Here is a 115,343-nt window from a genome sequence, read left to right on the forward strand (position 1 = left end):
TTTTGTTCCACTCCTTTTTATTATCTTTAATTTGAACTAGAATCAAGCATTTCATTGATTTGTTCATCGTATAAGTTTTCAACGCTTTCGACAAACTTTTCAACTTCGGCTTTCGTACTTGTTCCCTCTTCCCACTTTACATAAAAGAGAAAATATTCTTTTTCCAATTCGTTGATAAACTTAGAAATAGCTAACGTTTGTTCCTCAAAATTTTTCCACGTTTGCAACCCCTGAAGTACAGCCACGATTGCACTGATAATTGAGATGACCGTTAATAGATACATGTGCTCGGGTACCATTGATGCCAGAACGGGTATACAAGAAGACAAAATCAATTTCGATGCATTGCTAACAAAGATGACATTCTTTAATCGTTTTCGTTTTTTTCGTAAATGAGTAATTGGTTGCTTGATTCTTTTCTCTATGTATTCATTAAAATTATCTTTCGTTTGATTTTTTTCCATACACAAAACTTCTTTCATTTTTATCCTATCGTTCTATTTAGTATAACTTTAACTTTAAAATAAAAAAAGAGCTTCAGGTAATCCCTAAGCTCTTCACATAATCGTCCCTGCCGCAAGTTCCCATCAAACCTACAACAGACGAATCATTTATTTTGTTAAATCAATTTTTTTACTCATCCAATAGATAATCACACCGCCAACGCCCATCGACACCAATTCTCCTAAAGCAATGATCGCCCAGTTAAAGAAAAAGGGTGCTTGATAGAAAAATGTCAACTGACCTGCCACCGTAAACATTGAAAAAGCAAAAATCAATGCAGTAATAATCATTTTCATTTTCATCTTCTGAACCCGTTTGGTTACTTGATAATTGATTAGTAAAACGAGCAATGTACTGACACTACCAATGACAACATCTACGAGGCCTAACGGAGAAGCCAGATTGGCCAAGGCAACACCAAGAGTTACTGAAATAATATATTTCTTATTGTACAACGATAAATAATTAAACATTTCTGATAGACGAATTTGGACTGCGCCAAAGCTAATGACAGCTAAAAAGACGGTCACTGCCACGTAAAGTCCAGTAACTAACGCCATTTTTGCCATTTCCGTCGTCGTCCAGCGACTAGCAGTCTGGCTATTTTTCTGTTCCATAATTGTTCTCCTTTGCAAGATCAACATCTTGGTAATAACTACGGCCAAAGGATGGGAATCTTCTTCCAACTGAAGTGCCGTAGTGCGGAAATTCCGCTATATTTATCATACAGGAATCAAGAAAAAACTCAAGATTATTTTAGCAACCAGCCACCATCGATTGGCACGATTGCTCCTTGGATGTAACTCGCTTGAGGCGTTGCCAAGAACAAAGTCAGTTCTGCCACTTCTTCTGGTTTTGCCCAACGCTTAACTGGTGTTTCATCTGCTACCCACTGAGCCATTTCTCCTGTTCCTACAAAATCAGCTGCGTTCATCGGTGTCTCGATTGCACCTGGCGCAATCGCTTTTACCCGAATCCCTTTTGCAGCATAATCCAAAGCAAGTTGTTTCGTAAAACCAACAATTGCATGTTTGGCACTCGTGTAGGCAATTCCACCACCACCAGCTACTAAGCCGGCAATAGAAGCCATGTTGATGATCACACCTGCTTGTTGGGCAATCATTTCAGGTAAAAGTAATCTTGTTACGCGAAACATACTTTTTACATTTGTTTCATAGATACTTTCCCATAATTCTTCACTTGTTTCAAGTAGTGGTTTATAGTCGTCCAAAATGCCGGCAGTATTTAACAAAATAGTCACTGTACCAAAATGCTCATGACATTGTTTAATTGCTTCTTCCACTGAGGATTGCTCTCTTATATCACCTACAAAAAAAGAAAACTGTTCAGGAAAATGTTGCGCAACTGTTCCCATTTTTCCGAATTGTCGATCAAACCCAAACACAAAAGCACCCTGCGCTAAAAAAGCGTGTACTTGTGCTTCACCAATGCCCGAAGCCGCACCAGTTACAAAAACGACTTGTCTGGCTAAGTCTGGATACTGGTTGTTCATTCAACAACTTCCCAATCATCTGCTAAAATATCACACACAGTTGGCGCAAAACTTGAGAATCCTTCATCACTTGTCTTGATTAAAAAATAAGGCGTTACTGGACAACCATCAAATTCATCATCTGCGACTAAAACGACATATAACTCAAAGCCACTCCAGCCCTTGCGAATCATTTTTGCCCCTCGTTTTACTTTTGGTAAAATTTCTTCAAATGTCATTGTTGTACCCCTTCTCATTTTTTTCTTTTTGAATTGTCTGCAATTTTTGAGTCAACTGAATATAATCTGTCAGCTGCAATTCCTGAGCGACAATAAAATACTCAAGGTCAGCCCAAGGTTTTTTATGCACCTTGCTCGTCGAAATCAGTAAATCAACTTCTCGCCCACGATAATTCGCCGGTAAAAAAACTAGTCGATAATCATTGCGGAAAAAATTACGGAGACTTGCCATCAATAATTCTTCTTCGAAGACCGGAAAATCAGTCATTAATAAAACAGTGATCTCTGGTAATTGCGTCATAAATGCGCCCAAGGTTTTCATAACCGTCAAATAACGAGCCATCAAAAACCCTTGATTTTGAAACGCTAAGCTAGCTTCGGTTTCTTTTGCCTCTTCAAAAAAAGATAGCAACCATTGGTTCAATTTAGGATTTCTCACAATCAGATGATTATGAAAGTCGCTACTGTTCCCATCAATCGTGGCCTTTGCATCTGGAAATAAAAAAGTAAAGATATGGCTACTAAATAAATAATTTTCTGCGTCCAACGACAAAGGTTCCTCAGGTAGATGCTGTTCTTTTTGATAAAGAAGCAAAGCACGTTCTGCTTCTCGTAAAGCTTTAAATGGCGGCGTCTCTGCTGAATGATGGAATGAGTAGATCATTTCTCTGATTTGAGAATTAGAATAATATTCTTCTCTAGTCATCAAAACTAAAAATAATGCTCCTAATTCATCCTCAACTTGAAAATAATTTGGAAACACTGGTGCCATTGCTTGGCAAAAACGTTTAAATAACAAGTTGTTAGAAATCAACTCTCGTTTTCTACGATTTAAAATAACGAAATGTTTTTGTGACTTCCGCAAAAAGAACGCACCTAGCATGTACTCTAGTCGTCTTTTCTTGATTTCATTCAGTTGAACGTGGAAAAAATCAATAATTTGATCAGCTATTTTTTTGACATCTGTTTGCGAAATTGTTTCGAATGGCCAGATTTTCCCACGGAACAATTGCCAAAAAGTCATATGTAAATATAAGCGGATGATTTCTTCTTCCCCTTTTGCGACATAACTTCTTCGTTGTAACGTGATTCCATATGAATGTAACTCTTGTTTCCATTCATTGATTTTTCGATGCGCCGTTGACTCACTGATATAATTTTTTTGAGCAAACTGGTACATCGTCCGAAACTCTTCAAAAAAAATGTCGTGCAACAACTGAAACTTCAGCGTACTTTGCACGAGATAGATTAAAAATCGTTCATGTTCTATCGGATCTAACGTCGTTGAAAAGTTGTAGCCTGATCGGCGATTTTTGCTAAAAAGCGCTTGTGCCTTCCCGCTGAAGCGCTGATAACTTTTCGTTAATTCACTCAAATATTTTGTGACACTCCGCGCGTCAAGCTGTACACTTTGTGCAAGCTGAGCCGCAGTGTGCCACTCATGATCCTCGAAGCTTTCCAGCAGGAGAATCTGATAATATAAGTCTTTATCAAACGTCTTGAGATAATCTGATGACAAATACATTTGCTAGGCTCCTTTGTGCTAGAACTTTTTGGTTATTGTAGCACAAAACGCCATTTCTCGCATTAAAACCAGCTAGCAAAGGGTTGGAAAATCAACGGTAGCAAGAAAACTGTGAGCATTCCATTCACACAAATAGCAAGTCCAGAAATGATTCCTTCCACTTCGCCAATCTCAATCGCTTTTGCAGTTCCTATAGCATGTGAAGTACTACCTAAAGCAACTCCTTGTGCAACTGGACTTTTGATTTTAAATAAACGAAAGATATGTGTGGCAATCAATGACCCAAAAATACCCGTTGATACAACAATTGCTAAAGTGACTGCATTAACGCCACCCATTGTATGAGAAAGATCAACGGAAATTGCTGTCGTCACAGATTTTGGCAGTAAAGAGATCACCATCTCCTTCTTCAGCAAAAAAAGATAACCGATTCCGACACTAACTAAACAATTCACCACAATTCCAGCAAGAATAGCCGAAATGACCGGAAAGAAATTTTCTTTCAGTAAATGTAGATTCTTATATAAAGGAATCGCTAAAGCAACTGTTGCAGGGGTAATCAACATCGTTAAAAAATTCCCGCCAACATTATAATCAGCATAACTAATCCCTGTAAAATGCAAAAATAAAATAATAACAACAATTGACAATACTAAAGGATTGATGATCGGTAATTTATATTTCCGCAAAAATTTATCTGATAATACATACACACCTAAAGTCAGGCTAAGACCAAACAATGGGTTTTTAAGAAACTCACTCAACTTGGTTATCCTCCACTTCATTTTTTGGGATTTTTCGCTCTTGCAAATAATTGATTGCTGCTTCGACACCTTCTGCTGTTTTCCCAGCAGCAACCATCGTAACAATCGCACAAACAACTACTGCACCCAATAAGATAGGCCAGATAGTTGCAATATCGTCATAATATTCCAATAACCCCACGCCAGCAGGCACAAATAAAATGGTCAGATTGTTCAATAAAAAATCACCAGTTGCTCCAATTTTTTCAGGATCTACTAATTTCATTTCAAATGCTAGAAATAAAAAGATAATACCTAAAATACTTCCTGGAATTGGCAAATGGGCAAACACTCGTATTCCCTCACCTAAGACAGAGAAAAAAAGAATAATGAAAAACTCTTGAAAAAATTTCATGTAATACACTCCTTACGTCTGATTTTCATTTTACTAACAATCTTTTTCTGAAAGTTTCAAAACGTGCTGTTTCTAAGAAGCATCTTTTGAAAAAACAAATAAGTTTTATTTGGTATATTTAAAGGTGAAGTTGGTGAGTTGTAGGGGACTTTTTTTCTAAAAAAAGGGTTAGCTTGTTCAAGTTGGTCTAAATCATTTTTTCTTTTGATTGATTGCACTTATTACGACCTCGAAGAATGGCTAGCACGAGACACCGCACCTGCTTTTGTGTTGATGTTTCTTTTTTTTTGCACTTTTATAAATTTTTGGAGGTATATATGGATTACTCATTAATGACTCGTCTTGCGGCGGAAGTGTTGGGTACAGCTTTATTGATTATTTTAGGTAACGGTGCTGTAGCCAATGTAGATTTAAAAGGTACAAAAGGTTATGGTAGTGACTGGATGCTGATTGCTGTTGGTTACGGTTGTGGGGTCATGATTCCAGCAATGATTTTTGGTGGGATTAGTGGAAACCACATCAACCCTGCATTTACTATTTCTCTAGCAATGAACGGATTATTCCCTTGGGCAGAAGTTGCACCTTACATTGGCGCACAATTCCTTGGAGCAATCATTGGACAATTAGTCGTTGTTGCTTGTTACAAGCCTTACTACGATCAAACAGAAGACGTAAACCACGTGTTAGGAACTTTCTCAACGATCAATAGTGTTGGTTCTAAATTCAATGGTTTCGTTAACGAATTCTTCGGTTCATTCGTTTTATTCTTTGGCGCTTTAGGAATTACCAAAGCACCTTTCTTCCAAGATAATCTTGGAACTGCTCACTTAGCACTTGGTTTCCTTGTTTGGACACTTGTAGCTTCACTTGGTGGTCCTACTGGTCCTGGATTAAATCCAGCTCGTGACCTTGGTCCTCGTTTGTTACATGCAATCTTACCATTGAAACACAAAGGTTCATCACAATGGAGCTATGCTTGGGTACCAGTTGTTGCACCTATCTGCGCTGGGATCGTTGCAGTCTTCTTATACAAAGCATTATTTATGGCTTAATCTTATCGATAAAAAGCGCACAATGAAAAATTTCATTGTGCGCTTTTTTTTAGTTAAATGTATTGTTCTTGCAATGTAAACGACTTATCCTGCTAAGTTGGCTTCACTTTTTGTTCATTTTCTTCAATAACAGAATCATTGACATAAAAACAAGATGGCCTGATGAAAAAGCTGGGACAAAGACACCATTTGTCCCAGCTTTTTCAATTCGCCACTCAATAGTCAATTATCGTCAGTGCTTGCTCGAACTCTTCTTGCAAATGTTTTTTTTGATAGGCTAAAAATGCTGGATGATGATCACGTAAAACACCACGTAATTTCATTGGATTATATTTTTCTACCAACTTTTCTTGCAGTACGAATTTTCTTGTCAATTGCCATTCATAATAATAACCAAATGGCCGACAGCTATATTTCGTTCCTTGAATCACCTGATCTTCAAACCGACGATGGGTATGCCCAAAAACGACTTGTTTTACATTGTCATACTGATCTAAAAGCTCCCCCATTGAAGCAGAACCTAAAAAGGCATTCAATTTGTTCCAACGTTCATAAGGCGCAGATTGATAGACAATAAATTCTTTTTTTGGTACAAAATGCGTAGCCAATATGACAGCTAAATTTTTTTGCGCAAGTGTTTCAAGAAGTTGCTTAGTTGCCGCGAGCACTTGCTCATTGACTTCCAGATCTGTCCCCTCTCGCTCAATCATTCGGTCATACCAATATAAACGCTTCATCCGTAAAATTTGTTCCTCATCAGTTAGTTCAGAAAACTGATAATCATACCAACCATTCATTCCAAGTAGAACAGTATGGTCATTCAATGCAAGGTACCGCTCATTCAAAAAATGGTTATCTGGAAAATGACTCATCATTGGCTCACCCGTCACGTCTGCTAACTCATGATTTCCAAAATTAAACGTCGTGGCCAATCCTTTCATCGCAAAAAAATCAACAACTGCCAAAGCCTGATTGACCTTATTGGCAATGTCACCTGCCAAATGTAGGCGTGTAATGTCTTTTTTTTGTAGCACTTGCCATAAATCATTCATTTGCGATTCGCCAAATTTATTGATATCTACGTGTAAATCACTGATTACTGCCAGTTTCCCCATTTTTTGCTACCTTCTTACTTGAAATTTTTTAATCTTTTCTAACAACAGGTAGATTGCCTTTTAATAACCCACTTGGGCCTTTCAGTTGCAAACTTTGATACGTTGGTTCTAAAGCTAAAGTTGTTGGATCATCTAAATACATCTCGGCACTTTTCTTGATACGAATTGGCCCTAATGGCGTATCTACTAAGATTGAATACAAACTAAGATCAGCCGTTGATTGTTTTTTAATCAAAATCAAGCGAAAAGCCGTATCTAATTGACAGGTGATCCGACTATCCGCAAATGGTCCGTCGCCATTTTCTAGATCCAACAAAATTTGTTCATCTTCTTCTCGATGGCTTTCTAACCAGTTTTGTGCTTCCTTTGTCACTATTAATTCCATAGTTGATGCTCTCCTAACATTTATTGATGAGCCGCCGCCCATTCACTTTTCGTAATGCCTCTTAATATAACCGAAATCACTTTTTCTTTCCAACGTCGTGCCTCAGGAATCATTCCTTCTTGTTTCATTCCGAGTTTTTCCATCACGCGACCAGAGTTTGGATTTTCAACATCATGGTAAGCAAAAATGCGTACGAGATCCAACTTAGTAAACCCCAAGGTAAGTAAAGCTTCCGCTGCTTCTGCGATGTACCCATTTCCCCAATAGTTTTTGTTCAGCACATACCCTAACTCAGCAACTGCTGCAACGTCTTCAACTCTCAAATCAATCGTGCCAATCATCTTACCCGTTTCTTTAACTTCAATGGCATACTTTCCCAAAGGAGCATTCATAAAATAATTGGCGATTGAAATTTTTGTTTCCTCTAATGTTTGATGACGAACAAAAACAAAACGAGTTGTTTCTTCATCATTCGCGTATTCAAACATATCTTCCGCATCCATGATCGAAATGGGGCGCAACCATAGTCTAGCCGTTTCTATTTGTTGATGTTCAGCAAAAATTAAGTTTCGATTTACTTTTAATTCCATCTGCACCACGCACCAATCTCTAGTTTTCTAATTACTGTAGCGAAATTTAACAGAAGAAGCAAGTATTTACCTGACTTTCCTTAGCCTTCCCTTAAAAGAACAAGAATAAAAAACAAAACAAGAAAGTTTTAATCACTAGTTGAAAAAGAATAATGATTTGTTCACAGTTTGTTAATATCTCTTAGCTATAGTTTTCTTATCAAAACAAATCAAGTACTTGGAGGAATCATTATGAGCGAGCAAATCAAAAATATTTATTTTATTGAAGAAACTCAGAATATCGAAGGTTCATATATTGAAGTAAAAACTCTTTTTGTCAATGAAGACAAAGAAACGGCTCTTCAATTTTACGAAACACAGGCAAAGAAACAACAAAAGTCCTTTGGTTTGACGCTCAGTGAATATAAAATCAAAGCTGAAGCAAGTTATTTTTATCAATTATTAAAACGCTGGAGCCATTTACCTGCCGATTTTTATCGTAAAATGAATATCGTTCAATACCAACCGCTCGCAGAATACTACGCGTAAGGTAAGTTAAGCTTCCTTTAAGGACCATCACTTACGATAGATTTATCCTAGAGGAGGCGATGAACGATGTTCTTACACTGGCTCGCAACTTTTTTAATCGATGAAACGCCACGAATCAGTCCTTATGAGATTGACAGTGAGTGCCTGTTACCAACTGATTTTCCGGACTGAGTATGAAAATAGCAAAAAGCCAAGACAAAACGACTAGTCGTTTTGTCTTGGCTTTTTCTTTCGTTCTTATTCAAATGCTTGATTCACATCATCTAACATTAATTTCATTGACTCTAATCCACCACCACTCAAGTACCATACATCAGGTTGTAATGAAATGATTTTTCCATTTTTTCCTGCATTCGTTTGTGCAATCAATTCGTTTTCTGCCAGATTATTTTGGCTGTCATCTCCACCAATTGCTTTAGTACGATCGATCACAAACAATAAGTCTGGATTTTTTTCTAACACATATTCAAATGAAACGCTTTGACCATGCGTTGAAGGTTCAATTGCATCATCTGCTTGTGGGAAGCCAAAAACATCGTGTACAAATCCGAAACGTGAGCCAGAACCATAAGCAGATAACTGTCCTTCATTCACTAAAACAACTAAAGCTTTTTGATTAAGTTCACTTGCTTTATCGGCTGTTTTTTCGATTTCAGTAGCTAATTCTTTGATTTGTTTCTTTGCTACAGATTCTTTATCAAAGATCTCACCTAAAGTTAAGACATTTTGTTGGATTGACTCCCATGGTTTTTCCGTATCAACTGATAAAAATAAGGTCGGCGCGATTTTACTTAGTTCTTCTTGAAAATCACTTTGACGACCAGAAATAATGATTAAGTCTGGTTTCATTTGATTGATTTTTTCTAAATCTGGTTCTTTGATTCCCCCAGCGGATTCTACTTCTTTGTAACTTGATAAATAAGCAGGTAAATTTTGCGTTGCAGCACCAATAACTTGATCTCCCACGCCTAAGGCATCAAGTGTATCTAATGATCCATTGTCAAAAACGACAACTTTCTGAGGATTCTTGGTTACTTCTACTTCACCATTGCTGTCTTTGACTGTCAGCGTTGTTTCTTCGCTGCTGGCAGTTTTTGTTGCTGTTGTTTCTTCTGATTTATTCCCTGTTCCACAAGCTGTTAACAATGATGCAACAACCACGAAACTAAACATCCATTTTTTCATTTTTTGTTCTCCTAACATTTATTTTTAGAAATAAAGACAGAATCTACGACCTTCAATTTCGCAAATTCGTATGTCCATTTCATATAATTCATCGAGTACAGCTTTTTGGATAATCTCATTGGTTTTCCCTTGCGTAAACAATTGTCCCTCTTTCATTGCCACAATTTCATCTGCATAACTAGCGGCAAAATTAATATCGTGAAGGACAATTACTACTGTTTTCCCAAGTTCGGTCACCAATTGTTTTAAAATCTGCATGATTTGAACTGCAAAATTCATATCTAAGTTATTCAAAGGTTCATCTAGCAAGATATAATCGGTATCTTGCGCTAAAACCATCGCAATATATGCACGTTGAAGTTGTCCGCCAGACAAAGTATGGACGAATTGATCTGCCAACTTAGTTAGTCCCAGATGTTTGAGCGCTTCTTCCACAAGCTGATGATCTTCTTGTGTCAAACGTCCTTTTGTATAAGGAAACCGACCAAACTCAACCAATTCTTTAACTGTAATTTGTAAATTCAATTCATTTGATTGACGTAAAATGGCTAATTTTTTCGCTAATTCATTTGACTTCCATGTCCGTACTTCATTATGATCCAAATAAATTTCACCTGTATCTTTAGGAACTAAGCGACTAACTAAGGAAAGCAAAGTTGATTTACCCGCGCCATTTGGTCCAATAAAAGCTGTTAGTTGTTGTTCTTGAATCGTCAAGTTGATATTATCTACCACTGTTTTTCCTTGATAAGCTTTATTCACACCAGCTAAATCAATCATCCTGCTTGCTTCCTTTCACGAATTAATTTTAGTAAAAAGTAACTACCACCCAGAAATTCAATCACTACACTAATTGTTGTGTTCCAACCAAAAAATTGTTCAACAAGTAGCTGCCCACCTGTCAATAACAACATCGCCACTAAAAAACTACCGACAAATAAAACTTTATGTTGATACGTTGCAAATAACCGGTAACTAATATTTGCTACGACAAATCCTAAAAAGGTCATAGGACCTACTAAGGCTGTCGCTGTTCCCGTCAGTAAACTAACCACAAACAGCACAAGAAATTGTAATCGTGCAACATCTACACCTAAGTTCATCGCTTGTTCTCTTCCCAAGTGAATAACATCTAGAAAACGATGCAAATAAAACAGCAGACACCAGCCAGCAACAATCAAACAAGTGGCTGGCAAGAGATATTGACTCTGGATATTCCCAAAACTCGCGAACAACCGACCTTGTAACAAATCATATTCATTAGGATCCATTATGACTTGTAAAAACGTACTCATGCTGCCAAACAACGTTCCTAGGACCATCCCAGTCATCAATAATAAAAATAAGCTAGCTTGCATTTTTTTTAATAAAAAATAGAATAAAATCAAACTCAAGCCCACCATTAGACTAATTGTCAGCAAAAAAAAGACAAGACTTGTTTGCTGTAACATCGTCACGCCACCTAACAAGAAAAACAAAATCGTTTGAACAAGCACATACAACGAATCTAGTCCCAAAACGGACGGAGTCAAAAATTGATTTTGACTGATTGTTTGAAAGCTAATTGTTGCTCCACTCACTGCTAGTGAAACCAAAAAAAAAGCACCAATTTTTTTACTTCTTAATGCCCAAGCAAACGACCAATTTCCATAAGTATTGATGATTAAATAACTTATCGTAACTAAGCACACCACTCCAACTAATAACAATAAACGCCAGCGTATAGTTTTTTTCATCGTTTCTCCCCCTTCACTAATAAAAAGAGGAAAATAATTCCGCCAATTATGCCAACAATGACACTCACTGGAATTTCATAAGGATAAATTAGAACGCGAGCCAAAATATCGCAAATTAATAAAAAAACACTTCCAAATAATGCAGTTATTCCTAAAGTTTGATGGACTTGATTCCCATACATTCTCGCCACTAAATTGGGGACAATGACACCTAAAAACGGCATTGTTCCAACCATAATCAACACGACTGCACTGGCTAAAGAAACTAATCCTACGCCTAATAACTGCATTTTGTGATAATTCATACCAAGATTCACCGCAAATGATTCACCCAATCCCACAATCGTAAATTGATATGCAAAATAATAAATAATTCCTAGTAAAGGGATTGTTAGATAAAGCAATTCGTAGTTGCCACGCAGAATGGTAGAAAAGTTACCTTGTAACCACGACGACATGTTTTGAACCAGTTGATATTGGTAAGCAAAAAAAGTTGCAATGGAACCAATAATATTTCCCCACATCACACCGATCAGTGGCAACATCAACTGATTTTTTTGTGGAATCATTCGTGCAAAAAAAAGAAACAATCCTGTCCCTAAAAAAGCAAATGCAAAAGCCGTTGCTGAACGTGTGACAATTGACGCATTTGGTAGAAAAAGCATCACAATCAAAATTCCTAGACGTGCACTGTCCATCGTCCCAGCAGTCGTTGGTGAAACAAATTTATTCTGAGTCAAATGCTGCATAATCAGGCCGCAAATACTACTTGTGGCTCCTACCAGCACAATACAAATAGTGCGAGGCAAGCGACTGATAAGAAACAATTGTGCACTTTGGGTATCCGCTTGAAAAAATTCTGTTACTTGTACCGATGACACTCCAATCAATAATGAAAGTAAACTGAGTCCCACTAAGCTGGCAATCAACCAGCGATAATGCATAAAATCCCTCTTTTCTAATTGAGAATGATTTTCATTCTTATTCTAAGTGAGAAGCTGAGCAAAAGCAACCGCTTTTTTGTCATTTATCTTATTTCAAGTAATTTGTGTTATAATCGCAGTATCAAACGCTATAAAGGAGGGCTTCTTTTGCCACAAGATGAATTGCAAAGTCACTTGGACAAAGGTCGTTATGGGACACCTTTGGTCAACCCAGAGGAACAACATAAATATCTAGGAACTTTTCGTGAGCGTTGCTATGTCAGTATGACCATTGGTGAAATGAAAAAAGCTGAGAATCAAGCAAACTTCCTCAAGGAACTTGAAAAATATCCAGATGAACAAATTTTATTAAATGGCAGCATGTCTGAAGACCTTCAAGCACGCTATATCCAATTGGCAACAAAACAAAAAGTTCGTTTCACAGTGATCAATGACTTTGTCAAAAATGATGATGATAGTCTTGGCCTAATTTTAACTGCTAAAGAAGCGGTCAATGAGCCCGTCATTGATATTGAAAAAAAATACCCAAAAGAACAAGAATCTGAACAATCAGAAAAACCGAAAAAAAGTCTTTGGGACAAATTGTTCCACTAAGATAGCAAAAAGCTCGTATAAAATTCATTGACGAATTTTACACGAGCTTTTTTTATTTAATTCACCTTATTTTTCTTCTTCGTTCCAATGGTTCAACGCCCAGACTTCTGGATACAAAAGTTTCAACACCGCTAATGTTAATCGTTGTCCCGTCCCAGAAAATGGATAGACGTGCATGTGCATGGCAGGATTAAAATTAGCTTCAATAATCCCATAAGCCTTCTCATCTGTTGCCGGATCAATTTCTTTATCTGGAATAATCAAATCGATTCCGCTGACTTTTGCTCCCAACGCCGTAACGGCTGCGACTGCAATTTTTTTGTACGCATCAGAAAATTCAGCTGTTACATCAATTGAATCTCCACCGGTACTGATATTGGAATTTTCACGCAAATAAACGATTTGATCTTTCGCAGGAATAGAATCAATTGTTAATCCTTGTTCTTTCAACATCAATTGTTCAAGATCCCCTAACTGAATTAACTCTAATGGTGCGCGATGGTTCGTCCCACGTAAAGGATCTTGATTTTTTTGAGCAACTAATTCCGCCACAGTTTGTTCCCCATTACCAATAACGTTTGCAGGTATCCGAAGTAAGATTGCTTGAACTTGTCCATCAATCACAAAAAAGCGATACTCTGTCCCAGGTAAAAATTCCTCGACTAAAACGGATGTGTCTTCCCGAAAAGCAATTTCTAACCCTTTGTGATAGTCTTCTTCACTCGCACCTTCTTTAAAAATGGTGATGCCTAATCCGTAATTCGTTGATTTTGGCTTAATGACAAACGCTTCATTGGCAAAACGGGAATAAGCACGTTTGGCTTCAGCCATTGAAGTAAACTCTGCACCAGCAGGAACACGAAAACCTGCTTCTGCTAGGATTTTTTTGGTCACTGTTTTATTTTCCATGATCAAGGGCACAATGTAACTATCTTTGCTTGTCATATTTGCATTTTTAACGTATTCGACATGGTTTTCAAATTGCAAACGTAAAAACTGATCTGCTTCATCAATCACTTTCACTTGAATTCCTTTTTGAATTGCATCAGATAGGAAAATCTGTGTGGATAGCTCCATCTCACGAAAACCAGCCAATTGATAAGGGCGCTCATGGCTTTCAGCATTGTATTTTCTACCTAAGGCAACGGCAACAGCCTTTTGGCTATCACTTTGTGTTTCTGTATATAATTGGGCAGCAATCGTTTGAGAGGGATTATTTAAGCGTTCAGTTAACTTGTCGATTACAGGCAACAATTCTTCATGTTGTAAAGCTTGAACCATTTCTTTCATTTGCGCAAAGAGCATCAGCCCTTCTTCATACATGGCCGTTTGATCCAAAGGACCTTCCAAAGCAACTCGATTGTTGTAAAGTGTTCCTTCTTCCACCCACTCGTCGACAGATGATCCTTCAGGCGCCCATAGCATAAACACTAAAAATAATTGTAAAAATTGGACTTGTTCTTTACTAATTCCTAAATGATGATACGGGTTCAAATCAATATTTCGCAACTCGATATAGCGTACACCCATCTTTGCAACGTCCGCAACTCTTTTACCTCCACGGAAACGAACAGGTGCATAGAATTCTTTTTCTTCAGATAACTTTCCTTCTTCAATCATTTGTTCAATATCTGCTAAGTACTGCTCCATTGAAGCATAAGAAACTTTTACATTTGAATGGTTAGTGTATCCATATTCGCTGTTTCGAATACTACGAACAGGTTCATGAGGATGTAACTCATCAACGAAATAATTTGCTTCGCTCAATGGAGAAGCCCCATATAAATAAGTAATCAACCAGCGATAGCGCAAAAAGTTTCTTGCTACTTTTAAATACACGTCTGTTTTAAATGCTGCAAACTCTTGAATCTCTGTTTGTTGAACAAACAAGGCACGAATTAATTCCTCACCAAATTCAAAATTAAAATGAATACCACTGACCATTTGTTTTCGTTTACCATATTCTTTTGCTAAATAGCGACGATACAAAACATCTTCAAACGTTGCTAGTTTGGCAATCATGATTTCTTCATCTTTTTGTGGCAAAGCAGGTGGCATACTTAGTGGCCAAATCATTTCCTCATCTGACATTGATCGAGAAGTCACATCATAAATTGCATCTAAATATTGAAAAAGTTCCTCAATGGAATCTGTTACTGGTGTAATCATTTCCACCTGAGTTTCACTAAAATCAGTTTGAATATATGGATGATACGTGCGATCCCCAAAAATAGCTGGATGATCTGTTTTTGCTAACTTTCCATCGTGTGTTACCCGTTGCCCTTCGCGTTCAATTCCAAATCGAGCTTGATCGATAAACGGTATGACACTTGAATGTTCTAATAATTTTTTAAAGTTCATCATTACATGTCCTCCACTTCATACATTGACATTATAGTAAAAAACAATCAGAAAAAGAACGATCTTGCTTTAAAATGAGGAGATTATGAAAAACTGCACAAAAAAAGAAGTATGCCAGTCTTTTTTCCGGCATACTTCATCCATTTCAAAATACCATGTTTACAGTTTAATTGACTACTCTTCTTTAAGTAGTCCTTTGAACAATCCGATAACAAAATCATTTGGATCAAATGGTTCTAGGTCATCGATTCCTTCGCCTAATCCAACTAATTTTACTGGTAAATGCAATTCATTTCTGATTGCTAAGACAATTCCACCTTTAGCAGTCCCATCTAATTTAGTCAAAACTAAGCCAGTTACATCTGTTGTTTCTTTAAATTGTTTTGCTTGAACCATTGCATTTTGCCCCGTTGTTGCATCTAATACCAATAATGTTTCATGTGGTGCATCTGGTAATTCACGTTGAATCACACGTTTGATTTTTTCTAATTCTTTCATCAAATTAACTTTGTTTTGCAAGCGCCCCGCTGTATCGACAAGCAAAACATCTGCTTCTTCTGCTTTCGCACGTTCCAACGCATCATAAACAACTGCTGCTGGATCACCACCAGCATTTCCGTGAACGACTTCCACACCAGCGCGTTCGCCCCAGACTACTAATTGGTCAATCGCTCCCGCACGGAATGTATCAGCTGCTGCCATCAAAACTTTTTTGCCTTCATTTTTGTATTGATGCGCAAGTTTCCCAATACTTGTCGTTTTACCCACACCATTCACACCAACAAAAAGCATAACCGTCAGACCTTCTGGTTGAATATTCAACTCATTCACTTCATTAAGACCTTCTTGTTCATATAAATCAACTAGTTTTTCAATGATAGCATTTTGAACTTCTGCTGGTTTCTTCGCGTTACGCAGTTTCACTTCTTGACGCAAAGATTCTGTAATTTGGATTGCTGTTTCAAAACCCACATCTGCGCCAATCAATGTTTCTTCTAACTCTTCAAAGAAATCTTCATCAACTGTTCGGAAATTGGCAAACAATTCATTCATTCGCTCGCCAAAAGTTTTTCTCGTTTTTTCTAATCCTTTGTCATACTTTTCTTGGACTTCAACGACTTCTTCTGGTTGTTCTTCACCAGTAAATGCTCGTTTGATTTTGTCAAAAAATCCCATTTGATTCCCCCCTATACTAAAACAAATTTCTCAATTGCTTGTGCAACACCGTCTTCAATATTGCTTGCAGTCAAATAGTCTGCACTGTCTTTAACTAAAGGAACAGCATTCGCCATGGCGACACCCATTCCTGCATATTCAATCATTGGTAAATCATTTTCTTCATCACCAATTGCCATGACTTCCGCTTGGGTGATCCCTAGCTCTTCTGCTAATAAAGAAATTCCATATGCTTTAGTAACACCTTTTGGCATAAATTCTAGCAACATACTACGAGTCTTGATGATTTCAAATTGTTCATGGAACACACTTGGAATTTCTTGAATCTTTGGATCTAATTCTTCTTGTGCATAAGCAATAACTGCTTTGTTCAAAACATCCGCCTTCTTAACATCCATTAAAGTTCCTGGACGGAAGTCCAAAACCTTATTCAACACGTTGTAAAGCGATTGTTTTTCAGGAGCTGTTGGCAATTGATAAACAACACCATCAGATAACACATCTAGCGGCAAAGACAACTCTTGTGCTAACTGGGTCAATTGCTCGATATCAGCAATAGTCATTACTTTTTTCGCCATGATCTCGCCTGTGTCATTCTTTTGAACAAGCCCACCATTAAACGTAATGCTATAGTCACCTGCATCAATCAGATCCAATTCCGTTAAATAATGTGCCATAGCCGCCAGTGGACGACCTGTACATAAAACGATTTTGACTCCTTGATTTTTTGCTTGCGCCAAACTTTCTTTATTTCTAGCAGAAATTTGTTTTTCTTCATTTAGTAATGTTCCATCTAAATCAATGGCAACTAATTTAATCATATTTACTTCCTACTCTTTCACAACAAGATTCTCATCTTCTTTAAGATCTTCCATACGGACAGAAACGATTTTTGAAACACCTGATTCTTGCATCGTTACGCCATACAAAACATTTGCAGCTTCCATTGTTCCTTTACGGTGTGTGACCACAATAAATTGGGTATCATTTTGGAAATTACGCAAATAGTTACCAAAACGTGTCACATTTGCCTCATCCAAAGCTGCTTCTACTTCATCAAGAATACAAAACGGTACCGGACGAACACGAATGATTGAGAACAGCAAAGCAATTGCCGTTAATGCGCGCTCCCCACCAGAAAGTAAACTTAGACTTTGTAATTTTTTACCTGGAGGTTGAACTTCGATTTCAATTCCTGTTTTCAACAAATCAGTTGGATCAGTCAAGACAAGTTCTGCTCGACCCCCACCAAACATATTCGGAAAGACGACTTTGAATTCTTTGCGGATTGCTTCAAAAACTTCTTTGAAACGTGTGCGAACTTCGTCATCCATTTCATCCATTGTATCAAATAACTGATTTTTGGCAGAAAGCAAATCATCTCGTTGAGTAGATAAAAATGTATAACGCTCATTCACCTGTTCGTATTGTTCGATTGCATTCAAGTTAACTGGTCCCAGTGCTTCAATACTTCGTTTCAATGCCACTACTTTTTCTTTGCTACCTGAAACATCTGCTGTTGGTTGATAATCGACCACAGCTTTCTCAAAGGTCATTTGGTATTCTGTTTCTAAGTACGTAACGTGTTGGTCTAACAGCATTTCTGCACGATCTTTTTTCACTTCAAGTTTTGATTGCTCAGTCAAGCGTAGTTTGTGTTTTTGGTTTTGCTGTGCCAATACTTCAGCTAATTGATCGATTTCAACTTGGGTTGCGTCACGAGACGCTTTCACTTCTTGAAGCTCAATCTGGAGCTGTTCACGTTGGGTAGATAATTCGTGAATTTTTTCGTCTAAACTTTCTTCTGTCAACTCATGATCAGAAAAGTTTGCAGTTAACGCTGCTAACTGTTGTTCTAAACTTGTCTGGCGCTCCATTGCCTCTGTTTTTTGGACACGCGCACCACGTAACTGGATCTGCAAGTGATTAAACTGCTCTTTTAATACAGCAAGATTAGCTTGCTCTTGCGCTTTTTGTCCTTGGATTTGCACACGACGGGCTTCCATTTGATCGCTTTCTTGACTTAAAGATTTGATTTCTTCGTCAATTTTCGTGCGTTGTTCTTCCAATTTTTGTTGCTTCGTTGCTAATTCCGTGCGTTGTTGTTCATACGTTTCGATAAATTGATTTAACTCACGGGTCTCAAAATTAGAAATCTGTTGTTCTTTTTCAAAACGGGTTAAATCATTTGAGATATTTTGAAGTTTATTTGCAACTTCTTGTTCTTCGAAACGCAACTGTTCCATCACACTTCGTGCAGCTTCGTATTCTTCACTAAGTGTCGTGACTTTTTCTTGTAAAACTTGAACTTTCTTTTCTTGAACTTGTAGTTCTTGATTTGCTTGGTCAAACTCACTAGTCAATTGTTTCAATTCTTGATTTTGAGCGAATAAACTTCCTTGATTTCCACGTTTATTGGCTCCACCAGTCATTGAACCGCCTGCGTTTATCACGTCACCCTCTAAGGAAACCACGCGATATTGATAATGAATCGTTTGTGCAATCGCATTAGCACTAGCTAGATCTTTTGCTAAAAGAATCGTTCCCAACAAATTATTCACCACTGACTGGATTGCATCTGGGTAAGTCACTCGTTCACTTGCTACGCCTAAAAAACCCTCGATAGTAGCTGCTTGTGCTGCAACATGAGCAGGTAATTGACGTGGTTTAATCGTTGTTAATGGCAAGAAAGTTGCACGTCCACCTTTTTGTTGTTTCAAATAAGTGATTGCTTGTCTTGCATCCACTTCATTTTCAACAATAATATGTTGTGCAGCCCCGCCGAGTGCGGTTTCGATTGCTAAGGTGAAATCTGCTGGAACATCGATTAATTCTGCAACTGCACCTACAACACCAGATAATTGTTGTTTGTGTTGTAATACTAAACGTACACCTTGATAAAAACCAAAGTAATTTTCTTGGATTTCTTGCAAACTCTTTTGTCGTGCACGTAACTGTTGTACCTGATTCATCAGTTGATACATTTTTGGGTGCTCAGTATTCAACTGTTCTTGGAATTTCTTTCCTTCGGTCTGAATAGCTGTCACTTTTGCTTTTGTTTCTTCTGATGATTGAGTCAGTTTCGTTTGTTGCTCCACTAATTCTGCTTTTTTTGCCGACAATTCTGCGACAGTTGCTTGAACCTCTGTTTGCTTTGCCAGCGTTTGTTGACTCTTTGCTGTCTCTTGCTGATACTGACGTTCTAAATATTTCAATTCATTTCCGACAGCAGCTTGTTCCTGCATTAAATCGACATACTGATCGCGTAATTCAGCTAATAATTCTTTTGTCGATTTTTGATATTTTTCAAGTTCTTGTTGAGTTACCATCAATTGCGCTTCTGCTTGTTGGATCTCCGCTTCTTTTTTATCGACATCTTTTGTTAAACTAGTTTGTTGTTTTTCAAAGTGCTGAACTTTTTTCTGTGCTTCCGCTAAAGATGCTTGATATTCTTGTGTACTTTGTTTGGTATGCTTGGAGCGTTCCAGTAAGACATCTTTTTGTCCCTCTGTTTGCTTTAGGCTTTCTGACAAAGCAAGTAATTTTTGCTGATTCTTTTCAATCACACGATCCGCTTGAGCATTTTGTTTACGCCAAGTTGTAAGTGTTGATTCACGCTCTTGGATTTGTTCAGTTACGCTCGCTAACTCTTGGTTAAATTGTTCTAATTCAGTTTCTCGTTGTGTCCACTCAGTTCTTGCCGTTTTGATTTCAGCAATCATTAAAGCAATATCTGTTTCAGTCAACTCTTCTTTTAAGCGTAAAAACTCCTTTGCTGCCTTACTTTGAGTAGCTAAAGGAGTTAGCTGTTCTTCTAATTCATAGATGATATCTTGAACTCGGCTAAGGTTATCTTCTGTTTCAAAAAGCTTTTGTTCTGCTTTTTTCTTACGTTGTTTATACTTTAAAACACCCGCTGCTTCTTCAAAGATTCCGCGACGGTCTTCTGGTTTACTACTAAAAATCGCTTCAACTTTCCCTTGTGAGATGATTGAAAAAGATTCTTTTCCTAAGCCAGAATCTAAAAACAATTCTTGGATGTCTTTCAAACGACAAGATTGTTTATTGATAAAAAAATCGCTTTCCCCTGTTCGACGGTAACGACGTGTCACACTGATTTCATTGTATTCCAATGGTAGATAATGGTCTTCATTATCTAAAATGACCGTTACTTCTGCTACGTTTAGTTGTTTACGGGAATCTGAACCTGCAAAAATAATATCTGGCATCTTTCCACCACGCAGACTTTTTGCTGATTGTTCACCTAAGACCCAACGAATGGCTTCCGTGATGTTACTTTTTCCGCTACCATTTGGGCCGACAACTGCTGTGACACTGTTTTCGAAGTCAATCACTGTTTTATCAGCGAATGACTTGAATCCAGCGATTTCAATTCGTTTCAAATACACGAAAGCTTTCCCTCACTTACTCTTCCAAGGCTGCTAATGCATTTTCAGCGGCAGCTTGTTCTGCTAATTTTTTTGATTTCCCTTGGCCCGTACCTATTAATTGATCATCCACATAGACTTCAATCCAAAAGATACGTTCATGGGCTGGTCCTTCTTCTTTAATCAATCGATATTCAATAAAAACATCTCCTGATTTTTGCAAGACTTCTTGCAATTTGGTTTTGTGATCCATCTCATGTGAAAAAGCACCTGCTTTGACTTTTGGGAAGATAACTTGCTCGATAAATGCGTGTGCTGTTTCGAAGCCTTGGTCCAAATACAAAGCACCTAGAAAAGCTTCAAATAGGTCGCATAGTAACGCAGGACGTGTTCGTCCACCAGAGTTTTCTTCACCTTTACCTAACATAACATGTTGATCAAAGTGACATTCTTTTGCAAATTTTGATAAACTGTCTTCACGAACGATTGCTGCACGCATTTTTGTCAATTTTCCTTCTGGTAAATCTGGATACAAGCGATACAAATACTGAGAAACCATCAATTCTAATACTGCGTCTCCCAAAAATTCCAAACGTTCATTGTCTGATAGGTGTAAATTGCGATGCTCATTCACATAGGATGAATGAGTAAAAGCTTGTTCAAGTAAATTTAGATCGTGAAAAACGATTGTATATTTTTCTTTGAGTTCTTTTGTCAGCTGATTGTCCATTTTCCACATTCCTTTTATAGGATATTTTTCATACTTCCTTATTATACTGGTTTTTCGATAATTTTGAAATGTTTGGCTAAAAAGTAAGAAAGCTTTAAGAAAAACGCTGTGGTTCAAAATAGTTTGCTTTAAACAATTGGATTTGTTTCTAGAAAAAATTTTTCGAATTTTTGCAAACACTTGACCCAATCTTTTCCTCTTCATCATTTTTTATATCCAACTAAAAAATAAGGTCAACCAACGAGTGGTTGACCTTATTCATCGTAAAATCATTAGTGAAAATAGTTCCTGTTAAAAATTGGATTAACGTGAAGCATCTGTTACAGAAACTTCTGCCCAAGGATTACGTTCGTCGTATGCCCAGTTCCAGTCTTTCACACGATCATTTACAGGTAAGACTTCATTACGGAATAATGTTGGAATTGCAAAGGCTTCTTTAAACGCATATTCTTGCCATTTTTGGTATGCTTCTTTTTGGAAATCTGCATCAAACGCATCACTTGAATTGATTGCATCAATTAATTTTGTGTTTTCTTCAGATTCATAACGTGTATAGTTAAATGCTGCATTTGGTCCCCATAGTCCACTTGGATTTGGATCAGTTCCTGTATTCCAAGCCGCTTGGTAAACATCAATTTCAGGATCATCATTTTTTAGTTTGTCATAGAATGAGTTAAACTCAATTAGACGTCCAGTTGTGTATTCAACATTTAAACCAATTTGTTTCCATTGTTGTACATAGTAATCAGCTAATGGTTGTGCTGTTTCGCCACCTGACATTGAAGCAAATTTGATTGTTAGCTCTTTGCCGTCTTTGTCTTCACGAATGCCATCCCCATCAACATCTTTAAATCCTGCATCATCTAATAATTTGTTTGCTTTGTCGATGTCTTGTGTATAACCTTTTAATTTAGAATCATGGTAAGACTCGAACACTGGAGGAATCAATGAAGTTGCGTTGCTTCTTAAGCCAGCGTAGAATTTGCTACCAACAGAGTCATTGTCTAAAGCATAACCCATTGCTTGACGTAATGATTTGTCAGCCATTTTTGAATTAGGATCATATTCAACTGTGCTTTCTTCATTATTCCATTTACCCAATTTGAATCCAAGGTAAGTGTATGAAGTTTGTTCGCGTCCTAAGTTTGTATAGCCTTCGATATCTTTATATGTTTCATAAGTATCTGTTGGCATTTGGAAAATCATGTCATACAACTTAGAGTTCAATGCTTCTGTCGCACTTGCTGTTTGTACTGATTTCATGGTGATTTTTTTCAATTTTGGTGTGCCGTTCCAGTAGTACTCGTTTGGTAAGTATTCTACTGATTCACCAGCAACAATATTGCTCATGTAATAAGGACCAAAAGTTACAGGGTGTTTACGAACTTGATCGCTTGATTCCATATCTTTGATTGCTACGCCTTCAAGTGTATGTTTTGGAGCAGCATATGAGTAAACGCCACCGCCGGCTTGTAACATACTTGGCTCAACTTTTTTATATTCAATCTCAACTGTTTTGTCATCTACTTTTTTGATTCCAGAAATTGTATCTGCTTTGCCATCATGATATTCTTCCATACCAATTACATTACGGAAAGTATCATCATAACGAATACCTGTATAGTCTTTGTGACCGATGATTTCGTAAGAGAAGATCACGTCGTCTGCCGTAACATCCACTCCGTCAGACCATTTCACATTGTCTTTTAGTTTGATTGTTGCAACTTTTTTATCTTGGTCTAAGTCTAAAGTAGCTGCTCCATCATCCGTGATTTTGAAATCTGTATCATTTGAGAACAATGCTTCGTGTGACGGTGCCATGAATGCTGCATCAAACGCATCTTGATAGAATTCCCATTGGAACAAACCAGCAAATTGACTATCTGTTGCAACTGCGGCTTCTAATTCACCATCTTCAATTGCCTCTTTATCATTTTTTGTTGCAAGTGGGAATGATAAAGCTTGGCTATCCCCTTTATCTCCTGAAGCATTTCCAGAAGAATCTGTACCGCTGCCGCCGCCACAAGCTGCTAGTGTTACGACAGATAACAATGTTACTACTCCAAAAATCGTTTTCTTCATTCCTATATCCCCCTTATTTCGTTCTATCCTAAACGTTGACGCGCATCAGCAGAACGCTTGAATGCTTGACCAACATAGTTTATACACAACATCAAAACTAAAATTAGCATTGACGCGGGTAACCAGATCCATTGACGATTGACTAACACTTCACCACTACTTGCGTAACCAATTAACGTTCCTAAACTTGGTACATTCGTAGGTAATCCAAAACCTAAGAAAGTCAAAGTAGTTTCAATTCCAATATTTGCTGCAAAGTTCATCGTTAAGTTGGTAATAATCAATGAACTTAAATTGGGCATAATTTCACGGAACATGATTTTAAAATCACTTGTCCCCATTGTTTTTGATGCGCTGACGTAATCACGTCTTGCTTCTGACAATGTTTTACTTCTAAAGAGTCGGGCTTTCGCTACCCAGTAGAATGCACTCATGATAAAAATGAATGACCAAACATTGTATTTAGGAATAATTGAAACAAATACGATAATAATCAGCATAATTGGCAAGATCATGACGAAATCAACAATTCGCATCAAAATATTATCAATCATTCCACCGTAATAACCAGAAATAATCCCTAGTCCTACCCCAATGATCGAAGTAATGATCGTAATTGCAAAGCCAATCAACACAGAGTTTCTAGCACCAATCACTAATTGACCAAAAACATCACGGCCACCTTCATCTGCGCCAAGCAAAAATTTATGACCTTGTGTAGAAATTGCTCCAGGTTCAGCATATTTATCAAAAATACTTACATACATTACTTTATCTTGGTCTGTTAAAATAGCGCCAATAAAGACAAACAACAATAAAAGAACTAACAAGCCCAATGAAAACATGGCTATTTTGTCTTTTTTAAATTCACGTGCAATCATACGCAAGCCCATTGGTGGGACACTTTCTTGCGCTACGACATCTTTCTTTTCACTCATTTGACTCATCCTCCTTTTTTGATTGATTTTTATTGGATTCTAATACGTGGATCAACAATACTCATGATAATATCTGAAAGCAAGGTCCCCACTAATGTTGCAATCCCTAAAATCAATACTAAAGAAGTAATAACGGCATAATCACGTTGGCCAATGGCATCAATAAATAATTTACCAACACCCGGATAACCAAAAATCTTCTCGATAACCACTGAACCAGCAATCAATGAAGTAATTTCGTACCCCATCTGTGAAGCCATTGGTAAAGCAGCATTTCTAAAGATATGACGACTAAAGACTTTCTTAGTTGGTACACCTTTTGAACGTGCTGTTCTTACAAAGTCTAATGATTTTGAATCAATTACTTCACTTCGAAGATATTGAATTGTAACCGCCGTAGCCAAAAATGCTTGCGTGATTGACGGTAATAAAATATATTTCATTCGATCGGCAAATTGAGCAAAAAATCCACCACTTAAACCTAAAGTCTGTGAACCACTTGTTGGGAACCAACCTAAACGGTAACCAAAAATGAATAACATGATTAAACCAAAAATGAACAATGGTACAGCAAAACTGAAGAAGTTATAGATAACTACGGCTTTGTCTAAAATCGAATTTTGGTAACGACCCGCTAACATTCCTAACGGTACAGCAATCAAATACGTTAGAATAACTGTCAAGATAGATAAGTACAACGTATTGACGATACGTTCACCAATCAAGTCAGCAACTGAACGTTTGTATAAGAAACTTTGACCAAAATCTCCATGTAACGCATTTCCAATCCAACGGAAATATTGTTCATACCAAGGATCATTTAACCCAGCAGCTTGTCGCATTTGCTCGATCACAGCTGGGTCTTGGTTTGGATTGATCAATCCAGTAAATGGGTCACCAGGCATGGCTTTTGCCAACATGAAAATTAAAACACTAAGAATAATAACTTGAGGAATCATCAATAACACACGACGTAGGATTGTTTTCCACATTAGCTAGCACCTCCATCTTTTAACGCTACTTTATGAGTAGTTGATAATGTACGTAGATCGTACACCCGTCCAGTTGAATCATAATAATCTTTTTGACTATTGATGTATTCTTGTTCAACTCTTCGGCGATTCTCTTTATGCAATTCGCGATTCTCAACATCGATTCGGGGAATTGCAGACAGTAAACGTTTTGTATAGATGTGACGCGGGTCATTGTAGATATCTTCCCTTGTTCCGATTTCAACGAAACGACCTTTGTACATGATAGCGATATTATCGCACATGTGTTTAACAACACCTAAGTCATGAGAAATAAATAGATAACTAAGTCCAAATTCTTGTTGGATTCGTTTCATAAAGTTCAAAACTTGCGCCTGTACAGATAAATCAAGCGCTGAAACTGGTTCGTCCGCTACAATCAATTTTGGATTTGTTGCTACGGCACGGGCAACGCCTAAACGTTGACGCTGACCACCAGAAAACTCGTGTGGATATTTGTATAGCGCATCCTCTGGCATCCCAACAATATCAAGTAAACTTTTTACTTTTTTCTTCTCTTCTTGGTCACTTAACCGCTCAAAATTGCGAATTGGTTCCGCAATAATATCTAATACTCGCTTTTTAGGGTTTAAACTAGACATTGAATCTTGGAAAATCATTTGAACATCTTTGTTGTACTCGATTTTCTTACGATTACTACGCTTTGTTACATCTGTTCCTTGATAAATGATTTGACCATCTGTCACTTTTTCTAGCCCAACAATCGCCTTACCCGTCGTTGATTTTCCTGAACCAGATTCTCCAACTAAACCATACGTCTTTCCTTTTTCAATAACGAAGTCGACGCCATCTACAGCATAAACATAATCATTTACTCGATTGAAAAAACCGCTGCGAATCGGATAGTGAACTTTTAAATCATTAATTGTGATTAATTCTGTCATCTACACCTCTCCTTTTTCGTCTCTAAAATGAAAATGTTTATAGCATGAACAACGAACAAGATGGTTCGGTGCTACTTCATGAAGAATTGGGTCTTTCTCATGATCACTTTCTGGAATCCATGGAATTCGTGGAGCGAAACGACAACCCCGGCGTGGCATATTTTTCAGTGAAGGAACAACACCTTCAATTACATGTAGCTCTTCTTCATGTTGTCCTTCTTGAGGGATGGAGTTCAATAATGAACGTGTATATGGGTGTTTTGGATTTTCAAACAGTTCTTCAACTTCAGCAACCTCAACGAATTGTCCACCATACATAACGGCTACGCGATCTGCCATCTCAGCCACAACACCTAAGTCATGGGTAATCAAAATAATTCCTGTTTTTGTTTCTTCCTGTAAGTCTTTTAATAAATCAAGAATCTGTGCTTGAATTGTCACGTCTAACGCTGTTGTTGGTTCATCAGCAATGACAATTGGCGGTTTACATGCGATTGCAATCGCAATGATGACACGTTGGCGCATCCCACCAGATAATTCGTGCGGATATTGACGTCCGACTCGAGTCGGATTAGGAATCCCTACTTGATCCAATAATTCAAGGGCTCTTGCTTGGCGTTCTTCTGCGTTCATTTTTGTGTGATAAGAAAGACCCTCTTTAATTTGGTCTTCAATTCTCATTAAAGGATTCAATGCTGACAATGGATCTTGAAAAATCATTCCAATATCATTTCCACGAATCTTGTTATAAAGTGTTTCATTTAAATCAATTAGATTTAAATCATTATATAAAATTTCTCCTGTAATCTTGGTATTGTTAGGATCCAGTAGCCCCATAATAGTGGTAGCTAATGTACTTTTTCCGCAACCAGATTCTCCAACGATTGCTAAGATTTCGTTTTTATCTAAAGTAAAAGAAACGTCGTCTACTGCATCGTAAAATTCATCTTTGATACGGAAGCCTGTGTGTAGGTTCTGAACATCTAATAATTGATTATCCGACAATCGAATACCCCTCTCTGCTCCCTAGATGGAAGTTTTTCGTTAATAAAATAATACTCACACAGAATAAAATCATTTAAACCAATCCTATTCTTAACGAAGTATAATATTTTCTTAATAATTATATAGAAAACCGTTTTACTTTGCAAGCACAATTGAAATTGTTGCCTGAATTGTCTGAAAACTAAATCTACTACAACCGCTACCATTTGCATTAGATTAAAAAAGGTGCTTTTAAAGAAAAAGACCTAAAAATCAACGAAGATTTTTAGGCCTTTTGGTTATACGTGGGTTTAAATTATTTTAGATGTTCTGAGATATAATTTACTGCGCCGCCCACAGTTTCAATTTGTTCTGCGTCTTCATCCGAAATTTCTGTTCCAAATTCGTCTTCAAGCTCCAAAACAAATTCCATGATACTAATTGAGTCAGCTTTCAAATCATCCTTGATATTCAAATCATCTGTAACTTTATCTGTATCCATTTCAAAATGGTTTGAAATAATTTTCGCTACTTTATTAAATATTTCTTCACGAGTCAATGTTTTCACCTCCAACAATCGAGACAACTGCCTTAACCAAGGCTAATTTTACTGACATTTTTTGAAAATGTCTACCTTTTTTTCATTATCTCATATTTCACATCGTTTACATTAGTGATAATTAATCTGCAGAGCTTTCAAATTGTTCAACTAATTGCCCAACAACATTCGTTTCTAACATTGTATGGATTTGACGAATCGTATAACGAACGGCATCAGGACCCGTTGCGCCATGCGTTTTAATCACAGGAGCTTTTAATCCAAATAAAACCGCACCGCCATGTTTGGAATAATCCATCTCAGATTTTAATGAACGCAAACCATCTTTTAATAATAAAGCGCCCATCTTCCCTTTGATTCCTTCATTCAAAATTGCAGATTTCAATAAATCCATCATATTTAATGCTGTCCCTTCAATTGATTTCAAAACAGCATTTCCAGTAAAGCCGTCTGTCACAACCACATCAGCCACACCATTCAACAACTCGCGTGCTTCTACATTTCCAATGAAGTTCAAGCTTGTTTCATTTTGTAATAACTCGTATGCACGTTTCGTTAATTCGCTACCTTTTGTCGCTTCTGTTCCATTATTCAACAAGGCTACACGAGGACGCCCAATTCCACGAACTTTTCGTGCGTAGAACGAACCTAAAATTCCATATTGAAGTAAGTGCTCTGGTTTATTTTCAGCATTCGCACCTAAATCTAACATGTCAAAACCAGCATTTTCTTTTCCAATGACTGGTAAGGTTGACATCAAACCAGGACGTTCAATATTTTTGATTCGGCCAACGATAAATAAACCGGCAGCAAGTAACGCACCTGTATTTCCTGCTGAAAAAATTGCGTCTGCTTCACCATTTTTAACAGCCTGTGCAGCAAGAACCATTGAGGCCGTTTTTTTACGACGGATTGCTTTCACTGGTTCGTCATCGCTACTAATTTTTTCATCTGTATGAATAATCGTAATATTTTTTTCATTTGTTAAATATTTTTTGATTTCTGACTCTTTCCCATACAATAAAAATTCAATTTCTGGGAAATCTTGTTGAGCTAAAGCAACACCTTCCACAATTGCTTGTGGTGCATGATCGCCGCCCATTGCATCTACCGCAATTCTCATTGTCTTCACTCCTCTTTCGTTCATTATTTCAAAGTATAGCACATCCGCTAATCAAAATAACGATTGTCTTGACTTTCTAATTGTAAGCTTTTGACTAACACTCGATATTCCGGCAAGACTTGCCAATTAACCTTCTGCCAAATTTTTGTAGCTTCCTCACGAGCTACTTCTAAAATATTTCCGTCTGCTACTAAGTCAGCAATCGCAAATTGCGGTAACCCAGATTGGCGGAAACCAAAAACTTCACCTGGCCCTCGTAATTCTAAATCTTTTTCACTTAAAACAAAACCATTATTCGTTTCCGTCATGATTTTCATCCGTTCTACACCCATTTCATTTTTGGGATTAGCAACCAAAATACAAAATGAAGCATCACTTCCACGACCAACCCGACCACGCAACTGGTGCAACTGCGCTAAACCAAATCGATCTGCATCCATTATCAGCATAACCGTTGCGTTTGGAACATTCACCCCAACTTCGATTACTGTAGTAGAAACCAAAATTTGTGTTTGATTTTCTTTAAAGTCTTCCATGATACTTTCTTTTTCTTGATTCTTCATTTTTCCATGTAGTAAACCCACTTCGTACTCTGGCGCGAATAAATCACTGAGCTTTTCATAAATTTCTACAGCATTTTTAACGTCGAGTGCTTCTGATTCTTCAATCAATGGACAGATCACATACATCTGATGTCCTTTGCCTAACTCTTTTCTTGTCCACTCTAAGACACTATCTAATTGCGGCGTGCGAATCCATCTAGTCTCAATCGGAATCCTTCCTGCTGGAAGTTCATCAATAATAGATACATCCATTTCACCATAGGCAGTAATAGCAAGTGTTCTTGGGATCGGCGTTGCTGTCATAAATAAAACATCTGGCTGCCACCCTTTTTCTCGTAAAACCTTTCGCTGATTGACACCAAAACGATGTTGTTCATCTGTGATGACTAGTCCAAGATTTTTAAATTCCACGCCTTCTTGAATCAATGCGTGAGTCCCAATCATCACATCTATTTCGCCACTTTCCAAACGTTCTAATAGTTCACGTCTCTCTTTTGCCTTTGTCGAACCTGTTAGCAGTGCAACAGAAAGTTTATCTGAAAACAATTGTACAAAACTTTCCATATGTTGCTGAGCTAAAATTTCAGTAGGCACCATCAATGCACCCTGAAATCCTGCTGTAACAGTTGCATACAATGCAATTGCTGCTACCACCGTTTTCCCACTACCAACATCCCCTTGCAGGAGACGTTGCATATGTTGAGGACTACGTAAATCACGACAAATTTCATTTGTTACTCGTTTTTGAGCATCAGTTAATTCAAATGGCAAACTTTGCGTGAATTCTTTGAGTTTTTGAACGTCATACAAAACTTCGATTCCATTTTTTTCGGATTTTTCAGCATGTTTAAGCCCTTGTAACTGCATTTGGAATAAGAAAAACTCTTCAAAAACAACACGTCGTTTGGCTTGATGATTTTCTTCATGATTCTTGGGAAAGTGCATACTTCTAACTGCCGTTTGACGATCAAGCAAACGATACTTTTCCACTAATGTATAAGGAAGGTTTTCCTCGACTAAATCACCGTACTCCTCAAAACCTTTTTTGATCAAATCAACCAACGTCGTTTGTCTGATTGACTTATTGACATGGTAGATTGGTGAAAAATCATCTAACGTCTTTGAACCAAGGACTTTCATCCCACTCAGTGCTTTTCTTTTGGAATCCCATTTACCGTAAACCGCAATTTCTTCAGACAAAACAATCTTATCTTTAAGATAAGGCTGATTAAAAAACGAAACACTAAAAACAGCATGGTCTTGCATCATCCGAAACTGTAATCGGCTTTTTTTGTATCCAAAGCGACTCAATACTGGTGGTGAAACAACCAATCCTTTTAACGTTACTTTTTCTTGATCTTGGATCTCTATTAGATTTCTTTCTTGTATATCTTCATAACGAAAGGGATAATACGTTAGCAAATCTTCAATTGTATGTATGCCCAAACTAGCCAGACTTTCTGCTCTTTTTTGTCCTACACCAGCTAGCACAGTAACTGGATCCATTAACGTTCGCATCAACTTCACTCCTTTCTTAACAAAAAAAGGACTTTGGTTTTCGATCAAAGTGAATCGAAAACCGAGGTCCTTCATACTTTCTGCACCATAAAATGATAGCTTTGTGACAAATTTTCCTATTCAGCAGAAAACAGATAAGGATAGACTGGTTGATCTCCTTGGTGAATCTCGATTTCTAAATCAGGATAGTTTTCCGTTAGCGTTGCTGCCAACTCCTCTGCTTGTGCGACTGTACCGCCTTCACCAGCAAGGATTGTCACAATTTCAGTATCTTCATTAATCATTTGTTTTAAAGTAGTTAAAGAAGTAGCCACAATATCAGGATTTGAAATAACGATTTTCCCATCAATCATTCCCAAAAAGTCGCCTTCAACAATCTCTACTCCATCAATTGAAGTATTTCTGATCGCATGGGTTACTTGACCACTTATGACACTGCTTAATACATCAGTCATCGTTGCTTTGTTTTCCTCTAATGAAGCTTGATCGTTGAATGATAACATCGCTGTCAAGCCTTGAGAAATTGTCCGAGATGGAACAACTGCTACAGGGATTTCAGCTACTTCAGCTGCTTGATCTGCAGCCATGAAAATATTTTTGTTATTTGGTAAAACAATTACTTGATCAGCATTAACCTCTTTAATTGCTTTCAAAATATCTTCTGTACTTGGATTCATTGTTTGTCCACCGCTAATCACATAGTTAGCCCCTAGACTTTCAAAAAGTTCTTGGACTCCTTGTCCTGCCGCGATAGCTACCACGCCATAAGGAACACGTGCTTTTTCTTCTGTAAATTCTTTGACGTCTTCATCATGTTCTAAAATCGTTTCATGCTGTAAGCGCATGTTGTCAACTTTTACTTTAATCAATGAACCAAATTTTTGACCATAATTCATTACTTCACCGGGATGTTCTGTATGAACATGTACTTTGATAATCTCATCATCATTTACGACTAATAATGAATCACCAAGTCCGTCCAAGTAATTACGGAAACCTTCGTAATCAAATTGACTGTCAACAGTCGGACCCTCGCCAATTTTAACCATGATTTCTGTACAATAGCCAAAATGGATATCTTCCGTTGCCAATTGTCCTTGTACACTACGGTGATGCTCTGCATTTACCATTTCGTCCATTTCTGCAGGAGATGGTTCATAGACGTCATCGACTTGGAATTCACCATTTAATGCGCTCAAGAAACCTTCGTATACAAACAATAAACCTTGACCGCCACTATCTACTACCCCAACTTCTTTTAATACAGGTAATAAATCAGGTGTTTTCGCTAATGCACGTTTTCCACCCTTAACAACAGCAGTCATTACTTCGATTACGTCATCCGTAGATTTCGCTTTCTTTTCACCTGCTTTGGCTGCTTCTCTAGCAACAGTTAAAATCGTTCCTTCAACTGGTTTCATTACTGCTTTATAAGCAGTTTCAACCCCATGTGTGAAAGCTGCTGCTAAGTTTGTTGCATTCAATGTTTCTACTTCTGGGATTTGTTTTGAAAATCCACGAAATAGCTGAGACAAAATAACTCCTGAGTTTCCTCGAGCTCCCATAAGAAGTCCTTTAGAAAGCACAGCGGCTAATTCGCCAACTTTTTCAGAAGTTGAGTCGACTACGGCTTTTGCGCCACTAGTCATTGATAAGTTCATATTTGTTCCAGTATCTCCATCTGGTACTGGAAAGACATTTAATGAATTGACATATTCTGCATTTGCCTGCAGACGATTCGCACCGGCCTGAACCATTTCTTGGAACTGGCTTGCACTGATTTCTGTTACACTCACCTGGATAATCCTCCTTCAGATCGACTGCTGAATTACTAGCAAGTCTCCTGCCTAGTCTGGCAGTACACGAACACCTTGTACAAAGACATTAACTGAATTGGCTGTTACGCCTAATAATGCCTCTAAGTTGTATTTTACTTTTTCCTGAACATTACGTGAAACTTCAGAAATTTTTGTTCCATAACTAATAATTGTATATACATCAACTGCAATACCATTTTCTTCTTGACGAACAACTACTCCACGAGAATAGTTTTCTTTGCGCAAAATCTCAGTAATATTATCTTTAATTTGATTCTTGCTGGCCATACCAACAACACCAAAAACGTCCGTTGCAGCGCCGCCAACAACTGTTGCAATCACATCATTGGTAATTTCAATGGTTCCAGCTGAAGTTTGAATTTTTACAGCCATGAATAAGCCTCCTTAACGGGCAAAAATAGCCCATTTTTCTTCTATAATATTTTATCATAGCATAACGTGAAATAAAAGGCAGTTACTTTCAAAGTACCTTAAAACCCTCAAAATGTTTATTAGCAACCCTGTATAATTTACAATTATTATGCAGAAATGTCAATTATAACTCGATAAATGTGCTTGCAAATTACCTTCTTATATGATAAGTTAGTTTGGTATGAGCTTAATTATTCTATTGCTCCAATATCAAGGCAAAGGAGGAAATTTACATGGCTAAAGTTTGTTACTTTACAGGTCGCAAGACTTCAAGTGGAAACAACCGTTCACACGCTATGAACTCAACAAAACGTACTGTTAAACCTAACTTACAAAAAGTTCGCGTTATGATCGACGGAAAACCTAAAAAAGTTTGGGTGTCAACTCGTGCTTTGAAATCAGGAAAAGTTGAACGCGTTTAATTGAATCAGGACTGCGAACCGTTCATCGTATGAACGGTTTTTTTCTTGGATTTATTTTCAAGATCATTATTGGTTCTTCAAAAAAGAAGTTGTGCTCTAGGCACAACTTCCTAAACCGTTCTTACATACTATGGTATCAACTAAAAATATCTCAAAAAGAAAAAGAACTTAGAGCAATTATCCACCGAGATAGCTGTTCTAAGTTCTTTTTTATGTGCCACTTGCTTCTAAATGCAAATGAGTAATATATGTTTTTTTTACATCTAAAATATACGCTTATATCTAAACACTGTCAATAGGTTAAACCTTGTAAAATGAACAAAAATATCGATTAGTTCATTTTTTAACAAATTATAAATTCCTAGGTTTTTTAAACTTACCAGTGTTATTTATTTCATTTTTTTATTTTTTCATGAAAATTGTGCTCTTTTTTGGTAGAGAAAAACCCGAGTATGATAAACTTAAAACAACTTCATAGAAATTTGGTGAAAAATAAAATGAAAAAAATTGACAAACTATTCTTCAAAGAAAATTGGCCATACATGGTTGCTAGCTTTTTCATTCCACTAATTATTCTGGCACTTATTTATTTAAGCATCGGAATTTATCCTGGTAGTAGCAGAAGTATTTTAGCAAGTGATGCATTTTCACAATTTTCGAATTTCCACGCCAGCTTCCGAAATATGCTTTTAGGAAAACAAAGTATTTTCTATACATGGAATGCTTCATTAGGATTAAACTATTTATCCCTAATCTCCTACTATCTTGGAGGAATTTTTACACCCTTAGTCTTCCTTTTTCCAAATCAATACATGCCTGATGCACTTTACTTTTTAACCTTGATCAAAGTAGCTAGTGCTGGTTTAGCCTTTTGGTTTTTAGGAAGAACATTTAAAATCTCACACTGGGGCCAAGTGGCACTTAGTATCAGTTATGCCTTGATTTCTTTTGTCACAGCACACTCAGAAATCATTATGTGGTTAGATGCTTTCGTTTATCTACCGTTAGTCATCTTAGGTATTCATCGCGTGATGGATTTGAAAAAACCTCTTGTTTTATTTGTTAGCTACTTATTATTATTTTTATCTAGCTTTTATATGGGCTTCATGATTGGTGTTTTCTCTTTTCTTTATTTCTTTGCTAGACTTTTTACCAACTGGTCTAAATACAAGAAAACCATTTTACCTTATGGAATTACTTCATTACTGGCCGGTGGTGCTTCAATGATCATCATCTTACCAGCTGTACTTGATTTACGCTCTAATGGTGAAACACTGAGCCAAATAACTACTTTAAAAACAGAAGCAACATCCTTCTTAGATTTAGCGATGAAAAACATGATTGGTGTCTATGACACAACGAAATATGGATCAATTCCATTTATCTACGCAGGATTATTCCCACTAGTTCTTTGTATTTTTTACTTTGTTAGTCGAAAAATCAAATTAAAAAATAAACTTTTGTTTGGAAGTTTGTTCATAATTTTAATTGCAAGTTTCTATCTCGTTCCCTTAAATTTATTCTGGCACGGGATGCATGCACCTAATATGTTTTTATTTCGCTACGCCTACTTGTTTTCTTTTCTGGTCATTTTGCTTGCCGGTTATGGTTGGGAAAAATTAGAACAGAACGATCAGGGACTTTTTGTTGGTATCACACTCATATTAGCTGCCATTTTCTCCATTTCTTGGGCGCTTAAACCAGCTGAAAGCTACACATATGTAACGTCAACATCCTTTATTTTAACAATTGTCTTTTTGGTTCTTTATGCGATTGCCGTTGGATTTTTTCAACTCAAAAAGATTCCTATGAAGCATTTAAGTATTTTATTATTACTTCTAATGTCTTCTGAGGCAGTAGTCAATACGAATAGCATGATTCACGGCATTTTAGATGATTGGAACTATGCTTCACGTAGTTTATTTACAGATCCTTATCCAAATATTCAAGAGCTAGTACAAAAAACTAAAAAAGAATCTGACACATTTTATCGGTTAGAAAATTTAGATCCTGTTTCTGCCAACGATTCATTAAACTATGGCTATAGTGGTATCAGTATGTTTTCTTCCATCCGTAATCGTAACTCTTCTTCTTATCTTGATCGACTTGGGTTTCGTTCCCGCGGTACCAATTTAAATATCCGCTATGCAAATAATACATTGCTAATGGATGGATTTACTGGTATTAAATATAACATCAGCAAAAATGGAAATACATTCAGCAAATACGGCTTCAATCAAGTTGGACAAAGTGGTGATTACACACTATATGAAAATATCAATGCTCTACCTCTTGCATTCACTGCTCCATTGACAGTGAACGATATCGAGCAACCAGCAACTGATAATTTAACGAGTCAGACAAACTTAATCAATGAACTTTCTGGTTTACAAGAAGAGTATTACTCTTTCTATAAACCCACATTGAAAAAACAAACAAATACGAAAATCACCAATACAACAACTGGTGTCACTTATTCTGAAATAACCGATAATCAAGCAAAAGAATTGACTTGGGAAGTCCAAGTTCCTGCAAATACACAGGCATATTTAAGTTTATTCCCAACAAATTATGCCCAACTGGAAAGCTCTAGTGCTACTATTACAGTAAATGGAACTTCAAGACAAACTCAAATTAATATCTCTGGCCAATATTATGATCTAGGCTACTATCCTACTGATACTACAGTAACTTTTACAGCTAGTTTTTATGGAACAAAAGAAGTGAGCTTCATGGAACCAGAAGTTCTTGGACTAAATCTTATTGCCTATCAAGCAGCTATGAATCAGATTAAAAATAAAGGTGTTGATTTGACCACTTCAGGTCACAAAGCAACTGGCACAGTCAATTCAAACCAAGACAGCATGCTTGTGACAACTATTCCTTATGATGAAGGTTGGCAAGCAAAAGTTGACGGAAAAGCTGCAACTATTGAAAGCTTCCAAGATGCTTTTGTAATGGTCAAAGTGCCAAAAGGCAAACACACGATTACTTTTAGTTATTTGCCAAAAGGATTTAAACTAGGGAGTATTCTATTTGTCCTTTGCATACTACTCTTCATTCTTTATTCTTATTTTTTAGCTCGAAAAAGAATTTTAGACGGCACAGATTCTCTCAATTAAATGATTTAGACGAAAAAAGCACACCAACTACTTCAGTTGGTGTGCTTTTTTGCACTCTAATAGCTATTTAAAGAAGTATCATACGTTTTATTCATATTTCACTTCATACAAGTATAAGCCCTCTGGATGTGCCGTTGGACCTGCTAAATTGCGGTCTTTTTTTGCAATAATTTCTGGAATTGCATCTTCTGGTATCCGGCCGTTCCCAATTTTCAATAATGTGCCCACCAAAATACGAATCATTTTGTACAGAAACCCGTTTCCTCTAAATGTAAATAACAATTCGTCTCCTGCATCATTTACTTGCATTGTTGCTTCATAAATTGTCCGCGTTTTATCTTCAATTGAACTTCCTGCAGCACAAAACGAAGTAAAGTCATGTGTACCAAGCAAGTCTGGCAAAGCTCGTTCAATCTTCTTCAAATCTAATGGATAAGGGTAATAACTCGCGTAATGTCGTCGAAACGGACTTCTTGGCTTACCAATATCTACTCGAAATTGATACGTTTTTTCATGAACCATATAGCGAGCATGAAAATCTTCCGGAACAAGTTCCACTTCTTTAACTGCAATATCTTCTGGCGATTGAGTATCTAAAGCAAAGCGCATACGTTCTAAAGGTCGTTCTTGCGGATAATCAAAGTGAATAACTTGTCCAACTGCATGAACACCAGAATCCGTTCGACCAGAGCCAAAAACAGGAATGGTTTGTCCATTCGCCATTTTTTTTAATGTTTTTTCCAACTCTTCTTGAACCGTTCGACCATTTGGTTGCTTTTGAAAGCCATGAAAATTTGTACCATCGTACGCAATGATTGCTTTGTAACGTACCATTTTTTCTCTCCTTATCTTCCCATAAAAAAGAGGCTGTGACATCGTCACGGCGCCTCTCTTTTTTTCATATAATAATCAATTTACTAATTTTTATCAACCACGTAATACTACTAAAATAACTGTTAATAGAGCAAAGGCACCCATAACCATCGTATCTTGATTGTGCCAATGAAGCACCCGATACTTCGTACGCCCTTCGCCACCTTGATAACCTCGTGCCTCCATAGCCGTTGCTAAATCTTCTGCTCGATTAAAGCTACTTACAAATAAAGGAATCAATAAAGGAATAATGGCCTTCATTTTTTGAACTAAGCTGCCTTCGCCAAAATCAACACCACGTGCACGTTGCGCATTCATAATTTTTTCTGTCTCATCCATCAATGTTGGCACAAAACGTAATGCAATAGACAACATCAGTGAGATTTCATGGACGGGAAAACGAACAACTTTTAGCGGACGCAATAAATATTCAATTGCATCAGATAATTCTAAAGGTGGAGTTGTCAAAGTAAGTAATGTTGACATAAAAATAATCAAAACAAATCGGCAAAAAATAAAAATCCCATTCAATACACCAAACTGAGTGATATTAAAAATCCCCCAATGCCAATAAACCTCGCCACCACTTGTAAATAAAACTTGTAGTGCTACAGTAAATAAAATTAGCCAAATCAATGGGCGAATACCACGAATGAAAAATTTCATATCCACTTTTGATAATGAAACAGCAAATAAAGTAAAAACAGCCAGAAGAAGATATGTTTGCCAATTATTTGCTAAAAAAATAATCCCAATAAAATAAAAACTAGCTAATAACTTTGCTCGAGGATCTAATCTGTGGATGAATGAATCCCCTGGCATGTACCGACCAAAAATCAATTTATTCATCATGAGCAATTCCCCCAGACAAACGTACAATTTCGTCTGCTAATTCCTCAGCTGTTAAAGGTAATTCAGACATTGTAATTCCTTTTTCACTCAATAATTCAGCAAATTCCGTTGCAGTAGGCACACCTAATTGTTTTTCTTTTAACCAATTTAAATCTTGAAAGACTTCTCTAGGTTCACCACTCTTAACGATTTTTCCTTTTTCTAAAACATAAACAAAGTCAGCATAGTTAGCCACATCATCCATTAAGTGAGTAACCAATACAATAGTAATCTTTTGTTCCTTATGAAGCTGCCAAAACATCTCCATCATTTCTTTTCTTCCTTGAGGATCTAAACCTGCAGTAGGTTCATCTAAAACTAACACTTCAGGTTTCATTGCAAGAACTCCTGCAATAGCAACCCGACGCATTTGTCCACCAGATAGTTCAAAAGGGGACCGATTCAAATATGTTTCGTCTAAGCCAACTTGAATTAATGCTGCCTTAGCAATTTCTAAAGCGACTTCTTCTCCAACACCAAAGTTTTTTGGTCCAAATGCGATATCTCTAGCAACTGTTTCTTCAAATAATTGAGCTTCTGGAAACTGGAACACAATGCCAACTTTTTTACGAATTGGTTTTAGATTTTTATTATCAGTTTCTGGAGTTATTTTTCGATCACCAATTTGTACGGAACCACTTGTTGGTTTAACTAAAGCATTCAAGTGTTGTAATAATGTCGACTTTCCACTTCCTGTGTGCCCAACTAAAGCAGTATAACTTCCCTCTTTGATTAACAAATCAATATCAAATAATGCTCTTTGTTCAAATGGTGTATTTGGTTGATAAGTAAAGTTTACTTTTTCAAAATGGATGTCCATAACCAATTCACCATCCTTTCTTCTGTCATATATTCATTGGGAACATCTACCCCACGCTCTTTTAATGCGCTTTTTAATTTTTCAGGAAATGGTAAATCTAATCCCAGACGAATTAAATCTGGACCAGCAGAAAAAATTTCTTCCGGTGTTCCTTCGCCAACTAATTCTCCTTCACGCATGACTAAAATACGATTTGCATTTGCAGCTTCGTCAATATCATGTGTAATAGAAATGACAGTTAATTGGCTTTCTTCTTTAATTTTTTTGATAGTTGAAATAACTTCCTCTCGACCTTCAGGATCAAGCATGCTAGTTGCTTCATCTAAAATAATAATATCTGGTCGTAAAGCAACTACACCAGCAATTGCTACACGTTGTTTTTGTCCACCAGACAAGCGAGCGGGTTCTCGAGTTGCAAATTCACTCATACGAACTTTTTCTAATGCATCTTTTACACGTACAAGCATTTCTTCGCGAGGAATACCTTGATTTTCCAAGCCAAAAGCAACATCATCTTCTACAGTTGAACCAACAAATTGATTATCTGGATTTTGAAATACCATTCCAACCATTTGCCGAATCGTCCAAATATTTTCTTCGTTAAGCATTTGCTGTTCTACTGCTACTGTACCAGATTCTGGTAAAATCAAACCATTAATCGTTTTAGCAAGAGTCGATTTTCCAGAACCATTGTGCCCAATAATTGCAACCCATTCGCCTTTGTTAATTGTAAAAGAGACATCTTTTAACGCTGGTCGAAGGTCATCAGGCTGATATGTGTAATTTATATTTTTCAAATCAATAATTGGCTCCATGCTTACTCCTTCTTCATCCTAAAGTTCTTTCTAACACTATCAAAAAAAAACTAAATTTTCAATTATTTATTGTTTGAATAAAATGTTTTTTTGTACCTTCAATAAAACATGTCAAGACAGTTAATTGAAGGTACAAAAAAACACTTTATGATGAGTGCATACTCCCCAAGCTAAAAACTTGGGGAGTAGCGCTGAGCTAGACTCGGAGCAAAGCTCCAACATCATAACACTCTAAAAGAATCATCTATAAAGTGATGTTATTAGTGTGATTTTAGACAAGTTCTAAGATAACCATTGGTGCACCATCACCGCGTCTTGGTTCTGTTTTCAAGATACGAGTGTAGCCACCTTGACGTTCTGCATAACGAGGTGCAATGTCATTGAATAATTTTTGTAAAGCTGATTCAATAACAATGTCTTCGTTTTCTTCGCGCACGCTAGCAACTTCATTACGTACAAAAGTAGCCGCTTGACGACGAGCATGCAAATCTCCACGCTTACCTAAAGTGATCATTTTTTCTGCAGTTGAGCGAACTTCTTTCGCACGAGCTTCAGTTGTCACAATACGTTCGTTGATTAATAAATCAGTTGTTAAATCACGCAACATCGCTTTACGTTGGCTAGATGTGCGTCCTAGTTTACGATAACTCACGTTGGTTTCCCTCCTTCGTAAAAGGTTTTAATCTTCTTTACGTAAACCTAAACCTAAGTCATGCAATTTTGCCTTAACTTCTTCCAATGATTTACGGCCCAAGTTACGGACTTTAATCATTTCTGGCTCAGATTTATTCGTAAGTTCTTGTACAGTATTAATTCCTGCACGTTTCAAACAATTATAAGAGCGAACAGATAAGTCTAATTCTTCAATTGTCATTTCCAACATTTTTTCTTTTTGTGTTTCTTCTTTTTCGACCATGATTTCAGCATTTTTCGCTTCATCAGTTAAGTTCACAAAAATATCTAAATGTTCAGTCATGATTTTTGCAGATAAACTCATTGCTTCCAACGGTTCAATTGAACCATCTGTCCAAATCTCCATCGTCAATTTATCAAAATCTTCACGGTGTCCAACACGTGTGTTTTCTACTTGATAGTTCACACGACGAACTGGTGTGTAGATTGAATCGACTGGAAGAACACCGATTGGCATATCTTCTTTTTTATTTTCATCTGCTTGAACATAACCACGTCCAGGTTTCACAGTTAAGCGAGCATGGAACGTAGCTCCTTCAGAGACACTACAGATATACATATCTTTGTTCAGAATCTCTACATCACTATCAACGATAATATCGCCAGCAGTTACTGTAGCAGGTCCGGTAATATCGATTTCAAGGGTTTTTTCTTCTTGGCCATACATTTTAAGCGCTAAGCCTTTAATGTTCAAGATGATTTGAGTGACGTCTTCTCTAACACCTTTAATAGTAGAGAATTCATGCAGTACACCATCGATTTGAATATTAGTGATGGCAGCACCTGGCAAAGAAGATAATAAAATACGACGTAGGGAATTCCCTAAAGTAGTCCCATACCCTCTTTCAAGAGGTTCAACGATGAACTTGCCATAATCTTTTTCTTCATCAATTTTTGCGATTCTTGGTTTTTCGAACTCAATCATTCTTATCTTTACCCCTTTCAAAACGAAAAGTGTCTTGTTCAATGACGTTACTATAGAAACTCAAAATGAGCGGCACTCATTAAACACGACGGCGTTTTGGAGGGCGGGCACCATTATGAGGAACTGGAGTCACGTCACGAATTGCAGTCACTTCTAAACCTGTTGCTTGTAATGAACGAATTGCTGCTTCACGTCCAGAACCAGGTCCTTTAACTGTTACTTCAACAGTTTTTAATCCGTGTTCCATTGCTGCTTTAGTAGCAGTTTCTGCTGCCATTTGAGCGGCAAAAGGAGTTGATTTTTTGCTTCCTTTGAAACCTAATGAACCAGCTGATGACCACGCTAATGCATTTCCGTGAGTATCAGTGATCATGATGATTGTGTTGTTGAAAGTAGAGTGGATATGTGCAATCCCTGCTTCTACATTCTTTTTCACACGGCGTTTACGATTCACTTTTTTTGCTGCCATGAAGTTCTAACCTCCTTCACTTAAGAATTATTTTTTCTTGCCAGCGATAGAACGAGCTGGACCTTTACGAGTACGTGCATTGTTTTTTGTGTTTTGTCCACGAACTGGCAAACCACGGCGGTGACGGATACCACGGTATGAACCGATTTCCATCAAACGTTTGATGTTTAAGTTCACTTCACGACGAAGGTCACCTTCAACTTTTAATTTATCAACTTCAGCACGGATAGCATCTGTTTGTTCATTCGTTAAATCACGAACACGAACATCTTCAGATACACCAGCATCAGCCAAGATTTTTTGAGCAGTAGTGTTACCAATACCATAGATATAAGTAAGTGAAACTACTACACGTTTATCACGAGGAATATCTACTCCTGCAATACGAGCCATACTTGTTACACCTCCAATTATCCTTGACGTTGTTTATGTTTTGGATTTGCTGGGCAAATCACCATAACGCGTCCTTTACGACGAATTACTTTACAATGTTCACACATTGGTTTTACTGATGGTCTTACTTTCATGATAATACCTCCTGTAGTTTTACGGAGTACAATTATTTAAAGCGATAAGTGATACGGCCACGGCTTAAATCGTATGGAGACAATTCAACCGTTACTTTGTCACCAGGTAAGATACGGATGTAATGCATACGAATTTTACCTGAAACAGTAGCAAGAACTTGGTGTCCGTTTTCTAGTTCAACTTTAAACATTGCATTCGGCAAAGTTTCGACGACTGTACCTTCGACTTCAATCATATCTTCTTTTGCCACGCACAGTACCTCCTTGTACTTGTTTCGCATTTTCACACGATAAAATGGCGGAAACTGCAGTTCCCACCTCAAAATTCTCAAAATGGATCATCTAGAGGAATCTCTAGAAGTCGGACTGACATATTCTATCATAATTTATTGAACTTTACAAGAGTAACTGCATAAAGCAAGTTGGCTACGGGCAATCATGCTATTTTTCAATGATTTTTTGTACATCAGTAAATACAGCATCGATTTCACGATCACCATCAATAGTATGAAGCAAACCGTGTTCTTTATAAAAAGCAAGGATTGGTTCACTATTTTTGATGTTGATAGCCAGACGATTTTTAACCGTCTCAGGTTTATCATCTTCTCTTTGATAGAATTCATGCCCCCCACAACGATCACATGTATCTTCAACTTTTGTAGGATTGAAAATTTTGTGATAAGTTGCTCCACAATTGCTGCAGATGAAACGGCCAGCTAATCGCTCAACCAAAACTTCTTCACCAACATGGATATCAATGACAGCATCAATTTTTTTATTTAAATCTTTTAGCATTACGTCTAGAGCTTCAGCCTGCTCGATTGTACGAGGAAAGCCATCTAATAAAAAGCCTTTCTCTGTATCAGGTTCTGCTAGGCGCTCTTTCACGATTCCATTTGTTACTTCATCAGGAACTAATGCACCTTTATCCATATAAGACTTTGCTTCCAAGCCTAGAGCTGTTTCATTTTGGATAGCCGCACGAAACATGTCTCCAGTTGAGATATGAGGAATACCATAAGCATCAATGATTTTTTCAGCTTGTGTTCCTTTACCCGCACCTGGCAGCCCCATTAAAATGAGGTTCATTGCTTTCCCTCCTAATAAATGTGAGAACGTGTGTTGAGGAGAAACCTCAACACGCTTTCTTACTTATTCGATAAAGCCAACATACTTGCGTTTCAGCATTAAGCCTTCTAACTGTTTCGCAGTTTCTAAAGCTACACCAATAACAATCAGTAAGCTTGTGCCACCTAATCCAATAGATTGTGGTAAATTCCAAATCATCTGAGCGATAATTGGTAATAAGGCCACAAGTCCAAGGAAAATTGCACCAACTGTACTTAATCTCATTAATAAGCTTGAGACATACTCCTCAGTCCCCTTACCAGGGCGCACGCTAGGTATATAACTTCCTTGTTTTTGTAAGTTTTCCGCTAATTTCTCAGGATTAACTTGAACAAAAGCGTAGAAGAATGTAAATGCAATAATCAAAACAGTATAAATCGTTGCACCAGGCACCGTATTATAGTTAAAAATTTGCATCATAATTTTATACCAATTTTCAGACCCAAATCTACCACTTAATGCTTGTAAAACAGCATTAGGGGTTGCAATAAACGAACTAGCAAAAATAACTGGAATAACACCAGCAGCATTTACTTTTAATGGCAAATAACTACTTGTTGGCGCACCTGCCACGCGTTTCGTATATTGAATTGGAATCTTGCGTTCAGCTTGTTGGAAAAATGTTACAAATGTCACGATCAATAAAACCGCAACAAGTAAAACGGCAATAAAAATTGCAGATTTCCAAATATCAGAAGAATCAATATTTACAAAGTAATCTTCATAAATTTCTTTGATACTATCAGGTAATCGTGAAATAATCCCTGCGAAAATAATCATTGATACGCCGTTTCCGATTCCTTTTTCTGTAATTTGCTCCCCTAACCATGTAACAAACATTGTACCGGCAGTTAAAATTAAACCAATCGTTACATATGTAGACACGTTTGGATTGCTTACAAAACCTAATTGAGCATATTGATTAAATCCAGCAGTAATCCCTACTGATTGAACAAAAGCCAAAACTAATGTTAAATAGCGAGTTGCTTGATTTAATTTCTTACGGCCAACTTCTCCTTGCTTCGACCATTCAACAAAACGAGGAACAATGTCCATTTGTAATAATTGAATGACGATTGAAGCAGTAATGTATGGCGAGACCCCCATTGAGAAAATAGAAAAGTTTTGCATTGCACTACCACTTACCAAGTTCAACATGTTGAAAAATGGTAAAGAAGAAAGATTTTGTAATGTACTAGCATTCACGCCTGGTACCGTAATGTGGGCACCCAGACGGAAAACAAATAGTACAAATACAGTAAAGAAAATTTTAGATCGAATGTCTCTTACTTTAAAAGCATCTTTTAATAGTTTAAACATTAGATCACCTCGATTGAACCACCAGCCGCTTCAATAGCGTCTTGAGCTGCTTTCGAGAATTTAGCTGCTTTAACAGTTAATTTTTTAGTTAATTCACCGTTAGCTAATACTTTAATTCCAGCTTTTTCGTTTTTAACGATTCCAGCTTCAACTAAAGCAACAGGTGTTACTTCTGCACCATCTTCAAAACGGTTCAAAACATCTAAGTTGATGACAGCATATTCTTTACGATTTACGTTAGTAAATCCGCGTTTTGGTAAACGACGGAATAATGGAGTTTGTCCACCTTCGAATCCTAAACGTACACCACCGCCTGAACGAGCTTTTTGACCTTTTTGTCCGCGTCCAGAAGTTTTTCCGTTACCAGATGAAGTACCACGACCAACGCGATTGCGTACTTGGCGTGAACCCTCTGCAGGTTTTAATTCATGAAGTTTCATAGGTTTGGCACCTCCTTAAATAATCTAGTTCTTAATTATTAGACTTCTTCAACGTCCACTAGGTGAGAAACAGTATTGATCATACCTTTAATAGCTTCATTAGAAGGCTTAACCACTGAACTGTTAATCTTTGTAAGACCCAACGCTTTAACAGTGTCACGTTGGTTTTGAGGACGTCCGATAATACTGCGTTTTAAAGTAACTTTTAATTCAGCCATTATTTTTGTCCTCCTTATCCGATAATTTCTTCAACTGATTTGCCACGAAGTTCTGCAACTTCTTCAGCACGTTTCAATTGTTTCAAACCTTCAACAGTTGCACGAACAACGTTGATTGGTGTATTTGAGCCTAATGATTTAGAAGTGATATCAGCTACCCCTGCTAATTCTAATACGGCACGGACTGGTCCACCAGCAGCAACCCCAGAACCTTCTACAGCAGGTTTCATTAGGATTCTACCACCACTAAAAGTACCGATAACTTCGTGTGGGATTGTTGAACCGACCATTGGTACTTCAACTAAGTTTTTCTTCGCATCTTCAATTGCTTTACGGATTGCTTCTGGTACTTCTTGAGCTTTACCAGTACCGAAACCTACGTGTCCGTTTTTATCACCGACAACAACTAAAGCAGCAAAGCGTAGACGACGTCCACCTTTAACAACTTTTGTTACACGGTTGATTGCAACAACGCGGTCTTCTAATTCCAAATGTTTTGGATCAATGTAAACCATGAATGGTATTCCTCCTTCTTCTAAAATTCTAGTCCATTTTCGCGAGCAGCTTCAGCTAAAGCTTGCACACGGCCATGGTAAAGGTATCCACCACGGTCAAAGACTACTACTTTAATGCCTTTTTCAGCTGCGCGTTCAGCAACTAATTTACCCACAGCAGTAGCTGTTTCTGTTTTTGTTCCACCTGAAATTTCTTTATCCAAGGTAGAGGCACTTGCTAGCGTCACACCCGCTACGTCATCAATTAATTGCGCGTAGATGTTTTTGTTAGAACGGAAAACGTTCAAGCGTGGGCGCTCAGCAGTACCAGAGATATTATTACGTACACGACGATGTCTCTTTTGACGTGTTTTATTCTTATCTGGTTTTGTAATCACAATTGTCACCTCTTTAATAATGCTAGCCGTTAGGCCGCGAATCGTAATTTGAATAAATTACGATTATTTACCAGTTTTACCTTCTTTACGGCGTACATATTCACCAACATAGCGAATACCTTTACCTTTATAAGGTTCTGGAGGACGAGTGCCACGAATATTTGCAGCTAATTCGCCAACTGCTTCTTTGTTCGCACCTTTAACAATTACTTGTGTATTGGCAGGAACTTCAACTGTAACACCAGCTGGTGGTGTAATTTCTACTGGATGAGAGTAACCAACGTTCAATACAAGTTTTGAACCTTGTAATTGTGCACGGTACCCAACTCCGATAAGTTCTAATGCTTTTTGGAAACCTTCACTAACACCGACAACCATGTTGTTGAAGTTAGCACGAGTTGTTCCGTGGATTGTTTTCATTTCTTTACTGTCGTTTGGACGAGTGAAAGTAACTTCGTTTCCTTCAATATTCATAGTAATATCTGAAGAAAAAGTACGTGTTAATTCACCTTTAGGTCCTTTAACTGTAATATCATTTCCATCTTGAGTAACAGTTACTCCTGCAGGAATGACTACGATTTTATTTCCGATACGGCTCACTTAAAGACACCTCCTTGTAGATTCTACTTAATTACCATACGTAAGCGATAACTTCGCCGCCGACATTTTTTTCACGAGCTTCTTTGTCAGTGATAACACCGTCAGAAGTCGAAATAATTGCGATACCTAAACCATTCAATACTTTTGGTACTTCGTCAGCTTTGACATAAGCACGCAATCCTGGTTTAGAAATACGTTTTAAGTTTGTGATAACACGTTCACCGTTTTTACCAAATTTTAGGAAAACACGGATTACGCCTTGTTTGTCATCTTCGATATATTCAACATCACGGACGAAACCTTCACGTTTCAAGATTTCAGCGATGTCACGTTTGATTTTTGATGCAGGTACTTCTAAAGACTCATGTTTAACCATGTTTGCATTACGGATACGAGTTAGAAAATCTGCAATTGGATCTGTCATGACCATTGAACTAATTACCTCCTTCTTATGCGAATTTACTTTTTACCAGCTAGCTTTCTTCACGCCGGGAATTTGACCTTTATAGGCAAGTTCGCGGAAGCAAATACGGCAAAGATGGAACTTACGATAAACTGAATGTGGACGTCCACAACGTTCGCAACGAGTATAAGCTTGTGTTGAATGTTTTGCAGGACGTTTGTTTTTAGCAATCATTGATTTTTTAGCCACGTAGTTCGCCTCCTTTAATTATTTTTGGAATGGCATACCTAATTGTGTTAACAACTCACGAGATTCTTCATCTGAGTTAGCTGTTGTTACAATAACGATGTCCATACCGCGTACTTTATCTACTAAATCATAATCTACTTCTGGGAAGATCAATTGTTCTTTAATACCTAAAGTATAGTTTCCACGACCGTCAAAGGCTTTTTTACTTACACCATGGAAGTCACGTACACGTGGTAGTGAAACTGAAACCAATTTGTCTAAGAATTCATACATTCTTTCTCCGCGCAAAGTAACTTTTGCACCAATTGGCATTCCTTCACGTAAACGGAATCCAGCGATTGATTTTTTAGCTTTAGTAATCATTGGTTTTTGTCCAGTGATTAAAGTTAATTCTTCAACTGCTTTGTCTAAGTTTTTAGCGTTTGATACCGCATCACCAACACCCATGTTGATGACGATTTTTTCAACTTTAGGTGTTTGCATAACAGAGCTATAGTCGAATTTTTCCATCAATGATGGAGTAATTTCTTTAAGATATTTTTCTTTTAGGCGGTTCATTCAGTAAGACCCTCCTTCCTTAAAATTATTATTTATCTAGAACTTCACCGGTTTTTTTAGAAACACGGACTTTTTTGCCATCTACTTCTTTGTAGCCAACTCGGCCAGCTACACCAGTAGAGTCGATCACCATCACGTTAGAAACATGAACTGGAGCTTCCATCTCAACAATACCACCTTGAGGAGCAGCCTGAGAAGGTTTTTGGTGTTTTTTGACAATATTCACACCTTCGACAATGACTTTATCTTTTTTAGGAAACGCTGCTAATACAACGCCTTCTTTATTTTTGTCTTTTCCAGTGATAACTTTAACTTTATCGCCTTTTTTAACAAACATAACTGTTTCGCACCTCCTTTGATAAGTGTCTCAAGATTATAAAACTTCTGGTGCTAGTGAAACGATCTTCATGAAGTTGTTTTCACGTAGTTCACGTGCAACTGGCCCAAAGATACGTGTTCCACGAGGGCTTTTATCATCACGAATAATCACTGCAGCATTTTCATCAAACTTAATGTATGAACCGTCTGTACGACGAGCTCCTGATTTTGTTCGAACGATAACGGCTTTAACGACGTCACCTTTTTTGACAACCCCACCTGGCGTTGCTTGTTTAACCGTAGCAACGATAACATCACCGATATTAGCAGTTTTACGACCAGATCCACCAAGGACTTTGATCGTCAAAATTTCACGTGCGCCTGAATTGTCAGCGACTTTTAAACGACTTTCTGCTTGGATCACGTTGTGTATCCTCCTTTCAGATTTTGCATTCAATCTATATAGGAAAATCTCGTGTTATTAGATAATAACTGCTTCTTCGACTACTTCTAGTAAACGGAAACGTTTTGTAGCTGATAATGGACGAGTTTCCATAATTCTCACGATATCTCCCACTTTGGCAGTGTTGTTTTCATCATGCACTTTGTATTTCTTAGAATAGTTCATGCGTTTGCCATAGATAGGGTGATTTTTCTTAGTTTCGACAGCAACGGTAATTGTTTTATCCATTTTGTCTGAAACTACACGACCTTGATAAACCTTGCGTTGATTTCTTTCTTCAGTCATACGCTTAATGGCCTCCTTCCATAATTACTTAGCTTGTTCACGCAATACAGTTTTGATGCGTGCAATCGATTTACGTACTTCTTTAATACGTGCAGTGTTTTCTAATTGACCTGTTGCTAATTGGAATCTAAGATTAAACAATTCTTCTTTTAATTGTTTTTCTTGATCAAGCATTTCGGCAGTGGTTAATTCTCTGATTTCTTTAACCTTCATTCGATTCACCACCCATTTCCTCACGTTTTACGATCTTAGTTTTCATTGGTAATTTGTGAGAAGCTAGACGTAACGCTTCACGAGCTACCTCTTCAGGAACGCCTGCAATTTCAAACATGATTTTACCACGTTTTACTGGTGCAACCCATCCTTCAGGTGCCCCTTTACCAGAACCCATACGTACCCCAATTGCTTTGGCAGTATAAGATTTGTGAGGGAAAATTTTAATCCATACTTTCCCACCACGTTTCATGTAACGAGTCATTGCGATACGAGAAGCTTCGATTTGTCGGTTTGTAATCCAGTGTGAATCAACAGCTTGTAAGCCATATTCACCAAATGCGATTTCTTTACCACCTTTAGCTTCACCACGCATTTTTCCGCGGAATTCACGACGGTGTTTTACACGTTTAGGTACTAACATGATTATTTCCCTCCTTTCTCAGTGTTTTTTTTAGTTGGAAGAATTTCTCCACGATAGATCCACACTTTAACTCCTAGTTTTCCGTATGTTGTATCTGCTTCTTCCCATGCATAATCGATATCCGCACGTAATGTATGAAGAGGAACAGTTCCTTCTGAGTATCCTTCTGAACGTGCAATATCAGCACCATTTAAGCGTCCAGATACTTGAGTCTTGATTCCTTTAGCGCCTGCGCGCATTGAACGTTGGATAGCTTGTTTTTGCGCACGACGGAAAGCTACACGGTTTTCTAATTGACGTGCAATTCCTTCGCCCACTAATTTAGCATCTAGATCTGGTTTTTTAATTTCCACGATGTTGATGTGAATTCTTTTACCAGTTAATTTATTTAATTCTTTTCTTAGGCTTTCAACTTCAGAACCGCCTTTACCAATAACCATACCTGGTTTAGCTGTGTGGATTGAAATATTTACGCGATTTGCAGCACGTTCGATTTCAACAGTTGACACAGCGGCATCAGCAAGTTTAGTTGAAATAAATTTACGGATTCTTAGATCTTCGTGTAAGAATTCAGCATACTCTTTTTCAGCATACCATTTAGCATCCCAGTCGCGGATGATGCCTACACGCATTCCAATTGGATGTACTTTTTGACCCACTGATTATCCCTCCTTATTTTTCTGATACGACTACTGTAATATGACTTGTACGTTTGTTGATTGGAGATGCTGAACCTTTTGCGCGTGGACGGAAACGTTTCATTGTTGGTCCTTCGTTAATAAAAGCTTCAGATACTACTAAATTTTCAACGTCTAAGTCAAAATTATTTTCTGCATTTGCAACTGCTGACATCAAGACTTTCTCGATGATTCCAGCAGATTTGTTCGGTGTGAATTTCAAAATTGAAATTGCATCCGCAACACTTTTACCTCTGATAAGGTCAATTACTAAACGGGCTTTTCGAGGTGAAGTGCGAACTGTTTTTGCAGTTGCTTTAGCTGATGTGATTTGTTCTGCCATTTGGATTTATCCTCCCCTCAAATTAGCGTTTAGTTTTCTTATCGTCTGCAGCGTGGCCACGATAAGTTCTTGTTGGTGCAAATTCACCTAATTTGTGTCCTACCATGTCTTCTTGGATGTAAACTGGTACATGTTTACGTCCATCATAAACTGCGATGGTATATCCAACAAAACTTGGGAATACTGTTGATCGGCGTGACCAAGTTTTGATAACTTTTTTCTTTTCAACCCCCGCTTGAGCTTCAACTTTTTTCATTAAATGCTCATCGACGAAAGGTCCCTTCTTTAAACTACGACCCATGGTGAACCTCCTCTCAAAATGTGCGACACATGGTCAAAGAAATTATTTAGTCTTGCGACGACGTACGATAAGTTTATCTGATTGGGCTTTCTTGTTACGAGTTTTGTAACCAAGAGCTGGTTGACCCCAAGGAGAAACTGGTGCTTTACGTCCGATCGGAGCTTTACCTTCACCACCACCGTGTGGGTGATCGTTAGGGTTCATTACGCTACCACGTACTGTTGGGCGTTTGCGCATCCAACGAGAGCGTCCAGCTTTACCGATGTTAATAAGTTCATGTTGCTCATTACCTACAGAACCGATAGTTGCACGGCATGCAGCTAAAATCATACGAACTTCACCAGAGTTTAAGCGGATCAATACATATTTGCCTTCTTTACCAAGTACTTGAGCACTTGTACCAGCAGAACGAATTAATTGTCCACCTTTACCAGGTTTCATTTCGATGTTATGGATAACAGTACCAACTGGAATATTTTCCAAAGGAAGAGCATTACCAACTTTGATATCTGCATCTGGACCTGAAACAAGTTTCATTCCAACTTGTAGTCCTTTTGGTGCTAAGATGTAAGCTTTCACTCCATCTTCGTAGTGTACTAACGCGATGTTTGCTGAACGGTTTGGATCATATTCGATCGTTTGAACAGTAGCAACAACGTTATCTTTGTTACGTTTGAAGTCGATTACGCGGTATTGACGTTTGTGTCCGCCGCCTTGATGACGTACAGTGATGCGACCGTTGTTATTACGACCAGCATGGTTTTTCAATGGTTGTAACAATGATTTTTCAGGTGTTGATGTTGTGATTTCAGCAAAATCAGAACCTGTCATGTTACGACGACCATTTGAGGTAGGTTTGTACTTTTTAATCGCCACGTTTTTCCCTCCTATTTATAATAAGTTTTCAAGATAGTGCTTATTCAGCAGCTTCGAATAATTGAATTTCTTTTGAATCTTCTGTTAATGTAACAATCGCTTTGCGACGTTTTTTAGTGTATCCCGCATGTTTGCCCATACGCTTGAATTTCGCACGAACGTTCACGATGTTCACGTTTTTGACTTTAACGTCAAAAGCAGCTTCTACCGCTTGTTTTACTAAAGTTTTGTTTACGCGAGTGTCAACTTCGAAAGTATACTTTTTATCATCCATAGCAAGCATAGATTTTTCAGTGATCACTGGGCGTTTGATTACGTCTAGTAAGTTCATTATGCAAGCACCTCCTCAATTTGAGTAAGAGCAGTTTGTGTTGCTAACACTTTCACGTTAGAAACAACGTCTAGAACACTAACATTATCAGAAGTTACTACAGAAACGTTTGATAAGTTACGTGCAGATAAAGCAGCGAACTCATTGCCAGTTTCTAAAACTACTAATACTTTAGCGTCTACAGATAAGTTAGCAAGAACTTCTTTAAATTCTTTTGTTTTTGGTGCGTCAAAGCTTAATGCATCAACAACAACCAAGTTATTTGAAGCAACTTTTTCTGATAAAACAGATTTCATTGCTAAACGACGAACTTTTTTAGGAAGTTTGTAGCTGTAAGAACGTGGTGTTGGTCCGAAAACTACGCCACCTCCACGCCATTGTGGTGAGCGGATAGATCCTTGACGAGCACGACCTGTTCCTTTTTGACGCCATGGTTTACGTCCACCGCCGCGAACAGCGCTACGATTTTTAACCGCATGTGTTCCTTGTCTTAATGAAGCACGTTGCATAACGATTGCATCGTAAACAACACTTTCATTAGGTTCGATTCCGAAAATTTCTTCGTTAAGTGTGATTTCACCGTTTTGGCTACCATCTTGTTTGAATAATGCTACATTCGGCATTCCTTAGTTCCTCCTTTCTTCCTACTATTATTTAGCTTTCACAGCTGATTTGATAGTGATTAGTGATTTTTTAGCTCCAGGAACGTTACCTTTAATTAAGATTACGTTTCTTTCTGCGTCAACGCGAACAACTTCCAAGTTTTGGATTGTCACGCGGTTGCCACCCATACGGCCAGCAAGACGTTTATTTTTGAATACACGGTTAGGTGCAACTGGACCCATTGACCCAGGACGACGATGGTAACGAGAACCGTGAGCCATTGGTCCGCGGCTTTGGCCGTGACGTTTGATAACCCCTTGGAATCCTTTACCTTTCGTAGTACCTGTTACATCAATAATGTCTCCTGCTTGGAAAACATCTACTGTAACTTCTTTTCCTACTTCATATTCTCCTAGCTCAACATTTTTGAATTCACGAATGAAGCGCTTAGGAGCCGTGTTTGCTTTTGCAACATGACCTTTCGCAGGTTTGTTTGATAAAACTTCACGCATATCTTGGTAACCAACTTGAATAGCTTCGTAGCCATCAGTTTCCATTGTTTTCACTTGTAGTACTACGTTTGGAGTAGCTTCTACAACAGTTACTGGAATTAATTCACCAGATTCAGTGAAGATTTGTGTCATTCCCACTTTTTTCCCTAAGATTCCTTTGGTCATGAGTACACCTCCATTAATTTAATTTTTTATAGTTTGATTTCGATGTTTACACCAGATGGTAAGTCTAGCTTCATCAAAGCATCAACAGTTTTTGGTGTTGGGTTCACAATGTCAATTAGACGTTTGTGAGTACGCATTTCGAATTGTTCGCGAGAATCTTTGTATTTATGAGTCGCACGAATAACAGTGTAAAGACTACGTTCTGTTGGTAATGGAATTGGACCAGATACACTAGCTCCAGTTCTTTTTGCAGTTTCTACAATTTTATCCGCTGATTGATCTAAAATACGGTGTTCATACGCTTTTAAACGGATACGAATTTTTTGTTTTGCCATCTTGTTCCCTCCTTCGCCTATTTTGAAAAGTAGACATAGCTCCACGAAAATTTCCGTCACGCTCGTTCGTGGCAAAGCGTCCGGGCGTGTCGCAACCTCTCGTTTCTTAGCCGACAAGAATCAACCTGATTCCGTCTGTGCAATTCACCAAGGTAAACGCACCTTTGTAATTATAGTATATTCAAACACACAACGCAAGGCTTTTTCTTTGGAAATTCAATTTATTTTCATATTTTTTCATAAAGAAAAGAAAAAGCTCGAAGCAATCAACAATAAATGATTGCTTCGAGCTTTTAAGTCCGAATATAATGTTGCTTTGATTAAGCTTAAAAAATTAAGCTTTGATTTCAGTAACGACACCAGCACCAACTGTACGTCCGCCTTCACGGATTGAGAATTTAGTACCGTTTTCGATAGCGATTGGGTGGATTAATTCAACTTCCATAGTTACGTTGTCGCCAGGCATAACCATTTCAGTTCCTTCTGGTAATTCAACAACACCAGTTACGTCTGTTGTACGGAAGTAGAATTGTGGACGGTAGTTAGTGAAGAATGGAGTATGACGTCCACCTTCTTCTTTAGTCAACACGTATACTTCTGCAGAGAATTTTGTATGAGGTGTGATTGTACCTGGTTTAGCTAAAACTTGACCACGTTGGATATCATCACGTGAAACACCACGTAATAAAGCACCAATGTTATCGCCTGCTTCAGCGTAATCCAATAATTTACGGAACATTTCAACACCAGTTACAGTTGTTTTTGAAGTTTCTTCAGCAATACCAACAACTTCAACTTCGTCACCAACGCGAACTTGTCCACGTTCAACACGACCAGTTGCAACAGTACCACGACCAGTGATTGAGAATACATCTTCAACTGGCATCATGAATGGTTTGTCGTTGTCACGTTCTGGAGTTGGGATATACTCGTCAACTGCAGCCATTAATTCAAGAATTTTTTCTTCGTATGAAGCGTCGCCTTCTAAAGCTTTCAAAGCTGAACCAGCAACAACAGGAACATCGTCACCAGGGAATTCGTATTCTGTTAATAAGTCACGAACTTCCATTTCAACTAATTCTAGTAATTCTTCATCGTCAACCATGTCAACTTTGTTCAAGAATACAACGATGTAAGGAACACCAACTTGACGTGACAATAGGATATGTTCACGAGTTTGAGGCATAGGGCCATCAGCAGCAGAAACTACTAAGATAGCTCCATCCATTTGTGCAGCACCAGTGATCATGTTTTTAACGTAGTCCGCGTGTCCTGGGCAGTCAACGTGAGCATAGTGACGTGTGTCAGTTTCATACTCAACGTGAGCAGTTGAGATAGTAATTCCGCGTTCACGTTCTTCTGGAGCACCATCGATTTGATCGTAAGCCATAGCTTGGCCGCCGTTTTTCTTAGATAGTACAGTTGTGATTGCAGCTGTTAATGTAGTTTTACCATGGTCAACGTGGCCAATAGTACCAATGTTAACGTGTGGTTTAGAACGGTCAAATTTTTCTTTTGCCATTTTAAAATGTCCTCCCAAAATACAATATAATTTTTTATTTATCTGATAGGAACATGATGTACTAAACGTACATCACATGCCCATATCATCGATAGCTATTTTACACGAAACTATATTAAAAATATAGTCTCTTTAGATAATCTCTTTATGTGATTATCAAGTTTTTAAGAAATTATTCAGCTTTTCCGCCGTTTTTCTTAATGATTTCTTCTTGAACTGATTTCGGTACGTCTTCGTAGTGGTCAAATGTCATAGTAAATGTACCACGACCTTGAGTAGCTGAACGAAGAGTTGTAGCATAACCAAACATTTCAGCAAGAGGAACCATAGCACGAACAACTTGTTGTCCGCCAGCGCGAGCTTCCATACCTTCAACGCGACCACGACGTGCAGTAACGTGTCCCATAACATCACCTAAGTAATCTTCTGGAATAACTACTTCAACAGCCATAATTGGTTCAAGGATAACTGGATTAGCTTTCTTAGCTGCCGCACGTAATGCCATAGAAGCAGCAACACGGAAGGCAGTTTCATTTGAATCGACATCATGGTATGAACCATCGTAAAGTTTTGCTTTGATATCAACTAATGGATATCCAGCTAAGACACCATTTTCCATAGCATCTTTCAAACCTGTTTCAACAGCTGGGATGTATTCACGAGGAACAACCCCACCGACGATTGCATTTTCAAATTCAAAGCCGCCGCCTTCTTCGTTTGGAGTAAATTCAATCCATACGTGACCGTATTGACCTTTACCACCAGACTGACGTACAAACTTACCTTCGGCTTGAGTACCAGCACGGAAAGTTTCACGATAAGATACTTGAGGAGCACCTACGTTAGCTTCAACTTTAAATTCGCGACGCATACGGTCTACGATAATGTCTAAGTGAAGTTCACCCATACCAGCGATAACAGTTTCGCCTGTTTCCACGTTTGTTTCAGCACGGAAAGTAGGATCTTCTTCAGATAGTTTTTGAAGAGCAACACCCATTTTATCTTGGTCAGCTTTTGATTTAGGTTCAATAGCGACTTGGATAACTGGTTCTGGGAATTCCATTGATTCAAGAATTACTAAATTCTTTTCATCACAAAGAGTGTCCCCAGTTGTTGTATCTTTCAAACCAACAGCAGCAGCGATATCTCCGGCGTACACTTCAGAGATTTCTGAACGTGAGTTAGCATGCATCTGTAAGATACGACCAACACGTTCGCGTTTGCCTTTTGTTGCGTTTTGTACGTATGAACCTGATTTTAAAACACCAGAGTACACACGGAAGAAAGTTAAACGACCTACGAATGGGTCAGTCATAACTTTAAATGCTAATGCTGAGAAAGGAGCTTCATCGTCTGCAGGACGTAGAACTTCTTCATCAGTTTTAGGATCAATCCCTTTAATAGCAGGAATATCTAATGGTGATGGTAAGTAATCAAGAACAGCGTCCAATAATAATTGAACCCCTTTATTCTTGAATGCTGAACCACATAATACTGGGTAGAAGTCTACGCCAAGTGTTGCGCGACGGATACCTTCTTTTAACTCAGCTTCAGTGATTTCTTCACCTTCTAAGTATTTTAAAGTAAGTTCTTCATCAGTTTCAGCAACTGCTTCAACTAATTTTTCACGCCATTCTTCAGCTAGTTCAAGATAGTCTTCTGGAATTTCTCGTTCTTCAATTTCAGTACCTAAATCATTTGTATAGATTTCAGCCTTCATTGTTACAAGGTCAATAATTCCTGTGAAGTCATCTTCAGCACCAATTGGTAATTGAATTGGGTGAGCATTTGCTTGCAAACGGTCATGTAAAGTTGATACTGAATATAAGAAGTCAGCACCGATTTTATCCATTTTGTTTGCAAATACAATACGAGGTACACCATAAGTTGTAGCTTGACGCCAAACTGTTTCAGTTTGAGGTTCTACACCTGATTGTGCATCAAGAACTGTAACAGCACCATCAAGTACACGTAATGAACGTTCAACTTCAACAGTGAAGTCTACGTGTCCTGGTGTGTCGATGATGTTGATTCGGTGACCCTTCCATTGTGCAGTTGTTGCAGCAGAAGTGATCGTAATTCCACGCTCTTGTTCTTGTTCCATCCAGTCCATTTGTGAAGCTCCTTCATGAGTTTCACCAATTTTATGGATTTTACCAGTATAGTACAAGATACGTTCAGTAGCAGTTGTTTTACCAGCATCAATATGGGCCATGATACCGATATTACGAGTATTATCTAAAGAAAATTCTCTGGTCATTCTCCTTGTTTCTCCTCTCTTTACTATCTAGTTGCTAAAAATAAGGATATCTTCTGAGGCCGGCACAAAGCCGACCAAACAGAGAGAATCTTACCAGCGGTAGTGAGCAAACGCACGGTTAGCATCTGCCATTTTATGAGTGTCTTCACGTTTTTTAACAGAAGCACCTGTGTTGTTTGCAGCATCCATGATTTCTTTAGCTAGACGTTCTTCCATTGTGTGTTCACCGCGCAAGCGAGCGTAGTTTACTACCCAACGAAGACCTAGAGTTGTACGACGTTCAGGGCGAACTTCAACTGGTACTTGATAGTTTGAACCCCCAACACGACGTGCTTTAACTTCAAGAACAGGCATTACATTTTTCATTGCTTGTTCAAAAACTTCTAATGGATCGTTACCTGTAGATTCTTTGATTAAATCAAAGGCATTATAGATAATGTTAGCTGCAATCCCGCGTTTTCCATCAACCATTACACGGTTGATTAAGCGAGTTACTAATTTTGAGTTATAAATAGGATCTGGTAAAACATCACGTTTTGCAACAGGACCTTTACGTGGCATCCGTAACTCCTCCTTCCGAAATATAGTTCTTAGTATTTACTTCTTATATAGAAGTAAAATTTAATTGTTTGTTTGGCTAATTAATTAAAATTAAGCTTTAGGTTTCTTAGTACCGTATTTAGAACGGCTTTGTTTACGATCGTTAACACCAGCAGTATCTAGTGCACCACGAACGATGTGGTAACGTACCCCTGGTAAGTCTTTTACACGTCCACCGCGTAATAATACAACGCTATGTTCTTGTAAATTATGACCAATCCCTGGAATATAAGCAGTAACTTCAATCAAGTTTGACAAACGAACACGAGCATATTTACGTAAAGCTGAGTTCGGTTTTTTAGGTGTCATAGTTCCCACACGAGTTGCTACCCCACGTTTTTGAGGAGAGTTCACGTTAGTTTGAGTTTTCTTAAAGCTGTTATATCCTTTGTTCAAAGCAGGTGAATTTGATTTTTCCACCTTTGATTTACGAGGTTTACGTACTAATTGGTTAATTGTAGGCATTCCTTGTTTCCTCCTTCCCTCATTCGCATCTAGTTCCACACATCCAGGTGGTTCTTTTTTTGCGATAAAAAATAAATGCAATGTCTGCATCTTTATCAAATATGCTTTGATAAACAGTCAGCACGTCTCTTTACAGAGACCTGTAGATAAAGCACCTTCGTTAGAATAGCATGAATGAAAACCCATGTCAACTTGTTCCATATTTTTTTTGAAAATCATTCAAATTGACTCTAAAGAAAGGTATCTTTTTACTGAAATAAACGCTAAAATAAGCAGGAAAGCTCAAACTCAAAAAAGGGGAAAAGCAAACATGAATCTAAAACAACAGGCTGGTATCGAAGCCGCAAAATTTGTCAAAGATGGTATGATCGTTGGTCTCGGAACAGGATCTACTGCTTATTATATGGTAGAAGAACTTGGTCGTAGGATGCGAGAAGAAGGATTAAATATCGTAGGTGTAACAACATCAAACGCAACGAAAGAACAAGCCGAAAAACTCGGTATTCCATTAAAGAGTATTGATGATGTTGTTGAAGTTGATTTAACGATTGATGGTGCAGACGAGATTAGTACTGATTTTCAAGGAATTAAAGGCGGAGGCGCAGCCTTACTATTCGAAAAAATCGTCGCTACCTATTCAAAAGAAACGATTTGGATTGTTGATGAATCAAAACTAGTCGAAAAACTCGGGAATTTTCCTCTCCCTGTTGAAGTTATCCCATATGGTTCGCAACAATTGCTACGTCTATTTGAAGCAAAAGGTTTTCATCCAGTTTTACGAAAAACAGCAAATGGTGAAATCCTTGAAACTGATAGTGGACATTACATTATTGATTTATATCTTCAAACTATTGAACAGCCAGAAATACTTGCCGACTACTTAGATAATCTTGTTGGTGTTGTTGAACATGGCTTATTCTTGAATCTTGTTTCAAAAGTAGTTGTCGGATCTGATAATGGAGTGCAAATCTTGGATACACCACATGCTCCTAAAGCATAGTATTTCCAGATAAATCTTCTAGATAAAATCCGCTAAAACACTATCTTTTTAATGGACTTTATGCTAAATTCTTACTATTGTATTCTGTTTAAAAATCACCGCTAGAAAGGAATCATCATGAAAATTATTGGTTATGCACGCACAACCATAAACGATGTTGATTTAACAACTCAGGTTGAACAACTATCTACCTTTGGTTGTCAGGAAATTTTCCATGAAACGTACGAATCAAAAGATGCTGAGACAATGATCAAATTAGAATCCGTCATTGAACAAATGAACCAAGGAGACACACTTGTCATTTGCCAACTGCATCGTCTTGGCAAATCAACGAGACAATTAACGGAATTTACAAAACTTTTTGACGATCGCGGGCTTCACTTAGTAAGTATTGCTGAAGAAATCGATACTCGTAAACCAATGGGCAAAATTTACTTTCAATTGATGGAAGGTCTAGCTATAATGGAATGCTCATTGATTAAAGAACGTACTTTGATTGGCCTGAATGAAGCACGTAAAAAAGGAAAAATTGGCGGTCGTCCTAAAATTGATGCCAAAACTATCAAAAAAATTCGTCGCCTTTATTATGAAAAAAAAGAAACAATCCAATTTATTTCATCAAAATGTGGGGTTTCTGTTGGAACTTGCTATAAATATATAAATCTTCCAGAAAAAGATATTGAGCAATTATATAATTAATTAAAAATAAGTAATCTTTCCGAAGATTGCTTATTTTTTTATATTTTTTGCGTACCTGAACCTAATCTTCTATCATTTTCAATGGAAATCTTTTCAAAAAAATTGTACAATAAACAAGAACTGAAATTTTCAGAAATAAATATATTTTAAAAAGGAGCACAAAACATGCCAAAATTAGTTTTTTCTCGTCACGGTCTTAGTGAATGGAATGCTTTAAACCAATTTACTGGTTGGGCTGATGTAAACTTAGCACCAGAAGGTATCGAAGAAGCAAAAGAAGGCGGACGCAAAATCAAAGAAGCCGGAATCGAATTTGACATTGCTTACACTTCTGTTTTAACTCGTGCCATCAAAACTTGTAACCTTATCTTAGAATACTCAGATCAACTTTGGGTACCTCAAGTAAAATCATGGCGCTTAAACGAACGTCACTATGGTAAATTACAAGGCTTGAACAAAAAAGAAACTGCTGAAAAATATGGAGACGAACAAGTTCATATTTGGCGCCGTTCTTACGACACTCTTCCTCCATTATTGGACGAAACTGACGAAGGTTCAGCTGCAAACGAACGTCGTTACGCTATGTTAGACAAACGCGATATCCCTGGTGGCGAAAACTTAAAAGTTACTTTGGAACGTGCTTTACCATTCTGGCAAGATCATATTGCTCCAGCATTACTAGATGACAAAACTGTTTTAGTAGCTGCACACGGTAACTCATTACGCGCTTTAGCAAAACATATTGAAGGTATCTCTGACGAAGACATCATGGATCTTGAAATTCCAACAGGTCAACCACTTGTTTATGAATTGAATGATGATCTAACTGTTGCTAAAAAATACTACTTATAATTTTTATTGATTATAAGCAAAAAAAGGAGTGGCGATAAAATCGCCACTCCTTTTTTAATTATAGATAATTAGATTCTGTCAAACATTCACGCAAAATTTCTTCGACTGCTTGTTCGTTCAATGGAACATATGCATCTGTCGCAATTTGGCTGTGTTTAACAGCTTGTTCTGCCATCAAAGAAAACTGAGTTTCATCAATCCCTACTTCAGGTAAAGTCATAGGAATACCACATGCTTTAAAATAATCATATGTTTTTTGGATTCCTTCTTTTGCAGCAAGATGATTAACTGACTCTTGAATTCCCCAGACATTACGAGCAAATTGTGCAAATTTTTCTTCAGTTTCTTCATTCAATGCATAGTTCATCCAACGTGGAGTCAAAATGGCCAAGCCAACGCCATGCGTAATATCATAAAATGCACTTAACTCATGTTCAATTGGATGGCAGGACCACGCACCCGTCTTTCCACTACCAGTTAATCCGTTTAAGGCTAAGGTGCTAGCCCACATTAAGTTTGCTCGAGCATCATAATCGTCTGGATATTTCAATGCAATTGGACAATTTTTAATGACTGTTCTAAAAATTCCTTCTGCAACGAAATCCTGAATATCTGTTCCAGTTGTCCGTTTAAAATAATTTTCAGTTAGATGACTGAAAATATCTGCTGAACCTGCCGCAGTTTGATTTTTTGGTACAGTGAATGTTGTGGTTGGATCAAGAAATGAAACTTTAGGTAACATTTCCCAACCGCCTAGACCAAGTTTTTGATTGGTTTCTGGATTTGAAATGACTGCTCCTCGATTCATTTCACTCCCTGTTGCCGCAAGTGTTAACACTGCTACTAAGGGTAATACTTTCCCAACACTTGCTTTTTTGATAACTAAATCCCATGGATCTCCTTCATAGAAAAAACCTGCACCAATTACTTTAGCACAGTCGATTGTTGATCCTCCACCCACCGGAAGAATCACATCAATTTGATTTTCTTGACAAAGAGCAATCCCTTTTCTAACAGTTTCAATACGAGGATTTGGTTCTACTCCACTTAGTTCTGTTACATTGAAGCCATGTTTTTGTAGACGACTCATAATGTTTTGATAAACACCATTTTTCTTAATACTTCCCCCACCATAAACAAGTAAAACATTTTTCCCAAACTGATTTAAGACCTCTGGTAATTCATCCCAACGATCTTTCCCAAAACGAATATCTGTTGCTACATCAAAGCGAAAATTTTCCATTTCTCTTTTCCTCCTTACCTATAAAAAAAGCCTGGAACCAACATTAATAATAGTCGTTCCAAGCTTTTTCTACAATTATTTTGCGATTGCTGTCTCTAAACCAACTTCAATCATTTCATTAAACGTTGTTTGACGTTCTTGTGCCGTTGTTTCTTCCCCAGTAATCAAATGATCACTAACTGTCATAATTCCTAACGTTTGTACTTTGTATTTCGCACCTAAATAGTAAAGTGCTGCAGCTTCCATCTCAACACCCAAAACACCAAGTTCAGCCAGCTTTAATGTTTCAGTCAAGTCATCTTTATAGAATGTATCCTCTGACAAAACATTTCCTACATGGGTTGTGTACCCTTTTCCTTTAGCAAATTCGTAAGCTTTCAATAGCAAATCGAAGTCCCCAATTGGCGGAAAATGGAATTGCTGAAAATTTTTTTCAATCATAGAAGAACTTGTCGCTGCTCCTTGAGCAATCACTAAATCTCTTACATGGACATCTGTTGATAACGCACCACAAGTCCCCACACGAATCAATTTTTTCACGCCATAAGAATTAATTAGTTCATGCGCATAAATCGTTGCCGAAGGCATTCCCATCCCTGTACCTTGTACAGAAACACGCTCACCTTTATATTCTCCTGTATAACCTAACATTCCACGAACTTGATTATAACAAACAGGATTTTCTAAAAAAGTTTCTGCAATATATTTTGCACGTAGCGGATCTCCTGGAAGTAAAATTTTATCAGCAATTTCGCCTTGTTTTGCTTCGATATGAACACTCATTCAGTTTATCTCTCCTTCATTTTCAACTAGTACTCTTTTTATAATACTGCTAGAGTTTCTTTCACTAAAGCTTTAAATGATTGTTTAACACGTTCCGTTGTTTCCACTACTTCGTCATGATTTAAATTTGCTTGCATACCTGCTGCTAAGTTTGTGATACAAGAAATACCTAATACATTTAATCCACCATGAGCCGCAACAATTACTTCCGGTACAGTCGACATTCCGACTGCATCAGCACCCATGACACGTGACATTTTGATTTCTGCTGGTGTTTCATAAGTTGGACCAGAATAACCCATGTAGACACCTTCTTTTAAGTCTAACCCTAGTTTATTAGCAACTTCTTTCGCAGATTCTCGATACGCAGGTGTGTAAGCTTGACTCATATCTGGGAAACGTGGGCCGATTTCATCTTCATTTGGGCCAATCAATGGATTCGTGCCTGTAAAATTAATATGATCACTGATCAACATCAAATCCCCTGGTACAAAAGATTCATTTACGCCACCGCAAGCATTTGTTACAATCACTGAATGTGCACCAAGCGCGCCCAATACACGGACTGGATAAGTAACTGTTTGCATCGAATGACCTTCATAAAAATGAAAACGTCCTTGCATCGCTAAAACTTTTTTGCCTGATAATGTACCGTAAACTAGTTGTCCCGCATGTCCAACAACTGTTGAAACTGGGAAGAAAGGAATTTTGTCATATGGAATCGTAATTGCATCTTCAATTTCATCTGCCAACTCACCAAGACCTGACCCAAGAATCATACCAAATTCAATTTCTTTTACTCCTTGACCAAGGATGAATTGAGTTGTTTCTTGTAACATTTCGCTTAATTTTTTCATTCTTTTTCTCCTAAGTTATGGTTTTTAGTAATAATTATTTCAGCAATTTCAAGAAGCTTTCACCGTTTTCAGTTGCTGGTACTTCAAAGTTTTCAGCAATTGTTGCTGAGATATCTGCATAGTATCCTTGTGGCAAGCTTCCTTGTTCATTCATTTTTTTACTATAAGCCAATAATGGTACATATTCACGTGTATGATCTGTTCCTGGGAATGTTGGATCATTTCCGTGGTCTGCTGTAATCAACAATAAATCATCATCATTCATTGCATCAAGTAACTCTGGAATGCGTAAATCAAATTCTTCAATTGCATGTGCGTAACCAACAACATCACGACGATGACCAAACAAAGCATCAAAGTCTACTAAATTAGTAAAGCTTAGTCCATTGAAGTCTTGCTTCATCACATTTAATAGTTGATCCACACCATCCATATTACTTTTAGTACGGACAGATTGAGTGATTCCTTGGCCATTGAAGATATCATTAATTTTACCAACAGCGATCACATCTTTACCAGCTTCTTTTAATGAATCCAAAACTGTGTGACCAAATGGATCAAGAGCGTAGTCATGACGATTACTTGTTCGAGTAAAGTTTCCTGGTTCTCCGATATAAGGACGGGCGATAATTCTACCAATCATATATGGATCCTCTTTCGTAATATCGCGAACAAATTGACAAATACGATATAACTCTTCTAGAGGAATGATTTCTTCGTGTGCAGCGATTTGTAAAACAGGATCTGCAGACGTATAAACAATTAAGTCGCCTGTCTTCATTTGGTGTTCACCATAATCATCAATTACAGCTGTTCCACTATAAGGCTTGTTACAAACGATTTTCCGTCCAGAAAACTCTTCAATTTGTTGTAATAGCTCATCAGGAAATCCATTAGGAAATACCCGAAACGGCGTCTTGATATTCAATCCCATAATTTCCCAATGCCCTGTCATGGTATCTTTACCAACAGAAACTTCTTCTAATTTTGTTGCATAGCCTTGGTGATCAGCTAAAGGCTTCACACCGTCTAATGGTCGAATCGTACCTAAACCTAAGTTCTCTAGGTGAGGAATTGTTAAACCTGCTTCTTTTGCAATATGACCTAGAGTATCTGACCCAACATCGTTAAATTTGTCTGCATCAGGAGCTTCCCCAATTCCGACTGAATCCATTACAATTAAGTGTACGCGTTTAAACATTTCGATTCCTTCTTTCTTTTCATCTTTTCTACTTTAAACTAAACAAAAAAGGCGAGACGAAGAAACACTTCCCATAGTCCCACCCTTTTTATTAACTAAAAATTATTTGGATTTGATGTAATTCTTCCCATTTGCTTTCGGACCAGATGCTTGTCCTAAGAAAACAACTAAGACGATAATTGTTAACAAGTAAGGTGCAATTTGTAATAATACTGGCGGAATAGAAGAAATTACTGGAAGCTGTGCTCCTATAATACTCAAACTTTGTGCAAAACCAAAGAATAATGATGCGCCCATTACGCCCAGAGGATTCCACTTACCAAAAATCATTGCTGCCATCGAAATGAAACCTTGACCAACAATCGTTCCAGCAGAGAAATTACCTGAGATTGATTGAGCAAACACTGCACCACCCATACCGCCTAATAAACCTGAAAGCAAAACGCCTGAGTAACGCATCGCATAAACATTGATGCCTAAAGTATCTGCAGCTTGTGGATTTTCTCCGACAGAACGCAGACGTAACCCAAATCTTGTTTTAAAAATGACAAACCAAGCAATTACAGCAATTAAAATAGCACAGTAAGCTGGTAAGAATGTATTTTTAAAGAAAATTGGACCAATCACAGGGATTTTTGATAACCCAGGAAATGAGAAGTAACCTAAATTTCTTGTGATGTTATCTGTTTGTCCTTTTCCATACCACGCTTTAACTAAGAACACCCCTAACGCAGGTGCCATCAAGTTGATGACCGTACCACTAATGATGTGGTCTGCGCGAAGACTAACTGTTGCTACTGCATGAAGTAATGAAAATAAAACACCAACTATCCCACCAACTAGAATGGCAATCCAAGGCGTCATCGCACCTAACGATGGGCTCATGGTTAAGTTGAATACGATTGAGCTGAAAGCCCCCATTACCATAATTCCTTCTAAACCAACGTTAACGATTCCGCTTCGTTCAGAAAACGTTCCACCTAGCGATGTCAAAATCAAAGGTGTGGAATAAACTAATGTTGACGTAAGGATTAAAGCAATCAATTCTACAGCTGTCATTATAAATTCCCTCCTTCTTGATCTTGATGCGTTGATTTAGATTCAATTGTTTCAACTACAGCTACTTGTTTTTTACCTTGGAAAAATTTTGCCATAATCAAACGAATTAAGAAATTAATACCAATAAAGAAGATAATCAATGCAATCGATACATTCACGATTTCAAATGGCACACCGGCACCTGTTTGCATTCCCAAACCACCGATTTTCAAAATACTGAATAAAATTGCTGATAGCAACACACCAATTGCTGAACCAGAACCCAGTAAAGATACTGCCATTCCGTCAAAGCCAATTGCTAAAGAAGTTGTTTGAACAAAGAAGTTTTGGTACGTTCCCAAACCTTCAACTACGCCCCCTAATCCTGCAAGCGTTCCAGAAATAACCATTGATAAAACAATTGTTCGTTTGCTACTCATCCCCGCATATTCTGATGCAAAAGGATTTAGACCAACGGAACGAATTTCATAACCTAAAGTAGTCTTTTTCATAAGTAACCATACAAGGAACAAAGCGATCAAAGCTAGGAATAAACCAGCGTTTACTCGTGAGCCCCCAAACATTTGGGTTAACCAAGGAACTCTTAATGAAGCATTTTGACTAATTAGATTTGACGAATCCAAACTTGAACGATAACTTTCTGGCATCACGTCATGTAAAGCATAAGTGCTTAAATATAATAAAATATAATTCATCATAATCGTGACGATTACTTCACTAGTTCCAAAGAACGCACGCAGCAAGCCAGGAATCGCCGCGGCCATTGCACCTGCCAAAGCTCCTAAGATGACACAAGCTGGAAGCAAAATGACTTTTGGTAAATCTGGGAAAGCCAACGCGAACCACACACTAACGATCCAACCACATAGTGCTTGTCCAGAAAGCCCGATATTAAAGAAGCCCGCTGAATTCGCCACTGAAAATCCTAGCGCTGTAAAAATGAGCGGTGTTGCTTGTCGTAAAGTTTCACCAATACTTCGTTGTGAACCTAGCGCAGCTTCCAACATAGAAGAATATCCTTGAATTGGATTATATCCAAAAGCTGCCATCAATAATGCACCTAAAATTAATCCTAGAATTACTGAAAAAATAGGTACAAGTAAATTACGGAGTTTTTCGCTACGATCATTCATGTGCGCCACCCGCCTTTTCTAACTCTTTTCTTGCTTCCTCTAAAGAATAGCCCGCCATTAATAGTCCCAATTCATTTTCAGATGTTTCTTTTGGATTAACAATTCCAACAATTTTACCTTGGTGAAGCACGGCAATTCGATCAGACACATTTAAAATTTCTTCTAATTCAAAGCTGACTAACAACACTGCTTTAAATTTATCTCGTTGCTCGATCAAACGTTTATGGATAAATTCAATAGCACCTACGTCTAGTCCACGTGTTGGATTCGCAACAATCAGTAAATCAGGGTCGCGGTCAATTTCACGTGCAATAATTGCTTTTTGCTGATTTCCACCTGATAAAGCCTTAGCTGGGACTAATTCATTCGTTGTTCGTACATCATATTCATCAATCAAGTCTCTTGCGTGTTCATTGATAACTGAATAATTTAATAGTCCACCTTTACTATAAGGAGCTTGGTAATACGTTTGAAGAGCAATATTTTCTGACAATGTCATATCTAGAACTAAACCATATTTATGACGATCCTCTGGGACATGCCCGACACCAGACTCCGTAATTTTTCGCGGACGTTTATTACTGATTTCCTCGCCTTTTAAGCGAATACTGCCACTTTCCACTTTTCGCAAGCCTGTCAACGCTTGAATCAACTCAGATTGCCCATTACCATCAATTCCCGCGATTCCTAAAACTTCTCCAGCACGAACTTCAAGACTCAGACTTTTCACTGCTTCTAATCCACGATTTTCATTTACAACTAAGTCTTCAATTGCTAGGACAACTTCTTGAGGACGAGCCTCTTTTTTATCCGTTTTAAACGAAACAGTACGTCCAACCATCATGTCAGCAAGTTGTTGTGAACTAACATCTTTCACATTGACAGTTCCAATCCCTTGGCCTCGTCTGATAACTGTACAACGATCAGCTACTGCTTTAATTTCATCTAATTTATGGGTAATCAAGATGATTGATTTACCTTCTTTAACTAACTCTTTCATAATCAAAATTAGTTCATCGATTTCTTGTGGTGTTAAAACAGCTGTTGGTTCATCAAAGATCAAGACATCTGCACCACGGTAAAGTGTTTTTAAAATCTCGACACGTTGTTCCATTCCAACAGAAATATCACGAACATAAGCATCCGGGTTAACTGATAGACCATATTGCTCTGATACTTTTTGAATTTCCTCACGTGCCTTTTTGCGATCAACAATTCCCATCCGACTTGGCTCGCTACCTAAAATTATGTTTTCAGTAACAGTGAACGCATCAACTAACATAAAATGTTGGTGAACCATTCCAATCCCTAATTGATTGGCTTTAGTTGGGCTTGTGATTTGAACCTGTTTCCCATGCATCAAAATTTCTCCTGATGTTGGTTCTAAAAGACCGGATAAAACGTTCATTAATGTTGACTTGCCAGCACCGTTTTCTCCAAGTAACGCATGGATTTCCCCAGCTTTTACTTGCAAATTGATGTTGTCATTTGCTTTGAATGTTCCAAACTGCTTGGTAATATTCCGCATTTCGATGACAATATTTTCTTGAACCACATTTTTCACATCCTAACGATTTCTATCTAGGGCAACGATGAGTAAAGATTTCTGGCTATCGGAAATCTATCCTCGCAAATTGAAGTAAACTCACTTCAGGGGGTGTTCCCTTATTCAAATAGTCAAAATTTGACCACTTGAATAAATAAACAACTACTAAAATTGAAACCATAGCCCTGTCAAACAGTTGTCTAACAAGGCTATAGAAAAATTATTATTTGCTTTCTGGAACTTCAGGAACCTTTACGTCTCCTGCGATGATTTGTTCTTTAGCAGCATCAACTGCTTTTTGTGCTTCATCAGAAAGTTGACCTTTTGTTAAGCCAACACCATCTTCTTTCAAGCCATAAACAGTATGTTCTCCACCAGGGAAATCACCATCTGCAGATTTTTGAGCTAAATCTTCAACAACAGTTCCTACACCTTTAAGTGTAGATGTTAATGTGAAGTTTTTATCTTCGCCGTTTAGAGTGTAGCCACCTTCGTCTGATTGATCACGGTCAACACCAATTACCCAAACTTTTTTGTCGCCAGATTCATTTAATGATTTTGCTTCTTGGAATACGCCGTTACCAGTTCCGCCTGAAGCATGGAAGATAATGTCTGCATTTTGTGCGTACATACCTTGTGCAATTGAACGTCCTTTATCTGGCGCAGAGAAATCACCAGCATATTGGTTTTTCACTTCAATTTCTTTGCCTAATTCTTTCGCCCCTGCTTCAACACCAGCTGTAAATCCAGCATCAAAACGATCGATTACTTCACCTTTTACGCCCCCAATGAAACCAACAACATTTGTTTCAGTTGTGTAAGCTGCAGCAATCCCAGCTAGATAAGAAGCTTCGTTATCTTTAAATGTTGCAGAAACTACGTTGTCTAAACCATCAATAACATCATCGATAATAACAAAGTTTGTTTCAGGATTATTTGTTGCTTGTTCTTTAATAGCAGGTTGTAGTTTATATCCAATTCCAAAGATTGTTTGGAATCCCGCTGTTAAAGCTTGGTCGATATTTGGAATATAATCTGATTCATTAGAAGATTGGAAATATTGGTAGCCATCGTTTCCACGTGAAAGCTTGTGTTCTTTACCCCAAGCTTCTAGACCTTCCCAAGCTGACTGGTTGAATGAACGGTCGTCGACACCGCCTGTATCTGTGATTAATGCTGCAGTTGTTCCTGCTGATGAACTTCCACTTCCACCATCAGTTGAATCTGTTCCACTATTGCCATTGCCACATGCAGTTAGAAGTAATCCAGCTGTTAATGCTACGGCACCCAAACCAAATAATTTTGCTTTTTTCATTTCTGTAAAGCCCCCTAAAATAATTGTTTTTTCAACAGTCAGCTGACTGAATGAACGTAGGTTATAGATCTTTTTCTGTGAATGCATACGGTAATAGTTCTCTAACCGTCATTGTTTTTGTCACACCTTCATCGCCAACCAACGTGACTGGCATTTCTGGTGAGCAAAATTCTGCCATTACTTGCCGACAAGCCCCACATGGTGAAATTGGTTCCGGTGTGTGACCAGCAACAACCAAATGAGAAAATTGTTTTTCGCCTTCTGATACAGCTTTGAAAAATGCTGTTCGTTCAGCACAATTTGTTAATCCAAAAGAAGCATTCTCAATATTTACACCTTGATACATTTTCCCTGTATCAGTTACTAGACATGCACCAACTGGGAAATGTGAATATGGAACATATGCTTTTTCGAGTGCTTCTACAGCAATGTCAATCCATTCTTGTTTTGTCGCTTCACTCATTTTAGTATCCTTCGCCAACTGAGCCAGACATAATAGCAACTCCAGCACTTGTGCCAATTCGTGTTGCCCCTGCTTCGACCATTGCTACAGCTTCTTCTTCATTGTGGATACCACCAGAAGCTTTCACGCCCATTTCAGGACCAACAGTTGCACGCATTAAACGGATATCTTCTACTTTAGCACCACCAGTTGAAAAACCAGTTGAAGTCTTAACAAAGTCTGCTCCTGCAATTTTTGCAAGTTCACAAGCTTTGACGATTTCTTCATTTGTTAACAATGCTGTTTCAATAATCACTTTAACAAGTGCGCGATCTTTTGCTGCTTCGACTACTGCCTCGATATCTTGTTGTACCTTATTGAATTGTTTTGATTTCAATGCGCCAATATTGATAACCATATCTACTTCGTCTGCACCATTATTGATTGCATCTGTTGTTTCATATGCTTTAACAGCGGAAGTATTCGCTCCTAAAGGAAACCCGATTACCGTACAAACTGCAACAGGTTCACCTTTTAACTGGTCTTTTGCCAATGAAACCCATGTTGGATTGATACATACAGAATAAAAATGATATTTTTTTGCTTCTTCAATAATGCGTAACACATCTTCCTCTGTCGCATCTGCTTTTAAAATTGTGTGGTCAATCATTCGATTTAATTCCATCTTTTTCTTCCTTCCTACTCAGTAATAATATCGTGTACTAAAATTGGTTTTGTAGCTGAATCACTGATTTCAATGTTTTGATATAATAATTCGATCACTTGAGAGAGCTCTTCTGTATTACTATAAATAGTTAGTAAAGATTCGCCTTCTTGTACTGAATCACCAATTTTTTTGTGCAATTTCAAACCAACTGCATGATCAATCGCATCTTCTTTCGTCTTACGACCGGCACCCAGCATCATTGCTGCGATACCTAATTCGTTAGCAACGATCTTAGAAACTAATCCAGCAGATTTTGCAGGAAGTTCTACTTGATGTCGTGCTGTCAGAAGTAATTCTGGTTTTTCAACCACGCGAATATCTCCACCTTGGTTTTGAATCATTTCTTTGAATTTTTCTAAGGCTTTACCGGAAGTTAAGGCTTCTTGTAGCATCATGCGCGCTTCTTCTACGGAGTCAGCTTTTTTGGCTAAAACAACCATTTGACTACCTAATACGTAACACATTTCGATCAAGTCTTCTGGTCCATGTCCTTGTAACGTTTCAATTGCTTCAACTACCTCTAAACTATTTCCGATTGCCTCCCCTAATGGCTCAGACATATCAGAAATCACTGCAATTGTCTGGCGATTAGCAAGTTTGCCAATACTTGTCATTGTTTTTGCGAGACGTCTAGCATCTTCAATATTTTTCATGAACGCTCCATCACCAGTTGTTACATCTAAAACAATTGCATCCGCACCAGCTGCAATTTTCTTACTCATAATCGAGCTAGCAATTAAAGGGATTGAATCGACAGTCGCAGTTACGTCACGTAAAGCATATAGTTTTTTATCTGCTGGTGCTAAATTTCCTGATTGCCCAATAACAGCAACTTGGCTTTCATTGACAATTCGAATAAATTCTTCGTCAGAAAGTTCAATTTTAAATCCGGGAATCGCTTCTAATTTGTCTAACGTCCCACCAGTATAACCAAGCCCACGTCCTGACATTTTTGCTACAGTCACGCCTACACTTGCAACTAACGGCGCTAAGATCAACGTCGTCGTATCTCCGACTCCGCCAGTAGAATGTTTATCGACTTTAATACCATTCAGAGAACTAAGGTCGATCACGTCACCAGAATTTGCCATTGCTAAAGTCATATTTGTAATTTCTTCATCAGTCATATCTTGATAAAAGATTGTCATCAATAATGCGCTGAGCTGATAATCCGGAATTTGATTGTCTGTATAATTAGTAATTATGTAATCAATCTCATTCTTTGTTAAGGTTTTTCCATCCCTCTTTTTTTCAATCAAATCTACCATTCGCATCGCTTGATCCTCCTAGCCTTCATTCGGTATTATACATTATTTTTATAAAAGGTAAACCACTTTAGTAAACTGGTTTACTAAAAACGCAAAAGGCTTTGCCTTGCATTTGTAAACACTTACATAAGCAATATAACGCCCACTTAGCTATTTGTCAATGCTTTTACGCTCTCACGAATAATTAATTTTGTCTCGAAGACTTTGTTCGGAACTTTGCGTTGAGGGAATTCAATTGTATCGATTAGAAAACGAGCTGCATAAAATCCAATATCAAAACTAGGTTGTCGCACAGTTGTTAATTGTGGAATCATGTACTCAGATAATTTTAATCCATCAAAACCAATAACTGAAATATCATCGGGAATTTTCTTACCCATTTCATGAATGGCCTGATAACAACCAATTGCCATTGCATCATTTCCACAAAAAATTGCAGTAATATCTTTGTGTTCCAATAATTTTTTTGTTGCGTCGTACCCCCCTTGAACCGTTAATTCGCCATGCTCAACGAATTTTCCATTAAATGATAGTCCATGATCCTTTAGTGCATGTCGATAACCATTGAAACGCTCTTCCAGTTGATAGTAGCCAGTTGTTTCTTTTAACATACCGATTTTTTTGTGTCCCTCTTTGATAAATAATGAAACAGCTTGATAAGCCCCCTCATATTCTTTGACAATTAAGCGACCACTATCTCGACGGTTCAAGCCACGATCAATCAAAATAATTGGCATATTTTTATAAAATCCACTGTCTAGCGCATACGCCTCTGGTAAAACATTGGGCGTGGCTAATAATATCCCATCGACTGAACGATGCGCTAACTCACGTAAATATTTGATTTCATTTTCTTGTTTGTGTCTTGAATTACACAACATGATTACATACCCAAGTGGATTTAAATAGCTTTCGACACCTTCAATTAGTTTCGAGAAAAAAAAGTCTGTTACATCTGGAACAATCATTCCAATTGTTTTTGAATGTCGGTTGATTACATTTGAAGCAAAATAATCTGGCTTATAATGATGTTCATTGACAATATTCAAAACTTTTTTTCTAGTTTTGTCACTAAAGCGACTACCTTTATTATTCAAAATTTGCGAAACAGTTGTAACTGATACACCAGCCATCTCCGCAATATCTCTAATTGTTAACTTCACTTTTTCTCCCCCTCAACTTGAACTTTTAATCAGTGTAACAAAACCTTTTCTAAAAAAATAGTTAATTGGTAGCACTTTCTTAAAATGAAAATAATTTTTGGACAAAAAAATTGCAAGGAATATTCAACTTTCGAATATTCCTTGCAAGAATAATTGATGGTCAAACTTATTCTTTTACACTTTTTATAATGTAATAGCCTTTGTCTTTGATAACGATTGTTGCGTTGCCAAAAGTTTCTTCCATTTTCTTTTGTGCGCTTGGTGCGCCCTGTTTTTTCTGAATGACAATTGTCAGCGTTCCACCTGTTTCTAAGAGTGGATAGGCACCTGTCAAAATTTCGTGAACCACTTTTTTTCCAGCACGAATTGGTGGATTGCTAATAATCGCTGCATACTTTTCTTGATGCACATTTTCGTAAATATTTGATTGATGAATGTCCACGTTCGTCAGCTGATTACGATTCGCATTTCCTTGTGCTAATTCCACTGCACGTAAATTAATGTCTACCATTTCAACCGTACGTTGGCTGGCATATGCAATGGCTAATCCAATTGGTCCATAACCACAACCAACATCTAACACGTTCCCTTCAGTTGGGATTTCTTGCCAATCAAACGCGTCGATTAACACACGTGAACCGTAGTCCACCGTTTCACGTGAAAATACGCCGGCATCTGTCACAAAGTGAAACAATTTTCCTTTTAATTCAAACGACCATTGCTCAAAGTCATGGGCAACATTGGGACGCTCTGTATAATAATGATCTGTCATCTTTTCCATCCTTCTTCTGTCTTTGCTGCACATAGTCTACCTTTTTCATTGAAAACAAACAAGTGCTCTTTCGTTTCAAGTTTCTTTGTTTCATCTGTTTCTTTCTTTGATTTTAACAAATCAAACTGACGGGTTAAAGCGATGTTTCTAATTTCGTGAAAAAGTCTCTTCATTCCCTTTATAAGAGGTAGGGTTTAACACTATTTTATGTTAGAATAAATCCATTGACGGGAGAGAACGCAGGAGGCTATTATGAACGACCCAATGAACTACTATCGTATTGCAAGGGAAGAATGGCAAGAATTTTATCGTAATGGACAAGCACCACTGACACAAGCGGAATTAGACAGCATCAAAAGCTTGAATGATCGAATCTCAATGCAAGATGTTCAAGATATTTATGTTCCTTTAACACACCTCATTCATCTTTATATGAAAGAATTCGAATCTTTATCCTTAAGCAAAGGACTCTTTCTCCATAAATATGTACCTGTGTCACCTTTCATTATTGGAATTGCAGGGAGTGTTGCTGTCGGAAAAAGTACAACTGCACGCTTGTTACAAACGATTTTGTCGCGTACGTTAAAACGACGGAACGTTCAATTGATTACGACTGATGGTTTTTTGTATCCTAATAAAGTCTTGCGTGAAAAAGGAATCATGGATCGCAAAGGATTTCCTGAAAGCTATGACATGGAAATGTTAATTGATTTTTTAAATCAAGTGAAGTCCGGAAAAGATGAACTGAAAGTTCCAATTTATTCTCATGATGTTTATGATATTATTCCTGATGAGTATGAAGTAATCCAACAACCGGATATCTTAATAGTTGAAGGAATCAATACCTTACAACTCCCAGCTAACCAACAAATTTACGTTAGTGACTTTTTTGATTTTTCTGTTTTTGTTGATGCTGAACCCGATTTGATTGAAAAATGGTATCTTGATCGTTTTGCAGCGCTGCTAGACACAGCTTTTCAAAATCCTGAGAATTATTATTATCGTTTTGCAATCGGTAATCGTGAAGACGCCTTTAAAATGGCCAAAGAAGTCTGGAAAAATGTGAATTTGAAAAATTTAGAGGAATATATCTTGCCTACACGTGGTAGAGCGGATATAATTCTCCATAAAACTGAAAATCATATCATTGATTCGATTTTCATGCGCAAATATTAGCATTTTAAAATAGTAAAACTATTTTGAGATAAATTTAAATGGATAGGGGTAATAAATGTGACAAACGTTGCCGATATGACGAACGTTGAAAAGATTATCGTGTTAGATTATGGTAGCCAGTATAATCAATTGATTACACGACGCATCCGTGATCTAGGAGTCTTTTCTGAATTATTGAGCCACCGAATTACTGCAGAAGAAGTTAAAGCTATGAATCCAAAAGGAATTATCCTTTCTGGTGGACCAAACAGTGTTTATGACGAAGGTGCTTTTAGTATTGATCCTGAGATTTTCAATTTAGGTATACCTGTATTAGGAATTTGTTACGGAATGCAGTTAATTACGTACAATCTTGGTGGGAAAGTTGAACCTGCTAAAAACCGTGAATACGGAAAAGCTTTATTGGAAGTTACAACAGATGACGCTGTGTTATTTAGTGATACACCAAAAGAACAGACTGTTTGGATGAGTCACGGTGACCTAGTAACAAAAGTTCCTGAAGGTTTTGAAATCGTTGGTACAAGTAAAGACTGTCCTATCGCATCGATTCAAGATACTACGCGTAACTTTTATGGAATCCAATTCCATGCTGAAGTGCGTCATTCTGAATACGGAATCGAATTATTACGTCACTTCGCATTCGATGTCTGCCACTGCCAAGGTGATTGGTCAATGGATAGCTTCATTGATATGCAAGTTGAAAAAATCCGTGAACAAGTTGGCGACAAAAAAGTTTTACTTGGCCTTTCTGGCGGAGTCGATTCTAGTGTTGTCGGTGTCCTTTTACAAAAAGCAATTGGTGACCAATTAACATCAATCTTTGTTGACCACGGTTTGTTACGTAAAAACGAAGCAGATCAAGTAATGGAAAGCTTAGGTGGAAAATTTGGCTTAAATATCATTAAAGTAGATGCACGTGAACGTTTCTTAAACAAACTAAAAGGTGTTTCTGATCCTGAGCAAAAACGTAAAATCATTGGGAATGAATTTGTTTATGTTTTTGATGATGAAGCAACAAAATTAGCTGGTGAAGAAGGTATTTCATTCTTAGCGCAAGGAACACTTTATACAGATGTTATCGAAAGTGGGACTGAAACAGCTCAAACAATCAAATCTCACCATAATGTTGGTGGACTACCTGAAGATATGCAATTTGAATTAATTGAACCTTTAAATACACTCTTCAAAGACGAAGTACGTGAATTAGGTACTCAACTTGGAATGCCTGACTCCATCGTTTGGCGCCAACCATTCCCTGGGCCTGGTCTTGGTATCCGTGTCCTAGGTGAGATTAGCGAAGACAAATTAGAAATCGTTCGTGAATCAGATGCTATCTTGCGTGAAGAAATCGCAGCAGCTGGTCTTGACCGTGATATCTGGCAATACTTTACTGTTTTACCTGGTATCCGTTCAGTTGGTGTTATGGGTGATGGACGTACGTATGATTACACAGTGGGTATCCGTGCCGTTACTTCGATTGATGGAATGACAGCTGACTTTGCTCGTATTCCTTGGGATGTCTTACAAAAAATCTCTGTCCGCATCGTAAATGAAGTCGCACACGTAAACCGTATTGTGTACGATATTACTTCTAAGCCACCTGCAACTGTGGAATGGGAATAAAGTAGTAACCTCACTTGGTTGCGAAATGTTGATTTAACAGCTTTTTAGTTCACTTAGAATGGATAAAAAGGACCTATTTTAACTAGGTTCCCCGCCAAAATCCCGCCAGAGAAATCTGACGGGATTTTTTACTTAGCCCCACCACACGCTGATTATCACTTACTGTACTTCCCATCGAATCTTCAACTACTCTAACTGGAACAAGGATAAAAATATAAAGACAGATAACAAAGATTATAGTAAAACCATTCGAAATAGCATGTTATATATCTGCCTGTTTTAAATTGCCTGTTTTCATTTATTTACCAATCAGATAAAACCTGAGTGTCAGAAATTCTACTATAAATCGTATCATAAGCCCAAAGAGAAAATATAATGTAATATTGGACGTTTCTATCCAATTTTCTCCATTTATAAAAATCATAACCACTAAGCAAGCCATAAACCCCACTACATATACTACATAAAAAAGTATCAAATTTCGTTTAGCCTTATCAAAGGCGTATACTATCTGTTCAGGAGGAAATTTTTGCATATATAATTTCTTTTTAAACTGTTCATTTAACAGAACAAATATTAATACTACTAATAAGAATGCTATTTTTACCATTTTAACTATCATTTCTTTACAGTCCTCCAGTGCTAAATTATCTATAAATTATTAATTTCATAATAAAAAACCCGTCAAACATTGGCGGGCTTTTACTTTCGCATTAGCAATAAAATTTTTAAAGATATCATATTGAACGTTGCAAGTTCCTTAAAGATTAGATATCAATCAAGCAAAAATTTCTCAAACAAAAGTCTAGCAAGCAAAGACTTTTCTGATGTGAGTCGGACTGATCCGAATAGGCATTACTAATATACTCCATAATGCACCTCCTCTATCCAATATTAATGATACAATTTCCATGTACAGCGCATAAGTTTATTAAACATGCTCTTGGATCAATTTGTTGATTTGCCATAGGTTGTTCATACACATTTGAAACGTAGTCCATTTAACTTCCCTCCACTAATAATTTAATTAATACCACAAGCGTTTGCTGAACAAAAATGAGCACCACAAAGTTTGAGACCACAGGCTTCGATACAAAGATTTAACCCGCAAACACAAACACTTATTCTTGAATCTTTGTCAGATTCGTAGCAATTTGCAACATAGTTCATATCACGTTCTCCTCTCTAAATTTGATTATTATTAAGTGAAAAGACTAATTGTTTTTCAATTACCCCTTTCACCTGATAGCAGCCAGCTGAATTATAGGTACCACTTTGATTATATGAATTTACGCTACATCCACCACCGCATGAACCGAGATACTTACATTCAGCGCACTCATATATAGCTGTTGGATTTTTTGACATCCAATCATAATAATTTGGATTAGTAATTTCTATTTCCCCACGTTCATTCAAAATACCAAAATTATGTTCTTCATCTCCTAAATGTTCCCAACATTTGTAAAAGTTCATTTCTGGCGAAAAGGTATAACTATGCTCTCTATTTAAACCACAATATGTGTATCTTTTAGCTGGAACCGTCCTCATAGAAAGCCCTTTTTTCGCAGCACTAAGCCATAAACTATAAAGAATCTTTCCTAATTCTTCATCTGGATAACAAATATTCGAAATATTCCCACAAGAAGTTGCTTCATCCCGAATAATTCCAAAGTCTATTGTCATCATAAGAAGATTCCTTTTTTTCAGAAAAGCCAGTAAATCTTCAATATATGGATAATTTTCTTTGTCAACATTGATTCGAATACATATAGTGAGCAGCGGAAAATTATCACGAAGAAACTCCAATTTTTCAATTATTCTATTGAAAGTACTTTTCCCATTTGGATAAATTCTTTTCTGATCATGTAATTGTTGAGGACCATCAAGGGTTATTTGAATCATCTTCAAATCATTTTCAATCATAAAATTTAGATTTTTTTCATTTAGAAGTAATCCGTTACTTACCATATTTATACCTAAAATAATCTCATGATCATCACAAAATTCTTTTATTTTTGGTAGGGAATACTTAATCCCTTTATAATTCACCATTGGTTCTCCACCAAAAAGTGTTAAAGCTAAATATTTAAAGTGATGTTTTGAATGCTCATTTTCAATAAATAAAAGCATTTTATCAATATCAGACTTATTTGAAACTATCTTCGTATTCTTCTTATCCCCTTCAAAGCAGTATGTGCATTCTAAATTACATCCCCATGTTGTTAACCATGTTATTGATAGTAAGGAATCATCATACTTGAATAGATTGTGTTCATAATCATATTGCCTAAGTTGTTGTTCCGAATCATCTACTATCACACCATTTTTCTTAAAAATATCAATCTCACTATCTGATAAATCAAGGATTCTATTAGCTTTTAGAATAGATTCATAATCACTATTTAGTTTAAACACCGCACCAGACATTGAATTGAATAAAATTTTTTCACCTGCTTCATTTTCTGTAATGATATTGTATTTTGATAGATTCATTATTTTTTATTCCTCCCTAAACATGCACAAATAATGATAGTAAAAGCAAAAATAAAAACTAAAATTATCGAAACTGCAAAATGACTAAATATAAATAGTAAATTTTCAAACAAATTGATATTATGATCAATATTATTTTTCATATAATCAAGGCTAGACAGAATTTGTGAATAACTCGGATGGTTTCCTAATACCACTGGATGAGCCCCTTTTGATATATTACCAACTGACCAGTTTCCAATAGCAATGTTACCAAATGCTTGGACACCAAATGCAATTGTTCCTATAGAAAGATATCCTGTCGAAATAATACCTATCGCTAAAAGGCCAATCGGTACCAACCCAAAACTAAGGAATCCAAAGCTGGATACTCCAATTCCTAGAATACCACCCCCCGCTATACCTAATGAAATTAATCCAATACTCAAAGGCCCTAAAGAAATAATCCCTATTGAGATAGGATATTTTGATTGAATAGCTTTTGCTTTATCAAAATTTGTGTTTGTCAAAACTGGATAAACTATGTGTATTAAGTTAATATGTTTATATGTTTTTTTATATTCCAAAAATTGGACTGGCATTCTCATTTGCTAAGCCTTCCTTCCTATCATCTGGCACAGTTTCAATAATATTGTCCCCTTCGATTGATAGAACTCTATCAAAATAGACTTCATCAATATGATGTTCAACAAAAATGAATGTGGTACCAAAACAGAGTTTAGGTAGCTCTGTCAAAATGGTATTCCTTGATTTTTCATCAATATTTGTAAAAACTTCATCTAAAATAATTATTTTTGGGTTTCTTAATATAGCTCGTGCAATTCGTAGTTTCTGTATCTCACCTGTACTTAAGTTTGCATCAAGAAGACCGCACTCCGTTTTAATACCATTGTTTAATTTTTCAATTATATTAGACAAATTCAGTAGTTGAAAAATTCCTTTGAAAAAGTTATTTTGCTCTGTAATATTTAATTCATCTTTTAGTGTCTCCAAAATAAATCCATCATTTTCCGAAACATAAACAATTGATGAAGAGAGCGCAGAATGTGACATCAAAGAGATATCTTGGCCTCGTAAATTTATAATACCTTTATAGTTTTTGTAGAGCCTTACTAAACTTTTTAAAAAAAGAGATTTTCCAGTACCATTTCCTCCTTTAATGAGTATGCGTTCACCCTTTCCTATTTTAAGTTCATTAATCCTAATTATTTCCTTTTTATTTGAGTACAATCGATAGTCCCGAATATACATTAGATTTGAATTATCTACACATTCAACTTGATGATTATCTGGGAAGTACATTTCTTTTTTTATAAGATATGGTATAAGACGTTCTTCATGAACTTTTGCGATTTTAAGGCTGTTCATGAGGTTTACTAGATTTGAAGCAGGAGAAATTAACTGTACTGACATAGAATTAAATGCAATCAATGCTCCGATAGTTAGCGTACCTTTAAATACATAGTAGGACCCTATAAATAGTGGAGCAAATTGAATAAGAAGCAAAATGAATTGGCTTACTATTTGAACATAGTTTTGGAAAAGTAAAATCTCCGAATTTGCATTAGAAACACTTTTTGTTTTTTTTAAAAAAATACTTTCTACTTTGCTAAAATAGTTATAAACGTGTATTGTTGGAACATTAAGAATATTCCTATTCAAACTATCTTGAAGTATATCTCTTTGCCTTTGACATTCATGCTGATACCTCTTCAATCGTTTTGTAGAAATACTGACCCATATAATCTGAAATGGAATAAGAGCAAGAGTAATAAATGACAAAGTAATATTAGTGTAAATCATCAAAGAAAGGTAGCCTATAACTAAAGTTACATTTGAAAATATAGAAACTGTTATCGTCGTGTAGTTACTTATCAAATTATCTATATCTGAAAAAATTGCTGTTTGGATATTTGATATTTTTTGATGACTTATGTCCGAATCAGAAATTGCTGAATGAAAAACCTGATTTCTTAAAAAATAAAGCCCTTCTTGAAAAAAATTAACGTTCAGTCTTGCAGCCACTCTAGAAATAATACTTTGTAAAACCATAAGGATAAGGAAAGTTATAAGTACACCTCCAATATTCTTCATATCTTTAGAAATCAACACATCATCCACAATATATTTGGATAAATAAGAAAAAGGTATCATCGTCAAAGATTGGAAAATAAGAGTAATACATAAAAGCGTATAGATAACTTTTTTCCTTAGTACTAATTCTTTTAGCAGCATTAACTCACTTCCATTTCTCTATTTCAAAGACTTTTTACAATTATTACTATATTTGTAGAACTATATATCAATTCATGTGTGTATCATTCAGCGTGGTATTTGTAACGATCAACAGTTGTACTTCTCTAACTATTACGAATTTCTCTTATATTCATCTAGAAAGAAAAACAGAAGCCATAGATATGAAAAATGAGAGACTGTCATTTTTATATAATTTTATCTATTGTTAAATATTTTTAAATGCACTATATAATTCACTTATAAAAAAAACTCTGATGGTACACATAAAGTGCACCTCAGAGTTTTTTTAATTGATTCGTGTTAAATGATACAAGAAAAAGTACGAACACGAGATCGGTAATAATACATCAAAATTAGTAATCCAGCATAGAAAAAGAATTAATAATTGGATTATCAAAAGAATATTGCTTTTCCTTTTGTTTAGTTCAATCTCTCTTCTTGTAAGAGGTTGATTGCTATGAATTATCACTTTTGAAGAAATAGTAATCATTATTTGAATCACACAGAATGCAAATAGCATGTCATAATTAGTTGATATCTTTGTAATTAGTTGAGCAACCTCCAAGGTAAGAATGACAAATAAAACTGAAGATATCATACACCATGTTTCATTGTGAAAATGTTTTCCTCCGAGATAGCTCTTTGTACTAATTAGCATGATGCAAAAATATAAATATGAAATAATTAGATTAAAGAATACCGCTGTTATTAAACCTAAAATGTACAACAACAAGTATTTAATTGCCTGCTCAATTCCATATTCGAATAAGGAGATTTCTTCACTGCTAATTAGGGACTGATCTGCCATCTTTACTGCAAGGTTTTTGCTAATACTTTTAAACATTCTTTTTATATTTATTAGCTAAGTCTGGTAGTTTTTTTTGCCCAAAAATAAATGTACAAGTTGCATTAATATCAAACGTTATTACTCCTACTGCTACTATCTTCAGTGAATTTAATAATAATTTTTTCATAATTTCTCTCCTTAATTAGTTACATCAAATAAAACTATTGAAGTTGCATAGCAACTATCAGTCTTTTCAATTTTGTAAATTCCATGTTTTTCGTCTATTAATTTTTTTACGCTCCTCAGACCCAAGCCAGTGGATTTCGTTTTTCTTGGTACCACCATCGATGAGTCATAGGTGTTTTCTATTTTCAAAACTAAATTTCTCTTAATCAATTTGATATTAATTTTGATTTCTTTATTTAGTCTATCATCCATCTCAATACAGGCATTAATTGAATTATCAAGTAGATTTCCAATAATTACACTTAATACATCATTTCCTATACTAAATTTTTCTGGTATTAAAATATTATGACTAACTGCTATATTATTTTTTTCAGCAATTCCGATTTTTTCGTTCAAAATATAGTTTAAAATTTCATTCCATGTATAAAATTTGACTTCTGATTTTTCAGATTGATTAATAATCTCTCCTAAGAAATCTTTTGCCTTATCCGCTTGATTATTCTCCAGTAACGCCAAAGTCGTTGTTAAACTATTCTTCAAATCATGCTTGATCAAGCGAACATTTTCAAAAGATTCTTCAATACTTTTATAGTACTGTAATTTTTTCTCAATTGAACTCATGGTCCTCAGTGAATCAATATATCTTTTATAGTAATCTGATATATTATTGATAAGAATGAAGACAGCTACATTCATAAGGAAAATCGAAAGTAAAATCAAGAATACCCATTTTTTCGAAAAATCCACATAATAATAGTCCAGATATAACACACCAACTAATATAGATGATGATAAAAAAGGAATTGTCAGTAACCATTGAAATACTCTAACTGGTATGTTGTCATGTTTTTGTTGCATACTCTTACTTGATGAATACACAACAAATATCATTTTTAATGTACTGGTTAAAAATAACCCCACTAATAAAAATGTATTTTCACTTTCATTTGTAAAGAACAATGAATCAAGCGTATAAAAGCTAATTGCTTCAGAAATCATAGAATATAAAAAGTAGCTACCTACAAGATATAATATTCTGCGATTATTCACATCAAACATCTTAGCCACATATATATTAATTACAAAAAAAGTTACCAAATTTGAAAAATTCGTAAAAACCGTATTTATAGAAGTTAGCCCTAGGATAATTACGATACCCATTATAATCCCTAACCTAAAAAGCTTACTACCTTTTATTGATTTGCTGTGACCATCAGATTTAAAAAGATACCAACTCAAAAGAGTTTCGACAAACACTGAGATACTTATGTAAATGATGTCCATCAGATCATCCTCTCGAATGTATCTAAGATTCTTTGGTATGCTAATTCTCTATACTTTCTACTCAAGGGCAATTCAATTTCTCCATTGGAATCATCTGAAAGAATGACTTTTGTTTTCCCTATCTCTTTTACAGCATAAATATTGATAATATATGAAGTATGAATCTGAACAAACGATTCATTTAGTTGCGCTAGTATTCCGTCTGTATTCATATAAAAAACTTCTTCCCGTCCAAGTTTATTGAACAGAATTGTTTGGCGCTTTTGCTTTTCAAAATACAATATCTCTCCATAAGATACAAAATGTTTTATATTGTTAACAGAATAAACAAATTTATTGTTTTCAAAATTACCCAAGAAAGAAATTTTATCTAATAACTTAAACAGTCTATTTTCTGTTATTGGTTTCAAAATATAATCAAACGTTTGTACTTCAAAAACATCACTCATGTACTCTTTATAGCTAGTAATAAATATAATGAAAGCATTGATATCACGTTTTCGAATCATATGAGCGATTTCTATTCCATTTTTTTCATCAATTTCAACATCCAAGAAGTATATTGCGTACTCATTCTTTCCTTCATTTATCTTTTTTCCAATCGACTGAGATGTATTATAAATATCAATTTGAAAAATATTTTGACTATAGCGATGAACTAAGTTTTCAATTTGTGAAGATATTTCGTTAGAATCATCACAAATAGCGATTTTTATCATAAAGCTCTCCTTTTCTATCAGTAAATAATAGTTTATTAAGGCGCCATAATACTAAACAATATCGGTTTTCAAGTCAATATTAATTTGAACAAGCATCAAATAAGCAAAAACATTATATTTGGATGTCGGAGTATATTATCGCTAATGTAATGATCTACGCCAAATATGTAACAATTGACCTACTTCCTGTAAGTATCTCCTCTCTTTTTTCTCAAATACACTTTAAGTTCACAGTTCTCAAATACTAAAAATTTGATTCTCTCTTAATAAAAATAATACTTATAGGTTCTGAATGCTCCCGTTAGTAACACGGGGGTACCAAACTCATTGAAAATCCCTCTTAGGGTTGCTACAAAAGGCCTCAGTAAACTTTTTCAAGGATTCGATTTTTTTCAAATTTAATCCAATACAACCCAAAAGACGTGTGAACGGACCGGCTGCCAGCGGCAGAGCCGAGTTCGTTTACACGTCTTTTTGGGTTGAGTAAAGAGGAAAGAAAGAGAGGACCATCCTCAAAATAATTTAGTCAGATAAATTCCCAATACGTTAAGAATTCCTTATCTTTAGATAATTTCATTCACCACTGGGAGCTTTTTCAACAAATAGATTGTTCTTATTTGTGACAAACGAAAAAAACAGCTACCTATCAAAGAAATTTTAAGAATTTCCTCATTTTTCACTAATAGAGGAATCTGAATCGTGGTAGAGGTGAAAGGATGGAAATCTGATGAACGCTATTCGTAGTCCAACCCAAGCAAGAGTTAATCAGCTAACAAAAATCACACCAAACCAAAGGAGAAATACACATGTCAAAAAAATTAATGATCCAAAAAGGAACCAGTATCTCACTAAACGATTCAGAAACGGTTAATCTGGCCAGCCTTCGTTTCGACCTGAAACAATTCAAACTCCCTCAACGTTTTGTCGTTGCCAAAAGTGATATTCAAATGCGGATGGAACGTGAACAAAACCATGTTGGAGAACGTGTAGAGACTGGACTAATGACCCTCACCTTCAAAGTCTATGATCGGGCTTTTGTCGAACTGGTTCTGAATAATGGCGGAACAGAACTCGGCTCCCCGATTACCATTATGGTCGAGCATCAAGAAGAATTGCCCATTTTAGATAACTATGAAGACGGCGAGTTGATTCCCATTCGTTTTACTGGTTTAAATGTCTATCCCCGAAAAATTCAGAAAAAATCATTTGTGGGAGAAGGTCAACCAATGATTGATACCTGGCAATTTGCAGCATTGAAAATCAGTGCCACCTCCTATCAACTAGGAGAAGTGAATGAACCAAACACACCGGCAAAGTAACGAATGTCTGATCGATTTTCTACGTTTTTCATTACCAGATTCTTCAATGGAAAAAGTTGCGGACTTATTGGGAATTGCCCTTTCTGACTTCACTTCGGAAAAGAAAGGGAGCCCTTTTCCCACTTACGATTCTCACTATTCCTTCGCAGATATTATCATTCACCAGAGTGATCACCACAACAATCTGTTAGTAAACTTATCGGGTCAAGGGTGTCGTCAATATGAAGAATATATGTCTAGCGTGGAGGGTTGGCATTGGCAGAAATTCTTAGCCACCATTTTAAAAGCCAAAGGAACCATTACTCGTGCCGACTTGGCAATGGATTTGTTTGACGGCTCCTCTCCTCCTGTATCTACTTTGCAAAAATACGTGAAGAACGGCCAACTCAGCTCTCAAAGCCGCCACTTTCGGGAAGTAAATAGCGGGCAACTACAGGATGGCATTCTGACAGGCCACACGCTTTATATCGGTGCTCAACCTCAACTACTTCGGATTTATGATAAAAAACAAGAAGTACGAGATAAGACGGGTGAAATTGCCCAAGTCAACGAATGGGTTCGCTGGGAATTGGAATTAACCGATCAGAAAGCTCGGCAAGCCGTAGAAAAGCTTGCGAAAGGAATACCACTTAATACGGTAATTCGTGGTATTTTAGCTTCCCACTACAGCTTCAAGACCAAACCCAAAGGACCAGTTAATTATCACAATAAAGCGCGTTGGCCGAATATGAAATGGTGGGATAAATTTGTAGGAAGTATTCCAAAAATTCCCTTGCGCGTGATTCGGGAAAAGCCAACCTTTTCCAAGAAGAAGTCCTGGCTAGAGAACGCCACCTCGAAATCTCTTGCCATGGTTTATGAAGCTTTTCTGCAAGCCTATGGGTCAGATCAAGCGGAAGTCTATTTGAAGGAACTGTTAGCCAAGGGCAAAGAGAAATTCACGGAAATAGATCAGACCTTTATCGAACAAAAAATACTGGAATTGGAAAATGAAGATTCTTACTAAGTGAGGTGAAATTGATGGCAGCGTTTATTGATAAAAATGAACTAATGGAACAGGGATATCCGAAACATACGGCACAAAATATCATTAGACAATCAAAAGAAATCATGGTACAACGAGGATATCCATTCTATATGAACAAGCGCGTTGGACGCGTGCCAAAAGAAGTTGTTGAATCCATTCTAGGTTGTGAACTAGAGTCGGAGGAAAACAGCAATGGCTAAAACGAAGTATGCAGGAGTTTATGTAGATAAAGAAAATCAGTTTTACTATGAAACAGAGCTAGGAACCGATCGTATTACAGGAAAAAGACTACGCAAAAAAGGCAGAACGGACCAATCTGGAAAAAAGTTCACGTCTGCCCACGCAGCCTACAAAGAATTGATTAGGATAAAGAGAGAATATCATCAAGTCCAAAAATATGCAAACTACCATCTGACCTATGGAGAGTTCATGAATAAGGTCTATATCCCGGCATACAAAACAGATGTAGAAGAAAGTACTTTTTCAGTCCGAAAAAAGACCTTAGAAAATATCCGTGACCGCTTTTCAGACAAACCTTTACGCGAAATCAATGTGGAAGATGTACAATCTTATCGAACTTGGCTACTAACCGAAAAGAATTCTGGTGGTGCGGGTTATTCTCAAAGCTATGCTAGTCTGATTTTCGGTATGTTCAGAAAAAGCTTAGATATGGCTGTGACCATGCAATATCTTGAGAGTAATATTTCAAAACGTGTGAAGGCTATCCCAAAAGGAAAATGCAATGTTGCTTATTGGACAAAAGATGAATTCGAAAAAGTGATTGCAACTATTTGCATCAATGGTTTTTACGAACATTTGTGTTTTGTCATGCTGTGGGTGTATTACATGACAGGAGTGCGTGTAAATGAAGGCACGGCTTTGTGGTGGGATGACATTGATTTTAGGAACAAACGTCTTAGAGTCCATCATATGCTAGTTACACGAAGTCGCACAGACTGGGATCGTAATGATTACACGAAGACAGATGATGGTAAGCGCACAATTGTCTTAGATGATGATACTCTTACAATTCTAGCAGCTTGGAAAAAGCGTCAAAGCCAAGTAGGAATCCATGATTTTGTCTTCTCGTATGATGGACTTCCAATGATTAAATCCACTATTGGTAGAATCATTGAGCGTTATGCAAACTTTGCCGGTGTTCACAAAATCCAAGCAAAGGGATTACGGCATTCTCATGCTTCATTTCTAATCAATGAGTTCAATGTTTCAGTACTAGTCCTTTCCAAACGAATGGGTCATTCAAGCCCAGAAATCACACTAAAGCATTATTCACATATGTGGTCGGGTGCAGATGAAAGTATCGCAAAGGAAATGGCCGGTAGTATCAAGATTCAAACTGCTAAAAAGACAAAGATTGCTTTTAACGGGAATCAAACCATAAAAAAATAAGAATAATCTAGTTTCCCGCCAGAATCCCCGCCAAGAAATATACAAAGTGCTATAAACACTGATTTAACAGTGTTTTAAGCTCACCTGTGACATTGGAGTGGGAATGACCTTTAATAACAGTAATAGCGTGTCTAAAGGGATTTTATGGCGTTTTAGTTGGTATAAAATAGCATAAAACAAGGTTAAGTCGGGAGAACTGTCCCCCGATTGTCCCCTCAATTTAGATAAACAACTGTATAAAAAAGCCCTAATTATAGTGGATTAGTTTCCAGTATAACTAGGGCTTTCTTAGTTTTATCATTTAGTTTTTATACATAATATCCTCATTATCACGGAATAACGAGGAGCCATCCTTGCTACCTTGAAAGACAAACCTATCTTTTGTGCTATCAGAATCTAACAATTCTGTTCCTGCCTTATAGAATAATAGTCTTATTGATTGATCAGTTGTAGAAAAATCATCATTTGAATCATTGAATTCTATTGTAAAATCCCCGTCTTTAATAGTTTCACCAGAATTAAGCTCTGCAATAGTTCCACCTGTTCCTGCCACAACAGATATAGTACCATTTCCATTTCTTGTTGATGTATAGTTTAGGCCATCGGTAGTCCATACCGCATCGCCAAATCTTGTAAATGTAATCTTGCCAGCTGATATAGTCATAGCAAAACTATTTTGCTCACCTTCTGCTGTCCAAGTTCCTTCATAAGCCGAAAAATCGCCATCTTTCATCTGTGAAGTAACGATACTATTCTCCTCAGAAATTGTTGAAGATTCCGTAGTCATGGAAGTATCAGAGCTTTCGGTTGTGGATTGTTCATCGTCAGGAGTATGAAAAACCTGTTGCCAGTTTTTCCCGCCACCGAAGATTGTCTGATATTTTTCTCCTTTTTCGGTACTATCTTTATATAGCTTCAAATCGTCAGAAATAGTCATTACACCTTTTTTAAAGGTAAATGTCCCACCCTTAACATCTTGTATATTGTATCCCATTCCTGTTTCTTCTTCTAAGTTTAAATCTGATGAATTTCTGTCCATCTTAATATTGATAATATCTCCATCTACGCTCACTGTTCCTTGATTAACACCTAAACCATGTCGACCATTTTCTACAGCCGAATAATTTTTATTTGATTTGTCTGTTCTACTAAGGACTAATGAATGAATTACATTATCATTATGCGAGACATCAACACCGTACGTTTGAACATAAAAATAAGTTCCTGATAAATTCTCTTGTTTTTCCACTTTCTTTTCTTCTTGCTGTTTACAACCACCTAATAAAACTAGGCCCATTAGTAGTGTTCCTAACGTTAACAAAATCCTTTTCAAAAGATATTCCTCCATCTCTATCATAAGTAAGTGTTTCATTGATACGCTGTTTCATATTCTATGGTTTATTTTTCTTCCTTAATGAATTTAATTCCTAAATCATCTGCTTCAAATGAATTTTTATCTTTTGATAATTTTGCAGTAAGAACTTTATCCTCACTAAACGTCATGGTTAGTTTATTATCTTCAATTTCATAAGTTCCTTCATCTTGAACTTCGCCATCTGCTTTTTCAGTGACTTTATCACCTTTAAAAACATAGCTAGCTTCACTTTCGACAAGAATTAAATTAATTTTTGCAGAGTAAGTACCGCTCAACTTTTGCCCACAACCTGCAAGGCTTACTATGCCAAAAATAGTGAGTAATCCTAAAATAATTTTCTTTTTCATTTTCCGGCAGCTCCTCTCTTATGCCCAACGATCATTTCTATCATTTTCAATCATCAATACTTTATTGTTTTTACTTGCCTTTAGCCATGTCTTAATGCCACTAAAAGGAGCAATAAAAGCAATCCAGAAAAGAATAAGAATATTTTGGACAACTGCTTTCCAAACAAGCCCCCAAATTGAGCCAAATTGAATCAAGTTTCTGGAAAAAGTATCAATAATCCCACCTTGATAACTCCAAAATGAATAGTGCCAAAAAATAAATGCTAGAACTGCATATAGAAATGCACCTAAACTAGCAATGCTAAGGATGGCCATTTCATTGCTGAATATACCTAACAAAATAATATAAAGTAGTAGACAGCTAAGAAATCGTCTTACATTGTATTGTTTTCTAAAATCCGGCTGTAGATGCTCTTTAATTGAGCCATATATGCCCTTCGCCTTGCCTAAATAATCTACTTGTTCTTTTTCAATACCTTCAACAACCTCTTTTTCTTTCTCCATTTTTTTCGCCTCGCATATTTTTATTGTTCTAGCAAAAAGTGATTTTCAATGCTAGACCAGCATTAATTTTATCACAAACGTTTCCATAATGGTACTTTAAATACTATACAAGCATTTAAAACACCGCATATGGAAGTAGTATTTATTTATGAGTATGGAATATTTTGGCGATAAATTAAAATCACTGCGTAAAACAAAGAAAATGACTCAAGCAACCCTAGCAGATAGGCTCGGTGTATCAAAATGGGCTGTTACATCCTATGAGCAAGGAAAAACATATCCCAGCGTTGAAATACTGATTAAAATATGTGATGTTTTGGAGGTTTCATCTGATTATTTGTTAGGGATTTCTGATCATTTACCCGTTAAAATGGAAACCGCAGGACTTTCAGAAGAAGAGGTTCGACTTCTCTTACAATTTCTAAACCTAGTAGAGCAGAATCGAACACCGAAGAAAGAACAGTTTTAAACACAAAAGAAGCCACTTCATTTTGAGGTGGCTTCTTTAGCTAACTATTTACAAATATCGTATGACAAGTAAATTGAATTTTTTCTTAATCAGACACTATTTAACATACATAATAAAAAAAGACAACCTTCTTTTGAGGTCGTTCCTTTTAACTTACATAATAAAAATAAATTTGCCAAAACGAAAAATGGGCAAAATCTTCCTTAAATTTTAAAGTTCAAGAGCATAAAACTTACATACGCAAGTTTTACTTAAACGTTTTTCAAACGTTTATCATGAGGACTGTCGTCCCCACACCCCACTCAATTCATGTAATTAATTTAATTTTCTTCTGTTCAAAAGCATTATAAAAATTTTAGCAAAATCAGTCAATAGAGAAAGGGGCTTTTTTATTAAAAAATAATATTAATGGATATTTTGTAATCGTATAATCATAAAAAATCAAAAAAAAAAGAAATTCCACTATTAAATGAAAGACATAAAAAAAGAAGTTTACAAAGGTGCAATTAGACACATTCGTCTAGTTGCGCCTTTTTTGTTTGGCCAAAAAAATTTCAAACTTGGCTAAGTTTTATCAAAACTCTCTTTTTATCTACTTGGTGGCAGAAAGGGAAAATATGAAAAAAAATCTTCGTAAAATTGATGAGAACCTAGAAAACAATGAGCCTTTGAAAAAAGTAATCGCAACACTAGAAAAATTTCGAAAAGCACAAGAAAGCGCTGAAAGACGCGACAGATATCACAGAAAATTTAACTCGGATTTTAACAGCGGAGAATCTGACGCTCTATTACATCCAAATTCTTATAATGCTTCTAATGATCCTAATACTCCTGAACAAATCCTAATTACACAAGAACGATTAAATTTTCTCTACAAAACAATCAACAAACTTGATGACACAAATAAAAAAATTATTCTGGGATTGTATTTTGAAGCTAAAACTCTAAAGCAACTCGGAGCTGAGTTAAACATGAGTCCTGTCGCTGTACGAAAGAGGAAACTAAAAACTCTTGAAAAAATGGCACAAAACTTTTTCGATTATTATGGAAGCGATTACCATTTGTGATCTGCGAAAAAAAATAATTATTTTTACTCAAACTAGTTAATTTCTACCGCTTTTTTCTCCTTATAGATGAAGGGAAAATTCAAAAAAATCGCAATACAACACTACCCCAAATGGAGTAAATCAATAATTTAGCGATATTGGTTAATTTTCGTCTCCTTTTTCTCCTTATAGGTGAAGCGGGAATTACGTAACTTTGAAAGAAGGTGAATCCATGAAAGCAAGCATACGCAGTCCCGCACTTCCGTTCCTAAGTAGAAATGATCTAAAAATATAACTATTTGAAATTAGAAAGGGGTTTTCCTCCGTGAAAACACGATATAAACAAGGTGGATATTCCACACAAACCGCAAAAGAATATGTTGATACTAATAAACCCATTTATCTCTTAAGTACAGAATTGGAAGAACAATACAAGTTCGAAGACAATAAACGGACTGATGAAATCACAGGCTACAAAGCATGGTTTTCACAAGAAGGTCTTCCTCCTTTTTCTGTGAAATTTGAAAACGAAGTGACATTACCAAAATACATGACTTTGATTCAATTCGAAAACTTAAAGGGAATCGAAATTCGCTACAACGTATACTTCAAAGCAGATGATTTGAGTGAGATTAAATAATGACAAATAAACGAATTGAACAATACTTACTCCAAGCGTTAAATATGGCTCTAGGTCCTTTAATGTCCGGTGAAACTAGCTATACGAACAGTTTCGATTGCAAGATTGTAGAAGGCGGATTTATTTTCCAACCCCGCCTTCCATCTGGGTATATCATTGATGATAATTTATACCAAAAGATTTTCCTAATTGCTAATGCTGCTCTTTATCCAATGTTTACCGTTTTAAAACAGAATTCCGCTTTTTTTGTCCCTTTAAAAACAGATGATATCCATGTTAAACGTGGGCTTTTCTTTCCAATGAAACCCGGAATTTCAGAGCGCTTGGTTATTCCTGATTTAGACCGCTTTATTCCGACTATTCCGGGAATGACTCTCCCAATCATGAAAAATCTTAGTGTTGATTACAATAAAATCACTTCTATTGCAATTTGCGGGAATTCAGGGTCGGGAAAATCTTATATGCTTACTTATTTATTAAGTGTTCTAAAACCTATTTCAGACCTAATTATTGTTGATCCTAAATTTGATAGCCCCAGCCGTTGGGCACGCGTTAACAGCATTTCAGTTATTCACCCGCAAAAAAATCGCTCTAAGTCAGATTTTCTCTCTGAAGTTAACGAAGCATTAAGTCAATGCTTAAATACAATTCAAGATCGACAAGCCATTCTCTATAATAATCCTTCTACAAAATTCAAACACATTACAATCGTCATTGATGAAGTTTTGGCGCTATCGGAAGGTGTCAACAAAGCTATTAAAGAATCATTTTTCTCATTACTTTCCCAAATCGCACTTCTTGGAAGGGCTACTAAAATCCATCTGTTGCTTGTATCACAGCGTTTTGATCACACATCTGTTCCTGTCAGTGTTCGGGAACAAATGAATCTCCTGATTCAGATCGGAAATATCAACCAAAAAACCACACAATTTTTATTTCCAGACCTTGACCCAAACGGGATCATCATTCCCCTCGGAAAAGGGACTGGCTTAATTCAAGTTATCGATAACGAACATCCATACCAAGTTTTACCACTGCTTTGTCCAACATATTACACAAAAAAGGGGATTTTATAATGCAAAAAACTACTTTTATCAAAGGGTATCTAACCACCAAAACACTTATTAAACTCGCAATCCCTCTACTGTTTTTGGGATTCATTTCTAAACTATTAGCTACTTTATTTGAATTGTCACTTTTAAAATTTCCTGCCTTCTTGAGTACCTATACTAATTTAGCGTACAACATTTCTTTAGTCGGTCTTTTTGCATTAACAGTCTTAATGTTTGCTACTTATCTATATTTAATTTTAGACAAAAGTAAAAATGATCGAGTGAGAAACTTTAAGGCTTCAATGGGCGAAACTCGTGAGCTACACCGTTTTTTAAAACATAACGAAACAGACCTCGTTGCACCCGTGACACTGGCGCAAACAAAAACTAGTAACAAAGTGACAAGAGAATTTAATCATTTTGCTAAACGTAGTGTGATTGATATCCAAAACGATATAGTTCTAGTATATATTGAAATCCCTCGCTCACAACAGGCGCAAAAAATGCTCCACGATATGGACGCACAATTGAAAGAGCAACTTTCCAATCGTATTCCCGACTATTACTTTTCAAATGGTAATCGCCAACAAAACGCCCTATTCATCGAGGGTAAAAAAAGATAAACAAAGATTCAAAAGAGTGCTTCGGGGCTTACGCAGTAAGAGCCCCGATAGCACTCTTTTTTTATATATAGCTGCTTTATAAATTCGATCTAATGGGGGTTACTACGACCCCCCATTAGATCAATAATCAATAATCACGGGAGATATGTATGACAGAAACAACGAACAAACAAAGATCAAACAAATGGGCTTTCCTGATCTATAAAGAAAGTGCTCCAGAAAACTATATAGAGATACTGAACGAAATACAAGTTCCCTATATTTTAAGCCCTTGGCACGATAAAGACATTGACACAAAAACGAAAGAGTTCAAAAAATCGCATAAGCACGGAGCGCTCTTCTTTGAATCTCTAAAAAGCTACACTCAAGTTTCAGAATTGATCAGTGAAAAATTAAACGGACCTTCTCACGTTCAAATTGTAATGTCCCCTCGAGGTATGTTTGACTATTTCACTCATGCTGAAAATCCAGAAAAAACTTCTTACGACATAAAAGATATTGAAAGTGGTGCAGGTTTTGATTTGGATAAATTCTTACTAGAACAAAACTCCGACACGTTTATGAATGATGTAATCGATGTAATCGAAGACCAAAATATCACTGAATTTGAAGAACTTGTCTATTATGCCAGGGATAATAACTACACGCTTCTGAGTCTAATCGTGCAACATACTTTTTTCTTTTCAAAATATCTTGATTCACGAAGACACAACCCAAAACGTAAGAAACAACAAGATGAAGAAACCAACGACGAAGCAAATGAAATTATTGATTCTGAAGTAATCGGCACTGAACCACAAAAATAAACCTAATAAAAATAATATAAACAGAAATGGAGATTTTCTATCATGGGTAAATCAAAATATAAAAAACAGATTGCGAAACAATTTAAACAGAACAAAGACACAATTCTAAATCTAAATCACAACATCAAGATTCAATTAGATTTACAAATAGTCCAGAACGGCAACAAACAATCGGTATTGCACTCGATCAATTTGAAATGCAACTGATTAAACTAGAACAATTTATGAAACAAAACAATCAAATTATCCGCAATACAGTTAATCAAAGTGGTCGTCCTACCATGAAAGAGTATATGACCTTTGTACAGAACTTAGACATAATGGAAGAGCAAATACGAGAATATAAAGAATATGTCCACAATTCAACCGAGTTCGCTTCAATTTGTTTAGATATTCTTACTAACTAACGCGTTTCAACCATCTGACTTAAATACAACTAAAATTTTTTAGCAATACGCAATAAAATTTACAACAAATACAGGTTACTAATAATACCTTAGAAATGGAGATTACCACTATGTCTACAAATGATAATGAAACTATTGAACGTATCCTTAAATCTATGAAAAGCCCAGAATGCCACCAAATTATGGCAATTGCACTCGATCAACTTGCAAAACAGCTATCCGCATTAAGTCTATTCATGGGACAAAATAATAGCATTATTGAAAATGCCCTTATGAAAGAGGGAAAAGATGTTATGCCTGAATACCTTGCTATTCTAGAACACTTAGAAAAGATGGAATTAGCTATTGCTCGTAATCAAGATTACATTAAAGACAGCGCAAATCTATCTGCAAGTTACTTTTATTTATCGTTATAGCAATTTATTCAAAGCAAAAAATTTATTACGTAATGAGCCTTGGAATCATTTTATTCCAGGGCTCTTTTTTATTTTACAGAAATGAGGTTTCTTATATGTATAAACAAGTTATTACTAAGCATGATCTTGAAAAAATCGGCTTCACCAGTTACCAAGCACAAAATTTAATTCGACAAGCTAAACAAAATATGGTTAAATCTGGATATGATATTTACGAAAATCGTAAAATCATTTCTGTACCAACTATCGCCATAAAATCTCTAATTGGGTTCGAACCCCGAATTCCAGAGGGAGATGATTTAAATGGCAACTAAAACTAAATATTCAGGGATAACAAAGTTAGATAGCGGTCTATTCCAAGTGCAAATCTCACTTGGAACTGATCCTGTAACTGGTAAACGAAATAGACTAAAAACGACTACTAATGATACAGGGAAGCCCTTCGAAAGTGCTGTAGAAGCAAATCGCTATGCAACAATTGCTAAAGCTAAATATTTCAAAACTGGCGCTTATTCTGCTTCAAAAATGACCTTTGAACAATTTTTTGATGAAGAATATCTTCCATGGTATAAGACAACTGTCAAAGCTCAAACGTTTGAAAGTCGTGTTCCTATGCTAAACGCAATCAAAAGCTATTTCGGTAAACGAAAATTGAAAGATATTGATGTAAAAATAGTCAATGATTTTCAGATTTGGGTAAAGAATAAAGGCTTTGCACAAAGCTACTCAAGCCAGTTCTTTTCTAACTTTAAGCGGATTTTGCAACATGCGGTTCAATTAGGCTACCTTGTCGGCAATCCTGCCAATAAAGTTAAAGCTCTTCCAAAAGGTCGAGCAGTCGTTGACTTTTGGACGAAAAAAGAATTTGAAAAAGTCCTATCCGTTATTTGCCTTGATGATTTCTATGAACATTTGATGTATGTAATGATTGTGCTGTATTTCGCTACAGGAGCTCGTGTAAACGAAGCTACTGCTCTTTCATGGGAAGATATTGACTTCAACAAGAAAACGCTACATATCTGGAAGAATATTATTCCGACAGGTAAGCGTGAATGTTGGAAACCCACCCATGAAATGAAAACAAAAAATGCTGAAAGAACTATCTCTTTAGATGATGAAACACTAAAAGTTCTTAAAGCTTGGCACACACGACAACATGAAGCGGGAGTAGATCGCTATGTTTTAACTTATGATGGCTTACCGATGTCTAAATGCACAATAAACCGTAATTTGAAAAAGTATGCTGAACTTGCAGGCGTTCACCCCATACAGCCTAAAGGGCTTAGACATAGCCATGCTAGCCACTTAATTCAAATGGGTACTGATATTCTTAAGCTAAGCCGAAGACTCGGTCATAGCTCTGGGGAAATAACTCTTCGCCATTATGGACACTTATATCCAAATCCAGATCAAGACGTTGCAAAAAAAATGGGCGAAGATTTTAATTTTACTAGTGCAAAAGAAACAAAGCGTAAGTTTAACGGAAATCAATCGGTGAAGATGAATGTTGTCCCCCGATTGTCCCCTAAAAACTAGAGAAACAGTAATAATCCTTGTCATATCAAGGATTATAAGTAAGCTGTATCAAATTGAGTGGGAATAAAAAAAGAAACCGCTAGAACTGCCTAAATTATAGGTTTTCTAGCGGTTTTCTTTTATTGTGGTTACAGTATTCAACTATTTTTTATTTTTACCCCTTTTCTCGAACTATTTTTTTATAGTACTACTAAGTAGGAAAATAAAATTTACGATAAGCCAACCAATTATAAAAATATCTTGTGGATGCATTTCATTGAAATTCGAGATTAACCAATAGATGGCCAATATAAAATTACAAATTCCAACAAAAAATATTAATTTAGATTTTTTTTCCAGAGTCTACACCTTCTCTAACCAACAGTTTTATTCGTAAGCTAAAAACTTTTCAATTTCACTTTTATTAGTAGAGCCTTCTAATTTCTCGTCTATCTTTCCTTTTTTCATATAAAGAATTGTTGGTACTATCTTTACGTTTAAATTATTTAATTCTTTTACAAGTTTGTCTTGATTTTCCTTACGGGCATTATCAGTGTTATAATAAAATACTTTTTGTCTTTTTTTTATTAAAACAGATCTTAATTTGGGGAGAAATTCCTGACATTCTTCACATGTAGGTCTACCAATATAAATGTATCCAGTATCGGTATTATCAATTAGCTTTTGAATTTGATTACTATTTATACTATTCAAGGGATTGAAATTTTTTTCTTTTTGATTAGCGTAAAAATATGTTTCACCACTCATTAAAATAATAACAAACAATAAGAAAATAATCTTTCTCTTCTTTCCTATCACAATTTAACCACTCTCCCTCATTATAATTTAAAACAAGCAATGACCCCACCAATATCTGCAGCACCTATTGTACAAACACCTGCTATACAAGCTGCACAAATCGGTGCAACAGCTGGACATGCTGCTATGCAAGTTCCTGCAATCAAATATGCTATTGTTCCGTTTATTCCTGCGATTGCTCCGATACCTCTAGTATTTACATTTTTACTTTCTTTCACACTTTGTTTAAGACTGAACAAGCCTTCTTTTAATTTAGAATTACTTATATAATCTATATCCGTATTTTGAGTGCTAACTTTTTTACCTTCAATGTAAGTATCAATAACAAACTTATTTACTTGATTTTGTGTGATTAAACTTTCTGAATAAGTTACTACATTTTCATTTTTATCAAATACTACTGTTAAATTACTAAAGTAACTGTATTCTTTCCCTTCTATTGGTACAGAGATGGACTTATAATTTGTCTCTTCTTCATCTATAGATAAAAATTTTGAGTCATTCCAAAGTAAATTAATATTTTGTCCATTAAGAATTAGTTTTTTTCTTTGATAGAATTTAATGTGTTATTTTTCATCGTCTCAATAACTGTTGGACTAGTAATTTCTTGTGATTGAGACGCAATCGATTGCATTTTCTCAAAAGATTTATTTACATTTTCAGGGTTGTTTACTTCAGTCTCTTTAGGTTGACTATCTGTTTCAGCATATACAATATTAGTCACTGCAGGGGATACTAATGTTAACAACATACTTAGCAACATTATTTTTATAATTTTTTCTAGGTTGAAATTTCTCATCATGTTTCCCTCCGATTTCTTTCTACTTTTTACTTCTCAATTTTTTGTGGTGGCTCAATTTCCCATGTATATGGATTCATAATTATTTCCTCCTTTTTCATTTTTTCAAAATTAGTTTATTATTAATTCTTATTCATGTGTTAAAATGATCAAAAATGCGTCTGTTTTAGGAGGTATCTATGGATTAAGCTGACCTGTTAAAAAAGTTAAGAGTTGAACGTAAAATATCTCAAGCAAATTTAACAAAACAAATTTCTTCTAGAACAACTTTAAGTTCATTCGAGACCCGACACACACTTCTTTCTTCTGAAATATTGCTTAGATACTTAGACAGAATGAATATAAAATTACCAGAATTTATGTTTTATCTGCAAAACAACAAGATTACTTTGAAAGAAGCTACAGCCAAAAATTTTGTAGAAATTCTTTATAAGAATTCTACCCCCAAAAAAATAGAAGAATTTAGAAATCAACTACTTTCTCTGTTTAAACAAACAAATGATGAGTACTATTTTATTTTACTTATCCAATTTAATATGCTACTAGCTAAAGAAAAGGATGTATTAAATTTGGAAGTATTTGAAAAAGAGATTAGATACATTAGGGACCGGCTATTTAGAATTGAAACCTGGGGCTATTTTGAATTGACGACTTTTAATAATTTAATGTTTATCTTTCCAACTGACACAATAAAATTGCTGTTTAAAAATAGTGAAAAAAAAATGAAACTATTTTACAAAAATAATTTTTATCCATCTCTTTATACATCATTTTTAATAAATGGTTGCTATTTAAGCTTTGAAAGAAAAAACTTAGATTTACTTTCTATTTTTCTAGCTCCTTTAAAGAGACTTGCAGTAAAATCTAAAAATGTATATGAACAAATTTACTATAAAATATTTAGCACATTATCACCGATTTGCGAAGAAAACGTAGCGACCATCGACATTAACAAGATAGAGGGATTAATTAATATTTTCTATCTTTTAGATAACAACGATAAAGCAATGGAACTAAAAAAATTTTTTCATTCTGTATATGCTCAAAAATAACAATTAAAAAAGTTATTACTGCAATTTTCAATTAAAATTTTTGAAAAATAATTGTTCATCACTAAAAATTCATATCACAGTACACCGATATAAACTACTTGAATCACGTGATATATAATCACACTTTTGGTCACAGTTTAAATCTAATCACGCTAGCTCTACTGTTCAAAAACCCAATAAGCTATTGAGTGGAAAGAAAAAAAGGAAACCGTGAATCCTTTGATACTAAAGGAACTCACGGTTTCTTTTTTTGTAGAACTTATAGCGTTCTTGACGATAGTGGTGCCAGGCTTATGTTATAACTTCTCAATTGTCTAAAGTAATCTTCCGCATCTTCCTATTATAATAATTGATACGCATTGTAAAGATTAATGAATAGTACAAGGAGAATCACTCCTTGAAAGACAGCCGTAACTCTCTTAGGTGATAAAATATTACTGAATTTTGCTCCTAATAAGCCACCAATCATTGCAGCTGGGATTACGAACCACAACATCGTTAAATCATAGCGATTAAATCCTGTGGTAAAAGCTATCGTAAATAATTTCGCAAATTGTGAAAAGAAAATGGTACAAATAGAATAAACAGTTGCGTCTTTAATGGGTAGTGAGAACAACAACATAAGTAACGAAACATTGATTGGGCCACCGCCAATCCCTAATAAACTAGCTAAAAATCCTAAGATTACGCCACAAATAAAATACCAACCAACGTGTGTGAGTTGAAAATTTTTCCAATCATATTTTGTATAAACAAAAGCAAAAATCAAAGTAAACACAGTCAATATGATTTGAATCAATTGCACGACATCATTACTTCCAAACCAATTTAAGCAAGCTTCAAATGCACTGTTTCCTAAAATCCCTCCTAATACTGCCCCAGTTGATACCCAACTGACAATTTGCCAATCAAATTTTCGGCCACTCGCCAATTGACGCGCAGTAGACACAACAGACATCGTAAATACTGCTGTAGCGGAATAAAAAGAAATAGCCGCCACGTCATGTACTCCAATGAAATCAAAAACAGGTTTGATGATCACGCCACCGCCCATTCCAGAAATTGCCCCAACGGCATTGGCTAAAACAATGACAATAAAGTAAAGAATTCCTATCACCTTTCCACCTCCTACAATAAAGTTAGTATTCCTTCTATTTTTGGTCTATATTCTTCTATTCTTTTTTGATAATTACGATATCCTTGTCCATCAATATAAGTCTTTCGTTCGTTTATGAACCATCACCACACGTTTGTTGAAATGGATAGATAACGTTCACACTTTTTAAGCATGACTGATACTTGCAAACATGGCAGAAATATCTGATTCAAGTAATTTTCGTTACTATAAATATAAATGATTTTAAATTGTATTACGAATGTAACCCCTTTATGATCAGCCGAGTATAGATAATAAACAAAGCCTTATATAAAATTGGGTAGTTCTTACTTTTGTCAAAAAGCCAACTATTTTTAGCTCACTTCACCACCGGAACAATTATTCGCGTTTTCAAACAAAAAGTAGTAGAATAAATTCAACTTATTAAAAGTAAGTAAAATTATTCAGGATTAAGGAGGATTTCAATTATGAAAAACATTGGCTTTTTAAGTTTCGGCCATTGGATGGATCAAGGTTCGTTAGTAAAAACTGCTCAAGATGCTTATCTACAATCAATTGAGCTAGCTGTTGAAGCAGAAAAACTCGGCGTTGATGGTGCTTGGTTCCGCGTCCATCATTTTGCCCCACAAATCGGCTCACCATTTCCACTACTTTCTGCGATTGGTGCACAAACAAGTAAGATTGAGATTGGAACAGGATTAATCGACATGCGTTACGAAAATCCTTACTACATGGCAGAAAATGCTGGATTAACAGATATCATTACTCAAGGGCGAGTGCAATTAGGCGTCGGTCGTGGTTCACCTGAACAAGTTCTCGATGGTTGGAAATACTTTGGTTATGATTACAGCGAAGACGAGATCAAAGAAGTTACACGCGAACGAACACTTGAATTTTTAGAATTATTGAAGGGTGAACGTTTTGCTGAACCAAACCCAATGCCAATGTTCCCACAAGCACCAGGAAAATTGCGCCTTGAACCTTATTCAGAAGGTTTAGAAAAACGTATTTGGTGGGGAGCAGGCTCACAAGAAACAGCTATTTGGGCAGCTAAACACGGGATGAATCTTCAATCCTCAACACTTGTTAATAACGAATCAAATGAGCCTTTCCATGTCCAACAAACAAAACAATTACGTGCCTACAAGGAAGCTTGGAAAGAAGCGGGTCATGATTTTGAACCAAGAACACTTGTTACCCGTTCCATTCAACCAATTACAAATGATTTAGATCGTCGCTTATTCGGAGGAAATGATGATTCCAAATATGATCAAGTTGGTTTCTTAGCTTATCATCAAAATCCAACAATTTTCGGTAGAACCTTTGCTGGCGAACCCGATCAAATCGTAAAAGAATTAGCGGAAGACGAAGCAATCAAAGAAGCAGATACCGTTCTTGTAACTATTCCGAATACTTTAGGAGTTGAATACAATGTTCACTTGCTTGAATCCATTGTAAAAGATGTCGCTCCTGATTTAGGTTGGCGTTAAAAAATTGAACAGGCGAGATTATTCTTTATGCGAGAAATTTTGTAAAATAATAACAACTACCTAAGTAGCCTTCCCTACTTTAGGTATATGTAAGTTATCTTGCTGAAAATCACTCGGAATATCTTCCTTATTAATTCAAATAGAAAGCACCTAGGAAAAATAACTCCTAGGTGCTTTCTATGTTTAAAACAAAATAATGATCACTTTTTGTAATTGATTACTCTTTCTGTTCTGTTAGCTGACCATCTTTCATCACCAACACGCGGTCACAATGTTCAATCAAACGGGTATCATGAGTCACCATAATCGTTGCTTTTTGTTTTTCTTTGGTTTCTTCAGCTAATATTTTTACTACTTCATAAGCTTTCTCTGAGTCAAGACTTGCTGTTGGTTCATCTGCCAGAATAATTGTTGGATCATGGTACAATGCACGTGCAATTGCTACACGTTGACGTTCTCCCCCTGATAATTCTTCAGGGTATTTATCAAGCAATTTACCTACACCTAACTGTTCTAGCAGCTTAATCCCGTTATCTATTCGATTTTCTTTACTAACTTTATCGACCAACTTTAATTGTTTTTTTACAGTTAGAAAAGGAACCAAATTAGATGCCTGCAAGATAAAGCCAATTTCCTTAAAGCGCAAAGCTGCACGCTGTTTTTCTTTTTCTTCACTAAATGGACGATCGTTAATCAATACTTGTCCAGCAGAAGGCGACTGTAACCCTCCAGCAATCGTTAAAAGTGTACTTTTGCCAGAACCAGAAGGGCCAATAATTGCTACAAATTCTCCCTTTTTAACTGAAAAATCAGTTTCCTTTAAAGCTTCAATAACGGAATCACCATCTTTAAATGATTTTTTTACTTGTTTGAATTCAATTGCTTTCATTGTCTTCTCCTATCCGATAGCTTTTAATGGATCAATTTTTACAATTGTCCTGACAGAGAACAAGGCACCTAAAACAGCTATCACAATCATCAAGATACTAATACTTAAAAAGAACAGAAGATTTACTTGAAATGGCACAGCTTCAGGTAACAGTAAACTTGTCCCTAGCGTTCCCGCTAATCCTGTTGCCACTCCAATAACCGCGAGTAAAAAAGTCTGAACAATTACTGAATTGGCAATGTATCGACTAGAAATCCCCTGCGCTTTCATAACACCAAAGATCTCTGCCTTTTGCATAGTCAAAACATAAATAAATATCCCAATCACAATTGCAGCAATCACAATCAAAAAGCCAATCATAAAACCAAATGTTAAGACTTGTGCGCTATAGCCAGGCAAATCATTTATAAACGTTTGAATACTAATTTTTTTTAGATCATCAGGAATTTTACTCACGTTTCCTCTAGTAACAATCGCATTGACTCTCGTTTTTTTACTAGTTTGACTACCCTGTGTTTCAAAACGAATTTCTTGATAAGCACCTACTGTGGTATACAAAACTGGAGCGACGCTAAATTTCGCATCTTTCGTGAAGCCTACGATTTTTAATTTTTTATCGCTACCCGCAAGCTGAACTGTCTCACCTAAATTCAAGCCATACTGCTCTTTTACACTACTATCCGCTACTGTTTCATCATCGGAATGGAACATTTTCCCATCACTGATTTTCGGAGCTATAAATTGATCTTGATTAATGCCAAAAAAAGTGACATCAATTTTTTCTTTTCCTTTTTCTTTCTGTATCACACCCGCCGTCTGTGTTAAGTAGGCCTTCTCTTCCGCCTTTACCTCATCAAATTGCGTTAATGGAATCATCGACATATTTAAATTATTATTCGCTTCATCTGCTAATAATGTATCGTCTGCTTGCCACTTATCTACCGCTGTCCGATTGTCTTGAGCTAATCCATAGGCTAATCCTGTTAAAAAAAATACTAAATAGGCGATCAAAAACATAACACCAATTACCAAAGCATATCTTAACTTAGAATACCTGATTTCATTTATTGCTAAAAACATGTCGCTCCCCCTTGCCTTCTATCGAATAAAACAAGCGTACCATCTTTCTTTCTAAGATAAAAACAGAGTGACTTATTTACCATAAAATAAAAAAACCCGACTATCTAGTCAGGAAGATGACACACTTAAAAAGTTAAATATAAAAATAACTGCGTATTTTTTAGCACCAAGTTGTCTGTGATGTCTTTAAATCATCTTGTCTAGAAAGCCATTGAAATAACGAAGCCAAACTAGGAGAAAATTCAACAGAACTTAGGTCAGAAATAAATTGTATACCTTTAATTTTATTAGGTTCATTTAATGTTGGACGCCCCGAAACTTGATGAGCAAAATAGAAATGTCCTTCCCATTCCACCTCTTCAAAAAGGAAATCCGCTTGATAAACTTCTTCCACTTGAGAAATTCGTAACGCAGTTTCCTCATACACTTCACGTATGGCACACTCCATTGTGGTTTCGCCGATTTCTTTTTTCCCACCTGGAAAATTCCAAACATCTGCTCTGTCCCTAATCACCAAGAAATCCCCAGCGGTGTCTTTAATAAATACGCGAGAAAAAACTTTCTTCATAAAATCAGTCCTTTTTGAGTTATAGCAACAACTTGTTTGCGTTTTCATCTACTAGTATAGCAGATTTATTAGTCCAATCTGGTTCCTCAAAAAACAATTAACAACAGCTTCAGACACTTGATGGTTTATGTAAAATAATGATCGTAAGCTTTTTCTGAATTAATTTCAACGACACCCAGCTCAAGCGCTTTAATAACTGCTGATACAGTGGAATGGACACACAATTTGTTTAAGATATGTTGCATGTGCGTAGATATTGTCCTCTGGCTCATGTACAACTGAATAGCGACTTTTTTTTGCGTTTTGGCGTCCGCAATCAATTGTAAGATTTTCCTTTCTTTAGCAGTTAAGCTTTCCACCCCTCCCATAGAATCATTTAATACGTCTTATTTTATCATGCTCCAATACACGACATACGTAAATAGAGAAAAAAAGAGACATTTTTTACGGATGAAATAAACGCTTTTTTAGTTAACAATAGAGAAAGAAAGCCACCAAATTTGGTAGCTAATTGGGCCTAATTATCAGTATAAAATTTATTGTTAAAGAAAGAGAGCCGTTTAAATGAAAAAATGGATTAGCGTTGGCTCTACTAAAGGAGGAATCCGAATGACTATTACTGATGAGTTTCCAACTGCTAGCTTAAAGAAAACTACTCAAAGTCCAATCAAAAAGTTGTAATTTTATGTTACTAACAAACTATCTAATGTTCCTTATTTGCCTGATTACACTAGGAACCTACTACCAGTTAAAAATCAAAAAAAGAGAGAAACGATGTTAAGCAGAACGCTACTTGTTGTTTATCTTTTCGTCAATTTATTATTTATTGTATTGCGTCTCTGATCGAACCATTCACAAAAAGGACAGCCTTGAGTCGTTTACTCAAAAGCTGCCCTTTTCCTTTACTTAGTTATTTCTTGTTTTTTACTGTATTACATTGATGATTTCTTGATAAATATTTTCAATGTCCAGCAAGCCATAGTCCCTCTTTGATATTTCAATCACAGGAACTGTAGGGAATTGTTTTTCAATTTCTTTTCGTGCAAAACTAAATGAAGGCGTCAATAGAATAATATCTGCTTGTTCTCCGTACTTGTTTAATTGACTAGATTCATATGTGTCTACTATGATTTTTTTTTCGTTTTTATTCATCAGTGACTGTAATTTACTATTTAAAATTTGTGTTTGTAACAAGCCTTTATCACTCATGAAACTCCCACTCAAATCAAATATCAGGACTTTTGTATCAGTTGAAACTTGCTCTACATTCGTATTTTGAGAATTTTTCATCTGCTTACCCCTTTTCATTTTTGAAAAAAGAGAATCAAAAAATGTCTGCTTAATATTACCTAAAATTTCATCCACGGAAACATCAAAATAGCGGCTAAGTGTTAAAAGTGTTTGAAGATCCGGATTACTCGCGTTTCGCTCCCACTTAGATACTGCTTGAGGTGTGACATTCAGGACTTCTGCTAATTCTTTTTGCGTCATTTTTTTTGATTGTCTTAATTCTTTTATTTTCTTTCCTATTTCTACCATCACTGTACCTCCTTGAAGAATCGTTTGGCAATGAACTCTTTGTTGAACTCGCTCTTTGTTGACTCAACGAACAGTTGAATTGTTGCTTACTTCCACTATAAAGCATTTCTACGCTAAACATTCAAGTAACAACACATTTAGTAAACACCTCGCATATTACACGGTTAGTAGATTCCATATTTTTATCTGCCTAAAAATTCTCCGCTATTTGTTGGGAGAAAAAAATCAAACTATCATTTTGTTCTATCTATTTTTGATTTTCTTTTCATCTAGTCTTTAATTGAAATTTGATATATCAAATTTCAATTAGCTTTATTTATATCAATAATTCTATGTACGATCATATTCAGATGGTTCTTTAGACAATGGGAGTTTTTTAGGATAATCTGTCCGTCCTAGTAGAAAATCGCTATTCGTTTCATAAAAGTCTGATAGTATGACCAGCAATTTAATTGGTATGCTCCGCTCTTCACGTTCATATTTTGAATACAAAGAGAAGTCACAAGCTAAAATATCAGCTAACTCTCGAATAGTTAATTGGTGTTCTAGTCGTAATTTACGTAAATTATTCATTATTTTTTTCCTTTTTATTTATTGTATTATTGTAACCTATCTATCTCAGGATAAGAAAACCGTTCCCTTTTCCTTCAACAACATAACATTTCTTTTACCTATCCATTCTAACCTCTACTCATAACTGAAAATACCCCCTAACGGTATATTGAAATAGATTTATTCTTAACTTGTTTGTCTTTTATCTCTTGCTTGATGTGGTAGAAATGTGTTATTCCCTTATTTACAAATAACGTAGTCTTCCTCCTTATTTTGATGTTTTTTTCAAGTTATCCACTGTGGAAAACTTTATGCTTATATTTAATCCACAAAAGAAAGGTGCAAGACAGTTTGTCCTACACCTTTCTTTTCATCTAAAATACTGTTCTACTCTTTTTATTGGAATGAACCACATCAATAAAATCAATACATTTACAACTAAAACTGCTATAGGTGCAACTAACCATCCTAATAATAATCCTAAAATATTCAGTCCGATGGACAGATAAGATTTCCGGTAGTCAACCAGTAATTCTTTCACAACACTTTCTTTTTTATTTACTTTAGCGAGTTCTCTTGCTAGAAAATAATAGGTCACATTAGCAAACAAAGTCACTAGCCCATACACAAGTTCAGGCACGAGACTATTGATGTATTCACTGATCCAAGCAGTTGCAAATGGGAATAGCGATAAAGAAAAAATAAAAATACTATTTCGCCATAATACTTGTCCATTGATTTTTTTGACCACTAAAAATAAATGATGGTGGTTATTCCAATAAATAACCAGTGTAAAGAAACTGATAACATAAATCAAAATTTTATGTTCAAGTCCAATCAATGCCGACCAAGTATCTGAACCTGGCTGATGTAATTCTAAAACTAAAATGGTCATAATAATTGCAATAACTGCATCTGTAAATGCTTCTAAACGATTCTTTGTCATAATTTTCTCTCCTTTCGCTTATTTTATATGGAAACATTCAAAAAAAGCAAAGGATAATCATCTGAAGTCTGATGAAATAATCAGTCTTTAGTTGGACGTGAAAAAAGTAAAAATTTGTTAAACTTTTTATATAGAAAAAACATATGAAATGAGGGAATAGTTCATGGGACAAAAAAATATAATCGGAAAAGTATTCTTGTTAATTCTTTTTCTAATCATCGCTAGCTCTGTCATCAGTCTTTTTGTTGGTTTACTAAGCGGATTCTTGTGGTTTGCAATCAAACTGCTCATCCCATTGGCTATTGCTATTTGGCTAGTTCGATTGATTACAGGAACGTCCGGTAACAATAGACGATACTACTAATTATTGCACGAAAAAAGAGGAGATCTCAAAAATTATTTTCTAACTACTACTAGAGTTGCTTCAATTTTTGATGATTTTTATTCCAAAAGTAAAAAACCAGAGAAGTTTTTCTCTGGTTTTTGCTTTGAACAAATGCTTAATCAAGTCCGCTTCATCCTAATGCTACATCTAAAATCATCATAATCATAAAACCGAGCATGACACCAAATACCGCAAAGTGTCGACGACTTGACAACGTTTGTTGCGCCTCTGGAATTAATTCTTCTACAACAACGTAAATCATTGCACCCGCGGCAAAAGCTAGTGCATAAGGCAATAATAGCGAAACTCTCGTTACCAGCAATGCACCTAACACTCCTGCAATTGGTTCGACCACACCCGAAGCTTGCCCATACCAAAACGCTTTTCTTCGACTTAACCCTTCTTGTCTCAATGGAATCGATACTGCTGCACCTTCAGGGAAATTTTGAATGCCTATTCCTAAAGCTACTGAAATAGCTGCCAACGTTGCTGCCTTAGGATCACTAGCATTCGCGGCTGCTCCAAATGCTACACCTACTGCCAGTCCCTCTGGTATATTGTGTAGTGTAATCGAAAAAACCAATAAAATCGTTCGTTTCAAATGTGTTTGGAATCCCTCTACTTCATGCTTTGGACCAAAATGCATATGAGGCAACGTCTTATCTGCTATGTAAAGAAAGACACCTCCTAAACCAAATCCTATGCTTACAACCAACCAGGCAATGTCACCATTTTCTTCTGCTTTTGAGATTGCTGGATCTAACAATGACCAAAAACTGGCAGCAATCATTATTCCCGAAGCAAATCCTAGCATCAAATTCAATAACTCTTTCTTGATTTCTTTAAAGAAAAATACAAGTGCTGCGCCTAGCGCTGTCATAAAATAAGTGAATCCTGTTCCAACTAATGCTTGCAACCATGGATCTAATCCTAATAACCAAGTAACCATTGATTTCTCCTTTCTCGTTTACTTATTCATCATACTAAAAAAAGTATTTTTTCGACACCTATCACAACTTATTATGTGAAAAAACGAATTAGTTGGGGCAAAATAAAGAAAGAGTTATACTGAGTCTAACAAAATAAAAGGAGTGATACATCATATGTCAACAATTAATTCAGGCGTAGCTATGGTCAAAGTTTTAGAAAGTTGGGGCATTGATCATATTTATGGTATCCCTGGTGGTTCTTTTAATTCCATCATGGATGCTTTATATCAAGAAAAGCACTCTATTAAATATATTCAAGTTCGTCACGAAGAAGTAGGAGCACTTGCAGCCGCGGCAGATGCGAAATTAACTGGTAAAATTGGCGCTGTATTTGGCTCAGCTGGTCCTGGAGCAACACACTTAATCAATGGGCTGTATGATGCACAAATGGATCATGTACCAGTAGTTGCATTTCTTGGTCAAGTCGCTTCAACTGCAATGAATTATAATGCTTTCCAAGAATTAAATGAAAATCCTATGTTTGCTGATGTTAGCGTCTACAATAGAACAGTAATGACACCAGAAAGTCTCCCTCATGTAACTGATGAAGCGATCAAAGCGGCTTATAAATACAATGGTGTTGCTATAGTAACTATCCCAGTTGATTTTGGTTATGCAGATATTGAAGATCAAGAATTCAGTACGGCCTCTACCCATCAGAATAATGTTTTGCTACCAAAAAAAGAGGATGTAATCAAAGCTTTACCATACATCAGTGAAGCAAAGAAGCCTGTGCTCTATATTGGACAAGGTACTCGTGGAGGGTTTGAACAGATCAAGGCTTTCTCAGAACATTTTTCAATGCCTGTTGTTTCTTCTGTTTTAGGAAAGGGAATCGTTCCAGATAACTATCCTAATTTCCTTGGTTTTGCTGGGCGTGTCGCTACCAAGCCTGCAAACGAAGCATTGGCTGAAGCTGATTTGATTTTCTTCGTAGGAAGTGATTTTCCTTTTGCCAAATACTTCTTTAATCCTGATGCTAAATTTGTTCAAGTAGATATTGATGCGTCAAAATTTGGTCGTCGACACCAAACTTCGTTAGCTATTTTAGGTGATGCTATCACAACATTGCAAACTCTGGTTGAGCTTGGCGAAGCACGGCCTTCAGATAACTGGTTACTTGCGAACCAAAAAAATAAAGAAACTTGGGTCAACTGGCTTCAATCATTTGCAACACAAGCAGATAAACCAATTCGTCCCGAAGCTGTGTATAGTGAAATCAATCGTATTGCAAAAGAATCAGCTATTTTTGTAACAGATGTCGGTAATACAACAATCCAATCTATTCGTCTATTAGATTTAAATGGTCAGCAAAAACATACAACATCTGGTTGGTTTGCCACGATGGGTTACGCTGTTCCGGCCGGGATTGCTGCAAAATTAAGTTATCCTGAACAACAAGTTTTTACACTCAGTGGTGATGGTGGATTTGCAATGGTTATGCAAGATATTATTACTCAAGTAAAATATCAATTACCTATTATCAATATTGTTTTTTCAAATGAATCCTTTGGTTTTATCGAAGCTGAGCAAGAAGATTCTGAGCAAAACAAATTTGGTGTCTTTTTGGAAGGGGCTGATTTCGGCAAAGTAGGAGAAGCGTTGGGTGCTGATGGTTTCACGATCACTGAATTTTCACAATTGCGTCCTGCATTTGATGCTGCGGCAAAATCAACTCGCCCAGTAGTCATCGATGTCAAAATTTCAGATAAGCGTCCACTACCAGTTGAGGATTTACATCTGGATCCTCGTCTTTATTCAGCTGAAGAAATTGAAAGTTTTAAACAAAAATACGAAGTACATGATATGCCAGTCCTTCATGAAATTTACGAAAGTCTATAAAAAATAGCGTATGCTCAAAAAGCATACGCTATTTTTTTGTTTTTTATCTAAATGCATAAACAATATGAGTGATTCCAAACATCATAAAGTAAAAACCAACTAAGAAACTCAATGTTAATGCTGAAGAAATTGGATTAAATAGTAACACAATCCCTAAAAAGATTCCTAAAATATTGATAATAACCGTAAACCAATAATATCCTGTACTGATATTTTTTGCCAAATCAGTAACAAATAAAGCAAACACCGAATCAATAATAAACCAAACAGCAAATACAAAAGGCAAGGCCATCACACCTGCATTTACGTTAAACAGCAAAAAGAGTCCAATTAAAATATCAATAATTCCAACTACTAAAGGCATTTTTGCTTTATAACCGGTTAATTCTTTCAAACGATTACGACCAATAATTTCAAAAATTCCCTTTAAAAAAGCAAATACTGCAAATACCATAACAATTGCCACTAGATTTCCGACAGGATCTTGAAATGATAATAGCGATACAATCACAAATAAAATGCCTAATAGCAAGGATCCCCAATCAACCGCTCTTCTATTTTCATTCATTTTCATACCTTCTTTCTTTTATTTACATAACTAATACTAGACGCACTTTCAACATGCGTCAAAAGTTATGCTGTCTATCTTGCTAAAAAATTTTTTTCAAAATTTTTACGTTCCACGTGAAACACAATTAAAATTGGTATTACCTTGAAACTTTTACCTTTCCCCTTTATAATTCTATAAGACTCAAATTCGTCAAAACTACTATAGATATAAGTGAGGAAAAAAATTGATTACTGTAAATGATGTAAGTTTGCACTTTTCAGATCGCAAACTGTTTGATGACGTTAATATTAAATTCACTCCGGGAAATTGTTATGGATTGATTGGTGCAAATGGAGCAGGTAAATCAACTTTCCTTAAAGTTTTATCTGGAGAGTTACAACCTTCAACTGGGAATGTTGCTTTAGGTCCTGATGAACGTATGGCCGTTTTGAAACAAAATCATTTTGATTATGAAGAATATACTGTTTTAGAAACTGTTATTATGGGACACAAACGATTATATGAAGTAATGAAAGAAAAAGATGCTTTATATATGAAGGAAGACTTTTCTGATGCTGACGGCATTCGTGCTGCAGAATTAGAAGGTGAGTTTGCTGAGCTAAATGGTTGGGAAGCTGAACCAGAAGCAGCAGTTTTATTACAAGGACTAAATATCCCTGAAGAATTACATCATCAATTAATGAGTGAATTAACTGCTGGTCAAAAAGTAAAAGTTTTACTAGCGCAAACACTTTTTGGTAAACCTGATGTATTACTGCTGGACGAACCTACCAACGGACTGGATATTCAATCAATCAATTGGTTAGAAGAATTTTTAATTGAGTTTGAAAATACTGTAATCGTAGTATCCCATGACCGCCACTTCTTGAACAAAGTTTGTACGCACATGGCAGATCTAGACTTCGGTAAAATCAAACTTTATGTCGGAAACTATGATTTTTGGTTGGAATCTAGCCAACTTGCAACAAAACTTCAAGCAAATGCAAATGCCAAAAAAGAAGAACAAATCAAAGAGCTACAAGATTTTATTGCGCGTTTCAGTGCAAATGCTTCAAAATCAAAACAAGCAACTTCACGTAAAAAAATGCTAGAAAAAATTACTTTAGATGACATTCAACCGTCTTCAAGACGTTATCCATTTGTTGGATTTAAACCTGAACGTGAAATTGGAAATGATCTTTTACAAGTAGATAATGTGAGTGTAACCATTGATGGTAAGCAAATCTTAAAAGATATATCATTTACTTTGAACAAAGAAGACAAAGTTGCTTTTGTAGCAGATAATGATATTACAACTACTACATTGTTTAAAGTAATCATGGGTGAAATCAAACCTGATACTGGTACTGTTCGCTGGGGTGTTACAACCAGTCATTCTTATTTAGCAAAAGATACTACAAAAGAATTTAATACTGACTTAACGATTCTTGACTGGTTACGTCAATAT

Annotated in this window: 130 protein-coding genes (1 of these 130 running past the window's edge); 28 read left to right on the plus strand and 102 right to left on the minus strand. The window is 36.4% G+C overall.

Annotated elements, in window-relative coordinates; genetic code table 11:
* Positions 1-26: 26 nt before the first annotated feature.
* The 7 genes from JZO71_RS07230 to JZO71_RS07260 all read right to left on the minus strand — a co-directional run bounded on the left by JZO71_RS07230 (position 27) and on the right by JZO71_RS07260 (position 4,918).
* Entirely contained in the window at positions 27-464 is a 438-nt protein-coding gene (locus JZO71_RS07230; protein WP_206898864.1) for an SLATT domain-containing protein, read from the minus strand.
* A 147-nt stretch (positions 465-611) separates the two neighbouring features.
* Positions 612-1,121 (minus strand): QueT transporter family protein, encoded by a 510-nt coding sequence (locus JZO71_RS07235; protein WP_206898865.1) that lies wholly within the window; start codon positions 1,119-1,121, stop codon positions 612-614.
* Positions 1,122-1,255: 134 nt separating this feature from the next.
* Positions 1,256-2,017: a 3-oxoacyl-ACP reductase gene (locus JZO71_RS07240; protein ID WP_206898866.1), complete on the minus strand. Its 762-nt coding sequence runs from the start codon at positions 2,015-2,017 to the stop codon at positions 1,256-1,258.
* Entirely contained in the window at positions 2,014-2,235 is a 222-nt protein-coding gene (locus JZO71_RS07245; RefSeq protein ID WP_206898867.1) for a DUF2829 domain-containing protein, read from the minus strand. Before JZO71_RS07245 ends, JZO71_RS07240 begins: the two co-directional genes overlap by 4 nt.
* Positions 2,225-3,760, minus strand: a complete 1,536-nt coding sequence (locus JZO71_RS07250) for a helix-turn-helix domain-containing protein (protein ID WP_206898868.1) — start codon at positions 3,758-3,760, stop codon at positions 2,225-2,227. The genes JZO71_RS07245 and JZO71_RS07250 overlap by 11 nt, the downstream gene beginning before the upstream one ends.
* Positions 3,761-3,822: 62 nt before the next feature.
* Complete coding sequence (locus JZO71_RS07255) at positions 3,823-4,524, minus strand: LrgB family protein (RefSeq protein ID WP_206898869.1); 702 nt, start codon at positions 4,522-4,524, stop codon at positions 3,823-3,825.
* Positions 4,517-4,918, minus strand: coding sequence for a CidA/LrgA family protein (locus JZO71_RS07260; RefSeq protein WP_206898870.1), 402 nt, complete (start codon positions 4,916-4,918; stop codon positions 4,517-4,519). Before JZO71_RS07260 ends, JZO71_RS07255 begins: the two co-directional genes overlap by 8 nt.
* Positions 4,919-5,235: 317 nt before the next feature.
* On the opposite strand from JZO71_RS07260, the gene JZO71_RS07265 reads away from it, so the two are divergent.
* Positions 5,236-5,970, plus strand: a complete 735-nt coding sequence (locus JZO71_RS07265; RefSeq protein ID WP_206898871.1) for an MIP/aquaporin family protein — start codon at positions 5,236-5,238, stop codon at positions 5,968-5,970.
* A 215-nt stretch (positions 5,971-6,185) separates the two neighbouring features.
* On the opposite strand, the gene JZO71_RS07270 is transcribed toward JZO71_RS07265, so the two are convergent.
* The 3 genes from JZO71_RS07270 to JZO71_RS07280 are packed head-to-tail and all read right to left on the minus strand — an operon-like array spanning position 6,186 to position 8,060.
* The gene (locus tag JZO71_RS07270; protein ID WP_206898872.1) at positions 6,186-7,085 is read right to left on the minus strand and encodes a metallophosphoesterase; all 900 of its coding nucleotides are present in this window, start codon (positions 7,083-7,085) and stop codon (positions 6,186-6,188) included.
* 28 nt (positions 7,086-7,113) lie between these two features.
* Complete coding sequence (locus JZO71_RS07275; RefSeq protein ID WP_206898873.1) at positions 7,114-7,470, minus strand: iron-sulfur cluster biosynthesis family protein; 357 nt, start codon at positions 7,468-7,470, stop codon at positions 7,114-7,116.
* Between the two features lie 20 nt (positions 7,471-7,490).
* Complete coding sequence (locus tag JZO71_RS07280) at positions 7,491-8,060, minus strand: GNAT family N-acetyltransferase (RefSeq protein ID WP_206898874.1); 570 nt, start codon at positions 8,058-8,060, stop codon at positions 7,491-7,493.
* A 231-nt stretch (positions 8,061-8,291) separates the two neighbouring features.
* On the opposite strand from JZO71_RS07280, the gene JZO71_RS07285 reads away from it, so the two are divergent.
* Positions 8,292-8,588: a hypothetical protein gene (locus tag JZO71_RS07285; protein ID WP_067483467.1), complete on the plus strand. Its 297-nt coding sequence runs from the start codon at positions 8,292-8,294 to the stop codon at positions 8,586-8,588.
* Between the two features lie 237 nt (positions 8,589-8,825).
* Here JZO71_RS07285 and JZO71_RS07290 read toward each other — a convergent pair whose 3' ends face one another.
* The 4 genes from JZO71_RS07290 to JZO71_RS07305 are packed head-to-tail and all read right to left on the minus strand — an operon-like array spanning position 8,826 to position 12,453.
* Positions 8,826-9,773, minus strand: coding sequence for a siderophore ABC transporter substrate-binding protein (locus JZO71_RS07290; RefSeq protein WP_206898875.1), 948 nt, complete (start codon positions 9,771-9,773; stop codon positions 8,826-8,828).
* A gap of 24 nt (positions 9,774-9,797) precedes the next feature.
* Positions 9,798-10,553, minus strand: a complete 756-nt coding sequence (locus JZO71_RS07295; protein WP_206898876.1) for an iron ABC transporter ATP-binding protein — start codon at positions 10,551-10,553, stop codon at positions 9,798-9,800.
* Positions 10,550-11,509 (minus strand): iron chelate uptake ABC transporter family permease subunit, encoded by a 960-nt coding sequence (locus tag JZO71_RS07300; protein WP_206898877.1) that lies wholly within the window; start codon positions 11,507-11,509, stop codon positions 10,550-10,552. Before JZO71_RS07300 ends, JZO71_RS07295 begins: the two co-directional genes overlap by 4 nt.
* Positions 11,506-12,453: an ABC transporter permease gene (locus tag JZO71_RS07305; RefSeq protein WP_206898878.1), complete on the minus strand. Its 948-nt coding sequence runs from the start codon at positions 12,451-12,453 to the stop codon at positions 11,506-11,508. Before JZO71_RS07305 ends, JZO71_RS07300 begins: the two co-directional genes overlap by 4 nt.
* Before the next feature lie 147 nt (positions 12,454-12,600).
* Here JZO71_RS07305 and JZO71_RS07310 point away from each other — a divergent pair, with 147 nt between their 5' ends.
* Positions 12,601-13,047: a YueI family protein gene (locus JZO71_RS07310; RefSeq protein ID WP_206898879.1), complete on the plus strand. Its 447-nt coding sequence runs from the start codon at positions 12,601-12,603 to the stop codon at positions 13,045-13,047.
* Between the two features lie 66 nt (positions 13,048-13,113).
* On the opposite strand, the gene gshAB is transcribed toward JZO71_RS07310, so the two are convergent.
* From gshAB to JZO71_RS07385, 15 genes are all read right to left on the minus strand, one after another.
* Positions 13,114-15,411: a bifunctional glutamate--cysteine ligase GshA/glutathione synthetase GshB gene (gshAB, locus tag JZO71_RS07315; RefSeq protein ID WP_206898880.1), complete on the minus strand. Its 2,298-nt coding sequence runs from the start codon at positions 15,409-15,411 to the stop codon at positions 13,114-13,116.
* Between the two features lie 171 nt (positions 15,412-15,582).
* Positions 15,583-16,584 (minus strand): signal recognition particle-docking protein FtsY, encoded by a 1,002-nt coding sequence (ftsY, locus tag JZO71_RS07320; RefSeq protein ID WP_206898881.1) that lies wholly within the window; start codon positions 16,582-16,584, stop codon positions 15,583-15,585.
* An 11-nt stretch (positions 16,585-16,595) separates the two neighbouring features.
* Positions 16,596-17,405 carry a Cof-type HAD-IIB family hydrolase gene (locus tag JZO71_RS07325; protein ID WP_206898882.1) on the minus strand — a complete coding sequence of 270 codons (810 nt, stop codon included), beginning with the start codon at positions 17,403-17,405 and terminating at the stop codon, positions 16,596-16,598.
* Between the two features lie 9 nt (positions 17,406-17,414).
* A complete protein-coding gene (gene smc, locus JZO71_RS07330) occupies positions 17,415-20,993 on the minus strand; it encodes a chromosome segregation protein SMC (protein WP_206898883.1) in 3,579 nt (1,192 codons plus the stop codon).
* A 16-nt stretch (positions 20,994-21,009) separates the two neighbouring features.
* On the minus strand, positions 21,010-21,702 hold the full coding sequence (rnc, locus tag JZO71_RS07335) for a ribonuclease III (RefSeq protein WP_206898884.1): 693 nt from the start codon (positions 21,700-21,702) through the stop codon (positions 21,010-21,012).
* A 303-nt stretch (positions 21,703-22,005) separates the two neighbouring features.
* Positions 22,006-23,784, minus strand: coding sequence for an oligopeptide ABC transporter substrate-binding protein (locus JZO71_RS07340; protein ID WP_206898885.1), 1,779 nt, complete (start codon positions 23,782-23,784; stop codon positions 22,006-22,008).
* 23 nt (positions 23,785-23,807) lie between these two features.
* On the minus strand, positions 23,808-24,722 hold the full coding sequence (locus JZO71_RS07345; RefSeq protein ID WP_067483489.1) for an ABC transporter permease: 915 nt from the start codon (positions 24,720-24,722) through the stop codon (positions 23,808-23,810).
* A 29-nt stretch (positions 24,723-24,751) separates the two neighbouring features.
* Entirely contained in the window at positions 24,752-25,714 is a 963-nt protein-coding gene (opp4B, locus tag JZO71_RS07350; RefSeq protein WP_206898886.1) for an oligopeptide ABC transporter permease, read from the minus strand.
* On the minus strand, positions 25,714-26,658 hold the full coding sequence (locus JZO71_RS07355; RefSeq protein WP_206898887.1) for an ABC transporter ATP-binding protein: 945 nt from the start codon (positions 26,656-26,658) through the stop codon (positions 25,714-25,716). Before JZO71_RS07355 ends, opp4B begins: the two co-directional genes overlap by 1 nt.
* Positions 26,659-27,663 (minus strand): ABC transporter ATP-binding protein, encoded by a 1,005-nt coding sequence (locus tag JZO71_RS07360; protein WP_067483495.1) that lies wholly within the window; start codon positions 27,661-27,663, stop codon positions 26,659-26,661.
* A 295-nt stretch (positions 27,664-27,958) separates the two neighbouring features.
* Entirely contained in the window at positions 27,959-28,201 is a 243-nt protein-coding gene (acpP, locus tag JZO71_RS07365) for an acyl carrier protein (RefSeq protein ID WP_067483497.1), read from the minus strand.
* 121 nt (positions 28,202-28,322) lie between these two features.
* On the minus strand, positions 28,323-29,324 hold the full coding sequence (plsX, locus tag JZO71_RS07370) for a phosphate acyltransferase PlsX (protein WP_206898888.1): 1,002 nt from the start codon (positions 29,322-29,324) through the stop codon (positions 28,323-28,325).
* Positions 29,325-29,371: 47 nt separating this feature from the next.
* Entirely contained in the window at positions 29,372-31,405 is a 2,034-nt protein-coding gene (recG, locus tag JZO71_RS07375; protein WP_206898889.1) for an ATP-dependent DNA helicase RecG, read from the minus strand.
* 116 nt (positions 31,406-31,521) lie between these two features.
* On the minus strand, positions 31,522-33,201 hold the full coding sequence (locus tag JZO71_RS07380) for a DAK2 domain-containing protein (protein WP_206898890.1): 1,680 nt from the start codon (positions 33,199-33,201) through the stop codon (positions 31,522-31,524).
* A 51-nt stretch (positions 33,202-33,252) separates the two neighbouring features.
* A complete protein-coding gene (locus tag JZO71_RS07385) occupies positions 33,253-33,615 on the minus strand; it encodes an Asp23/Gls24 family envelope stress response protein (protein WP_067483505.1) in 363 nt (120 codons plus the stop codon).
* A gap of 272 nt (positions 33,616-33,887) precedes the next feature.
* On the opposite strand from JZO71_RS07385, the gene rpmB reads away from it, so the two are divergent.
* The gene (rpmB, locus tag JZO71_RS07390) at positions 33,888-34,076 is read left to right on the plus strand and encodes a 50S ribosomal protein L28 (protein ID WP_067483507.1); all 189 of its coding nucleotides are present in this window, start codon (positions 33,888-33,890) and stop codon (positions 34,074-34,076) included.
* A 497-nt stretch (positions 34,077-34,573) separates the two neighbouring features.
* A complete protein-coding gene (locus JZO71_RS07395; protein WP_206898891.1) occupies positions 34,574-37,198 on the plus strand; it encodes a YfhO family protein in 2,625 nt (874 codons plus the stop codon).
* An 87-nt stretch (positions 37,199-37,285) separates the two neighbouring features.
* On the opposite strand, the gene truA is transcribed toward JZO71_RS07395, so the two are convergent.
* The 37 genes from truA to rpsL form a co-directional block, all read right to left on the minus strand.
* Positions 37,286-38,032: a tRNA pseudouridine(38-40) synthase TruA gene (truA, locus tag JZO71_RS07400; protein ID WP_206898892.1), complete on the minus strand. Its 747-nt coding sequence runs from the start codon at positions 38,030-38,032 to the stop codon at positions 37,286-37,288.
* 93 nt (positions 38,033-38,125) lie between these two features.
* Entirely contained in the window at positions 38,126-38,923 is a 798-nt protein-coding gene (locus tag JZO71_RS07405) for an energy-coupling factor transporter transmembrane component T family protein (RefSeq protein ID WP_206898893.1), read from the minus strand.
* A complete protein-coding gene (locus tag JZO71_RS07410; RefSeq protein ID WP_206898894.1) occupies positions 38,913-39,782 on the minus strand; it encodes an energy-coupling factor ABC transporter ATP-binding protein in 870 nt (289 codons plus the stop codon). The genes JZO71_RS07405 and JZO71_RS07410 overlap by 11 nt, the downstream gene beginning before the upstream one ends.
* The gene (locus JZO71_RS07415; RefSeq protein ID WP_206898895.1) at positions 39,758-40,597 is read right to left on the minus strand and encodes an energy-coupling factor ABC transporter ATP-binding protein; all 840 of its coding nucleotides are present in this window, start codon (positions 40,595-40,597) and stop codon (positions 39,758-39,760) included. The genes JZO71_RS07410 and JZO71_RS07415 overlap by 25 nt, the downstream gene beginning before the upstream one ends.
* Positions 40,598-40,868: 271 nt before the next feature.
* The gene (gene rplQ / locus JZO71_RS07420; RefSeq protein WP_067483516.1) at positions 40,869-41,249 is read right to left on the minus strand and encodes a 50S ribosomal protein L17; all 381 of its coding nucleotides are present in this window, start codon (positions 41,247-41,249) and stop codon (positions 40,869-40,871) included.
* A gap of 27 nt (positions 41,250-41,276) precedes the next feature.
* Complete coding sequence (locus JZO71_RS07425; protein WP_002288715.1) at positions 41,277-42,215, minus strand: DNA-directed RNA polymerase subunit alpha; 939 nt, start codon at positions 42,213-42,215, stop codon at positions 41,277-41,279.
* Between the two features lie 79 nt (positions 42,216-42,294).
* Positions 42,295-42,684, minus strand: coding sequence for a 30S ribosomal protein S11 (gene rpsK / locus JZO71_RS07430; protein WP_067483518.1), 390 nt, complete (start codon positions 42,682-42,684; stop codon positions 42,295-42,297).
* Positions 42,685-42,711: 27 nt separating this feature from the next.
* Positions 42,712-43,077 carry a 30S ribosomal protein S13 gene (rpsM, locus tag JZO71_RS07435; protein WP_067483520.1) on the minus strand — a complete coding sequence of 122 codons (366 nt, stop codon included), beginning with the start codon at positions 43,075-43,077 and terminating at the stop codon, positions 42,712-42,714.
* 17 nt (positions 43,078-43,094) lie between these two features.
* Positions 43,095-43,211, minus strand: a complete 117-nt coding sequence (gene rpmJ / locus JZO71_RS07440) for a 50S ribosomal protein L36 (protein WP_002288710.1) — start codon at positions 43,209-43,211, stop codon at positions 43,095-43,097.
* Positions 43,212-43,243: 32 nt separating this feature from the next.
* On the minus strand, positions 43,244-43,462 hold the full coding sequence (gene infA / locus JZO71_RS07445) for a translation initiation factor IF-1 (RefSeq protein ID WP_010767960.1): 219 nt from the start codon (positions 43,460-43,462) through the stop codon (positions 43,244-43,246).
* A 190-nt stretch (positions 43,463-43,652) separates the two neighbouring features.
* Positions 43,653-44,300, minus strand: a complete 648-nt coding sequence (locus JZO71_RS07450) for an adenylate kinase (protein ID WP_206898896.1) — start codon at positions 44,298-44,300, stop codon at positions 43,653-43,655.
* A gap of 63 nt (positions 44,301-44,363) precedes the next feature.
* Positions 44,364-45,659, minus strand: a complete 1,296-nt coding sequence (secY, locus tag JZO71_RS07455; protein ID WP_206898897.1) for a preprotein translocase subunit SecY — start codon at positions 45,657-45,659, stop codon at positions 44,364-44,366.
* Positions 45,659-46,099, minus strand: coding sequence for a 50S ribosomal protein L15 (gene rplO, locus JZO71_RS07460; RefSeq protein ID WP_067483526.1), 441 nt, complete (start codon positions 46,097-46,099; stop codon positions 45,659-45,661). The genes secY and rplO overlap by 1 nt, the downstream gene beginning before the upstream one ends.
* 38 nt (positions 46,100-46,137) lie before the next feature.
* Entirely contained in the window at positions 46,138-46,317 is a 180-nt protein-coding gene (rpmD, locus tag JZO71_RS07465; RefSeq protein WP_002290455.1) for a 50S ribosomal protein L30, read from the minus strand.
* 14 nt (positions 46,318-46,331) lie between these two features.
* Entirely contained in the window at positions 46,332-46,832 is a 501-nt protein-coding gene (rpsE, locus tag JZO71_RS07470) for a 30S ribosomal protein S5 (protein WP_067483528.1), read from the minus strand.
* Between the two features lie 20 nt (positions 46,833-46,852).
* Positions 46,853-47,209: a 50S ribosomal protein L18 gene (gene rplR, locus JZO71_RS07475; RefSeq protein WP_075491300.1), complete on the minus strand. Its 357-nt coding sequence runs from the start codon at positions 47,207-47,209 to the stop codon at positions 46,853-46,855.
* Between the two features lie 63 nt (positions 47,210-47,272).
* Positions 47,273-47,809 (minus strand): 50S ribosomal protein L6, encoded by a 537-nt coding sequence (gene rplF / locus JZO71_RS07480; RefSeq protein ID WP_067483530.1) that lies wholly within the window; start codon positions 47,807-47,809, stop codon positions 47,273-47,275.
* Between the two features lie 31 nt (positions 47,810-47,840).
* Positions 47,841-48,239: a 30S ribosomal protein S8 gene (gene rpsH, locus JZO71_RS07485; protein WP_067483532.1), complete on the minus strand. Its 399-nt coding sequence runs from the start codon at positions 48,237-48,239 to the stop codon at positions 47,841-47,843.
* A 36-nt stretch (positions 48,240-48,275) separates the two neighbouring features.
* Positions 48,276-48,461, minus strand: a complete 186-nt coding sequence (locus JZO71_RS07490; protein ID WP_002356214.1) for a type Z 30S ribosomal protein S14 — start codon at positions 48,459-48,461, stop codon at positions 48,276-48,278.
* 18 nt (positions 48,462-48,479) lie between these two features.
* On the minus strand, positions 48,480-49,019 hold the full coding sequence (gene rplE / locus JZO71_RS07495; protein ID WP_067483534.1) for a 50S ribosomal protein L5: 540 nt from the start codon (positions 49,017-49,019) through the stop codon (positions 48,480-48,482).
* 28 nt (positions 49,020-49,047) lie between these two features.
* On the minus strand, positions 49,048-49,356 hold the full coding sequence (rplX, locus tag JZO71_RS07500; RefSeq protein WP_067483536.1) for a 50S ribosomal protein L24: 309 nt from the start codon (positions 49,354-49,356) through the stop codon (positions 49,048-49,050).
* Between the two features lie 36 nt (positions 49,357-49,392).
* On the minus strand, positions 49,393-49,761 hold the full coding sequence (rplN, locus tag JZO71_RS07505) for a 50S ribosomal protein L14 (RefSeq protein ID WP_002288669.1): 369 nt from the start codon (positions 49,759-49,761) through the stop codon (positions 49,393-49,395).
* A 57-nt stretch (positions 49,762-49,818) separates the two neighbouring features.
* Entirely contained in the window at positions 49,819-50,085 is a 267-nt protein-coding gene (gene rpsQ / locus JZO71_RS07510) for a 30S ribosomal protein S17 (protein ID WP_067483538.1), read from the minus strand.
* 24 nt (positions 50,086-50,109) lie between these two features.
* The gene (gene rpmC / locus JZO71_RS07515) at positions 50,110-50,298 is read right to left on the minus strand and encodes a 50S ribosomal protein L29 (RefSeq protein ID WP_002288664.1); all 189 of its coding nucleotides are present in this window, start codon (positions 50,296-50,298) and stop codon (positions 50,110-50,112) included.
* Positions 50,288-50,722, minus strand: coding sequence for a 50S ribosomal protein L16 (gene rplP, locus JZO71_RS07520; protein ID WP_067483541.1), 435 nt, complete (start codon positions 50,720-50,722; stop codon positions 50,288-50,290). Before rplP ends, rpmC begins: the two co-directional genes overlap by 11 nt.
* Before the next feature lie 2 nt (positions 50,723-50,724).
* The gene (rpsC, locus tag JZO71_RS07525; RefSeq protein ID WP_067483543.1) at positions 50,725-51,381 is read right to left on the minus strand and encodes a 30S ribosomal protein S3; all 657 of its coding nucleotides are present in this window, start codon (positions 51,379-51,381) and stop codon (positions 50,725-50,727) included.
* A gap of 13 nt (positions 51,382-51,394) precedes the next feature.
* Positions 51,395-51,742: a 50S ribosomal protein L22 gene (rplV, locus tag JZO71_RS07530; RefSeq protein WP_067483544.1), complete on the minus strand. Its 348-nt coding sequence runs from the start codon at positions 51,740-51,742 to the stop codon at positions 51,395-51,397.
* Between the two features lie 22 nt (positions 51,743-51,764).
* Positions 51,765-52,043, minus strand: a complete 279-nt coding sequence (rpsS, locus tag JZO71_RS07535) for a 30S ribosomal protein S19 (protein WP_002288655.1) — start codon at positions 52,041-52,043, stop codon at positions 51,765-51,767.
* Between the two features lie 42 nt (positions 52,044-52,085).
* Positions 52,086-52,919: a 50S ribosomal protein L2 gene (gene rplB, locus JZO71_RS07540; protein ID WP_206898898.1), complete on the minus strand. Its 834-nt coding sequence runs from the start codon at positions 52,917-52,919 to the stop codon at positions 52,086-52,088.
* Positions 52,920-52,959: 40 nt separating this feature from the next.
* Positions 52,960-53,250, minus strand: coding sequence for a 50S ribosomal protein L23 (gene rplW / locus JZO71_RS07545; protein WP_067483546.1), 291 nt, complete (start codon positions 53,248-53,250; stop codon positions 52,960-52,962).
* On the minus strand, positions 53,250-53,873 hold the full coding sequence (rplD, locus tag JZO71_RS07550) for a 50S ribosomal protein L4 (protein ID WP_067483547.1): 624 nt from the start codon (positions 53,871-53,873) through the stop codon (positions 53,250-53,252). The genes rplW and rplD overlap by 1 nt, the downstream gene beginning before the upstream one ends.
* A 27-nt stretch (positions 53,874-53,900) precedes the next feature.
* On the minus strand, positions 53,901-54,530 hold the full coding sequence (gene rplC / locus JZO71_RS07555; protein WP_067483548.1) for a 50S ribosomal protein L3: 630 nt from the start codon (positions 54,528-54,530) through the stop codon (positions 53,901-53,903).
* A 26-nt stretch (positions 54,531-54,556) separates the two neighbouring features.
* Positions 54,557-54,865, minus strand: a complete 309-nt coding sequence (rpsJ, locus tag JZO71_RS07560) for a 30S ribosomal protein S10 (RefSeq protein WP_005880808.1) — start codon at positions 54,863-54,865, stop codon at positions 54,557-54,559.
* A 334-nt stretch (positions 54,866-55,199) separates the two neighbouring features.
* Positions 55,200-56,387: an elongation factor Tu gene (gene tuf / locus JZO71_RS07565; protein WP_206898899.1), complete on the minus strand. Its 1,188-nt coding sequence runs from the start codon at positions 56,385-56,387 to the stop codon at positions 55,200-55,202.
* 172 nt (positions 56,388-56,559) lie between these two features.
* Positions 56,560-58,647, minus strand: a complete 2,088-nt coding sequence (gene fusA / locus JZO71_RS07570) for an elongation factor G (protein ID WP_206898900.1) — start codon at positions 58,645-58,647, stop codon at positions 56,560-56,562.
* A gap of 90 nt (positions 58,648-58,737) precedes the next feature.
* Positions 58,738-59,208 carry a 30S ribosomal protein S7 gene (gene rpsG / locus JZO71_RS07575; protein WP_067483554.1) on the minus strand — a complete coding sequence of 157 codons (471 nt, stop codon included), beginning with the start codon at positions 59,206-59,208 and terminating at the stop codon, positions 58,738-58,740.
* A gap of 90 nt (positions 59,209-59,298) precedes the next feature.
* Positions 59,299-59,712 carry a 30S ribosomal protein S12 gene (gene rpsL, locus JZO71_RS07580; RefSeq protein WP_002294318.1) on the minus strand — a complete coding sequence of 138 codons (414 nt, stop codon included), beginning with the start codon at positions 59,710-59,712 and terminating at the stop codon, positions 59,299-59,301.
* 310 nt (positions 59,713-60,022) lie between these two features.
* Between rpsL and rpiA the strand changes: the two genes are divergently transcribed.
* From rpiA to gpmA, 3 genes are all read left to right on the plus strand, one after another.
* A complete protein-coding gene (gene rpiA, locus JZO71_RS07585; RefSeq protein WP_206898901.1) occupies positions 60,023-60,712 on the plus strand; it encodes a ribose-5-phosphate isomerase RpiA in 690 nt (229 codons plus the stop codon).
* 117 nt (positions 60,713-60,829) lie between these two features.
* The gene (locus tag JZO71_RS07590) at positions 60,830-61,411 is read left to right on the plus strand and encodes a recombinase family protein (protein ID WP_206898902.1); all 582 of its coding nucleotides are present in this window, start codon (positions 60,830-60,832) and stop codon (positions 61,409-61,411) included.
* 165 nt (positions 61,412-61,576) lie between these two features.
* The gene (gene gpmA / locus JZO71_RS07595) at positions 61,577-62,263 is read left to right on the plus strand and encodes a 2,3-diphosphoglycerate-dependent phosphoglycerate mutase (RefSeq protein WP_067483560.1); all 687 of its coding nucleotides are present in this window, start codon (positions 61,577-61,579) and stop codon (positions 62,261-62,263) included.
* A gap of 58 nt (positions 62,264-62,321) precedes the next feature.
* Here the strand turns inward: gpmA and JZO71_RS07600 are convergent, their stop codons facing one another.
* The 13 genes from JZO71_RS07600 to JZO71_RS07660 form a co-directional block, all read right to left on the minus strand.
* Positions 62,322-63,506 (minus strand): iron-containing alcohol dehydrogenase, encoded by a 1,185-nt coding sequence (locus JZO71_RS07600; protein WP_206898903.1) that lies wholly within the window; start codon positions 63,504-63,506, stop codon positions 62,322-62,324.
* 75 nt (positions 63,507-63,581) lie between these two features.
* Positions 63,582-64,289 (minus strand): purine-nucleoside phosphorylase, encoded by a 708-nt coding sequence (gene deoD / locus JZO71_RS07605; RefSeq protein WP_206898904.1) that lies wholly within the window; start codon positions 64,287-64,289, stop codon positions 63,582-63,584.
* Positions 64,290-64,327: 38 nt separating this feature from the next.
* Positions 64,328-65,146: a purine-nucleoside phosphorylase gene (locus JZO71_RS07610; RefSeq protein ID WP_206898905.1), complete on the minus strand. Its 819-nt coding sequence runs from the start codon at positions 65,144-65,146 to the stop codon at positions 64,328-64,330.
* A gap of 34 nt (positions 65,147-65,180) precedes the next feature.
* On the minus strand, positions 65,181-66,347 hold the full coding sequence (gene deoB / locus JZO71_RS07615; RefSeq protein WP_206898906.1) for a phosphopentomutase: 1,167 nt from the start codon (positions 66,345-66,347) through the stop codon (positions 65,181-65,183).
* A 102-nt stretch (positions 66,348-66,449) separates the two neighbouring features.
* Positions 66,450-67,406 carry an ABC transporter permease gene (locus JZO71_RS07620; RefSeq protein ID WP_067483571.1) on the minus strand — a complete coding sequence of 319 codons (957 nt, stop codon included), beginning with the start codon at positions 67,404-67,406 and terminating at the stop codon, positions 66,450-66,452.
* Positions 67,406-68,539, minus strand: coding sequence for an ABC transporter permease (locus JZO71_RS07625; protein ID WP_206898907.1), 1,134 nt, complete (start codon positions 68,537-68,539; stop codon positions 67,406-67,408). Before JZO71_RS07625 ends, JZO71_RS07620 begins: the two co-directional genes overlap by 1 nt.
* On the minus strand, positions 68,532-70,094 hold the full coding sequence (locus JZO71_RS07630; protein WP_206898908.1) for an ATP-binding cassette domain-containing protein: 1,563 nt from the start codon (positions 70,092-70,094) through the stop codon (positions 68,532-68,534). The genes JZO71_RS07625 and JZO71_RS07630 overlap by 8 nt, the downstream gene beginning before the upstream one ends.
* A 214-nt stretch (positions 70,095-70,308) precedes the next feature.
* Positions 70,309-71,400, minus strand: coding sequence for a BMP family lipoprotein (locus tag JZO71_RS07635; protein ID WP_206898909.1), 1,092 nt, complete (start codon positions 71,398-71,400; stop codon positions 70,309-70,311).
* Positions 71,401-71,461: 61 nt separating this feature from the next.
* Positions 71,462-71,863: a cytidine deaminase gene (locus JZO71_RS07640; RefSeq protein ID WP_206898910.1), complete on the minus strand. Its 402-nt coding sequence runs from the start codon at positions 71,861-71,863 to the stop codon at positions 71,462-71,464.
* A gap of 1 nt (position 71,864) precedes the next feature.
* A complete protein-coding gene (gene deoC, locus JZO71_RS07645; protein ID WP_206898911.1) occupies positions 71,865-72,527 on the minus strand; it encodes a deoxyribose-phosphate aldolase in 663 nt (220 codons plus the stop codon).
* A 14-nt stretch (positions 72,528-72,541) separates the two neighbouring features.
* A complete protein-coding gene (locus tag JZO71_RS07650) occupies positions 72,542-73,843 on the minus strand; it encodes a pyrimidine-nucleoside phosphorylase (RefSeq protein WP_206898912.1) in 1,302 nt (433 codons plus the stop codon).
* A gap of 140 nt (positions 73,844-73,983) precedes the next feature.
* A complete protein-coding gene (locus tag JZO71_RS07655; protein WP_206898913.1) occupies positions 73,984-75,000 on the minus strand; it encodes a substrate-binding domain-containing protein in 1,017 nt (338 codons plus the stop codon).
* A 166-nt stretch (positions 75,001-75,166) separates the two neighbouring features.
* Positions 75,167-75,772, minus strand: coding sequence for a class I SAM-dependent methyltransferase (locus tag JZO71_RS07660; protein ID WP_206898914.1), 606 nt, complete (start codon positions 75,770-75,772; stop codon positions 75,167-75,169).
* Positions 75,773-76,024: 252 nt separating this feature from the next.
* On the opposite strand from JZO71_RS07660, the gene coaA reads away from it, so the two are divergent.
* Together coaA and guaA are read left to right on the plus strand one after the other, a co-directional pair.
* Complete coding sequence (gene coaA, locus JZO71_RS07665; RefSeq protein WP_206898915.1) at positions 76,025-76,948, plus strand: type I pantothenate kinase; 924 nt, start codon at positions 76,025-76,027, stop codon at positions 76,946-76,948.
* Positions 76,949-77,005: 57 nt separating this feature from the next.
* On the plus strand, positions 77,006-78,571 hold the full coding sequence (guaA, locus tag JZO71_RS07670) for a glutamine-hydrolyzing GMP synthase (RefSeq protein ID WP_206898916.1): 1,566 nt from the start codon (positions 77,006-77,008) through the stop codon (positions 78,569-78,571).
* A gap of 298 nt (positions 78,572-78,869) precedes the next feature.
* Here the strand turns inward: guaA and JZO71_RS07675 are convergent, their stop codons facing one another.
* The 8 genes from JZO71_RS07675 to JZO71_RS07710 form a co-directional block, all read right to left on the minus strand.
* Complete coding sequence (locus JZO71_RS07675) at positions 78,870-79,193, minus strand: hypothetical protein (RefSeq protein WP_206898917.1); 324 nt, start codon at positions 79,191-79,193, stop codon at positions 78,870-78,872.
* Between the two features lie 563 nt (positions 79,194-79,756).
* Positions 79,757-81,067 (minus strand): radical SAM/SPASM domain-containing protein, encoded by a 1,311-nt coding sequence (locus tag JZO71_RS07680; RefSeq protein WP_206898918.1) that lies wholly within the window; start codon positions 81,065-81,067, stop codon positions 79,757-79,759.
* Positions 81,067-81,654 carry a hypothetical protein gene (locus tag JZO71_RS07685; RefSeq protein ID WP_206898919.1) on the minus strand — a complete coding sequence of 196 codons (588 nt, stop codon included), beginning with the start codon at positions 81,652-81,654 and terminating at the stop codon, positions 81,067-81,069. The genes JZO71_RS07680 and JZO71_RS07685 overlap by 1 nt, the downstream gene beginning before the upstream one ends.
* Complete coding sequence (locus tag JZO71_RS07690) at positions 81,623-83,302, minus strand: ABC transporter transmembrane domain-containing protein (protein ID WP_206898920.1); 1,680 nt, start codon at positions 83,300-83,302, stop codon at positions 81,623-81,625. The genes JZO71_RS07685 and JZO71_RS07690 overlap by 32 nt, the downstream gene beginning before the upstream one ends.
* A 307-nt stretch (positions 83,303-83,609) precedes the next feature.
* Positions 83,610-84,167 (minus strand): accessory gene regulator B family protein, encoded by a 558-nt coding sequence (locus JZO71_RS12630; protein WP_430733286.1) that lies wholly within the window; start codon positions 84,165-84,167, stop codon positions 83,610-83,612.
* Complete coding sequence (locus JZO71_RS07700; protein WP_206898922.1) at positions 84,160-84,297, minus strand: cyclic lactone autoinducer peptide; 138 nt, start codon at positions 84,295-84,297, stop codon at positions 84,160-84,162. The genes JZO71_RS12630 and JZO71_RS07700 overlap by 8 nt, the downstream gene beginning before the upstream one ends.
* Before the next feature lie 11 nt (positions 84,298-84,308).
* Positions 84,309-85,583 (minus strand): sensor histidine kinase, encoded by a 1,275-nt coding sequence (locus JZO71_RS07705; RefSeq protein ID WP_206898923.1) that lies wholly within the window; start codon positions 85,581-85,583, stop codon positions 84,309-84,311.
* Entirely contained in the window at positions 85,583-86,302 is a 720-nt protein-coding gene (locus JZO71_RS07710; RefSeq protein ID WP_206898924.1) for a LytR/AlgR family response regulator transcription factor, read from the minus strand. Before JZO71_RS07710 ends, JZO71_RS07705 begins: the two co-directional genes overlap by 1 nt.
* Positions 86,303-87,108: 806 nt before the next feature.
* Here JZO71_RS07710 and JZO71_RS07715 point away from each other — a divergent pair.
* From JZO71_RS07715 to JZO71_RS07730, 4 genes are read left to right on the plus strand one after another with little or no spacing between them, the layout of a single operon-like run.
* Positions 87,109-87,621 (plus strand): hypothetical protein, encoded by a 513-nt coding sequence (locus tag JZO71_RS07715; RefSeq protein WP_206898925.1) that lies wholly within the window; start codon positions 87,109-87,111, stop codon positions 87,619-87,621.
* Positions 87,596-88,627: a replication initiation factor domain-containing protein gene (locus JZO71_RS07720; protein ID WP_206898926.1), complete on the plus strand. Its 1,032-nt coding sequence runs from the start codon at positions 87,596-87,598 to the stop codon at positions 88,625-88,627. The genes JZO71_RS07715 and JZO71_RS07720 overlap by 26 nt, the downstream gene beginning before the upstream one ends.
* Positions 88,628-88,641: 14 nt before the next feature.
* The gene (locus JZO71_RS07725; RefSeq protein WP_010745209.1) at positions 88,642-88,848 is read left to right on the plus strand and encodes a DUF3173 domain-containing protein; all 207 of its coding nucleotides are present in this window, start codon (positions 88,642-88,644) and stop codon (positions 88,846-88,848) included.
* Entirely contained in the window at positions 88,841-90,058 is a 1,218-nt protein-coding gene (locus tag JZO71_RS07730; protein WP_206898927.1) for a tyrosine-type recombinase/integrase, read from the plus strand. The genes JZO71_RS07725 and JZO71_RS07730 overlap by 8 nt, the downstream gene beginning before the upstream one ends.
* A 301-nt stretch (positions 90,059-90,359) precedes the next feature.
* Here JZO71_RS07730 and JZO71_RS07735 read toward each other — a convergent pair whose 3' ends face one another.
* From JZO71_RS07735 to JZO71_RS07745, 3 genes are all read right to left on the minus strand, one after another.
* Positions 90,360-91,391, minus strand: a complete 1,032-nt coding sequence (locus JZO71_RS07735) for a hypothetical protein (RefSeq protein WP_206898928.1) — start codon at positions 91,389-91,391, stop codon at positions 90,360-90,362.
* 65 nt (positions 91,392-91,456) lie between these two features.
* A complete protein-coding gene (locus tag JZO71_RS07740) occupies positions 91,457-91,780 on the minus strand; it encodes an LptM family lipoprotein (protein ID WP_206898929.1) in 324 nt (107 codons plus the stop codon).
* Between the two features lie 18 nt (positions 91,781-91,798).
* Positions 91,799-92,284: a hypothetical protein gene (locus JZO71_RS07745; RefSeq protein ID WP_206898930.1), complete on the minus strand. Its 486-nt coding sequence runs from the start codon at positions 92,282-92,284 to the stop codon at positions 91,799-91,801.
* 148 nt (positions 92,285-92,432) lie between these two features.
* On the opposite strand from JZO71_RS07745, the gene JZO71_RS07750 reads away from it, so the two are divergent.
* From JZO71_RS07750 to JZO71_RS07790, 9 genes are all read left to right on the plus strand, one after another.
* The gene (locus JZO71_RS07750) at positions 92,433-92,753 is read left to right on the plus strand and encodes a helix-turn-helix domain-containing protein (protein ID WP_206898931.1); all 321 of its coding nucleotides are present in this window, start codon (positions 92,433-92,435) and stop codon (positions 92,751-92,753) included.
* Positions 92,754-93,370: 617 nt separating this feature from the next.
* Positions 93,371-93,820, plus strand: a complete 450-nt coding sequence (locus JZO71_RS07755; RefSeq protein WP_206898932.1) for a sigma factor-like helix-turn-helix DNA-binding protein — start codon at positions 93,371-93,373, stop codon at positions 93,818-93,820.
* A 304-nt stretch (positions 93,821-94,124) separates the two neighbouring features.
* The gene (locus JZO71_RS07760; protein ID WP_206898933.1) at positions 94,125-94,439 is read left to right on the plus strand and encodes a hypothetical protein; all 315 of its coding nucleotides are present in this window, start codon (positions 94,125-94,127) and stop codon (positions 94,437-94,439) included.
* A complete protein-coding gene (locus JZO71_RS07765; protein ID WP_206898934.1) occupies positions 94,439-95,515 on the plus strand; it encodes an ATP-binding cassette domain-containing protein in 1,077 nt (358 codons plus the stop codon). The genes JZO71_RS07760 and JZO71_RS07765 overlap by 1 nt, the downstream gene beginning before the upstream one ends.
* Positions 95,515-96,114: a hypothetical protein gene (locus JZO71_RS07770; protein WP_206898935.1), complete on the plus strand. Its 600-nt coding sequence runs from the start codon at positions 95,515-95,517 to the stop codon at positions 96,112-96,114. The genes JZO71_RS07765 and JZO71_RS07770 overlap by 1 nt, the downstream gene beginning before the upstream one ends.
* Before the next feature lie 149 nt (positions 96,115-96,263).
* Entirely contained in the window at positions 96,264-96,920 is a 657-nt protein-coding gene (locus tag JZO71_RS07775) for a replication protein (protein ID WP_206898936.1), read from the plus strand.
* A gap of 517 nt (positions 96,921-97,437) precedes the next feature.
* Positions 97,438-97,743, plus strand: a complete 306-nt coding sequence (locus JZO71_RS07780) for a hypothetical protein (protein ID WP_206898937.1) — start codon at positions 97,438-97,440, stop codon at positions 97,741-97,743.
* Positions 97,744-97,838: 95 nt separating this feature from the next.
* Positions 97,839-98,057 carry a DUF3173 family protein gene (locus JZO71_RS07785; protein ID WP_206898938.1) on the plus strand — a complete coding sequence of 73 codons (219 nt, stop codon included), beginning with the start codon at positions 97,839-97,841 and terminating at the stop codon, positions 98,055-98,057.
* The gene (locus tag JZO71_RS07790; protein WP_206898939.1) at positions 98,047-99,279 is read left to right on the plus strand and encodes a tyrosine-type recombinase/integrase; all 1,233 of its coding nucleotides are present in this window, start codon (positions 98,047-98,049) and stop codon (positions 99,277-99,279) included. The genes JZO71_RS07785 and JZO71_RS07790 overlap by 11 nt, the downstream gene beginning before the upstream one ends.
* Before the next feature lie 366 nt (positions 99,280-99,645).
* On the opposite strand, the gene JZO71_RS07795 is transcribed toward JZO71_RS07790, so the two are convergent.
* Entirely contained in the window at positions 99,646-100,077 is a 432-nt protein-coding gene (locus JZO71_RS07795) for a DUF6568 family protein (RefSeq protein WP_206898940.1), read from the minus strand.
* A gap of 39 nt (positions 100,078-100,116) precedes the next feature.
* Here JZO71_RS07795 and JZO71_RS07800 point away from each other — a divergent pair, with 39 nt between their 5' ends.
* Positions 100,117-100,347 (plus strand): hypothetical protein, encoded by a 231-nt coding sequence (locus JZO71_RS07800; RefSeq protein ID WP_206898941.1) that lies wholly within the window; start codon positions 100,117-100,119, stop codon positions 100,345-100,347.
* 265 nt (positions 100,348-100,612) lie between these two features.
* Here JZO71_RS07800 and JZO71_RS07805 read toward each other — a convergent pair whose 3' ends face one another.
* Positions 100,613-100,876: a hypothetical protein gene (locus tag JZO71_RS07805; protein WP_206898942.1), complete on the minus strand. Its 264-nt coding sequence runs from the start codon at positions 100,874-100,876 to the stop codon at positions 100,613-100,615.
* A 335-nt stretch (positions 100,877-101,211) separates the two neighbouring features.
* Between JZO71_RS07805 and JZO71_RS07810 the strand changes: the two genes are divergently transcribed.
* Complete coding sequence (locus JZO71_RS07810; protein WP_206898943.1) at positions 101,212-101,928, plus strand: Rgg family transcriptional regulator; 717 nt, start codon at positions 101,212-101,214, stop codon at positions 101,926-101,928.
* A 340-nt stretch (positions 101,929-102,268) separates the two neighbouring features.
* On the opposite strand, the gene JZO71_RS07815 is transcribed toward JZO71_RS07810, so the two are convergent.
* Positions 102,269-103,045, minus strand: a complete 777-nt coding sequence (locus JZO71_RS07815; RefSeq protein WP_206898944.1) for a TSUP family transporter — start codon at positions 103,043-103,045, stop codon at positions 102,269-102,271.
* A gap of 467 nt (positions 103,046-103,512) precedes the next feature.
* Here JZO71_RS07815 and JZO71_RS07820 point away from each other — a divergent pair, with 467 nt between their 5' ends.
* Positions 103,513-104,535: an LLM class flavin-dependent oxidoreductase gene (locus JZO71_RS07820; RefSeq protein ID WP_206898945.1), complete on the plus strand. Its 1,023-nt coding sequence runs from the start codon at positions 103,513-103,515 to the stop codon at positions 104,533-104,535.
* A 217-nt stretch (positions 104,536-104,752) separates the two neighbouring features.
* Here the strand turns inward: JZO71_RS07820 and JZO71_RS07825 are convergent, their stop codons facing one another.
* From JZO71_RS07825 to JZO71_RS07860, 8 genes are all read right to left on the minus strand, one after another.
* On the minus strand, positions 104,753-105,424 hold the full coding sequence (locus JZO71_RS07825) for an ABC transporter ATP-binding protein (protein WP_206898946.1): 672 nt from the start codon (positions 105,422-105,424) through the stop codon (positions 104,753-104,755).
* Between the two features lie 9 nt (positions 105,425-105,433).
* Positions 105,434-106,504 (minus strand): ABC transporter permease, encoded by a 1,071-nt coding sequence (locus tag JZO71_RS07830; protein ID WP_206898947.1) that lies wholly within the window; start codon positions 106,502-106,504, stop codon positions 105,434-105,436.
* A 160-nt stretch (positions 106,505-106,664) separates the two neighbouring features.
* A complete protein-coding gene (locus JZO71_RS07835; protein WP_206898948.1) occupies positions 106,665-107,072 on the minus strand; it encodes an NUDIX hydrolase in 408 nt (135 codons plus the stop codon).
* 125 nt (positions 107,073-107,197) lie between these two features.
* A complete protein-coding gene (locus tag JZO71_RS07840; RefSeq protein WP_206898949.1) occupies positions 107,198-107,431 on the minus strand; it encodes a LuxR C-terminal-related transcriptional regulator in 234 nt (77 codons plus the stop codon).
* Positions 107,432-107,996: 565 nt separating this feature from the next.
* The gene (locus tag JZO71_RS07845) at positions 107,997-108,611 is read right to left on the minus strand and encodes a helix-turn-helix domain-containing protein (protein WP_206898950.1); all 615 of its coding nucleotides are present in this window, start codon (positions 108,609-108,611) and stop codon (positions 107,997-107,999) included.
* 330 nt (positions 108,612-108,941) lie between these two features.
* Entirely contained in the window at positions 108,942-109,184 is a 243-nt protein-coding gene (locus JZO71_RS07850; protein WP_206898951.1) for a helix-turn-helix domain-containing protein, read from the minus strand.
* Positions 109,185-109,533: 349 nt separating this feature from the next.
* A complete protein-coding gene (locus tag JZO71_RS07855) occupies positions 109,534-110,109 on the minus strand; it encodes a TMEM175 family protein (protein ID WP_206898952.1) in 576 nt (191 codons plus the stop codon).
* Positions 110,110-110,624: 515 nt separating this feature from the next.
* Entirely contained in the window at positions 110,625-111,443 is an 819-nt protein-coding gene (locus JZO71_RS07860) for a ZIP family metal transporter (RefSeq protein ID WP_206898953.1), read from the minus strand.
* A gap of 154 nt (positions 111,444-111,597) precedes the next feature.
* On the opposite strand from JZO71_RS07860, the gene spxB reads away from it, so the two are divergent.
* Complete coding sequence (spxB, locus tag JZO71_RS07865) at positions 111,598-113,325, plus strand: pyruvate oxidase (protein ID WP_206898954.1); 1,728 nt, start codon at positions 111,598-111,600, stop codon at positions 113,323-113,325.
* Between the two features lie 43 nt (positions 113,326-113,368).
* Here the strand turns inward: spxB and JZO71_RS07870 are convergent, their stop codons facing one another.
* Positions 113,369-113,893: an HdeD family acid-resistance protein gene (locus tag JZO71_RS07870; protein WP_206898955.1), complete on the minus strand. Its 525-nt coding sequence runs from the start codon at positions 113,891-113,893 to the stop codon at positions 113,369-113,371.
* Between the two features lie 226 nt (positions 113,894-114,119).
* On the opposite strand from JZO71_RS07870, the gene JZO71_RS07875 reads away from it, so the two are divergent.
* Positions 114,120-115,343 carry the 5' portion of an ABC-F family ATP-binding cassette domain-containing protein gene (locus JZO71_RS07875; RefSeq protein ID WP_206898956.1) on the plus strand. The gene runs 399 nt beyond the window's last position, so the window shows 1,224 of its 1,623 coding nt (coding positions 1-1,224); its start codon is at positions 114,120-114,122; its stop codon lies beyond the right edge, outside the window.

The sequence above is a fragment of the Candidatus Enterococcus courvalinii genome, assembly GCF_017315945.1.
Taxonomy (GTDB): domain Bacteria; phylum Bacillota; class Bacilli; order Lactobacillales; family Enterococcaceae; genus Enterococcus_B; species Enterococcus_B courvalinii.

Bases quoted from the DNA above. Each gene is read 5' to 3' on its own strand.
- rpmD (WP_002290455.1), bottom strand. From the start codon at position 46,317: ATGGCTGAATTAAAAGTTACTTTAAAACGCAGTATTATCGGACGTCCT.
- JZO71_RS07355 (WP_206898887.1), bottom strand. From the start codon at position 26,658: ATGACAGAATTAATCACAATTAATGATTTAAAAGTTCACTATCCGATT.
- JZO71_RS07835 (WP_206898948.1), bottom strand. From the start codon at position 107,072: ATGAAGAAAGTTTTTTCTCGCGTATTTATTAAAGACACCGCTGGGGAT.
- rpmB (WP_067483507.1), top strand. From the start codon at position 33,888: ATGGCTAAAGTTTGTTACTTTACAGGTCGCAAGACTTCAAGTGGAAAC.
- ftsY (WP_206898881.1), bottom strand. From the start codon at position 16,584: ATGGGATTTTTTGACAAAATCAAACGAGCATTTACTGGTGAAGAACAA.
- JZO71_RS07415 (WP_206898895.1), bottom strand. From the start codon at position 40,597: ATGGAGCCAATTATTGATTTGAAAAATATAAATTACACATATCAGCCT.
- JZO71_RS07610 (WP_206898905.1), bottom strand. From the start codon at position 65,146: ATGAAAAAATTAAGCGAAATGTTACAAGAAACAACTCAATTCATCCTT.
- rpmC (WP_002288664.1), bottom strand. From the start codon at position 50,298: ATGAAGGTTAAAGAAATCAGAGAATTAACCACTGCCGAAATGCTTGAT.
- JZO71_RS07800 (WP_206898941.1), top strand. From the start codon at position 100,117: ATGACCCCACCAATATCTGCAGCACCTATTGTACAAACACCTGCTATA.
- deoD (WP_206898904.1), bottom strand. From the start codon at position 64,289: ATGAGTGTTCATATCGAAGCAAAACAAGGCGAAATTGCTGATAAAATT.
- JZO71_RS07825 (WP_206898946.1), bottom strand. From the start codon at position 105,424: ATGAAAGCAATTGAATTCAAACAAGTAAAAAAATCATTTAAAGATGGT.
- JZO71_RS07810 (WP_206898943.1), top strand. From the start codon at position 101,212: ATGAATATAAAATTACCAGAATTTATGTTTTATCTGCAAAACAACAAG.
- JZO71_RS07245 (WP_206898867.1), bottom strand. From the start codon at position 2,235: ATGACATTTGAAGAAATTTTACCAAAAGTAAAACGAGGGGCAAAAATG.
- JZO71_RS07345 (WP_067483489.1), bottom strand. From the start codon at position 24,722: ATGAGTGAAAAGAAAGATGTCGTAGCGCAAGAAAGTGTCCCACCAATG.
- JZO71_RS07660 (WP_206898914.1), bottom strand. From the start codon at position 75,772: ATGACAGATCATTATTATACAGAGCGTCCCAATGTTGCCCATGACTTT.
- JZO71_RS07705 (WP_206898923.1), bottom strand. From the start codon at position 85,583: ATGGACATCATTTACATAAGTATCTCAGTGTTTGTCGAAACTCTTTTG.
- JZO71_RS07805 (WP_206898942.1), bottom strand. From the start codon at position 100,876: ATGAGAAATTTCAACCTAGAAAAAATTATAAAAATAATGTTGCTAAGT.
- rpsQ (WP_067483538.1), bottom strand. From the start codon at position 50,085: ATGACTGAAGAAAGAAATCAACGCAAGGTTTATCAAGGTCGTGTAGTT.
- JZO71_RS07860 (WP_206898953.1), bottom strand. From the start codon at position 111,443: ATGGTTACTTGGTTATTAGGATTAGATCCATGGTTGCAAGCATTAGTT.
- JZO71_RS07625 (WP_206898907.1), bottom strand. From the start codon at position 68,539: ATGAATGATCGTAGCGAAAAACTCCGTAATTTACTTGTACCTATTTTT.
- rpmJ (WP_002288710.1), bottom strand. From the start codon at position 43,211: ATGAAAGTAAGACCATCAGTAAAACCAATGTGTGAACATTGTAAAGTA.
- JZO71_RS07845 (WP_206898950.1), bottom strand. From the start codon at position 108,611: ATGGTAGAAATAGGAAAGAAAATAAAAGAATTAAGACAATCAAAAAAA.
- rnc (WP_206898884.1), bottom strand. From the start codon at position 21,702: ATGGACAATCAGCTGACAAAAGAACTCAAAGAAAAATATACAATCGTT.
- JZO71_RS07250 (WP_206898868.1), bottom strand. From the start codon at position 3,760: ATGTATTTGTCATCAGATTATCTCAAGACGTTTGATAAAGACTTATAT.
- JZO71_RS07260 (WP_206898870.1), bottom strand. From the start codon at position 4,918: ATGAAATTTTTTCAAGAGTTTTTCATTATTCTTTTTTTCTCTGTCTTA.
- fusA (WP_206898900.1), bottom strand. From the start codon at position 58,647: ATGACCAGAGAATTTTCTTTAGATAATACTCGTAATATCGGTATCATG.
- JZO71_RS07775 (WP_206898936.1), top strand. From the start codon at position 96,264: ATGACAGAAACAACGAACAAACAAAGATCAAACAAATGGGCTTTCCTG.
- rpsS (WP_002288655.1), bottom strand. From the start codon at position 52,043: ATGGGTCGTAGTTTAAAGAAGGGACCTTTCGTCGATGAGCATTTAATG.
- JZO71_RS07240 (WP_206898866.1), bottom strand. From the start codon at position 2,017: ATGAACAACCAGTATCCAGACTTAGCCAGACAAGTCGTTTTTGTAACT.
- JZO71_RS07650 (WP_206898912.1), bottom strand. From the start codon at position 73,843: ATGCGAATGGTAGATTTGATTGAAAAAAAGAGGGATGGAAAAACCTTA.
- JZO71_RS07710 (WP_206898924.1), bottom strand. From the start codon at position 86,302: ATGATAAAAATCGCTATTTGTGATGATTCTAACGAAATATCTTCACAA.
- rpsM (WP_067483520.1), bottom strand. From the start codon at position 43,077: ATGGCTCGTATTGCAGGAGTAGATATTCCTCGTGATAAACGTGTAGTA.
- JZO71_RS07395 (WP_206898891.1), top strand. From the start codon at position 34,574: ATGAAAAAAATTGACAAACTATTCTTCAAAGAAAATTGGCCATACATG.
- JZO71_RS07750 (WP_206898931.1), top strand. From the start codon at position 92,433: ATGAGTATGGAATATTTTGGCGATAAATTAAAATCACTGCGTAAAACA.
- JZO71_RS07325 (WP_206898882.1), bottom strand. From the start codon at position 17,405: ATGATTAAATTAGTTGCCATTGATTTAGATGGAACATTACTAAATGAA.
- rplW (WP_067483546.1), bottom strand. From the start codon at position 53,250: ATGAACTTACTAGACGTAATCAAACGCCCAGTGATCACTGAAAAATCT.
- gpmA (WP_067483560.1), top strand. From the start codon at position 61,577: ATGCCAAAATTAGTTTTTTCTCGTCACGGTCTTAGTGAATGGAATGCT.
- rplO (WP_067483526.1), bottom strand. From the start codon at position 46,099: ATGAAACTTCATGAATTAAAACCTGCAGAGGGTTCACGCCAAGTACGC.
- rpsE (WP_067483528.1), bottom strand. From the start codon at position 46,832: ATGGTTTACATTGATCCAAAACATTTGGAATTAGAAGACCGCGTTGTT.
- truA (WP_206898892.1), bottom strand. From the start codon at position 38,032: ATGGTACGTTACAAAGCAATCATTGCGTACGATGGTACAAATTTTCAT.
- JZO71_RS07590 (WP_206898902.1), top strand. From the start codon at position 60,830: ATGAAAATTATTGGTTATGCACGCACAACCATAAACGATGTTGATTTA.
- JZO71_RS07265 (WP_206898871.1), top strand. From the start codon at position 5,236: ATGGATTACTCATTAATGACTCGTCTTGCGGCGGAAGTGTTGGGTACA.
- JZO71_RS07410 (WP_206898894.1), bottom strand. From the start codon at position 39,782: ATGGACATCCATTTTGAAAAAGTAAACTTTACTTATCAACCAAATACA.
- JZO71_RS07285 (WP_067483467.1), top strand. From the start codon at position 8,292: ATGAGCGAGCAAATCAAAAATATTTATTTTATTGAAGAAACTCAGAAT.
- rpsJ (WP_005880808.1), bottom strand. From the start codon at position 54,865: ATGGCAAAACAAAAAATTCGTATCCGTTTAAAAGCGTATGAACACCGT.
- rplD (WP_067483547.1), bottom strand. From the start codon at position 53,873: ATGCCGAATGTAGCATTATTCAAACAAGATGGTAGCCAAAACGGTGAA.
- JZO71_RS07290 (WP_206898875.1), bottom strand. From the start codon at position 9,773: ATGAAAAAATGGATGTTTAGTTTCGTGGTTGTTGCATCATTGTTAACA.
- JZO71_RS07675 (WP_206898917.1), bottom strand. From the start codon at position 79,193: ATGATAGTTAAAATGGTAAAAATAGCATTCTTATTAGTAGTATTAATA.
- JZO71_RS07295 (WP_206898876.1), bottom strand. From the start codon at position 10,553: ATGATTGATTTAGCTGGTGTGAATAAAGCTTATCAAGGAAAAACAGTG.
- JZO71_RS07230 (WP_206898864.1), bottom strand. From the start codon at position 464: ATGGAAAAAAATCAAACGAAAGATAATTTTAATGAATACATAGAGAAA.
- gshAB (WP_206898880.1), bottom strand. From the start codon at position 15,411: ATGATGAACTTTAAAAAATTATTAGAACATTCAAGTGTCATACCGTTT.
- JZO71_RS07745 (WP_206898930.1), bottom strand. From the start codon at position 92,284: ATGGAGAAAGAAAAAGAGGTTGTTGAAGGTATTGAAAAAGAACAAGTA.
- rpsH (WP_067483532.1), bottom strand. From the start codon at position 48,239: ATGGTCATGACAGATCCAATTGCAGATTTTCTAACTCGTATCCGTAAT.
- JZO71_RS07685 (WP_206898919.1), bottom strand. From the start codon at position 81,654: ATGAGAATGCCAGTCCAATTTTTGGAATATAAAAAAACATATAAACAT.
- rpsL (WP_002294318.1), bottom strand. From the start codon at position 59,712: ATGCCTACAATTAACCAATTAGTACGTAAACCTCGTAAATCAAAGGTG.
- JZO71_RS12630 (WP_430733286.1), bottom strand. From the start codon at position 84,167: ATGTTTAAAAGTATTAGCAAAAACCTTGCAGTAAAGATGGCAGATCAG.
- JZO71_RS07640 (WP_206898910.1), bottom strand. From the start codon at position 71,863: ATGAGTGAAGCGACAAAACAAGAATGGATTGACATTGCTGTAGAAGCA.
- JZO71_RS07340 (WP_206898885.1), bottom strand. From the start codon at position 23,784: ATGAAGAAAACGATTTTTGGAGTAGTAACATTGTTATCTGTCGTAACA.
- opp4B (WP_206898886.1), bottom strand. From the start codon at position 25,714: ATGTGGAAAACAATCCTACGTCGTGTGTTATTGATGATTCCTCAAGTT.
- JZO71_RS07850 (WP_206898951.1), bottom strand. From the start codon at position 109,184: ATGAATAATTTACGTAAATTACGACTAGAACACCAATTAACTATTCGA.
- JZO71_RS07680 (WP_206898918.1), bottom strand. From the start codon at position 81,067: ATGAATCTATCAAAATACAATATCATTACAGAAAATGAAGCAGGTGAA.
- rplE (WP_067483534.1), bottom strand. From the start codon at position 49,019: ATGAACCGCCTAAAAGAAAAATATCTTAAAGAAATTACTCCATCATTG.
- JZO71_RS07620 (WP_067483571.1), bottom strand. From the start codon at position 67,406: ATGACAGCTGTAGAATTGATTGCTTTAATCCTTACGTCAACATTAGTT.
- JZO71_RS07820 (WP_206898945.1), top strand. From the start codon at position 103,513: ATGAAAAACATTGGCTTTTTAAGTTTCGGCCATTGGATGGATCAAGGT.
- rpsG (WP_067483554.1), bottom strand. From the start codon at position 59,208: ATGCCACGTAAAGGTCCTGTTGCAAAACGTGATGTTTTACCAGATCCT.
- JZO71_RS07730 (WP_206898927.1), top strand. From the start codon at position 88,841: ATGGCTAAAACGAAGTATGCAGGAGTTTATGTAGATAAAGAAAATCAG.
- JZO71_RS07275 (WP_206898873.1), bottom strand. From the start codon at position 7,470: ATGGAATTAATAGTGACAAAGGAAGCACAAAACTGGTTAGAAAGCCAT.
- JZO71_RS07300 (WP_206898877.1), bottom strand. From the start codon at position 11,509: ATGAAAAAAACTATACGCTGGCGTTTATTGTTATTAGTTGGAGTGGTG.
- JZO71_RS07765 (WP_206898934.1), top strand. From the start codon at position 94,439: ATGACAAATAAACGAATTGAACAATACTTACTCCAAGCGTTAAATATG.
- JZO71_RS07690 (WP_206898920.1), bottom strand. From the start codon at position 83,302: ATGCTGCTAAAAGAATTAGTACTAAGGAAAAAAGTTATCTATACGCTT.
- JZO71_RS07720 (WP_206898926.1), top strand. From the start codon at position 87,596: ATGAACCAAACACACCGGCAAAGTAACGAATGTCTGATCGATTTTCTA.
- JZO71_RS07770 (WP_206898935.1), top strand. From the start codon at position 95,515: ATGCAAAAAACTACTTTTATCAAAGGGTATCTAACCACCAAAACACTT.
- deoB (WP_206898906.1), bottom strand. From the start codon at position 66,347: ATGTTTAAACGCGTACACTTAATTGTAATGGATTCAGTCGGAATTGGG.
- coaA (WP_206898915.1), top strand. From the start codon at position 76,025: ATGAACGACCCAATGAACTACTATCGTATTGCAAGGGAAGAATGGCAA.
- JZO71_RS07450 (WP_206898896.1), bottom strand. From the start codon at position 44,300: ATGAACCTCATTTTAATGGGGCTGCCAGGTGCGGGTAAAGGAACACAA.
- rplC (WP_067483548.1), bottom strand. From the start codon at position 54,530: ATGACCAAAGGAATCTTAGGGAAAAAAGTGGGAATGACACAAATCTTC.
- JZO71_RS07830 (WP_206898947.1), bottom strand. From the start codon at position 106,504: ATGTTTTTAGCAATAAATGAAATCAGGTATTCTAAGTTAAGATATGCT.
- JZO71_RS07425 (WP_002288715.1), bottom strand. From the start codon at position 42,215: ATGATTGAGTTCGAAAAACCAAGAATCGCAAAAATTGATGAAGAAAAA.
- secY (WP_206898897.1), bottom strand. From the start codon at position 45,659: ATGTTTAAACTATTAAAAGATGCTTTTAAAGTAAGAGACATTCGATCT.
- JZO71_RS07785 (WP_206898938.1), top strand. From the start codon at position 97,839: ATGTATAAACAAGTTATTACTAAGCATGATCTTGAAAAAATCGGCTTC.
- tuf (WP_206898899.1), bottom strand. From the start codon at position 56,387: ATGGCAAAAGAAAAATTTGACCGTTCTAAACCACACGTTAACATTGGT.
- JZO71_RS07790 (WP_206898939.1), top strand. From the start codon at position 98,047: ATGGCAACTAAAACTAAATATTCAGGGATAACAAAGTTAGATAGCGGT.
- spxB (WP_206898954.1), top strand. From the start codon at position 111,598: ATGTCAACAATTAATTCAGGCGTAGCTATGGTCAAAGTTTTAGAAAGT.
- JZO71_RS07725 (WP_010745209.1), top strand. From the start codon at position 88,642: ATGGCAGCGTTTATTGATAAAAATGAACTAATGGAACAGGGATATCCG.
- rplV (WP_067483544.1), bottom strand. From the start codon at position 51,742: ATGGCAGAACAAATCACATCAGCTAAAGCAACTGCAAAAACAGTTCGC.
- JZO71_RS07635 (WP_206898909.1), bottom strand. From the start codon at position 71,400: ATGAAAAAAGCAAAATTATTTGGTTTGGGTGCCGTAGCATTAACAGCT.
- JZO71_RS07855 (WP_206898952.1), bottom strand. From the start codon at position 110,109: ATGACAAAGAATCGTTTAGAAGCATTTACAGATGCAGTTATTGCAATT.
- JZO71_RS07385 (WP_067483505.1), bottom strand. From the start codon at position 33,615: ATGGCTGTAAAAATTCAAACTTCAGCTGGAACCATTGAAATTACCAAT.
- rpiA (WP_206898901.1), top strand. From the start codon at position 60,023: ATGAATCTAAAACAACAGGCTGGTATCGAAGCCGCAAAATTTGTCAAA.
- plsX (WP_206898888.1), bottom strand. From the start codon at position 29,324: ATGAGAATTGCGGTAGATGCAATGGGCGGCGATCATGCACCACAAGCA.
- JZO71_RS07270 (WP_206898872.1), bottom strand. From the start codon at position 7,085: ATGGGGAAACTGGCAGTAATCAGTGATTTACACGTAGATATCAATAAA.
- JZO71_RS07305 (WP_206898878.1), bottom strand. From the start codon at position 12,453: ATGCATTATCGCTGGTTGATTGCCAGCTTAGTGGGACTCAGTTTACTT.
- JZO71_RS07715 (WP_206898925.1), top strand. From the start codon at position 87,109: ATGTCAAAAAAATTAATGATCCAAAAAGGAACCAGTATCTCACTAAAC.
- JZO71_RS07740 (WP_206898929.1), bottom strand. From the start codon at position 91,780: ATGAAAAAGAAAATTATTTTAGGATTACTCACTATTTTTGGCATAGTA.
- JZO71_RS07755 (WP_206898932.1), top strand. From the start codon at position 93,371: ATGAAAAAAAATCTTCGTAAAATTGATGAGAACCTAGAAAACAATGAG.
- rplP (WP_067483541.1), bottom strand. From the start codon at position 50,722: ATGTTAGTACCTAAACGTGTAAAACACCGTCGTGAATTCCGCGGAAAA.
- JZO71_RS07235 (WP_206898865.1), bottom strand. From the start codon at position 1,121: ATGGAACAGAAAAATAGCCAGACTGCTAGTCGCTGGACGACGACGGAA.
- deoC (WP_206898911.1), bottom strand. From the start codon at position 72,527: ATGGAATTAAATCGAATGATTGACCACACAATTTTAAAAGCAGATGCG.
- JZO71_RS07405 (WP_206898893.1), bottom strand. From the start codon at position 38,923: ATGATGAATAAATTGATTTTTGGTCGGTACATGCCAGGGGATTCATTC.
- JZO71_RS07600 (WP_206898903.1), bottom strand. From the start codon at position 63,506: ATGGAAAATTTTCGCTTTGATGTAGCAACAGATATTCGTTTTGGGAAA.
- rpsK (WP_067483518.1), bottom strand. From the start codon at position 42,684: ATGGCAGCAAAAAAAGTGAATCGTAAACGCCGTGTGAAAAAGAATGTA.
- JZO71_RS07700 (WP_206898922.1), bottom strand. From the start codon at position 84,297: ATGAAAAAATTATTATTAAATTCACTGAAGATAGTAGCAGTAGGAGTA.
- JZO71_RS07870 (WP_206898955.1), bottom strand. From the start codon at position 113,893: ATGAATGAAAATAGAAGAGCGGTTGATTGGGGATCCTTGCTATTAGGC.
- recG (WP_206898889.1), bottom strand. From the start codon at position 31,405: ATGCGAACGTTAATGGATCCAGTTACTGTGCTAGCTGGTGTAGGACAA.
- rplX (WP_067483536.1), bottom strand. From the start codon at position 49,356: ATGTTTGTTAAAAAAGGCGATAAAGTTAAAGTTATCACTGGAAAAGAC.
- JZO71_RS07280 (WP_206898874.1), bottom strand. From the start codon at position 8,060: ATGGAATTAAAAGTAAATCGAAACTTAATTTTTGCTGAACATCAACAA.
- JZO71_RS07780 (WP_206898937.1), top strand. From the start codon at position 97,438: ATGTCTACAAATGATAATGAAACTATTGAACGTATCCTTAAATCTATG.